This is a genomic window from Armatimonadota bacterium, from assembly GCA_029907255.1.
Lineage (GTDB): Bacteria > Armatimonadota > UBA5829 > DTJY01 > DTJY01 > JAIMAU01.
Map to the genome: position 1 here is coordinate 1 of JARYMF010000010.1, position 115,343 is coordinate 115,343.

A 115,343-nucleotide genomic window follows, 5' to 3' on the forward strand; every position below is an offset into this window, starting at 1 on the left:
CAAACCTGCACACCAACAATGGGCAAGCTGAAGCATTGAGCCCTTGGGATGCGTCCAGTCGGTGTGGAACCATTGTTCGGTTATCATTCCTTTTCTTGCATTGAAGTCTCCATCCTCGCGTGCAATAAACTGATGGAAGCATGCAAGATGGTCTGCCGCCCTGCTAAGATAGTAGGTATCGCCTGTATATGACCACAGGCGCAGCATCTCGGGATGACATATCAAGCCGTAGTTGTGAATATGGTTGTTTGATGGGGACGCAATATCTCCGCCCATTGTGCGAAAATTATATCTACCTAGAATTGTTTCTTGCGAGAAAACCGTATTGTAGACCCATCGAAAAGTGGCTACCCAATCAGCAGCACGCTTGGCAAGCTCCAGCCATCGGTTATCCCTGGTAGTCTCGTACAAATGGAGATAGGCAATCAATGCGTTGTAGCCATCCTCTGAAGTAGGTGTGAGGTGCACGTCCTCCGGCGCTCCATAAATATATTCGTCTTCCACAAATTTCGAATAATATTCACCGGCCCGTATTCCAGCATCGGCATATGCGTCATTGCCAAAATATCTTGAGCCAGCAAGAAGCGCAGGAATCCACATCAATCCTCCAGCGCCATCCCATTCTTCTACTTCACCCGTCTTTACGTTATAGTAGGAGCCAAAGTTCCCGTCTGCTCGTTGGACCCTGAGAGCGACGTCGAGGTTGCTCCGAACAGCTGACGCCCAATTTTCATGAGCTTCTTTTGCATCCTCAAGCGCTTGGAGGAAAAACCATGTGGCTTCGCTGACCGTACGAGCTTGTATCCAATTAGGATTTGGGTTCCAGCCGGTTCCCCAACCTCGCTCTTGTGTCCATTCAGGCCAAAAGAGACCACACGGAGAAATTCCTTCATTGGCTATCTTGTCGAGCACCGAAAGCCCTGCCTCGGCATACTCTTTTATCCCTTTATCTTGCCCATATCGCCAAAGGACATAGGCATATGGAGCCCCGCTTACCCAGGCAACGTGCATGTGTGGCCTGTCAACTTGGCTTTTGCCTTTCCCAAAGTAGCTATCGAAAGCGCAGGTTTCATAAAGAACGCTTTGTTCGGCATCATAGTGCCAGCGATAAAGGCCATATGCTAGAAGTTCCTCGGCCTCAAGCTTCGTTAGCCAGGGACTGGTTTCATCCTCAGATTCATTGTAAATATCGCGAATCAAGCCATTGTAGGCATGTAGGTCGCGCTCGTCAACGTAGGTGCTAAACCCAAAAGAAACGCGTTCGGCCGGCATTATGGGGATTGTAAGTACTTCAGGCGCATTTCCATCCTCGCGGCACGAGCTATATTTCACAGGCTCTTCGGCATACGGAAAGTTGAGCATCAATGCAATCTCTCCTTGTGTGCCCACGAAGCCAATCCCACTCTGCCCGTGACTGAACATCTCACTCGTTGCCAGACATGTTGTGAAGTTGTCTGTCCAACAGAAAACCGACGGACATGACGAGCGATCCGACCTAAATGCCCAATAGCTAGATATAAAATCCTCGGGGCGATTTTCTTCGTATGAATAGCGGGGATATTTTCGCACGCAATTTTCGGGCCTGTTATGCTTATAGAACATCGCAGGCACCATCCAACGGGGAACGCCGGCATCGCAAACTTCGAAGCGCACTCTTAGACGGCATTCCTGCGCATTGTCGCCAATGTAGGCAACCCGAATTTGCCAGTCGAATCTCGGCGCCTGGTCGCCAGCTGGAACGACACTGCCCGTTAGATGCCAATCAGGGAGGCCTGGAAACTCTCCTTCGAATTCTAGCTGTTCTTGCCCCAAAACCTTAATAATGCGGGCAGGAGCCACGATGTCTTCTGCCCATAAGGTCAAGAAACTCGGCGCAGACATCGCCATCACAAGCTGTCCTGAACGCTCCAGGTACAGCTTTGGAACGAACCATTCACCATCTGGCTCAAATATTAGCGTGGACTTTCCGTTTGTAATGGAAAATGCCCCAGGCATAGGTATCTCAATCCCATAATCGGCTCGCATATTATACGAACAGGGGACAAATGGTGTCAATGTGATGTGGTGCTAAAACAGTTTCTAGGGCTGAAGTTCAAAGCTAAGAGATTCAAACAAGCAGCCAGCTTTTTGCAAACTTGGCGAAGATCCCCTAAGCCGTTAAAGACAGCTTTTTATACCCTCCGCATCCTCCTGCATGTCTAATAAAAATAGAGCGCCAGAGAAACATAAACAAGCAAGAGTTCGACTAAACTTAAAATGCTGCTACTGAATTATTACCAAGTCAGTTGCTCGAATAAGCGGGCAGAGATTCGACCCCGACTGTATGCATGAACTAATACCGGTAACCTTCACATAATTGTTCAATGATGGGAAATTCGCAAAGCCAATAGCAGAAACCCTTATTCCCTCATGTCCAGAGTCACCAGTAACTTGAGAGCCGTCATCCAGCCAAAAATCCGTTCCCTCAACGTAGGTTACGCGGCCGGTTGTACAGATAAGGAGTCCTATATTGTTAAGTCCGCATGCACCGTCAATACCTGCCTGCCCAGCTCCCGTAACTTCGTTGTAATTCCAAGGCTCGCCTCCCACAGCGCGGTTGATAAGCAAGAGGGATTCTATAGGGCAAGAAGCCCCAATTGTAGCGGTTGCCCCATTTATGTGTCTCTCGCTGCCAATTGTCTGCATTGTTCCGCCGACATTTATAAGCTTCCCTGCCGAAATTCCTTCTGGCATTTCAATAGGAGTAACACGAATGCCGGCTGCTTTGCTTTCTTCTTCGATGTAGAAGCAATCGGCAAAAACTGCAGTAACTACCTTGTAATTCAATCCAACAGTGGCGCCATTCGGCAGGAGCTTTGCGCCGCCTATGGTCATTGGGGTATTTTGAACGACCGTTATGCCGTCGGAAACTCCTATTTCGCTCCAGAGGCCGGCGCCATTTTTGGCTTTCACGAGCACGTAATAAACCTGTCCATAAGAAAGAGAAAGGTCATTACGTGTTCCACTTTGCTGAGTGCCGACGCTTACCCAGCCGCCGTTTGGGATTATACCCGACTCAAACTTAGTTGTGCTAATGGCATATTGGTACTCGACAATGCCAGACTCAGAATCCGATGCCACCCAAGTTGCATGGATAGTGGTTGTGCTTGTGGTGAAAGCGCCATCATCGGTTACCACTGGTGTGGTGGGCGGCGTAGTATCTAGAGGCGATAAATTCCACGTTCCGCTACCGCTTACACGCTTGATAACCAGATAACCGATTTCGCTTGCAGAAGGTGTATAGCTAATCGCTTCATCTACGCCGTTTCCTCCGTTGGTACTGTAGGCGTGAATCACAGGGTTTCCTTTACTATCTGGTGTCCCCGAATAGAGATAAAGGTCAAAATCACCTGTAGAAGGAACATCCAGGTTAACCGCAAACTGTACACCTGAAACCAAATTGACCTTTCTGGCCCAAGCTCTTCTATCGTAATACCCTCCAGTAGTTGAACCGGTGATTATTGAGCCGTCATAAACCAATTTCACGGCCTCAACTGCAGCATCAGGATTTATAAGACCGAACCCTTCAAATAGGTCCTTGGGAGCTGTCGCACGCCCAAGCGTTGGGTTCGTGCCAGAATTGACTTCACGATTTGCATTTGACTCTGTGCATGTCGCGCACAAGAGCATCTTCACCAACAAAGGATGAGCATTTGAATTGAAATTCCAAACGAGACCATTTTCCTCAAGCGCTTGAATTACTAACGCCGCCGCCCCCGCAACGAACGGTGATGACATAGAAGTTCCTGCCATGTTGCAGTAGTCATTTGCTTGCACATCGGCAAACGAAGAGATTTCGGCATCTGAATTGTTTGTATCAGCAGAAAGTATGAGCGAATAGTAGTAGGACCCACCTGGTGCCATGACATCGGGTTTATAATCCTCGTCTGCGCCAGGCGAACTAAAACCACTGCTCGTATACTGCGTAAGCTCATTGATGTCATTACTCGCCGCCACGGTTATCGCAAGCGCGGCTCTGCCTGGGTCATCAATCTGATTTGCCGCACCGGTGCCCGGTCCATCATTGCCAGCTGAACAAACAATCACTATTCCATTGTTGACAGCCGTATTAGTTTTTGCCCGCAGAGTAGTATTTAGACCTGGGCTCCCGTAGACCCCCAAGCTCATATTGGCAACTTTGATTTTGTGAGTTACCCTCTTAGAAACAACGTCGTCCAGAGCCTCACCAATATCCGTTGTTGAACCTGTACCATCGTTTTTAAATACTTTCAATCCTGCCCAGCGGCATCCGGGGGCAACACCTCGAAATGTATTGAATCCATCCCCAATTCCAGAATAAGTCACTAAGTTCGCCACCGCATATCTTCCAACGCTCTTGGATACGTTTTGAATTAAGGCAGCAGTATACTGATATTGTGACGAGGAGGTAAATGTGTTAGTCTCGGTAAGCGGCGAACTTCCGCTCGAAGCGCTACTTAACGCAGAATAGCTTCCAGTAGAGCCATTCGCGCGGTATAAACCATATAAACTCGTAGTTTTGTCACCGACCCAAGTCGCTGTGCTTGTGAATGTAGTATACAACCCGCTAGGGATATGTATTGGCGATGGATAGAAATAGCCACTGGTTAATTCAGACATATCGCCGCTGTCGGTATAGTATAGTACTGACGTTGAAGACCCGCCTGCGCCGCCGGTTCCTAGAGCGATTCCAGCAACGTGAGTTCCGTGGGCGCCATGATCAATAGGATTGGGTTCATTATCACTTGTCCAGTCCTTCCAGTACTGCATTCTGCCTGATAGATCGGTATGCGATGCATCTATTCCCGTATCCAGGACAGCAATTGTCGTCCCACTGTTGCCCGAATATCCTGAGGAATTGCCGGCGAATCCTGGAGCCCAAATAGGACGCACCCTGCCCGTCCGGGTCGCCTCATCAAGGTGAAGTTCAACTGGTTGGTCTTCGATTACGGCTACCAAAGAGTCGCCCATTTGAGCCTTAAGCATTTCGACAGCACCGAGCGTCATTGTTCCCGTCCAACCATAACTAACCGCCCGATAGATATGTTCAACTTTGCCGCCCAAAGCGATAAAATTTTCGAGTTGCTTCTGCGTAATTTGGCGATTAAATATCAACTCAACCCGGACGGGTACATCCAGTTGCTTTTTAAGTAATGCTTTGCGAAGGGGGTCAGGCGTGAGAGCAATTGCGTTATGGATTTCGCGAATTCGCTTTTGGATGCTATCCCCTATCTTGTCAAAATCGCTATCTGCTTCCAACGGATGCACAATTATAGGCTTCACGTTAGGTTCAGGAGGCGGAGCAAGGACAACTTCTAATTGTCCGAAGGCTGGTGCATAAAGGATAAAAAGTAAAATTGCCGCGAGTAGCCAGAAAAAAGGTTTAAAGAGCTCGCCCTGAATTGCCTGATTACGGGATTTTCCCATAAAAATTAACCCCCTAGCTACACGCACGGGAAGCAACAAGGGAAGCGTGAGGTGGGTACTTCATTTGTTATTTTTTTAGCATGCTTTAAGCGATATGTCAATACCAGTTTTTATTCTGAAACTTTCAGCAGGAGGGTATTTGACTAAAAGCCAAGAATAACTAAAATAAGGATAGTGTTTCGGCTTTTAGTTACTAAGTGTGTTATAGATAACTGGTAGCCGATATTTCAACTTATTAAAAAAACAATCAAAATCTGGCAACTTTGAGGAGGACAAATGGCTGTTAAGCAATCGGTGATTTCCGAAGAGGAAGTACAGAGGCTAGAAGCAATTGCTAAGGAACTTCGAGCCTACAACCTTATTTCCATATATGCTGCCGGGTCTGGGCATCCGGGCGGAACGTTATCAATAATCGACTTCGTTACCGTTCTTTATTTCCACACTCTAAACCACAAGCCGGAGGATCCATATTGGGAAGGTAGGGACCGAGTATTTTGGTCAACCGGTCACAAAGCGCCAGCGTTGTATGTAGCCCTCGCGCGAGCTGGATACTTCCCAATCGAGGAAGCTATGCGCCTCCGACAGCTTGGAAGCCCATTCCAAGGGCATCCGAATATGCTGGAACTCTGCGGCGTTGAAATCTCAAGCGGTTCGCTTGGGCAGGGGCTGGGTGTTGCAGTTGGTGCGGCCCTCGCCGCGAAACTGAACGGCCAGTCACACCGAATCTATTGCATAATGGGTGATGGCGAACAGCAAGAAGGAAGCATATGGGAAGCCGCCATGTCGGCTAGCCAATTCAAGCTAGATAATCTCTGCGGAATTCTCGACAAAAACAAGCTTCAAATTGATGGCTGGACGAAGGATGTCATGAACATTGAGCCAATTGCCGACAAGTATCGGGCTTTTGGCTGGCACGTTATAGAGATAGATGGTCACGATATTGCTCAAATCGCAACGGCATTTGAGGAAGCAAAAACAATCAAGGGCAAACCAACAATAGTAATTGGCGACACGATTAAGGGCAAGGGCGTTTCATTCATGGAGAATGAAGCGGGCTGGCATGGCATAGCCCCTAAGAAAGAACAATTCGAAAAGGCAATTGAGGAACTAAGATTCCCCGGGCTGACAGATGAAAGAATCAAGGAGTTGCTCGACTACGCCTCAGCCCATGCCAAACGCGCTGCGGAAAATGCAAAATCAAAACTGCCTAAATTCAAGCGCGATTACTGGTGGAACTCCAGCAACGAAATGCAAGTTGAAATGGAACCAACTCGCATGGGCTTTGGCAAAGGACTTGCAAAAATTGGCGATGACCCAAGGATTGTTACAATTCACGCCGATATATCAGCTTCGATTCGTATTACTGCCTTCGAGGAAAATAACCCCGAGCGCAAAAACCGAGTCTTCAGCGTTGGCATTGCCGAACAAAACATGATGGCAGTTGCAGGTGGCCTTGCAAAGGAGGGAAAAATTCCCATTACTGGCACCTACGGGGTATTCGCTGCTGGCCGGGCATGGGACCAGATTCGCACGACTATTTGTTATGCGAATCTCAACGTGAAAATTGCAGGCGCACATGGTGGAATCTCAGTTGGGCCAGACGGTGCAACTCACCAAGCGCTTGAGGAAATCAGCCTTATGGCAATTCTCCCGAACATGAACCTGATTGTGCCAGCCGATTCCATAGAAACCGAACGAGCAACCAAGATTGGAATCCTAGACGTTGTTGGCCCGGTTTATATTCGCTATGCAAGAGAGGCAACGCCGATAATTAGCACTTTCGAAACGCCTTTCGTTTTTGGGAAAGCCAACGTAATTCGCTACCGAGGCGCAAAACCTAATTTCGTTGATGCCTTCGAAACCATTTTAGCATCCGAATATAAGAACGAGAACGAGGATATTGCCATTATTGCATGTGGCCCTATGGTTCCTGAGGCAATGCGTGCGGCATGGATACTCAAGGAAGAGTTTGGCATGGAAACAAGGGTTCTAAATGTTCACACAGTCAAGCCAATAGACAAAGATGCTATCATCCGTGCGGCAAATGAAACCGGCGCTGTTCTCACTGCAGAAGAGCATCAAGTCGGCGGCTTCGGAAACATCGTAGCAGGAATCCTATTGAAAAACACCGAAAAGCCGATAGCATTTGATATGATAGGAGTTCAAGACAAGTTCGGCGAATCAGGACAACCTTGGGAACTCATGCAAGTATTTGGCCTATGTGCAGAACATCTTGCTGATAAGGCGAAGAAGCTTGTTGAATCGAAATAATGTGGGCAGGTTATAACAAAGTTTGCTGCCAAAAAGCCTGCGCTGATGGCTTCAGCCAATGTTTAATCCTGCTGAGGCCATCAGCATTTTATAATTTTCCTCAAGCACTGACGCCGCTTCGCAAAGGCTTGCCGCTTCAAAGCGTGTCTCATACATAAAAGGCCCGGCATAACCAACTTCGTGAAGTGCTTTAATAAAGGTTTTCCAATCAATTATCCCCATGCCTGGCAGCCAGTGTTTTTCTTCTTTGCCGTCATAATCTGAGATATGAAGGGTAATTAAGTTTTTCCCCAATGCATATACCGATGGGATAATTTCATCCACAGGAAAAACATGATTTACATCAAGGCAAACGCCCACGTTGGAACGGTTAATCATTTGCAAGATGCTCAGCAGCTCCGAAGCACTGCTCCCAACAGCTAGATTTGTAAGCATTTCGACTGCTACCTCGATGTTTAAACCTTTGCAAAAATCTGCAATCTCCGCAATGCTCTGGGCGCTGTATTTTATCCGCTCAGGTTTTTGAGCGGCATCTTTTGCCGCAGAACCCCCATGGATAACCAAAGTCTTGCCTCCAAAAAGATTCAACAAATTGGCAGCCCATTTGCATCCCTCAATTCCTCTGCGCCTGACATCATCGTCTAATGACCCCAGGTCCCGCATAGGACCAAATGGAGCATGCATCGAGGAGATTTTGCCATGCTCGGAGAGGCGGTTTATACTAGCCGCAACATCCTCATCACCCAAGACATCGCTGTACCAAAGCTCGAGAGTTTGAATGCTGGAATTATGAACCACCTCAACCAATTCGCGGAAATACGCGCGCACATAGGGGAGATCTTCGGGCGAAGACTGCTCACCACCATCAAGAACAGCTCTAACTTGTCGTGAGGCTAAATCATTGAAGCACCAGGTTGACACTCCGAGCGGCATCTTCATCACTATCGCAAACCTCCAAAGCTTGCTTTGCGAGCATTCTCAATAAGTCGGTCAATATCATTCAAATCCATGCCAAACTTCTCGGTTAAAAGCAAATATTCGTTCGTCAATGTTACCCCACATACAGTGGGGTCATCGGTATTCACAGTAACCTGCATACCTAAATCATAAAGCATTCTAATCGGGTGATTATCGAGAGAATCAACTGCGCGGGTAAGCACATTACTTGTCGGACAAAGCTCAAAACATACTCCTTGGGCTAATGCAATTTCCAAAACATTTGGGTCGCGTACTATTCGAACTCCGTGTCCGATACGAACTGCACCGAGAATTTCAATTGCCTCGCGAATGCTTTCTGGACCCGAGTCTTCACCTGCATGCACTGTAACACCCAGGCCCGCCTCCCGAATTAATTGAAACTCTTTTGCAAAACGCGATGGTGGACATTCAGCCTCCAAACCCGATAAATCGAAACCTACCACTCCCCTATCGGCATATCTTACTGCAAGCTTGGCTACCTCCATTGGTGTTGGCCAGATTAGAGAGTTTCCTGGCGGGCGATTCACACTTACTATCAAGCCAACCGTTATGGGAAACCGTCGAGTAGCCACTTGGACACCCTCAATAATACCGTCCATGACCTCAGACATGGAGAGGGTGTGCGTGATAGCCATACATTCAGGGCTGAATCTAAGCTCAACATAGGTTATATTATCCAGCGAGGCATCCTCGATAACCTCAAATGTTATACGTGCAATTGCCTCTTTATTAACAAAGCAGTGTCTTATAACTTTAACAAATGGATTGAGAAATTCCCTGAGGTTTTTTGCTGGCTTAGAAAACTGGATAAGAGATCGTATTTCATCGGGGTCATAAGTTGGAAGGGGTAGCCTATGTTTTCTGCCAAGTTCGGCTATTGTTGTGGGTCGTATTGAACCCTCCAAATGCCGATGTAGCTCGACTTTTGGTTTAGCGGCAATTTGAGATATCATCAAGTCGGCGGACATGATGATATTATAGCATTTTTAAGGCACTCACGCCGATAAAAATCGGTTATGACATCAACAAGTTTCTCGGGGTATTGCGATCCGGTATCTTCAGCAATGCGTTGTCCATAACGATGGAAAAGATCAATGAGCCGTCCAAGGGTGTCAACCATCTCCTTTTTTTCGGCATCCGAGACAGTAGACGCAAGCTCAGAAACGAGATTATCTTCTAAATCTCTGCGCACGATACCCCATACTACAAAAGACATATCAGTCATTTCATCCGGCCTGGTCCAAAGCCAGAACAGCTGAGCCAAGGTGCCACGAATAGCACTTATCATTCCGGCTGCGTACCAATAATCTTCACGTTTTAAGAACCTAACCGCAGAATAAACACATATCCAGAAGTAAACCATTTTCCACCAGACGTGCTCAGAAAGAGGCGCGCCAAGGTTTTCCTCCTCTTTTGGCTCGTATGAGAAGTGCACAAGACGCTTGCGGTCAAATAAAACCTTCACTGGCGATTTTACGCAAATGTGGGGCATTCTTGAGGCACGGTAGACCTTTACATCTAGAAAATTGCAGTCCTCATAAAACGCGGTAAAGCCGGCTCCGTTGATGTCCTTCGGGCTTTCCCAAGCCACAACGCATTCCCCAATGGAAGTTGCAATCCGTTTGGCGCTTTGGAACGCGTGGTAGAACTTGTCGTCATCAACAGCAACAGCCACATCAATGTCAGAAAATTTATCTGCACTGCCTGCTCCAAAGGAGCCGTGAAGCCAGCACGCAAGGATAAGGTTTTCCTCTGCAAATGCCGCTGCTAGTCGATTTATAAAACCAGCCTGGGGCTCTGGACCTTCTATTATTGGCAAATTCAACGTCATACTAACTAACCAATGGGATGCGTCTTTCTCGCACCCCACACAATTTTATTATTGTTCGCAAGCCAGGCAAAAATTACCTTTAAAAGCATGGACGCAAAAATTTTTGAATAACAAAAAACGACACAGGGGTAAGAAATTGACAGGTTTTAAAGAGGAAACTCCAATGAATAGAAAAAACACCTTGCTCATTATTACAGCGCTTGTTTTGCTAATAAACAATTACCTACTGCCTCAAGCTAAAATTGTGGTTAAAGAGCGCGTGACCATCACCGTTGACAAGGCAGTGGTTCGAACCGACGTTCCACCAATAAGTATAAACGGCCGAACTCTCGTCCCTGTCCGTAGCGTATTTGAAGCATTCAACGCTGAAATAGGCTGGTTTCCACGTGAACGCAGAGTATTTATCCGCAAGGATAAGCAGGTTATCTGGCTGCACATCGGAGATGCCCATGCCAAGGTAGACGGACAAATCCTTACGCTCGATGTTCCAGTAGTTATTTACCGAGGCAGGGCAATGGTGCCGCTCAGGTTTTTAGCTGAAACACTCGGTGCAGTTGTAACGTGGGATTCCAAGACCCAAACAATTACAATCGTGACGCCAGAACGGACTTCTTCGCCCACTGACAAGCAGTCTAATTAACTTTATGCAAAGACACCTTAAATGGCCCGTTTAGAACCATTATTTCTGAGGACGCTCGGATATGAGATCATCATAGTAAAGATATTCCTGTGCCCATCCGGCAAATGCCCCAAATTTCGCTTGAAAATAATCCACAATGTGCTGATAGATGCGCGGAGTTAGAGACTTGCCCCGCAGTTCTAGCATGTAGTACTTCACAGCAACGTTGTAGATATGGGTGTCCACAGGGAAAGCTTGGTCCTTACCCAATGAGAAAAGAAGAACGCAATCCGCAATCTTCAACCCCACACCCCTGATGGCGAGAAGCTCCCGGCGCGCCTCTTCGTAACTTGCTTCTTTAAGAGAATTTAGCCATCCATTCGGCCTGTCTAGAATCTGTCTTGCCACCGAATGGAGATTCGCTGCTCTGAAGCCCAACCCAGCGATTTCGGCAAGCTCATTAGGGTCTGCACGCGCAATAGCTTCAGCTGATGGGAAAGAATAGTAATCAACTCCATCAAGATTAGCAATTCTCTCACCATACCTGCTAGAAATCGCCTCAATTGCACTTACAATGCGAGAGATTGAGTTTGCAGTTGAACATATATAAGAAAAAAGCGTCTCCTCGGGCTCTTGTTGCAGCACTCTAAGACCTTTGAACCGTTCAATAATTTTCTTTAGACGCTCGTCTGCACGGATAAAATCGGCATATAAACGCGCAAGGCATACTTCCAATCGAAAATAACGACAAAGTAAGTCCTCATCGCTGGCATTCGGGAAAATTTCATATTTGACCTCGGTTTCCTCTTGCCAGATTCGCATAATGCGGCCGCGAACAACCCCCGTCCATCTCCCATCAGCATCCATTCTCCAGCGGAAAGCTTGACCAGGGGTAAGAGTATGAAGTAAATTGAGCTCGCTTGGATTTATCAAGAGCGTGTTCGCCATTGTACACCTTTAGTGAATCGCTTATATTACTTTTCTATTCGCACGAATTACGTAAAGTTCAAAGCATCAAATCTTATAATGATAAGCATCAATTGTTTGGTCTTTAAAACTTACAATCCAGTAATCACCTTCTCCGCCATAGCCAACATTAATAATTGTCCGACCATCTTTTAGAACCCGCTTCTGGGGAAGATGGAGATGGCCGCATAAATAGAGGCGGGGTGATATTTGGCGAAAGGCTTCAAGAAAACACCGCTGGCCGCCATGCCCGCCACCTGGCACCTCGTCCGCGAGACCAATTGCACATCCGTGCGTAATCATTACGTCAACGTGTTCATGTTCATGAGCAACATGCTCGGCAATTTGCCTAACATCCTCATCGGTTACGTAGTGTGGCTTGCGATGAGATTTTGCCCAGATTCCACTTATGCCAACAAACCTTAAGCCGCCAAACTCGCGAACTTCGCCTTGTGAAAGCAACACTAGGCTGCCGTCTTGGTTCTTGGCGTTCCGAAGCAGGTCCACATAATCATGATTACCATAAACTGTTAGCACAGGAACACGAGCTACGATGGCTTGAAAAATTCCTTCGTCTACTTGATTGGGATCACCCCAGTCACCGGTAGAAACAAGAAGGTCAACCTTAGATTGCTCCAGGGCCTTAAGAACAACATTGAGATTTCCATGCATATCACCAACTGCAAGAATATCCATACCAATCACCACTACCCTGTAATGGACAAAGAGAAAATTATTTTAGAACGATTGTTTGGTTGACTAGAAATAGACCGCTAGTTATAATATGGAGACTGCTTGTTTTGATCTCGTTTTGTTATATTTTGAGGGTTAACAAACCGCCCTAATTCGGTAAACACAAAAAGTTTTCGACGCGAATGGGCAAAATGCAAACTCAACCTAAAGCCAACCGGATACGAAAATCCCCACGCGGTGTTCGCAAAATAATTAGAGCATTTATCTTTCTTTTCCTTTTCTTAGTTTTTTCAATAACTGGCACCCTTTTTTACTATTATTCCTCCTCTCAAACTGTGCACGACGCCATACAAGTGGCGCTCTCACATAATTATTCACCGGCGGAAGCCTTTCCCGGCAAGGATGAAGTCAACATTCTTTTGCTTGGGCGGGATGTAGACAGAGATAGACATGGACGCATCGTAAACACACGTGGTAGGACGGACGCCATGTTGTTGGTGCATGCTGATTTCCGCAACCACAAGATTAACATACTTTCAATTCCCCGCGATACCCTAGTACACATTCCAGGCCATAGGGGCAAACGAAGAATAAGCTATGCAAACGCGCTCGGCGGCCCAAGCTTAACCTGTCAAACATTAGAGGAGTTTCTTGGCGTCTATCCGGAAAACTATGTGCTGATAGACTTTAATACATTCGAGAAAGCTGTGGATGCAATTGGCGGACTGGAGGTCACAGTTGACAAGCAGCTTGACTACGACGATAACTGGGGCAATCTGCACATACACCTCAAACCCGGCAGACAGGTTCTCAATGGCAACCAAGCCATGGGTTTCGTGCGGTACAGGCAGTCAAAGTCGGGAGATGCCGAGAGCGATTTCGTTAGAATAGGGAGACAGCAAGAGCTTTTGCGAGCTGCCAAAGCAAAATTGTCAAACCCTTGCGTAATGCTAAAACTGCCTCATATCCTAGACATGATACGCAAGGACACCGAGACTAACCTCTCATTTCGGCAGATGATGTGCCTGCTTTCATTTGCAAAATCTCTACCCCAATCCAATATAAGAATGGAGACGCTCCCTGCGCTCAATACAGGGGGAATTTTTGTCAAAGCAGATCCAGAAGCAACAAAAAAACTAATTTATGATATGTTTCAAGCGAACCATTAGCGAATCGCTGTCGTCTAAAACGTGAAATTAGATTGCACTGCCACTTTGCTTCACAAGCATAAAAAGCGCAACCAATATTAGTTGACGCCAAACGCTAAGTGTGCTAATATTTATTAAGCAGTACTGCTATCTGCAGGTAAGCTTTGGTAGTCTCGCAAGTAATATAGGACTCATAAAAATCATACCGTATACTCAGCTCTAGATGGGCAGGTTTAACAAATTGTCAAAGTTCTTGCCCGTGTCAAAATAAATACAACTCAAGAAAGGAGGTGAACCTGGGACAAGTCGCGTAAGTCGGCGCGACGCTTATATTTTTGAATTACTCTGGAGGTGCTTAAAATGCTTTTTGCAAAGCGTAATCGCTCGGGCTTCACACTAATTGAATTGCTCGTTGTCATAGCTATCATTGTTATACTCGCAGCAATTCTATTTCCAGTGTTCGCTCGAGCAAAGGCGGCGGCAGTTAAGAATCAGTGCATCAACAACCTGAAGCAAATTACTGCCGCGATGAATCTCTACACGTCGGACTATGATGACCATTTCCCACTCGTATCGGGATTTGGTCGAGTGTTCGATACAATGTCCATCTTTGAACTCGGAGGCACGGACCTTCGCGATCCCCAAAAGAGGGACTCGGCTTGGTTCCAATATCTCTTGCTGCCATACGTCAAGAATCAAAAGATTTTTGAGTGCCCTGCTGTGAAAATCAACGGTTCTTGGACAATAGGCAGCACAGATTACAAGTTTAGCGACAACTGGGCTTCTATAAACAGCCAAAGCCAAGATCCTCGCACTACCTATATATTCAATGCACGCTGCAAAGACCCAGTTTCAGGCGGATATTACCTAATTAGCGGACAATCTCTGTCGGTGTGCGACAAACCCGGTGATGCTCCACTAATTTGGGATGCGCCATCCGGCTTCAGGGTTGGCAATACAACTGAAGTCCAGCTGGCTCATGCTGACTCCATCAACGTAGCCTACGCTGATGGACACGTCAAGACCTTCCAGGTTTCAAACCCGCAGGATCCAAAGTGGCAAAGCAATCACTTCTGGGTAAACTACGGAAGTGAAGGATGGGTGCCACCTCAATAGTTAAATTAAAAAGACTGGCATAAGGTAGAAACTCAACAGGTGGATCGGTTGGTCCACCTGTTGAGTTTTTATAAACCCAGCTACCCAGGGGACATCATTCGGTTGAACCAGCGGGGTAAAGCAAACCCGCAATAACAGAACCAAACAATATAAGAAGAATAGATGGGATAATAGGAAGAACATGTTTTAGAGTTGCAAGCACAATCATTGCAACCAATATGTAAACAAGTGGGGCAACAATTGCAAAATAGCTTAGCTGAGATTCGGAGAATGACGGTAATAAAAGACCAAGCAATATGCCGAGTATCAGCAAGACTGCAAGTGCCTCGAGCTTCCTTCTCACGAGGAAGCTCTTGTCTAGAATTGTCGTAAGTGCATTTGCCGTAACTTCAACTCGCGGCATCTGTCCATATGGCGTAAGTAAGACGCCAGCATAAAGAGAAGATGAATCGGTGACCCCAACAAGAACTAGCTTACCTGCAAACAACGACCTGTCAAGCTTCCCTGAAAGAAGATCCGAGGCGCTGTAACGAGGAATTGTACCTGCTGGCCCGACGTAGTTTATGAGCATTCTACCCTGCTCATCTATTGGTATCTCGGCAACCAATGATTGATTTGCAATTAAATCAATGCTTCCAGTCAGGTCAACGATTATCTGATCTTTATCTACTCCCAGAATCTTCGCAGAAACAGCAAGCGGCAACCCAGGTAGAGCCACAACTTGGTCAGTTAACTTTGGAAGAGGGGTTGTCTGGGGTAGCGGCTGAGTTGGAATTGGGTACTTTACTGTCGTAAGATATGCAAGCTGAGCTTCGCGAACAACTCCAGACGAAGGCGTACCTACCATTCCACCTATGCCTTCAGCCGCGGTCATCAAATTTGCTACCGGTGGTATGAAAAAGTAATAGCTAAACATTGGAGAATCTACGGGATACTCAATCCGACGTGAAATTGCAAAACGCTCCAAAATGATAAGCGCACGAACGTCGGAAGGCGTCCATTCGGTTTCTCTCAAAGGATCATAAGCCATCGGCAGGAATACATTTTCGGCGCTACGCACCGCTTCCCATAGCGCAGTATCGGCTCCCGGATGGAGACTATCTGGCCGGTCAAAAAGGAAATCATACACGATTCGACTTGCGCCAACCTTTGTAAGTGCCCGAATGATTCTGGCATGTTTTTTGTAGTCCCACGGCAATGGCCCAAGTTCGTCAATAGTCTTTGAATCAATTGCCAACACTACAACGTCCGGCCGAGGTGGTGCTTTAAAGCGCATGCGGAGAATCATGTCATACGCGCTGAGTTCCGCAGACGAATTCCACGACCATACCGCAAGGCCATACATTATCAGCGCCAAGAGAGACAAGAAGAGGAATATTACAATTCTACGTAGAAGACTGCGGCGTTCCAGGTTCATATGACTCCTCCAGGGATTTATCCTCGCAGGCTATTTTCCCCTAGAGGTAATGAACCTAAACAACGACAGAACAGTAGCTTGCTGGCACTAGGATGTTAGTCCACCGATTAAATGCACTAATCTTATACCTCGCCTACTTGAAGGCCTTCAAACTCAAACTTAAATGGAATGACACGGCTGCCCAATTTTTCAACAACGCTGGCAACCTTGTCATACTTTCCGGGCTCAGTAAAGAAAAGCACACACCCGCCGCCGCCTGCACCGCATGCTTTGCCGCCAATCGCACCAACTTTGAATGCTTCGTCAAAAAGCTCTTCGATTTGTTCATTAGTAATGGAAGCATCAAGCTGCTTCTGGTGTTTCCAGTTTTGATTAAGGAGCTCGGCAAACTCATTTAGATCGCCGTTTAACAGTACGGTCTTCATCCTAATTGCAACGTTTCGAAGGTTGTACAAAGCATTCACTGTCTCCGGCACACCCCTGCGGTAAGCTCCCCAAACATTTTCGTGTATGTTCCCCGACAGCCTTGGCTTGCCAGTATAGCAAAGGAGAAGCCTGCTCTCCATTTCGGAAATTACATCAGGGTCAAGCTCCAGCCTCTCAACTTCTACAGTATCGTTGAAGGTCATGAAGTTAATGCCACCAATAGCACTAGCATACTGGTCCTGCTTGCCGCCAAGGATTCCTAATATGCGCTCGAGCTCATAGGCAAGGTTCGCGATCATCTTCTTGTCTTCGATGCTGGTGATTTGGGATTTTATAAGGCTCAGCCACACAACGTTGAGTGAGGCAGACGTACCCAAGCCCGAGCCAGAGGGTAGATCAGACTTATATGTCACCGTTATTCCCTCATGGGCTTCTTTTTCCATGGTGGTTGTGCTTTCGAAAATCTCAAGGCGGCCAGTGACATATTTATCTATAGTGGCGTTGAGTACGGCACCGCCAGCGCCCTTTGCGAATATGTCTACATCGGTCCATCCGCCAGCAAAATCTATGCGTACAGGTGCCTTACTTGTTATTATCATCCTTTGTTACCCCTTTTCTTCGATTAAAATGCAGCAGTTGCCCGTATTTGGTAGATAGTCCCGGAATTTCGGCTACCATCAGGCATCCTTATAGTATAAGGAGCTAATCTTACTCCAATTGACTTGTCAGGCGAAATATCGTAAGTAAATAGGAATGACACAGCTCTTTCATTGTTCCTACGCGGATTTTGCGCTTCAACCTCATGTCTATCCAAATACTCACATATTACGCTCAGCTTCTCGGCTAAGCTTCGCTCCCAGCGAAGGTATAGGGCTTTCGAATTCGGGCCAATCGCATGTCCTATTACCTCAGTGTTGTGGATATATGCAAGCAATGGATAATCTTCACGCGTCGCACCATAGGTAAGTCGGTCTATGTAGATATATTCTGCCCTGAACGTTGAGAGCTTATTTTTTGAAAGCATTCTAGGCAAATACACACCCAGCGTCCAGCCCGTTTTCCGAGGTCGCTCGAACCCACCGCCAAAAATCCTTGGCGATGTTATATCATCAATCAATAATTCTCCGTATATCTGATACGAAGGTCTGGCTGCGTAAAGAAAATCGATGGAATAAAGGGTATTAAACTCTTCATCTACTTCATGAAACAAATGCTGATATAGATAAAATGGGAGCACAAGGATTAAGGGATTTGGCATCTTGCCTGTTTTGGCAGTTTCGCTGATACCTATATTCCATCCGTGGGACAGCGTCCTTTCATAACGCCTGCCGAAAAGATAAAGCGTCTGCCCCTCGTCTTCAAAAGCGCTGGCAAATTGGCTGATTTTTACTCGACCAAAGAATGGACCAAAAGAAAACTCCTTTGAACCTCCGGCATTCCAAAACCCAGCGCTGTTGTCCGAGAGTATCAATGAACTGGCATAGCAAGGGCCCCACCAGAAGTAGTCTCTTCCTATCTCCCATGTAAAATCTTCACCATAGCCCTTAATCATTATTTTTCCAGGCTGGGGGTCATTTCGCCTTTGCAGGAAAAACTTATCCTCTCGCTCTGAAAGCGTGCAGGCGCCAAGCATGTCCTCAGAAAAGTTTGCCAACGCGGAAACCCTGTACGGAATAAGAAGAAGGCTATCCCCGCCGGAATCGTCCTCTGCAACGCCGCGCACATAACCTGTCAAAACCATTGAATTGGGCGAGCCTGACTCCTCGCGGTTTGACCACTTTTCAAGCACCACTGCATTTTGAAAAGCAATCTCAGGCCTGAATTCCTCAATCAGCTTGGTAATCAAAGCCACCTGGCTAGCGCTCAGCTTGCGTTCCAACGCATTATCTACTGCCGATGCGACAATTTCTGCCATTTCCAGGCGATTGAAAAGCCTGTCGCCTGCAAAGAGTCGTGCAGGTAGACCGCTGATTAAGTTGTCCGCAGCAAGGTTGAGCATCGCATCATACGCCCAATGTTCAAGTGGCAACCGGTCGGCAGAAGGGACGCTCCTAGTATCCGCAAAAGGCGTCCCGATGGTGGTTAAAACTAGCGCTAAGGTGAGGAAAACCCAAATGCCCCCTGATTTGCCCAACCTAGAAACCCCTTCCTGAATAATAGGTTATTTATTGATAAGCAAATAATTAAGTCGTGAGAAGAAAATCATTAACCGTTAGTTAGACTTAATGCCAACTCGATTATTAATAATCCACTCGACGGCAGATTGAAGGTTGTCAGCAATATAATCGGGCTTATACTGCCAATGCTCAACATCATCAGCCGAAGACTTGCCAGTCAAAACCAGAATCGTAGTGCATCCTGCCCGGTATCCTGCACAAATATCGCTTTCGGTGTCACCTATTAAAAAACTACCCTCTGAATCAAGACCAAGCTCTTCACGTGCCTTTAGAAAGAGACCAGGTTCGGGTTTCCGACATCCGCAGCCTTCGTCTTTGCGATGTATGCAATAGTAGACACCAGCTATTTCTCCGCCTGTGAGTCTGATTTCACCAAGCATAGCTTTTGTTATTCGCTCAAGCTCATCCAAAGAAAATAAACCACGTCCAACCCCGGCCTGGTTTGAAACAATGACTGCCTTGTATCCGGCTTCCTTAAGTCTTGCCAACCCCTCCAGAGCTCCAGGCAGAAACTCGAACTCATCAACTGTTTTTACGTAGTCATCGCGATTCTTATTAATTACGCCATCTCTGTCCAGGAATACCACTTTCAACGGCACAGTTCCTCCAGTAGGTAGCGAAATATTAAATGCGAGATGACCATGTGAACATCTTCGATGTGCTGCATGTTATCGCTAAGTACAACGACATTATGGTCAGCCACCTGGGCAAGCTTGCCACCTTTGAAACCACTTAAGCCAGCAGTGATTGCACCTTTTTCCTTTGCAACTTCAATTCCCTTAATAATATTGGGCGAGTTTCCACTGCCGCTAATGCCAATTACTAGGTCGCCTGGTTCCACCCAAGTTGCCAATTGCTCTGCGAAAATATTTGAGTAATCTGTATCGTTTGCCCAAGCGGTCATTATCGGAACGTTGTCCGTGAGCGCCATTACGCGAAACTTTTTGTCTGGGTTGAGACAACCAATTCCCTTTTGCAGATCGCATGCTAGATGTGAAGCAGTGGCAGCGCTCCCGCCATTGCCCATGATGAAAACCTGCTTGCCGGAGAGATAAGCATCCATTACGAGAGATGCAATTTTACGAATGTCCTCCGTTGGCGCCTCTATCAGCAACTGAGCAACATCATTTAGGTAGTTTTTTACTCTATCCATCGGTTACCGCCTCACATTAAAGATTACCTTGGTTCCGTCTCGTTCAAGGTTAAAGTTTAGCTCCCTGAGATTCGAGAGAGCCTCGCGAACCTTGTTTTGGCGCTCTGGCGGACAGTAGAGCAATAAGAAGCCGCCGCCACCTGCACCTGCGATTTTCCCGCCAAGTGCGCCGGCATCAAGCGCCCGCTCATACATGTTGTCAATCTCACTATTGCTAATCTTTCCGGCAAGTTGCTTTTTATACAGCCAGCCTTGGTGCATAATCTCACCTAATCGGTCTATGTGCCCATTGAGCAGACTTTCTCGGATTTCTTCAGCCTGCTGCTTCATCTTTCTTAGTATGTCGACTCTGTCGGCAATATTCGCTTTCTGCTCGGAAAGTATTTCGCTCGAACTGCGGGTCATGCCTGTAAAAAAGAGCATTAGGCTCTCGCTCAATCTGCGTTTCTTTTCGGGATCAAGATTGATGGACTCAACTTTTACTTCTTCGGACGGCAAGAACGAGATAAAGCGGAGGTTGCCAAATGCTGCGATATATTGATCCTGTTTCCCTATCGGCTTGCCTAGAATGTCAATCTCAATTTCACATGCCTCCCTAGCAAGAACTTCGGCAGGCACTATCTCGCCTTTGTAAGCATACATTGCGTTGAGAAGACCAACGGTCACGCTACTTGAAGAACCCAAGCCGGACCCCTCTGAGGGAATATCAGCCATGGTTGAAATTTCGACGCCGTGCGTTATGCCTGTCTTTCGGAGGCATTCACGAACAAGCTCATGCTCAATCTCATCAATTGAATCAACCATTTCTGTTCGAGAATAGCCAATGCGGATTTTTTCATCAAAGCGTTCTTTGATAATCACATAGATGTACTTATCGACCGCCGATGAGATTACACAACCACCATCCAAGCGGTAGAAATCAGCAAAGTCTGTACCCCCTCCAGCAAAACTTATTCGTAACGGAGTCTGCGTAATGATCATCCTTAACCCTCATGCAATAATTTGTGAAGTTGATGAAATAGTAATTATTGTTTAAAGTGGCAGTTAGTTCCTTGCCGCTAATTACTGCCTTTCACTATACCACTTCTTGGTAAATTCTTTATAATCTGCCTGGTGCTCTTTGATTTTCCGCCACCAAGCCTCATTCTTCACATACCAATCTATTGTATTTGCCAGTGCCGTCTCGAACTTGTGTCGGGGTGACCATCCAAGTGCTTGAATTTTGGTGCAATCTAATGCATAGCGCCTGTCGTGCCCTGGCCTATCGGCAACGTACTTGATTAGCGATTCAGGCTTCCCGAGGTGGGATAGGATAAACTTGGTGATTTCAATGTTCATGCGTTCGTTTCCGCCACCAATGTTATATGCCTCACCTATCTCTCCCTTGTGAAGCACTAGGTCAATAGCCTCACAATGGTCAAGAACGTAGATCCAATCTCGAATTTGCTTTCCATCCCCATAAACAGGCAGAGGTTTGTCCTCCAGCGCGTTTGTAATAAACAATGGAATAAGTTTTTCAGGATATTGATATGGCCCAAAATTATTCGAACCGCGGGTTATTAATACTGGAAGTCCATAGGTTACAAAGTAAGACCTAGCCAGAAGTTCACCGCCAGCTTTGCTTGATGAATATGGACTGTTCGGAAGAAGCGGGTCACCTTCTTTGAAGCTTCCCTCTTGAATGCTTCCATAGACCTCGTCGGTAGAAATATGAAGGAACTTTTCAATGCCGAATTTCTTGCAAGCTTCTAGAAGCATGAATACTCCGTACACGTCTGTGAGGACAAAGCTGCCAGGGTCGGCAATCGAACGGTCTACATGCGTTTCAGCTGCAAAATTTACAATGGCATCAACGTTGCGCACGAGGTTTTCAACAATTGTCTTATCTCGAATGTCGCCGTGAAAGAACATAAAACGCTGATTATCTTGAATATCAGCGAGGTTATCGAGGTTTCCGGCGTACGTCAGCGCGTCGAGCACAATAATGTTATAATCTTGGTATTTCTCAAGCATATATCGGCAGAAATTGCTGCCAATGAACCCTGCACCGCCAGTTACCAATATGTTTTTCATACTAACAGCCTCTTCTTTTTAATGGCTACCCACAATTAATACGCCCAAGCGCATGACACAGTTCCGCTAACTCTTGTAGGGTAAACCCAATCCCCAAATGTAACCGCCATTGGTGGAGATAGACCTATCTCATCTTGATATCCCAATCGTATGGAATATCAGGCGTATTGTAAGGCAAGCGGTACTCGTCCGGGTCTGCTGCATTATAGGGCATTGTAGGCAGGTTGATAAGTAGCGACGACTCTGTTCCAATCGTTTTGTAGCCGTGCATAACACCAACCGGGATTCGGAGCAATACTGGGTTTTGTTCCCCCATGAAAACTTCTTGTATTTCTCCCTTAGTTGGCGAATCCTCACGTGAATCATACATTACGGCCTTAATCATGCCTTTAACAACAGCCCAGAAATCATCCTGTTTCTTATGGTAATGCCATGCGCGTATAACACCTGGATAGTTTAAAGATACGTATATCTGCCCAAATTTTTCAAAAATCTCTTCGTCGGAGCGAAGAATCTCCGTTAAACAGCCCCTTTCATCGGCATGGGGCTGAAGTTTTTTGATTTTCACACCGTAAATCATAAAACTCTCCAATCAAAACGTTTTATGGGATTCTAAGCAACCTCTCTCAAGGAATAAACTAGCGGTGAATATTCGGGTGCCGCATAATAATCTTTTCACCCTCTTTTAGGGGGGATGGACTAGCCTCGTTTATCGTGCGTTACATCCGACGTGTGTTTCCTCTCGAAGTCAAAGCTTCTATCGCTCACCCTCGCAAGTATACCGAACCTTTCGTCTCCCGTCAACATAGCAGAGGTCCGATACAGATGGAATTTCTCTCTTACAAATGTTGATATTTGTTCTTTAAACACCGAGACATCAAAAAGCTCGGCATGCTTGCGTATCTCGTAGGGATCAAAGCGGTCGGGGTCAAACCTTGAAACCGCCTCTGCCACTGCCTCGGGTGTCTGCTCATAGAAGAAGACTCCAGTAACCCCATCATTTACCGTTTCCAACGCGCCGCCCCCAGCAAATGCAATCACCGGCTTTCCGCAAGCCATTGCTTCAACTGGAGCAAGGCCGAAGTCTTCCAAACCTGGGAATATTAACGCCCGACAGGCGGAAAGACACTTATACATTTCATCATCTGGTATCCTTCCAAGAAACTCCACCGTAGGACCAGCCATTTTCTTTAGGCGCTCGAGGTCGCGCCCATCTCCGATGATTTTCAAGGGCAGTTTGAGCCTATTAAACGCTTCAATTGCAATGTCTATCCTTTTATAAGGAAGGAGTCTCGATAAAACCACGAAATAGCCATCATCCTGAACGCTTACCTTGAATCGAGAGGCGTCAATTGGCGGATGGATGACAGTTGCCTCTCGACGATAGTACTTACGAATACGCCGCCTTACTTCTTCGCTTATCGCAATATAAAAATCAACACGGTTTGCGGTAATTTCGTCCCATCGGCGGAGGCGATGGATAATATAAGGCAAAACAATCTTTGTAAGCCGCGAGAAAGGCTCTTGTTCAATATACGTGTGGTAATTCCACACAAACCGCATTGGCGTATAGCAATAGCAGATATGGCATGTGTGCGGTTGGGTAATTACTCCTTTGGCGAATGACGATGAACTGCTAAGGACAACATCAAATTCTGAGAGGTCGAAAAGCTCAATTGCATACTGATATAAAGGCAAGTACCGCCGGAAGTGCTTTTTTATCATTGGAAGCTTCTGCATAAAGGATGTTCGGATATCTGCAGTTTTAAACGAGGGGCACACAGCAGAAGGAACATAGATAGTCGTATAAATTGGAGCCTCGGGATAAATTTCCCGAAATATTTTGAGAACATGCTCGGCGCCGCCCATTTGATTGAGAAAATCGTGAACAATGGCGATTTTCACCGACTCTCAGCCCCTTATTTAAAAGATATTGTTATACACTTTCAACGTCTGACGGGCTGTTTCCTCCCAAGAAAACCGTTTTGCCCGTTCTATGCCTTTTGCTTTCATTTCCTGACGCAAATCAAAATCGCACAATACTCGCAAAATCGCATCAGCAAGTGCTTCGACGTCATGTGGTTCCACCATAATCCCCACATCGCCGACTACCTCAGGCAAGGAGGTTGTTGACGATGTTATTACCGGCGTTCCACATGCCATCGCTTCCAGCGGCGGGAGTCCAAAACCTTCATAGACCGATGGATATACAAAGACAGAAGCCGCTCCGTAAAGCGCCGGCAGGTCCTCAGCAGGAACATAACCCAAAAACCTTATGCTGTCCCCTAAATGTAATTGTCGGACAAATTCAAATAATTCATGATAAAACCAACCCTTTCCACCAGCTAAAACCAGAGTACAACGTTGGTTAAACTTTTTCCGCACGACGTCAAAAGCCGCTATTAAAGAGTGAATATTCTTTCTAGGCTCCAAGGTACCGATAAAAAGGATTGTATTTTCTCCTATCCCATACCGACTAGCAACGCGCGCAATCTCCTCGCCGGCAACCGGATGAAAGTTTCGATCTACACCCAGAGGAGTGACAAAAACCTTGTTCTCTGGAACGTGAAGAAGCTCCACTATCTCGCGCTTCGAATGCTCCGAAATCGTAATTACTGCGTTTGCCCTTTGAACCGACCAAAAAGTAAACCATTTAAGATACTGCCGCTGAAATTGAGGGAAATATTGAGGAAAACGCAGAAAGCTAAGATCAAGTACAGTGACCACTGATTTGGACGGACACGCTATGGGAAGCACATGGGCAGGCGCATGAAGAATATCGAGCCTTAACCGCCTGACCAGCAGTGGAAGAATTGCCTGTTCCCAAGCAATTCGAAATAGAGGGCTTTCGGTGCGCCGACAACTCCAGTGCATATTGAGTTCGTTTAGAAATTCCATTCGTTCTGCGTCCCGCAAAAACACGTGTATTTCCTGAGTGTCGCGGCAAACAGCAAGAGCAGTCAATAATCCGCGAATGTACCTCGATATACCGGCATTTCTGTAAGAAGCCGAGGATGAATAGAGCTGTGCATTTATCCCGATGCGCATTGCTTCCTTGCCTTCGATTAAGTATCCCTCACTTTACTGCCTGCAAAACCTATATTTGTCCACAGAAGGACTATACTCAACCAAAAAATCGGCTCCAGGGAAAGTTGGTAGAAAAGATTGACCACCATTAACCCAAGCATCATTGGCATATAATTCCTAGACTTTACGAGGGGTAGGCAGCAGAGCAACAACAGCACAAAAAGGGAAAGAATACCGGTTTCGACAAGAAACGAAATATAAATTGAGTGGAAATTAGCATACTTGTCTATAAAAACGTCATTAAGCAATAATCTTGAGCTACCAAAACCCGTGCCAAGGAAAAAGTTTTGCACGCTTGACGAAGCAATCTCCAAACCCCTTTCAACTAACATTAAGTGCATGCCGCCTGATTCTGACTCGCCAAAAGATAGACGTTCCGCCAATAATCTACCTATTTTAAGATAGGTTCCTAGCACCGTGCATCGGGCAACAAAAAGCAATAATATACCCAATCCACCGAAAACCACCGCCGCCTTTGCTATCGACGAGAGCCTAATCCTGCCATCTTGAACCAGCATAACCAATCCCATGATTATAAACCCAGCAATCCCAGACCTAGATAAAGTCGCCAATATCATAACCAACGCCAAATAGAAAAATGCATCGCGCAATGGCGAACGACCGCTAAACTTCAGTACAAAGAACGCATAAACCATTAGAAGCGTCGCCCCTCGGTTCATGTCAATCGACACACCAGCTAGCCGAGGGCCAAACTGTCCAACAAGCCGTGGACCAAAATCAATGATACTCATGTTTCTGATTTGATCACTTAATGAGGTAGGAAGCCAATATAGAAGCTGGCCTAAATTCATCAGAAGGCTGAGGACAATGCCGCAATATGCGCCTAAGAGGAGAATACGCCCCGGATTTTTCAAATTAGCTAGAATAATTGCACCGAGCAAAGTCCCATAAACCTGAATAGCTAGCAAAGCAAATCTCTTCAAACCCAGGCGCATATCTCGCCCGAAAACCACTGACAACAGCACAAGAATAAGTAACAGTGTGAAGAGAAAGATAACTTGGCGGGTATTCCTCGGCACTAAAACCGCGGGGGCGCTCTTCTTAAGCATAAGGTGCATAAACCCAAATGAAAGCACCAATGGCGACAAGATGAGGAACGGCGTAAGGATAAAATCGCCTGTGCCACCCAAGAAATCAATCCTGTCTGCACCAATCGTTGCAATCCAGATTATCAGTAACAATTCAATCATGCTCATCGCCAAATCTTAAAGACCATACCCACCCTGTCCCATTGGCGTCTTCTAATTCGATTTGCAAGAGTGCCGAGAATACCTAGATAAACAGTAGGTAGGGCATAAGGGAAGAACTTACGCGTGATTTTTATCTTATTCAGCAGATAATAATAATCCGAAATATAGCTTTTACAATTAGCCGCACGGCTACTTCCCCCAACAGCTCTGCCTTCTTTATGATAGACGACGCTGTCCGGAGCGTAGAGCAAGTCGAATGCACCCCGTGCGCGCATTACCCAATCGAGCTCTTCAAAATAGAAAAAATAGTCCTCGCTCATTAAACCAACTGTCTCTAGAAATTGGCGAGATACGAGCATGCATGCCCCAGTTACATATGACATATTGCGTTCCACTTCTAGTAAATCATAAGGCACATCTGCCGATTTTAGCCAGCCAATTTGTTTGGTTGTTCCGAACCACCGATTATATGAAACGCCGCCGAGGACCTGTACTTTTTCCGGCTCATCGTAGTAGAGTATTTTTGCACCACACATGCCAGCAACCGGCGATTCTACCATCCGACGCACCATGCCACTTAAGGCATTTGGAGTCACCACTGTGTCGTTATTCAACAGCCATACGTATCCGCAGTCTCCCTTGGCAAGCGCATATCGTATTCCAACATTGTTTCCGCCTGCAAATCCTAAGTTTTCATCAATCCTTATGATAACAAGCCGAGGCTCTGTATCCCCAGCTTCCCCACCTGCCTCCGCTTTGGCTCGGTCATATTCTTGAAATTCAATAGGCTTGGGAACCGGCGGAAAAACTAGATAACGAAGAGGATTTTCTGGCGCTATTTCGACTTGATACCGTCCCTCAGCCCATTCTTTTATTCGCTCTACCGAAGCATCTTTAGAGCCGTTATCGCACACTACCACTTGAAAATCGGGATAGTCGCTTCTAAAAACACTTTCTAGACATTCGATTGTGTCCTGCCAACCATTCCAATTGAGGACAATGATGTAGACTCTCTGCATTATGCCGCTCCAGTATTGCGTGAGCTTAGCAAATCGGAGATATAAGCCATTGCTTCATCAAACCGCGCCTTCCAGGAGTTCGATTTGGCACATTGAATACGCTCTTCTCGCAGACTATTTTTTTCCTCTTCCAACGCCTCACGAAGAAATGCCGCGAATTCTTTGGAATCTTGCGCAATCTTTACCAATGGCTTAAGTGGTTCGACTTCTGGCAAATATGTGGATACAACAGGCAATCCTGCCGAAAAGTACTCATAGAGTTTGTTTGGATTGATTGCCGCCGTGAACTCATTTACTTTGAAGGGGATTATACCGACATCGGCATGTTGATAATATCCAGGTAACTCTTTATATGGCTTTGGTCCCAGTAGATACACGTTCGGCATGCTCGAAAACACACTGTTTTCAACCCCTTCGCAGCGACCAATTAGCACAAAAGACATGTCTGGAAGGTCTCTAGCTATGCTCGCAACTAAATCAGTGTCGAACCACCGCTCGATTGCACCTGCATACACTGCTCTTGGAGGCGGGATGCCCAAATAATCTGCGGGCAGGGGCATTGGAGATAAGAAATGTTCAACTTCCGCACCGTTTGGCAAATATATGCCTTTTCCACCTAAATTCTCCACGTGTTTGGCAAGTACTTTGGAAGTAACAAAAACTAAATCAGCGCTTTTAATTAGCGCCTTCTCAAACTCCTCTATGCAACTTGGCATTCCCCTGAAACCTGCATATAAATCATTTACTCTAAAGACAAGTACATCATGCTTCACGATGTTAGCAATTTCTGCAAACAAAGGGTTGGATATCCAAACTACATCTACCTTGTCAAAGCCAAGCCTAGTCAATACACTTTTCACCGAGGGAAATGTACAGTAGAGACTCAGCTTGCCTACCACCTTGCTGTCAAAAAGCCAGTGGCGCCTACAAGGCAGTATTGTAAACGGCACGTACAGCGAGAGACGTTCGTGCTCCGAGCTTCGCGCCCCTCGGGAAAGACTGAAAGCATACTTTGTTCTTTCGCGGCATCCTGTAAGAAAACTCAAAGGGTGGATATACTGCGATACCCAGAGCACCTCATCCCCATGCTCGAGAAAATGCCTAGCATAGTGATGACTGCCTATTTGCACAGACGAATTCCAATCTATTGTTTCTGCAATAAGAATCTTCTTCATGTCTAACTATCAAAACCTATCTTCTGCAAAGGTATACCTATTTCCTTGACTTAGCCCTTGATTAAGCGCTTCAAGAATTGCACAAGAATCTATTTAGTGAGCCATCAAAAAGTCTTGCGGTACGAATAGATTTATTTATTAAGAAAAATACCTTGGAGTAGCCTGTCGTAAATGGCTTCTAAACGTGGAATAGTTACTCTAAGGCTATAATTTTCTTCTATATGCTTGCGCCCAGCAATCGCCATAGACTCCCATATTTCAGGATGATTTACTAGAAAGCGTAGACGGTCGGCAAGCGCCTCGACATCGCGTTCTGGCACGAGAAAACCTGATTGGCCGTCAATTATGACCTCAGGGATATCACAATGCCGACTTGCAATCACTGGCAAGCCAGACGCCGACATTTCAATAAGACAAACCGGTGCTCCTCCTTCAGCATCGCCATCCGCAGCGACTACACTAGGAGCTAAACAAATATGTGCCTTCTCTACTTCGCGGAGAAACTCCTTGTATGGAATGTAGCCTGTGATGCGAACTTTATCCGCAATTGACTCAGCGGCAATTATTTTGAGAATCTCGGCTTTGATCTCAAGTTCGGGGCCAACTCTGCCATCGCCAACAATGGTTAAGCGAACGTTTGGATGGTCAGACGCAACTCGCGCGAAGGCGCGTAAGGCATAGGGAATTCCTTTTTTCTCTCGAAACGTGCCAACAACAATGATATTAATTAAGCCGTCGTCTGAAAGGCGGCGTGGTTTAAATGGAATAAGACTCAAATTAACACCAAGATGCTGAACAACCACCTTCTCGCTAGGGCATCCTAGTGAAATAAGGGTTTGTTTCATGTGATTGCCCTCAGCAAGAAATAAATCGCCTTCCTCAAACAGCTTTTTAAATCTGCGATGCCATTTCGGAGCACGGTTGGGAATTTGGCATGCATCTGCACCATAAAAGGCGGTTATCAGCGGCAGACCTGTTGTCCTTTTTAAGGGAAGCATACCATATCCTGTTGGACCAAAATGGGCGTGAATTAGGGCGGCTCCATACTTGTGGACGAGATGGGTTAACTTCCTTTTTCTGATGCCTAGCGCCATCTCGAAGGCGCGGTTTGCAGCAAACTGCCATAGCGAACGCGGATTTTCGATAAGGGGGCTACACTTATAAACGTCAGGAAAAGGAAAGACATCCGTATTCTCAATTTTGCTGGCGGCGACTATGGATCTGTAGCGGTTTGTTTCGGCAACCTGTGAATAAATCCAGCTGCCGGTAATAAAAAGATAGGTTTCTACGACATGTAAAACAACGTGATTACTCATGTTTAATAAATTAATTTATTAAAAGCTAATGCCAACCCTCTTGTACGTCACAATGCTCTGGCACTAACAGCATCTGCGGCATCACTATCACCAAGCTGTTTGCGCATTTCTCGGAAGCGGCGGTATTGATCTAACAAGATTTCCCGTGTCTCCACATATGCTCTGACGCCTAAAAAATGAATCAACAGCCAATAAATTAGCACCCCAATTATTATTTGGCATGCAAGCTTTGCCCCGTAAGGCAACGTGGTTGGCAATATGACACCCACTCCGAATACAACAGCAGCCATGGCAATAGAACAACCTAGCACCCCAAACAGATTGCGCCAAAGTTGCCAATAGCTTAGGTTTACCAGTTTTCCTGCGAAATAAAATGCCGGATAAGAATTCAAGAGCGATGCAACAGCATAACCAATTGCCACCCCCATTATTCCCCAACGCAAACCAATTACGATTCCAAGCACTGCAGTTGCTTTAACGAAAAGGCTGACCTTGAATTGCAGGTCAGCCCTTCCTTGAGAAAGATACAGGTTTCCATTGAGTGTGCCAATGGACTGCATTAGTCCTACTATGGAGAATACCCTAAGCAGAGGTATCATTCCTGACCATTTTGCGCCGAAAACTGCCAAAACTAGTGGTTCCACGGCAACAAAGAGGCCTGCCATCATTGGAAAAGTTATCAAAGCTATCGTTCGGGTTACTTGAAGGTATATGTTTCTCACGCGTGCCTTTTCATTTTGAATAATAGAAAGCGCCGGGAACATCACCCTTGAGATAACACGCGATACATTGGTTAAAGGAAAAAGCATAACCTGGTAGGCATTCTTATAAATGCCCAATGGGTTGCTACCAATAAACCGCCCAATTAGCAAATAATCTATATTTCGAACCCAGTAGTTGAGCACATCGGTTCCTAACAAATTGGCACCAAACCCTAAAAGATCCCTTATTGCATTCCAGCGAAAAATGAGACTAGGCCGCCAAGCACTCATCAACCAAAGCATGGCGGCAGTCACCGATGTAAGAACAACCGATTGTGCAGCTAGGCTCCATACACCTGCACCTGCATAAGCCATCGTTATAGCCACAACGCTAGAAACTACAACCGCTGTTATATCAGCAACGAAAAGCCTGCGGAAATCAAGGGTTTTTACAAAGTTGGTCCTCTGGACGATGCTCAGCGAACCAATCGCAAAATTGGCTGATATTAGAAGAGTGAGCGGCCTCAGGATTTGCTCACCGTAGAAGTTTGAAATAAGCGGTGAACAGATAATAAATGCCGAAGTCAAAATCAAACCTGCGATCACGTTTAGCCAAAATACAGACGACAAATGTTCTTGGCGAATGTCTTGTTTTTGTACCAACGCAGAGCCTAATCCCATTTCTGCGAAGATATTGGCAAAGCTTGTGATTACTACAACCATCGCCAGCAAGCCAAATTCACGCGGCGAAAGCAAACGCGCAAGGACAATCATTGTCAAGGCCGCCAGAACTTGATTGCCTGCCTGGCCTGCCACACTCCAACCTATTCCACGAATTGTCTTAATCTTTAACTCATCAGCGGTTTGTTGTTTTTCATTTAACATATCCAGGACCTTTGCAAGGCGAAGGTGATAAGCCGCTGCCAAAGAGTCAAACTTAGTCTATCTTCTGCGCAGGCAAAGAGAAAACGACGTCCTCTGCCCCATGGAGCGGTTGAGCCAAGGTAAGCAACATCCTTCGGCGAAGTGTTTTCCTTAAGCAAACGCCAAATCCAAGCAATCGGACGCTCAGCAACGTGAATGGCACTTTCACCGCTGTTGCACCCTAATTCAAAAAATAGAACTCTTGCAGAGTGCGCCACGGCACTGAGCAATGCTTTTGCTTCTTCTAGGTTTTCGTTACCTCTAGAAACCCATTGAAACACGCTCAGCATCAAGGCAATGTCGTAGCTTTTGCCCGCCAAATCTGCTTGCTCTAATCTCTTGTTATGCCATCGGACTGGGAGGTTAGTAGCTTCCGCAATCTGAGCGCCAAATTGGGCATAATGCTTGTGCGGCTCATAAGCATCCACAAGTGCGCCCAGTTTGGCAAAATTAAACGAATAGAACCCAGCATTAGCGCCAACATCCAGCACGCGCAATCCAGCTATTGAAGGAAATGACTGAAGGGAATGATTTATCAAGCGCCATTTACGAAAGGCAGACTCCTTCGAACTTGACGTCTTAAGTCGTTCGAATTCTGGAAAGGGCAACGGATGGTATATATGCCCTGTAGATTCGCAAGGGTTCCTTTCGATATTCTCAGCAATCTGTCTTAGCCTGGTATTCATCTCGAATAGCCCTAATAAAATTCTGATTGATGGAATACTCTTGAGGATCTAAACTAAGTATGCGGTCATATATCTGTCTAAAAAAAGGCTCTTGATTGACTTTGCTCGATACGAATCTTAAGTATAGGCAGTCGGTGCGATTAAAATAAGTTGCCAACGCCGCCTTGTGCTTCCCGTCAGCGATTAAATATACTGGCTTTTCTTTGAAGATTATCCTCCGCACGTAAATATAGAAGGGCTTATTCTCATTTAACTCCCCTAGCCTCAATTGAAAGCAGTGGCGCAACTGCTCAAGGTCGGGGTCAAAAGGCAAGCGTGAGTCGAGAGTACCCGATTTGCATCTCAAAACGTAGTCAGAATCTTGCGTCAAAGTTCCCGACGCCATCTGTTGCATCAAACTAAAATGCGGCGATTGGAGCAAGCTAACGCCGCACAAGGTATAGCGGTCGCGGAGAAAATCAGCCGACAGCAAGAGGTCAGAAGAATCAACAAAGGCTGACTTTAGAGGCATTTCATCCTCTACATACTCATCCAGCCGATTTGAACTAAAACGGCCGAAAAGGCATTTTAGCCCGGCTTCCGTCTCAAAAACACATATTCTTCCAGGCCGACACAGATTATAAAACCGCTCTGCAATCTTTATCACACGGTTCCGCCGTAGATTTATAATCATATTAACCGTCTGCCTCCAGGATGACTAACAGCTCTTCAACAGACGCTAGCATTTCTGCAAGATCATTACAAACAAGGCTTTGGAAAGCTCCATGCTGATTCCAAAGCCGCTATCATTCTTGGGGAAATTTAGTTTTTATTACTACACATCCCTTCGGAATGGCAAAATTAAAGTTTTTCTATTGGTTATCGTGACAAATCCAACTTAATCTTCATTTTTATCTAACAAATAAATCATCTGTCTCGCGAATAAACTTGGAAAAAATCGAGCTAAAATACTATTTTGTGGAACAGCGGCTCTTGCAAACCGAACTTTCCAACCAAAGCTCTGGCATACATCCATGAAATCCTTGTGGGTCCATAACCTCACATGTTCCTTCATATGGTATAACACATCGGTAATGGGCACCCTGCCAAAAAGCAACCGGAGCCTGTGCTGCCAATAGCCACAATTTGGAATTGAGACAACAATTTTATTGGATATGGTAAACATCTTTGCGATAGCATCTTCAGCATCAGGGATGTGTTCGATGACTTGAAGCATGGTTACTACGTCAAAATGCATATTACGAAAAAGCTCATTTTCGTTAAAGAAAGGTATTTCCCTTGGGAAGTCAGCGGGTTTGCAAACATCACAACCTGCTATATTCTTATAACCTTTGCTTTTAAGATATCTTAGAAATTCTCCACTGCCGCATCCATAATCCAAAATATTATCCGTAGGCCGAATCATATTTGCCGCAATTTCAAACCTTGGATAGAAAGCCCTCGAACTTCCATCCTCTATACGGCGGTTCCAATAATCATTATAGGTCGGCATAGGGTCAATAGGAGCCTTTCGGCTGATGTATCTGGCGCATTGAATTACTGCCTTTAATGGCCTAAGAAACCTTCTAACTATAGGCCGTGCAAGCCTACGTGCGCCTGGAATGGGATCTTTCCAACTGAAAACAGCCTCATTAAAGTAGAAATAAGGCTTAAGCCTTTCCCAAAGCGAAACCTTCCATTCAGGATTATTTCGCCTCCATTTCCAATCCTCCCAGTCGCCGATGATGTCAATCCAATACCTACCGCCATCACGCTGCCTAGCAGTAAACAGATGCTGACCTGTGCTGAGGAGATATTGCTGAAGCGGAAGGTTTACGCCTTTTAATGCCGCCATACCAATCCAAAAATCTAGACGCGGATTAAGTTCGATAAATTGCCATTTTCCTTCTTTCTTATTCCAAATAAACTCAATGCCACCAGGACCAACGTACTCAATAGCTTTTAAGAACCGCTCGGTTAAACTATATATCTCAGGGATGTAATCAGACTCACCGACTGTGCATGTACCGAAGTCAGCAGGCCACTGACGAACCTTGCGCCCAATAAAAACTGCCGGGATAGAATGGTCCTCTGCCGCTACGAACTTAATAGTTGGGAGCTCGCGATTGGGTACGTATAGGTATTCCTGAACAAAATAGGCTATTTCTGCTTCCTCCACCATTGCCGCCTTTTCAAGCAATTCCTGGCGGTTGTTAACTTTTGCTGCTTTCGAGCCAAATAGATGTTGAAACCTTCCTGTATTGATGAGCTTTCTGCCTTTAAACGTGAACCTAGCCACCAGAGGTTTAATTATCGCCGGGAAGGCGTCCCACTCTAATAGCTGATTCCTAGTTGGGTTTGTTAACGTTAGCGGAAGGGGCACTCCCGCCTGTTCAGCAAACCTTAGCATATGTTCTTTATTAAAGAATCGGTCAAGCTTATCAAGTGGCAGGTAGGGATATAGGCATACTGGCGAAAGTTCAACCTGATAAAGACTTACAATATATGCAAAAACATCCTCTGCCATAAAGAGCACCGGCTTTGATTCTTGGTTTTTCCCATATTCAACGAGCCATTGAACAAAAGCCTCATGGTCCTTAAGTGGATCGGGGACAATGTGCCGTTCTACGACATAGCGTGAATAGAAACTGTCACACTTATCCGGATTAGCAGCAACTACGGGAATTCCAGCAAGTCCAAGTGATTGAATATGCCCATACCCGGCGACCGTGCCAGCAGGAAAGACAATAGCCTTTGATTCCCTAGAAAACTTCGGCAGGTTATTCATTTAATCCCTCATAAATTTCCTTTTCTGTTGGAAAATCCATGTTAAAAGCAAGCCTTATAAAATTCCATTGTTTTCTAAGTCTCAATATTAAAAACAGGTGCGGGAAAGGCGTGCGGCAACAATGCTAAAGAGTTGGCTATTCATCAGGCTTGAAATGCCCGACGGACAGCCAGAATTACGGTATTAACATCCTCTTCAGTCAATTTGGCTGAAAGCGGAAGCGAAATCGTCCGGCGTGAAACTTCCAAAGCATTTGGAAAATCCTCTGGCTGATAACCAAATGTCTCGGCATAATATGGGTGCAAATGCAATGATACAAAGTGAATTCCCGTACCAATGTTCATTTTGTGCAATCGTTGTTGAAATTCGTCTCTTGAGATATCAATCTCATCGATGCGCAGTAGTGGCGTGTAAAGATGTCTAGCATGAACAGTATCTTTTTCTTCAGGTGGTGGAAGATCCATCGGCAAACTTGAGAATTCTCGGTCGTAAGTCTCCCATATTTCTTTACGTCGGCGATGGTATTTTGCTATTTTTCTTAATTGATGGAATCCTATTGCGGCTTGGATGTCCATCATATTGTATTTGTAACCCGGGGCAACTACTTGGTAATGCTTGAATCCGTCGTCAGAATAGCGCTTCCATGCGTCCTTGCTCAGCCCATGCAAGCTGTAGATGCGAATGGCATCTGCCCATTCGTCGTTATTGGTAGTTACCATCCCGCCTTCGCCGGTGATAATGTTCTTCGTCACGTAGAAGCTGAAACAGGTTAGGTCCCCTATATTGCCAATTTTCTGTCCATGATACCACGCTTCAATTGCATGCGCCGCATCCTCAATAACGATAAGGCCATGCTTTTTTGCTATCTTCATAATCTTATCCATATCGCACGGCCGACCTGCAAAGTGCACGGGAATAATAGCTTTTGTGCGTTCAGTGATTGCACTCTCAATCAAAGCAGGATTTATGTTCATCGAAGGCAGTTCGATATCCACAAAGACAGGCTTTGCGCCCACATGAATTATTGAATTAGCGGTCGCGGCAAAGGTCATTGGTGTAGTGATGACTTCGTCACCAGGACCAACGCCACTAACTAGAAGAGAAAGATGAAGCCCTGCGGTGCACGAGTTTAATGCAATGGCGTGTTTACAACCGATGTAGTCACGAAAGTCAGATTGAAACTTTGCAACCTTTGGTCCAGTTCCTAGCCAGCCACTTTTTAGACTCGCTACAACTTCTTCAATCTCGTCCTCTTCTATCCTCGGGCTACCAAAAATAAGGTAGTCAGGCCGCACTGGCTGCTCGGTTAATTTTTCTTTTTCCTCAAATCCGGCAATTTTGTTTTTCATGATTTAGTAATTTAGCTAACCCTAATAGTTCGGCCTTTTGCCCAAATACCTCTTGTATCAATCAACCTTCCATTGCCGAACTTTTCACGCAAGCGGTCTATATCCAAGCTTTTGAACTCATCATGATCTACTAATAGGAGCAAACAATCAGCGCTATCTAATGCCTCGTTGAGAGGCACAAGTACCAAGCCATTGAGATTTTCCACATATGGGTCAACCACAAACAGCTCATATCCCTTTTCCTTAAGGCTGTAAATAATACGGAGCGCAGGGCTTTCACGAATATCACCTACATTGGCTTTATATGCCGCTCCTAAACAAGCAATCTTTGCGCCAGGTGGAACCACTGACTCAACCCACGATATTATTCGCTCCGGCATTGAGTCATTAAGTTGCCTTGCTGCTTTTATAAGAGCGGTAGCTTCGGGCACGCTTTCCACAAGAAACCACGGGTCAACTGCTATACAATGACCGCCAACGCCAGGACCGGGGTTCAGTATGTTTACACGCGGATGTTTGTTTGCAAGATCAATCACTTCCCAAACATTCGCTCCTAATTGCTGGGAAATCAATGAAATTTCATTAGCAAAAGCTACATTCACATCTCTAAATGCGTTCTCGACAAGCTTTACGATTTCGGCAGTGATTAAGTTGGTAATATACATATCTGCACGAACAAACCTGCGATAAAATCTTGCTGCACGAACTGCCGATTCGGTATTTAAACCACCAATCACACGGTCGTTGTTCATTAGCTCAATTATTATCTTCCCTGGAAGTACCCGTTCTGGACAATAAGCTACATAAAAATCCTTCCCGGCGCTCAAACCCGATTCTTCTAAAATTGGAATAACAACATTACTTGTAGTGCCAGGTGGTACAGTCGACTCGACGATAACTAACGCACCACTTTGAAGGTTTCCGGATATCATTCGGGCAGCATTAGTAACGCAGTTTAAGTCGGCGGTCTTATCTTCTTTTATTGGCGTGGGAACTGCAATCAAGAAAACATCAGCCGGACATGGAGAACTGCTGACCGTCAACGAACCATCAGCAATTACGCGAGCAACTGATGCCTGAAGCTCTGGCTCGGCAATATGTGCGCGCCCGGCGGAAAGGCAATTGATTACATTGGGATCTATGTCCACTCCTCTGACTTTGTAGCCACTTGAAGCTGCTAACGTGGCCGTAGGAAGCCCTATATACCCAAGTCCCAGCACACAAATCTGCTCCATTCAAACCTCCTTCTCACGAGGTTGCTTTTGTGGAATCCCTTTAGCTTTTCTAAATTCGCCTGACGTACCTGCAAAGCCTTCTTGAACGACAGCTATGAACACGCCACCAAAAAGTCCCAACACCAGGCTCGCGAGAAAGAACAGTTTCACCGAGGGTTTCGCAGGCCCAGTCGGAACAACCGGCTTGTCAACGACAATAAACGACTCTGCATCCCGCTCCTCATTTACACGAGCTTTGGCATACTCCGCCAAGAGCGTCATGTAAACCGTTTCTGCAGCCTTAAGATCTCGTAGTAACCTTCCATATTCCACTTCTAACGGAGGCAGATTAGATAATTGACGTTCAACCCTTGCCAGTGCAGAATTCAGCGCGGATTTTCTAGATTCTAAACCTTCGCCGTTAATTTCCAACAAAACTAATTGCTTGACTAGTTCCTGATGTGCAGGGCTTGTGCTTCCAGCCTTCCCAGCTATGATGTGCGAAACTTCTTCTTGTATCCTATCGTAAGTCTTTTTGATTTCCTGGTCCAAAGCAACTACATCCGGGTGGTTTTCGGTGAAATCCTCCAGCAACGTTGCGCGCCTAACCTCCAACTTTGCAAGGTTAGCTTTAAGTTCTGAAATGACGGGATTATCCATGACAGCCTCGGGTGAAAGCTCAGAAGGTGCGCCGGCTGTCCATGTGGCGCGTGCGCGGGCGATTTGCCCTTGTGCCTCCTGAAGAGCAATCTCAGCCTGTATCTGCTGGGATGCTAGTTCGAGCGCTTGGTTGGCGTACAACGAAGCTTTGTCTGGTGGCATTAGCGTTGGATTTGCTTTTTGGAACTTCTCAAGCCGCTCTTCAGCTTTAGCTAGCTCGTTCTTCGAGCGCTGTAGCTGACTCTCAAAGAACATTCGATCGGTTCGCCCCAGTAACCGCGAGTTCATTTGGTCAAACAGCTGAAGCTCGCTAAGATAACAATTTGCGATATCAGCTGCAAGGCGCGCAGCAGCCTCACCGACTTCACTTTTGCTTATATGACCTTTAAGCCAGGAAGTAGGCACTTCACATGTGATATTCAATCCGCCTTCTTTTGGCGTTTCGATGTAAAGATTTTCCTGTAAATCTTTATAGGTTAATCCGTACTGGTTCAAATTAAGACGTTTGCAAATATTCTCGTTCACAGTGCGGCTACGAAGAACGGTAATGCAAACGTTTCGCCCAGCAAGCGAAGGAGACTCACCAAGTAACGGTATACCGCCAACAAGAGAAGCAAGTTGGGAACTTAATGCATTAGTGCGACGTTCGGGGAAAAGGAGCGTTGCCTTGCCCTGATATGTGCGGGGCATGATGGCGAACACTATGCCTGAAATAATCATCACAGCAACAAGTATCCCAAGCACGGTCCGCTTGCGCCGCTTTAACACATATAAGTAGTCAGCAAGGTTTATCTCATCCATTGGCTTTCCAACGCCTAGAGCCGGCGGAATAATGTAATTAGGCTTAAGCTAGAAAATACCATTTGCATCGCATCACGCCAGCCCCCTATAAACTTAGAGGGCACGTAAATAATATCGCCAGGTTCAAGCACAGGATTACTTTTAATTGTTCCTCTCATAATTGCTTGCTTGGCGTTGACCTTCAAGATTATAGGTTTTTCAAAGCCGCCGCGGACAATGCTAACTTCTGTTAGCTTGGCTATGTCTGTAGTACCACCAGCATCCCCCAGATAGTCAACCAGTCTTCGGTTGGGACTATATATATATGACCCCGGTTTCTTGACCTCACCAAACACGTGAATTTTGTCAGCAAGTGCAGGAAGTACTAGCGAATCTCCATTTTGCAGTACAACATCCGCCGTGTCGTCGTTTTGCAAAAGAAGGCGTTCGAGATCAACAGGAATATTCTTCAAGACGCCGTTCTCGAAGCGCTCGATTCGTGCTCGTTTGAGATCAGCTTGCGGAGTGACCCCTCCGGTTGCCGTAATAACATTTTTAACAGTCTGGCCTTGCTTGAGGAAGTAAATTCCACTTTTGTTTTCGATATCAGTCGTCGTTGAACCAGGAGCGCGCTGGTATACCCCATCGCCTTTGAATTCTCCAATCAACCGTACAATAGGCTGGAATGCAGAAATCGAGGGGACCACCAAAACATCTCCTGGCTTAAGTGCAATATCATTCGTCTTTGAAAGCAGATTCACATTTATCGCAAACTTCCGTCCGTCTTCGCCAATTCGTTCGATGAAAGCCTTGTCTCGAGCGGCAGCAGGGGTAGTTCCAAGCGCCAAGCTAATTAGGTCGGAAACGGTGAATTCATCTGTTTTCCCGTCAAGCGAAACCATCTCATATCTGCCCGGACGCGTGACTTCGCCTGTTACCTCGAGATAGTCGGTCACTGCAGGAACATGCAAGGTGTCGCCGGGTTCAAGACATATGTCATTTTGCGGATTACCTGTTACAATTATTTTGTAAAGGTCAACAATCTTTTTCGAGCCATTTCGGATGACTTCGATTCGCCGAGTCGAACCTGTTGGCTTAATTTGCGCCTGAAGAGCAGCAAGGCTAGCGGTACATACTGCCGGCAGTATTCGTGGGCCAGCGTTTTCAACCTCACCGCTTATCCATACATTGATTGTGCGGACATTCGAAACTGCGACTGAAACTTCAAAATGTTTGATATAAGTACTCAATCGCTGGCGTATAGCGTCTTCAAGTTCAGAAACCGTTTTGCCAGCCGCTTGTATTTTGCCAGCCAAAGGAAGATAGATATCTCCTCCAGGTGTAACCGTCACCTCATCAGGAGATTCGCCTGCCTTAGCATCCGGACGCGCTTTGTAGCCGAGTGTCGCCTTGCCCTGAACATTAATACTAAGCGTGTCCCCCGGCCCTATGCGGTATTCCGCCCCAGAGAAAGCAGCAGGTATCCATTCATTAAGGTTTCCCAGTTCGCATTTGACTCGGTCGCCTGGGGGAGATTCTGGAATACTCTGTTGGGGAGGGTTTATCAGTAACAAATCCTCAGTCGCGGCGAATGATGAAACGCCGAGGAGTAACAAGAGGCAAATTTTAGAAAGCAATCCTATGATTTGTCCGCGCATGATAAACCGGGAATTCAGCGTTTTGGCAACTGTCGCATCCTTTTGACAAGCCTCTTAAGCCACCCAGGTAACGCAAAAAGTATAACACGACGCTTCTTAGGGTGTCAACTAGACTACTGCCTACTACTGTCTTTTTATTGTAAACGGAGTTAGTCCCTCAACGCTTGCGGTAACTTCGCCTGAGGTGCCTTCTTCCCAAGTAATTGCAAAAGAAGCTTTGCCATCGGCATTTGTGTTTTTCCACGGCTGGTCAGAGGCGCCGCCGGTAACTTTGACTGAAACCATGCAATCCTGCACCGGTTTCCCAGCAGCATCAACGACCAAAACGTTAAGGATACTCTTATTAGCATCACCCGAAGGGTCTGGAATCAATTCTGCAGTGAGCTTACCCGTCGCCTTTGAAATTACCTCAATAGGTAGAGACGCAATTTTGCCATCTAACTTTACAACAATCTCAGTCTCGCCAACCCTTCCGGCGTGGAGCACTCCTCCCTGGTCCACGAAGTTTGTAACGCCGTTCATGCTCCAGATTGCCTTTTCTGCTAACTTTGGATCAATAGGCTGGCCAGATGAATCTACAAGGCTTAGGCGGACAGTTGACCCAGCTACTATGGGAGCAGATGGGGCTGATATAGTAAATTCGGGAACGTCGAAATCCTCAGCCTCTTCGGCAAAGACAGCGAGCGCATTGGGAAGTGGACGAAGCCAGCCATCCGAGGGGCTATTGAGCGTGCCAAACCACGTGGAAAGGGTTGTTGAACCTCCGCCATCGAGATTCATTGCATCAACACATCCTATGGAAAGCATTAGTTCCGCTAGGTCCTTCAGAGGCATGCCGGTGCTTACCTCTTGCCTGCCATCAACTGTAACTAGCACAAGTTTCCCATCTGCTGTTACGCCGAGTGCCGAGCGAGGATGGGTAACGGTAACAAATTTGGAATCCAGCGTTAGGTTTTCCTTTTCAACTTCTAAGCTTATCTTGCCATTACGAACAAGCCTGGGGGTACCACCAGTTGCCTCTATGACCTTTTCCCAACCGGTTGTCGTTTCACCTTTGACATTGAACTGCAAAGTCAACTCTACGCCTTCTTTTAAATTCTCTTTAATAAAGTCCGAACCTGTGCCTCTACCAGAGAGCACAATGCCGTTTTCGGGTATGGGCGTATCACCCGCGTCGGGATTTACGCAGGTAACAGTGCCCTTTAGGGGAACACCAAGCCTGATGGGAAGGTCGGGCGAAATTACAACTGCCTCTGAGCCATTTGACTCTGTGCATGTGCTCTTGAAAAACTTCGGCGTATAGACAACCATCTCGTGATCGCCCCGGGGCCGATTTATGCCCCTTATCGGAAACCACCTGCCATCGGGGAGAATGATTCGAGCATCGAATTCGAGGCGGTCGAATAAGTACTGACCATCGGATGTAATGCCAAACATCGTCCGATTTGGATATGGTTCGCTGACGAGCTCTCCTCCGCTAATGTGAAGACCTAGTGGATCGCCGGTCCAATTGCAAAAATCTGTATTTAGAACAGCAATTGCACGAAGGCGCTTAGCCATGGAGCCAATTGTCTCACGGCCTTTTGTCTTGTCGAGACCCCAAACACAATCACCGCCAAGTACCATTTTAATTTTAATTCCAGGGGCTTTAGGGTCAACTTTTACAATATTTATGATTCGGGGAATTGTATTATCATTTGGCCCAGAACATTCTTTTACAATCTGAGTTAGCACAACACCTGGCGCTAACTCTTTTGTCCATTCTCCTGCATACAAGTTGCATGCAGTAAGCACCAAGAGGGCAAGCGCCAATAAAGAATGTGGAAGCCTAAACAAAACACGTCTTCTTGAAAACATAGTAGGACTCCTTAACCAAGAACTTAATTTAAGAACTTAGTTGTCTTCTATGAGCCACAACCTTAAAAGTTGAAAGACTACTCTTGTATTATCTCAACATTCGCGCGTGGAACTGTAACGTCCTCGCCGTTCTCAAGCTTGGCTTTTAGGGTTCGAACCTTTGCCCCCGATTCAATTAGCACTGGTTCAGGCGGCAATGCTACTACCTCGCCAAGCATGCCAAAATAAGGCTCGCGAATAATACGTATCCTTGTTCCCAATTCAAGAGTTTGCTCACCCGAGGAATCTACGCTGGCAACAACAATGTTTTTAATAGGCACGATTATTTCGGGACGGATTACTCCAGCGCGTATTTGGGTTGCGCCGTTAATTGACGCCTGCCGTCCTTCGAGCGATTTAAGAAGCTCAAAAGTACGATGTGCCATTCGCATCACACCAAAGCCCTCGGTTGCTATTAGCGTTGTTGGGATTTCCTCATGTCCTGTGATGGCAACGCCTATGTCGTAACCGAGGTAATCAACAAGGTCTTTGTCTATAATTCCGCCAACCACTATTCCTGCGACCCCAATCCCGGCGGCTTTTCTTATGGCCGTGCCAGTAATATTAGCGCCCGCGACGATTACCTTTCCGGCGAGATCACCAGTGATTGCATCCTCGTCTACAATTTCACCAGGTTGAGCTACTATTACCTTAATTTCTCCCAGACGCTCGCCGCCCACTCCGAAGATTCCCTGTATAAGTGCACCAGTGGTCTCGACTACGACGCCTTCCTCCGGCAAAACCTCAACGATATCGCCTTCTATATAAGCCTTGACCTCAACCAATGTTGGCTTGTATCGAATGCCTACATGTCCCGAGATTGGCGAGATCATTTCAACCGTGCCAGCAATTGGAGACTTACACTCGTTTCTGAACAGGCCGAAGAAAGATCGGCTCTCAGCGAGGACTGTCCCGGGTTCGACTTCGTCGCCAATGGCAACCTTAAGTACGCGCTCAATCTCCGATGGCTCAATCCCTAGGTACTCTGCCACGCGAACGGTCTGCATTACGCCGGGAAGTTCTGTCCGGGCGACAACTGTGTCAGGCAGGACGTGGTCGCCAACCTTTACGCAAACCTCTCCTTTTAGAGGCAGGCGCCTCATCTTGCGTATTGTCGTTTTCGAACTAACTTTAAGTCCTGGTGTATATGCTGTTCCCATGCTTTACTCCGGTCTTAGCCCTAATGCCTCCATCCATTCTCGCAACTTGGCAATGCGTTTATCATCCTCCGAAGGAATAACCAGCGGACGACCCCGTGCGTCTATTATCAGACCGACCACTCCGCCCTCAACCTCAACAGTGTGCAAGCGACCTCGCCCTGAACCAACATCAAAACCTCTGGCAGGAGTAATCGCAACTTCCGCTTTTTCACCCACGCCTAATGGAATCACTTTGATGCTTCCGAATGGAATGGTATAGGTCTTTGCTTCACTCTCTTGTGATTTTCGATACCTGACTGCTACGGTGCAAGCCGTCTGCCCCTCCTTGCCTATACCTACGGGAACAATTGAGGTTCCTAATTTAATGAGGCAATCACGCTCAAAAACCTGAGATGCCGCCTCGGGCATGATGGTCGAGAGTATTCCGAGCTGGGGCATCATAAATATCGAATCCACTGCCAACATTGTTACTCCCTCAGGTTGATAGGCATCAAGCATCATAAGAGCAGCCTCTGCCCTCCTCGGAGCGTGGCTTAGGATTCCACCACTGCCGACAATCATATCGAGGTCCATCAAATGAACAAGTGTTTTGCCCGTACCTTCTTGGCTAATAGCATCGGCGATTGTCCGAACCTGCTGGACGCCCTTGAGCTCACGGGCAAGCGATTTATGATGTTCAAATGCAAGTCTGAGGGCCTCGCGTGCGACTGCCTGCTCGATATAAAGATCGCGAAGAGTCTGGGGAATCGTTGTTGGTCGAATCATCTTATTGCGAAGTTGATTCCTTACATACCCCTCATCGGCAAGGAATGGAATCCAGCGACGGATATTTTCTATCCCAGCTTCGGCGAGGACGTTGCAAATGGAGTAGCTCATGCCTAAGTTTGCGCTGACAGTACGAGTAAATACGCCAGAAAAAACGGAAAACACATCAGTTGTCGCACCACCTATATCAACTGCTAGCACATTGATTTTCTCCTGCTCGGCAATTGTTTGTATTATTTTGCCGACAGCATTCGGGGTGGACATGATTCCAGAGCTTGTCCAAGTCATCAGCTTGCTGTAGCCAGGAGCTTGTTGCATAACGTGCTGGAGGAACAGCTCATGGATTGCCTCACGCGCTGGTTGAAGGTTCTCGCGGTCGAGAGTTGGACGCAGATTAGGCACGACACGAAGGTCAACGCGGTCGCCAAGTATCTGCTTGACTGCTTCCACAGCATCCTTATTCCCCGCATAGATTACAGGAAGTTTAACGCCAATCCCGAGTCTCGGCTTGGGGTCGGCGGAAATAAGCATTTCAGCTATGTCAACGAGGTGTTTGACCGTCCCACCGTCAGTGCCGCCAGACATTAGTATCATATCGGGCCTAAGCTGACGAATGCGTTCGACCTTCTGATACTCCTTGCGCCCGTCATCAATGGCTATAGTATCCATGATAATCGCCCCTGCTCCGAGCGCTGCTCTTTGAGCACTTTCGGCGCTCATCATTTTCACAACGCCTGCAACGGTCATTTGGAGGCCGCCGCCCGCGCTGGATGTTGACAGATACATGTCTACGCCTACGCCATCTTTTGTGGGCACTTGAATTTTAATTCCTTCTCCAGGATTCGACCCCTCGAAAAGTATCTTTCGGCCAGAAAGTTCTTCGACCTCGCGAACAGCATTCACCACCCCGACCGTTACATCGTCAAACGGAGCTTCAACAGTCGTGGGAGCCTCGCCGCGAACCACAAGTCGGTATTCATCGCCTTGTTTTTCAATGAGAATTGCTTTTGTAGTAGTACTTCCGCAATCGGTTGCCAAGATTGTTTTGACTTCTGCCATCTATGGTCTCCGTACCCGAAGGTAGGTTTCTTCGATGGCACATTCTACCACAGGGAAATTGGTGATGCAACGTTTAGAATGAGGATGCAGAGGTGTTTATGATGCTCGTTCGGCTTGCTCTTCTTCTTCGCACTGCTGGCGTCGGAGGGTTCGAATGAGCCAATCGCGGAATATTGCCGCTTCGACTGTTTTTCCGATTCCCTCAGCTCGATTTTTGCCTATTAACGCAAGCATTTGGACATGATGCTGCCCACGTTTATTTCCTTCGCGTTCGAACTGCTTGTACGCTTCATCGAGCAGTCTGACGGATTCTTGTGCAGCTGCGGGGTCTTTGAACCGAAGAATACCTGAGAGTCGTCTGGCTTCTTCCGAATATGTACGACCGCTCGTAGTTACATACAGATTCTCATACTCGACCGGTCGGCCAGACTTGATGAGTACATTTGCCACATAACTGCGGTCGGTATTTAAAGCATCGGCTATTGCCTCCACATCGAGACCACGGTCATACAGCTCAATTATCCGCTCTTTTTTGGTAACTTTTTGTTGAGTCTCCATCGCCCTTCCACAACCCTATGCGGTCGATTCAAAAACTACAGACTTTCTCTACTTTTTTGGAATAATACCCAAATTCGGGAACTAGGACGACGTGAAAAAACGTATTGAAAGTTGAAGAACTGATTACAGAACCTTTTTCTCCTTTCAGACCGATACCGACTGCAATTGTCATAGCTTAGCGTCTTGGATGTTATCGTAGAACCTCCCGACGAAACCCTGCCGGCCGAAAAAGACCGGCAGGGTTATTTCTTTGTTTATTCTGAACCTTTTACCAAATTGAAAATCGCCGTTTGATAGCGTCTGAGATTGATTTTGATTGTCGCATCCCTCCATGCTTGCTGCATTAATTGGTTCAAATCGTTAGCCGACTTGCCTTTCTCAAGCATTAGTTTTTGACGGATGTGGATGCGCACTTCTTCTAAGGGTCTAACCACAGCTTCTTTCTTATCCAACACTTTGAAGATAACGTACTCGCCGCCGCCTGCCTCAATTGGGTCAGTCCATTGACCAACAGGTGTGCTCAGTACGATATCCTGAACTTCCTTGGGCACCTCCTGGCTGCCGCGCGTAATTGGTCTCCTTAGGCGCCCGCCTGCCTTCGCCGAAACTTTGTCATCCGACAACTCCAACGCCACCTCGCCGAAATCTTTGCCCTCTCTTAACATCTGGGCGGCTTTATCCGCAATGTCCTTGTTTTTCGCAAAAATAGCGGCAACGACAGCTTGCTCAGGTACGGTGAATTCTTCAGCTTTGTGTTGGTTATAGTATTCCTCTACCTCCTTATCAGTAACTACAACGCCCTTAGTAGCAAGGTTGTATTGCGTTTGTTGAATGCGAATCATCTCCCTCATCTCGTCTTGGGTTAGGCTTCCCTCTGTAAATTGGCGTGCAATCTCAGGAATCTTAACGGTTGCCTGCCAAGCTTCCTCGATTTGCTCAGCAGTAGGAACGACACTCTCCCTTTCCGCTAGCTTTGCCTGGAGGGATTCGCTTATTAGGTCTCTTAAAACCGATAAGCCACTAATATTTCCTTCAACGCTTAATGGAATGCGCTCAAGACGCCGGTAGTAATCACGACTGCTAATCGGTTGGCCATCCACGATTGCAACCGGGGGCATGATTTGGAGCATTATGTCATTTAGCCAATCGTTTAAGCTTTCTGCGCCAAATTCCGTGGGGGCATTGAAAATAAAAAGTCGAGATTTTGCAACCGCAATGCCTAAAGTTCGATTTGCTTGCTTAGGTTTGCATACGCGCACTAGCCCCCAAGGCGTATCACAATTAACAGTATAAACCCAACCCGTGCCAAGACCCATCTTGGTTTTGTAGAACGCCCAAACTTCGATCGGCTTTGCATTCGCTGGCAAGTTATATTCAAACACACTAGCACCGCCACGCAGGTCCTGATTGGCAAGCTTTGCTCCAGGGTATTGGGGAATCTCAACCGAAGCATCTGCCGCGAACACGGAGTTTATGCCAACCGCTAGCAATATCAACGCACCAAGCGAAAATAACTTCATTTGTTCTTACCTCCAAATTAATGCATACAACATGGATTATTCCTGAATGGCAAAAGAATTCCTTTTGCCAGGATATGGAAGTTAAATCGAAGGACTAACCCAACCAATCGTCCAATAAATTTTGCAGATTTTACTCTGGGCAAAGTAATTGTGGCGATGCGGCCCGCTGAGATTATAGCCAATTCAACATGTCTAACATTAATCTAGACGATTCCGCCAGCAAACGCAATAATTTCGTGATATGTAACGAGATTGCCAACCATCAAGATGTAGACGCCGCTGGCATTCCAAACGCTTTGCATTGGCTAAGCTGGCAAGATTGTAATTTATTGATTGGAGGTTACCAATTTGGACTTAATGAAAGTAGGTTCATTTTTGTCGGCCGCCATAATTGCCATTTGTTTGTTCACATACGCAATTGCCACTGAAGAAAGGAGCATGCATTTGAATCCATATGATATTGGTAGCATCCACGATAACCGATGTGAGGAAATTCGACATTTGGATATGATATACTCGTTCGCCGCACCTGCAACAAAGAAGGCATGGTCCGAGCGAGCGAAATACCTGCGCGAACAAATACTCACAGGCGCAGGGCTCCTTCCAACGCCAGAAAAGACGCCTCTCAACGTACGCATCTTTGGACGAATCGAGCGGGACGACTACTCTATTGAAAAGGTTTATTTCGAGAGTTTCCCAGGCTTTTATGTAACAGGCAATCTCTTCCGGCCGATTGGTAAGAAGGGACCGTTCCCGGCAGTATTAAACACCCATGGCCACTGGAGCGATGGCAGACTAGTGCATAGAGAGGAAACCTCAATCCCCGGCAGATGCATTAATTTCGCAAAGCAAGGATACATCGCATTTGCTTATGATATGATTGGCTTTCTCGACTCCAAACAGGTTGAACACCGACTTGGCCAACTTGACGGCGAACGTGAGCATTTGTGGGGCATCAGCATCGGCGGCCTGCAACTTTGGAACAGCATCAGGGCAGTTGACTTCCTACTTTCTTTGCCCGATGTGGATAAGAACCGCATTGCATGCACCGGAGCATCCGGCGGTGGCACGCAAACCTTCCTCTTAACGGCGGTTGACGACCGGGTGAAATTTTCAGCACCTGTTAACATGATATCCTCCACAATGCAAGGCGGCTGTCAATGTGAAAACCCACCGCTCATTAGGCTTGACACAAATAACATGGAGATTGGTGCGCTAGCCGCTCCCCGTCCACTACTTCTTGTCTCCGCCACTGGCGACTGGACTGTAAAAACGCCGACAGTCGAGTTCCCTGCGATTAAAAGCGTTTACAAGCTTCTTGGTGTAGAGGATAAAGTGGCATACGTTCAGTTTGATGCACCACATAACTACAACAAAGACAGCCGTGAAGCCGTATATGCTTGGTTTGGACGTTGGATTTTAGGTAACCCAGACCCGTCAGCATTCAAGGAGCGCCCTTTTGAAATCGAGAAACCCGAAGACATGCTTGTTTTTGCAAAAGAGCCGCGGCCTGCAAATGCTCTGGATGCCAAAGGAATTATTGAAAACCGCATAGAGGCAGCGAAAAAACAGCTCCAAACAATGAAACCGTACGACGAGGAAAGTTTAAAGCTGTTTCGAAAAACGTTTGGCGTGCCATTCAAGCATTGTCTTGCCGCCGTGATGCCCAAAAATGCCGAAGTTATAGCTGAACCACGCGGAACCTTTGTTTTTGGCAATTTCAAAGGCGAAAAGCTTGTGATTGGACGCAAGGGAAAAGGCGACCAAATTCCAGCCTGCCTCATTCACCCGAATTCTACCGCAAGAAAGCCTCACGCGACATTAATCGTTGGAAGCTCCAAGAGCGACATTCTTATCAATCATGACACACTCGTCCGTATTCTCCTAGACAAAGGCACGACTGTTCTTACAATAGACTGCTTTAACACTGGAGAAGCAATTTGTGAAAATCCCAATCGAACAACAAAGTATAAATTCTTTTCTACGTATAACCGCACCGACACGGCAAATCGTGTCCAGGATATCTTAACTGCTCTGTCCTACCTACAAAGCATGAAAGGTATATCATCAGTCAGCCTTATTGGAATTGGCGAGGCGGGTCCCTGGTGCATGCTTGCTAGGGCTCTCGCTGAAGGGGTTCAAAAAACTATTATAGATGCAAATGGCTTTGACTCATCCAATGATCAAGCTTTCGTTGAAAAGCTTTTCGTACCATGTCTCAGAAGAGCAGGTGATTTTCAAACGGCAAGTGCACTAATTTGCCCTGGCTGGCTATTTATACACAATACAAGGGGCTTTTTCAAAACAGACTGGGTTGAGGACGTCTACCGTGCCGCTGGAGCATTGTCTTCTCTGAAAATTCGGGGCACAAGGGCCACCGACGCCGAAATTGCCGACTGGGTTACCCGTGTTCAATAATTTTATAAAACGGCGGCTACAGTACTGCCGCCGTGAGTTTCCAATGCATTTGCAATTATTAAAAACAAAGGGTTCGCAGGCTTAAAGTTCTCCCGCAAACCCTAATAATTTTCTAAAATGAACTATTGCCGCCTAAAAAAGAACCTGCTAGCTCTCTTCCAACTTTGTGGTAACTTCTGGCGTCACTTCTGCCTCGGCTTGAGTAGAAGCTGCTGATTCAGCCGGGGTAAGCTTAACAGCTCTGTAACCACCCTCAAGCTTATGAATGACATAGAAGACCGCCATGACAACAGTCAGAATGGCAGGAAGAATTGCTGCATGCCTCAGAGCGCCAACGACCCCGAATTTTTCGTACCAGCCTCCAAAGATTGGCTGGGCAAAACCAGCAGAAGCCATTCCCGCGGCGCCCATCAAACCCATAAGGAGCGCCCCACCCTCAGGGAACCGCTCTGATGTGTATCCTAACATTGTGGGCCAGAAGTAGCAAATGCCTGCAGAGAAAACCGTCGCTGCCAAAAACGCCATTACTGGCCCCTTAGCCATGCTAAGCGCAATCAAACCTATGAAAGAAACAATTGACGAAAGCAGCAGCACACCAATGGGCGACAGTTTATGCACTACTGGACCTGCAAACACACGTCCTATCAGCATTACAAAGCTAATCCACCCAAGGACAAGGGTCCCGACCTTAATTCCGCTATTTTTCATCATCTCAGCTATCCACTGATTCGTGCCTAGCTCGGTTGCCGCACTCAACCACATACAAACCCAAAAAACCAAATACAAGGAGAAAATGGAACGCCACATTCTAGCAGTTGACACTCCAGATTGGACGCGCTCGGTAGGCGGGAGCTTGAGCTTGATGAACATTGCGCCGTATAAAAGCGTGGGGATGAAAAGCACGCCCGTCTTAATCTGCCAACTTGCGTTGAAAAGCGACATAATATAAGCAATAACAGTTCCAATTACGATTCCGCCGGGCCACCACGCATGCAATGCGTTCAGTTTGGCAGTCTTGTCCTCGGGATACAATGTAGCTACTAGAGGATTGACAGCACCCTCAATAAAACCGTTTCCAAAACCGATTAGCAAAGTTCCTATGGCTAACATTTGAATACTGTTAGCAAAGACAGTCCCACTGATGCCAGCCATGTGCAGTATCCATGCGAATACTAGCAGTGTCTTCATCCCAAGCCAGTCGCAAACAATCCCACTTAAGGCGATTGCAATCGTGAAGCCCCAGAATGCACCCACAATCGCCCATCCAATCGCATCTGGTGTCGCGTTAAACTGCTTCATAAAATCGCCTAGAGTGTCACCGCGAATACCAAATGCGATTGCGCTTACTACCAGCGCAATGCAACTTGCAGCAAATAACTCTGAGCGAGCGCTCGCAACATAACTTGATGAGCTTGAAGCTTTTGTACTCAATTTTTTACCTCCGTGTCCGAATGAGTTCGCCAACAACATAGTTGCACCCGCCAAATAGCCCTTTTGTAGGCACAAATTGCGGGTCTGCAACTTCTTAGCGCTTAAATTCTCTTAAATTGATAAGATTTCCTCCTTGAGTTATTCAAATTTTGCTGAAACAAAGTTGTGGTATAATTCGAAATCCATAAAAATATGGATGCTATTCTCTACAGCGAGAGTCAATATTAATGACTAAGCCGGCTGATAAAAGCAAAATGGAGATGCCCGATTCCGAATTTGTGCGATTAGCAAAGCAAGGAAATACCTTGGCCTTTGAAAATTTATACCGGCGCTATAACGCCAAGATTTATAATTTCTCAAGGCAAATTGTCGGGCACGAAGAGGATGCTGAAGATGCAACTCAAGAAGCTTTTGTCCGCGCATGGAACGCTCTTGAGCAATTACGAGAAGGCGATTCGTTTAATGTTTGGCTTCATCGTATTGCACTAAATGTTTGCAAGGATCTCTTAAAGAAACGCGCAAAAGCTTCGACAAATACAATAAAAATAACTCCGAATGATGAAAATAAATCTGAAGAAATCCATATCGCTGGCAAGGAACCTGACCCTTCTTCGAAGCTTGAAATTGAAGAAAAAAGGCGTGTAGTGGCAAAGGCAATTGATGCATTAAGCCCAGAACATAGGCTTGTAGTTACAATGCACCATTTGGAAGGCATGGACATCGAGAGTATAGCCGAGGTTCTTGGCACAAGGCGCGGCACTGTAATGTCGAGGCTCGCGCGAGCAAGGGAGGTTCTCCGGCGCAAGCTTGCGCCATATGTAGAACCATAGAGCCAATAATAAATGAGCCATAAGCCAAAGATTCTCGACCATGCAAAAAGCAAAATTAAGAGCACTTATGGGAAAAACCATGAAAGAATCGCAGAATAGAGAATGCACTGAAATAGCTGCTAAATTGGCTGATTATTCAGTTGGCGGTTGCAGTGCGCGGCTTCGCCGTAAGATTGAAGACCATGTCGCTTCATGCTCAAAATGTGCACGAGAGCTCGACGCTCTGGCCCGCACCGCAAGCCTAATACAGGAGGCTGGGCTAGAGAAAGCTCCCGATGCATGGAACGCAATCGTGTGCCGTCTCCGGCCGAAACCCTTGCGCACGAGGACTGCCAACCCAATTTGGTGGCTTGCGCGACACAAACTTCATTCGGCGGCTGCCGCAGGCGCAGTTTTGATTACCATCGGCGCCTTGCTATTTACGAATATTCAAAACCCACCAGAAATCGGAGCCAACACATATTTTGCGCATCATGCCACTATGAGCTGGAACGAACCTTTTGCAGATAAGGCCGTCCTAGGTCTGGTGAGCTGCATCGAACTTAAAAAGGAGGGATCGCTGTGAGGAAGATTTGTGGATGGGCCTTAATCATTGCAACTTTCGTCATCCCACAATTCGCTCTCGCAGCGATATCTGCGCGCGAAATAGTAGAAAAAACTTACGCCGCCGAGAAAAAAGCAACACTTCAAGGAATAAAGTTCGTTTCTGTCCAGGCGGGCAGGGCGCCGGTATCTTCGAAAGTCAGGGTATACCGAAGTCAAGGGCGTTCACGAATGGAATTCCTTACTGGCCCAACAGCTGGCACAATCATTATTGAAAGCAACAACTCAATAATTACGATTTCTGCAAAGCAGAAAATGCCAACCGCTTGCTTGCAACATAAGACAGGAGATTATCTTGGTCAGCTTTTTAAAAATTATGTGCCAAAGCTTGTCGGCTCGCAAAGCATAGCAGGCCGCAACTGCTACATAATTAAGCTTGAACCGAAGTTTAGCGGCAATCCTACAAGCAAGATTTGGGTAGACAAGGAAAAATACATCATTCTGAGGACCGATTGGTACGGCTTAAATGGCAAACTTTTTAGCCTCAGCCGATATGATAGCATAGATTTTTCCGCTAGGCCGCCTGACTCTCTATTCACCGCCCCAATTAAGCCTGAAAGTTCGGCTGTCTGCAGAAGCACTATGAACATAAATGAAGTTCGCAAGGCGGTGGGATTTACACCACTAAAACCAAAATATCTTCCAAAAGGCTACACATTTGATGGGTACTACATACAAACTTCGCCTTGCGGCATATCATTCGCGGCCCTAAAATACGCAAATGGCCTAAACACTATTTCGGTTTTCGAGAGCAAGTGCCCATGTGGTGGACCGGGATGCATGGCAGACAATCGCGGGCAAAAGCGCAGATTTGGCCGTGGAGCAAGATGTGGCCCAAACGGATGCATTTTAGCTGACCGTCCACACGCAAGGATGTTCCAAACAAGGGTTGGCGACATCACAATCGCCGTCGTAGGCGATGCGCCTACGTCTGAGCTTGTGAAAATTGCTGAGAGTATCAAATAGTTTTTAGGAATGCAAAACGATTTACATTAGTCTAATAAACGGCAAAACTTCAAACTTAGGAGGATTGAGATGAAAACAAGAACGTATGTTTTAGTAGCGTTTCTAATTATCTTAGCGCTTGCAGCAACGCTCGCATACGCCTATGGCCCAGGTCGCGGCCCAAGAATGGCTGGGCCACCGGCAGGCTGTCCACGCATGGGGATAGGTCTTGCAGGTGGAGGCGCGTGGTGGATGACAGCCCAGCCAAAAACTCCAGAGGAAAAAGCCTTCATAGATAAAGTCCGAGGATTGCACGAAGAGATTCGGACCAAACAGTTTGAACTAGCGCGACTTCGAAACCAAAAGGGAACCGAAAAGCAAATCGCCAGCCTTGAGAAAGAAATCGCCAAATTGCGCACCCAACTTCATGAGACCCTATGGAACAATCGTGAGCTAGCAATGAAGTTAGGCGCAGGACCAGGTGTAGGAACAACCCCGCCTGGCTGCGGTATGTGGTGTAAAGGCTACCCAGGAGCATGCGACCAATGCCCATTCAAAGACGAATGCCCTTGTTATGGCAAGCAGGCTGGCAAACGCATCCAGGGCTATGTTTGTCCCAGAATGTGCGCTCCTTGCTGCAATGGTGCTCCAGGGCAATGTGCAAACTGTCCATACAAAGATAAGTGCCCTTGTCCATATAAAGGAAAACCAGCAGCTGAAGTGCGACAAGGCCCTCCTGCAAAGTAACAGGACTTTAAGCATCAATTAAGACCTCTAAAGAAAGCCTATCGTTGCAAGACGATAGGCTTTCTTTTAATGCAAACGTGCAACTTCAAAATATTACTTCTTTTGGAGGAGAAAAGGTTGTTATCTAGAATTAAGAATGTATGAAAGCGCTAACAAGACTTTTACTACTGATCTTTGTTGTCAATTTCTACCCGCCCCACCCGGTTGCGAAAGGAGAAGCTATTCGCATGAGAAAGGTGAAAGACCTTATCATCTATCGAGATGACATGTATTATTGTGCATTTCCATCGTTAGTGGTTCGAAAGGATGGCGAAATTCTCTGCGCATTTCGGAGGGCGCCAAACCGGAAGCTTTTGTGGGGCGGCAAATACAGCCATACCGACCCCAATAGCTACCTTGTTCTAGTTCGCTCGAAAGATGGCGGTGAGACTTGGACCAAAGAGCCCGAGCTTATCTACGCTCATCCACTAGGGGGTTCGCAGGATCCTTGCATGATACAGCTTAAAGATGGGTCAATTGTTTGCTCAAGTTATGCTTGGGCGTTATTGCCGCCCGAGGGCGTTGAAAAATATCAAAAGACTTTAAGTCACCCCCCATTTGGATTCCTGGGGGGTTATATCATGCGCTCGGACGACGGCGGCAAAACTTGGAAAGGCCCGTTTATACCGCCACCAGTTCCAGAAGACAAAACGCTAGACGTGCTAGGTAAGCCCTGCCCCGCTTACAATCGAGGCGCTATGATTCAGCGTAAAGACGGAAAGCTGTACTGGGCCGTTGCCGCAAACGAAGGAAAACGCGACCGACTGACGTCTGTTCACCTTATGACTTCGTCGGACCGCGGCGAGACATGGGAATATGTTTGCCCGATTGCTAAGGACAGCAAGATTACACTCAATGAATCATCGCTGGTTGAAACAGTAAAAGGTGACATAGTTTGCTTTATACGAACGGCAAACTTCAACGACCATCTGGTAATCTCGCGCTCGACAGACGGTGGCAAGAGTTTCAAGTGGGAAGATGGCAAAATCATTGGCCACCCATATCATGCAATACGATTAAAAGATGGGCGTGTGTTTTTGGTCTATGGTTACCGGCATGAGCCCTACGGGGTACGCGCGAGATTACTGAACCCCGACTGCACCAATGTTGCCGAGGCACCGGAACTCGTTATCCGCGATGACGGAGGCAATGGGGATCTTGGGTATCCATGGGCGGCACTACTCCCAGATGGGCGAATCCTTGTCGCATACTATTTCAACCAATCAGACGGACCCAGATTTATTGCAGGAAGCATAATTGAAATAAATTAACCCCAAATTCTAGCTAAGCCAAACGCTAAAGGTCTCAATTACCTGAATATTCAACACATGGCTAGCATTTATGGTTCGGGCATCTTCGCGGATAACATCCTCAGGAAGTCTTCCGGCAAGTTGATGCCAAGCTTTTGGAGCTCATGAACCTGCTGCCAAACCGCAGCATATCGGCGTTTTACGAAAAGCACGCCCACAAGCCGCCTGCGAGCTTCGATGTCGTCCGGTTTTTCTTTTATCGCAAGCTCTAGCTCCCGGATGGCATCGTCGAACTTCCCCAACTTCGCAAATGCAATTCCTAGATTGTAGTGCAAATTTGGCAGGTGGGGGTCAATTTGCATAGCTTTTAGGTAGTGTGCTATTCCCTCTTCCACTCGGCTTCGACTAACCAAAAGGACACCAAGATTTGTATAAGCCTCGGCGAAATCCGGTTCAATGCGAATTGCCTCTCTGTAATTTGCTATGGCTTCATCGGTTCTCCCCAAATCGGCAAGCACATCAGCCAAGATGCAGTGAACTTTCGCATCGTTTGGCCTAAGCTTAAGACACTCATAGTAATGAGCAACAGCCTCATCAGCCCTCCCATCCTTCACAAGCGAATCGGCAAGAGCTTGATGTGCATCTGCATCCGTAGGCCTAAGCTTGAGCGCCACTTCGTAATGAGGAATTGCATCGGCATGACGCTCCTTCTCGGCAAGAGCCAACGCAAGATTAAAGTGCGCTATGAAGTTGTCCTTTGTAATTGCCACTGTATGGCCAAACAGCGTTATGGGATTTCTCCAGTAACCAACCTGGACCCAGGAAGCAATTATGAAGGCGATTAGAGCGACAATGCCAATAAAAGGCAAAACAGAAGAACGGAGTAAAAATCGGAGAGGAGTTTTTTCTTTCCCATGCTCACACCTTCCAATCTTTGCCTTCGAACAACCAACCACATCCGATATTCCCCAAGTAACTAATATAAAGATACCAATAAGCGGAATGTACGTATACCTATCTGCCATCGCCTGTGAGCCAACCTGGACAAGACCAATAACGGGTACAAGCGTGCCAAGGTACCAAAGCCATCCCACGCCGAGGTAAGGATATTCCCGCATAGCTCGCAGGATAATCACAGTCAAGCAGAAAAGCACAAATGCTGAAATAATTACCTCCCAAGTAGGTAACGAATCCTCAGGATGTGGATAGAACACAGCTAGTCTCTGGGGCCAAATGGCTTTAAGGATATAACTGACGTAGGAGACTAGTGCATTTGCCAACCTAACACCAAGAGGGAGGCTCTTCATTACGCGAGTAGTTCCACCTGCCTCTTGGGCAAGGTAAGTTATAAAGCACGAAACTGCAGACAAGCAAAAAAGAGGGATTTTCTCCAATACGAGGCTTTTAATCCTGCCTTTGGGCATAATAATTGACGGAAAATTAGCGAAGTTCCACCTATTTAGGGGCCAGTAATCTAATAGGAGTAACACAAAAGGAAGGGTAACAATCATAGGCTTAGCCATAAGGCCAATAGTGAAGAACATTAATATCGGAACATAGGTCTTAATTCCAGGACTCAGAGTATATCGAACATACGCCAAAATCGTCAGCATCCCAAAAAAGGCGCTTAATACATCCTTGCGCTCTGAAACCCATGCAACCGACTCGACATGGAGCGGATGAACCCCAAACAGAGCAGCTACGAAGCCGCTTTTCCAAACCGAGCCAGTCAGCCTGAGAAGCAGGACAAACAACAATATTGTGTTTATGGTGTGAAACAGTAGATTCTGAACATGGTGTCTGCCAGCATCAAGCCCAAAAAGTTGGCAGTCAAGCATATGGCTTATCCATGTTACGGGATGCCAGTTTGCCGCATAAAAAGCCGTGAAGCACCACTTGACTGCCTCAGCGTTGAGTCCTTTATGCAAATGCACATTAGTTTGGATATACTGCGCATCGTCAAAAAGAAACTCATACCCTAAGATGCGCCAATAAACAGCGGCTACAATAAACGCTAGGAGAACTGCAACAATATAGGCTTGATAATTGCCCTTCAATCTACGCATTTCGGATGTAATTTGCCAATCAATTGTATGGTTTTTTAATATCTTTTTGTACACCAGGCTCATGCATTTTAGCAGACAGCGCTTTGAGTAAACTCTGGGACGGCCGCCCACCATTTTGGCGGCACAGAGCAATTTCCCTCCATGCTTCTGCATAGTTTCCATTAAGATAAAATACTTCGGCAAGGTTTTCATGAATGTCTGGAAGATGCGGATTAATCCTAATAGCTTTCCTAAAGCAATTGATAGCGTCGGCATACATTCCTTTTTGAGCAAGCGCCACGGCAAGGTTGTTCTGAAGCATTGGATCATTAGGCCGAACCCGCACAGCCGCCTTGTATTCCCTCAAAGCTTCTTCCACCTTCCTTTGCTTAAGGAAGATATTCCCAAGATTCACATGGGCTCGCGCCTGATTGGGCTCAACTCGCAACGAAGCACGATAGAATAAGACAGCTTCGTCTAAACGTCCCGCCTCTTCAAGTGCCGCACCAAGATTATTGTATGTGAAATAATTGCCTTTCGTCACCCTCAATGCATGCTGGAATAGCCTAACCCCATCATGCCAATAGCAAACCTGAACCCATGTGCAAACAGCAAAAACTGCCAGCGAAATAACAGATGCAGCCGGTAAAATGGTTTGCGGGCGAATTTGGCTTCTGCCATTTGCCACTGACATCCGATTATTATCGCAAAAACATCCAACCAAGTCGGGCACGCCCCATGCAATCATTATGAAAAGACCAATAAGTGGGATATATGTAAACCGGTCAGCCATGGCATGGGCGCCGAACTTCACGATACCGGACACAGGTATAAGCGTGCCAGTGTACCAGAACCACCCAACGGCGATGTATGGGTGCCGACGAAAACTGAGACACGCCAAAAGTGTTATGCACAATAGTGCCAATCCTGCACCTATCAATTGCAAAGTAGGAATTGTCGCGCCGGGATGCGGATAAAAAACAGCCAAGTCCCTTGGCCAGAACATTTTCACAACGTAAACAACATACGACACCATGGCATTTGCTATTCTAACGCCAAGCGAGAATTCTGCCCGCACATCAAGCGCTTCTCCCTTCCCTTGGGCGACGTATGCAATAGCACTTGCAACCGCTGAAAGCAGAAAAAGAGGAATTTTTTCAACCACAAGGTTTGAAGATAAAGCACTTGCCTGGGTTTGACGGCCAGCAAGGCCTGTACCTTTCTCTTTTGGAGGGATGTTCGAACGAAAAATCCGTCCAATTGGCCAATAATCAAGCAGAAGGAGCACAAAGGGAAGAGTCACTACCATCGGCTTCGACATCAGGCCAAGGGCAAAGAAAACAACAACGAGAGCATATCTGCCAAATTTGGGAATTTTGACATATTCAACGTAAGCCAATACTGTAAGTAAGAAGAAAAATGTGCTTAGAACATCCTTTCTCTCCGCAATCCACGCTACCGACTCCACATGAAGCGGATGGATGCCAAAAAGAGCAGCAACCAATGCACTTCTCCAGATTGAAAGGGTTGCGGTTTTGAGCACCAAAAAGAGCAAAATTGTATTTAGAATGTGAAAAAGCAGATTAGTAAGGTGGTATCCGAAAGGGTTCAACCCCCAGATATCATAATCCAACATGTAGGAAAGCCAGACTAATGGATGCCAAAAGCATTGGTCGAAGGTCGTGAAAGCCCACTTGATATTCTCGAGCGTTAATCCTGCTTTCACATGGTTGTTCTGCGTCACATAGACAACATCGTCGCAGTTTATAAATTTGGCGCCCAGTATTGGGAGAAATGCTACTGCTGTGAGTACTAAAAGAAAAAGCGCAATTATAAAATTAAGCCGGTGATTTGACTGCTTTCCCATGAGAAATACAGAAAAGAAATGCTTTTTCAAAAAAACAAAAACTATTGCTTTGGTATTTTGTGCGAAAGCGCTTTAATGAAATCAGGATTTGGCTTGATTCCATATTTCTGGGCTAGCTCCACTTCCTTTAAAGCAGACGCATAATCGCCCTTTTCGAAAAGTACCACTGCAAGGTTATTGTGTGCCTCGGCGAGGTCGGGCTTTATGTAGATTGCCTTCCGATACGCGCTTTCCGCCTCATCCAATTTGCCCTTGCGTTTATACATTAGCCCCAAACAATAATAAACATTTGGGTCGCTCGGATTCATTTTCGATAATTTCAGGAAATGCGATATTGCTTCGTCAAGCTTCCCTTGGCGCGCTAGAACCAACGCAAGATTGTACCTTGCCACGGCGAAATCTGGGTCTAAATGCAAAGCCATTGAGTAGCGCATGACGGCGGCATCAAGCATTCCTAAACGCTCAACCACAGCGCCTAAATTATTCTGCGCCTCAGCGGAGTTTGGATGGTCTGCAGCTATATCGCTGTATACATCCATAGCCTCAACGTACCTGCCTGCCTGCACCAGGGCTTCTCCTAATTTATCACGGGCGTACTCATAACTCGGATTCAGTTTTATAGCCTCCATGAACTGAACTACCGCATCATTGTACCTGCCCATTTCCATAAAGCTATATCCCATATTAGCTGGGCCCTCGGCGGTAATTGGCGGAACTGGATATGGGACAAGCGAAACAAGGGCGGATGGCACAACGCATAGAGCAGCCGTGGTTAACACTTTCGAATTTCTTGAACAAAATGAATCTATAATGCGAACTACGCCAAAGCCAGCCAAAACCGCCAAAGCAGGCACGGCTGGCGCTCTATACCTGGAAGATACAAAGAAAACCAGCATGCCAACAAACACACTAAGAGCATAAATTGCAAGCAATCCTGCTTCCTTTATACCTTCTCGGCATGAGAAAACATAGCCGAGCACGCCCAAACCAAAAATCACCCAAAAAGGAATAAAAAGAGCTCGGAGCGCTGGCACGAACTTCCGCTCAAGGTAAAAATTATAATTACACGGCGCTTCCCTGTTGTGGACAGACCAAATGACTTTTTTCCCGATGAGGCAGATATATGCTGCTGGGTGCTCACGGATGAAACTCAATCCACGTCCGAGCCAGTAAGCTGAGGACTCGGATGCAGTCACCTTCCTCTTGAGCGCTTTTGCTGCCAGCGCCATCTCTTCTTTTTGCTGCTCCATAATAGAAGTTGTTAATCCTGACGGAATAGCGCAAATTCCCATGGCCTCTGGGTTATTCCCATGCCAGAAAGTCATGCCGTAATTTGTTGAAATAGGTACAAATTCCCCACTTACCGCATAGTTCCGAACCGTTACTGGCAATATAGCAAGTGAAATCCCTGCAAGCAACGGGATGAATACTATTGAAAAACTACGATGCTTATTTAAATAGAGCCAAACTAAAGCAAATACGATAAAGATAAATATAACAGGCCGACATATCGCAGATAATCCCAGCAAAATTCCAACGACAAGAAATTTAAAAGGCGAGGGCTGGTCAAGGGCTAACAGAAGAAGGAAAATTGATAACAAACTTAGAGTTATTCCGAGGGTCTCGCTTAGAAGCTTGGACTCCAAATACGCGACTGGTGCATAGAAAAGAAGTAACATCATTGACACAATGCCAGCCCAATGGCCAAATAATCTTCTCCCGAGCAGGTAGACAAGCATAATATTGAAGACGCCCAAAATTGCCTGAAAAATATAGACCACTACCAGCTTGTGACCGACGACTCCGTAAATCATCGCAAGCAAATAAGGATACAGCGGCGCAAGGTAGAATGGCAACTGCCCATAGCCTTTCCCTGCGGTGATTCTCTGCGCCCAGGCGTCGTAATATGCCGAGTCACCCACCAACACAGAGTAATACGGAATGTGAGCCTTATATTGAATAAGATAGATAACTCGAAAGGTTACTGCCACTACCAGTACCAAGGCAATCGCAAGCCACTCTTGGCGGCTGAGCTTTCCTGTGGCGGGCTTGGAATTCGCACGTAGAACTTTCTTTCGCTTTGTGGCAGGCATTCGTGGCAAAACCCTCCACGAAGGTTGTTAACGTTAGTCAACTAGAGCAGTGTAATTGATAAACACCCATGGTGTCAAACGAGACTAACCCTGGCGTCTTCCATTTAACCTGCAGGGGATCAAATGATTTGAGGATAATATTTCTGAATATCTCTGGCGGTGCAATTACTCACTCTCAGGCTTTGGCATTTTCTGTGATAGCGCCTGAATAAAATCTGAGTTTGGCTCCATGCCATACTTTCTTGCAAGAATGACCTCGCGCCATGCTTTGGCATAATCCCCACTTCTAAAATAAGCCACAGCCAAATTGTTGTGTGCCTCTGCTAGGTCAGGTTTGAGCCTAATCACTTCGAGGTATTCGCAAATCGCATCTTTGGCCCTGCCAGCTTGATAAAGAACATTGCCAAGCGACAAGCGAATTTTTGGGTCTTCCGGCTCCAAAGCAACAGCAGCCGAGTAATGTTCGATTGCCTCATCAAACTTACCTTTCTGAGCTAGCGAATCGGCAAGCAGAACGTGCGCGATTGCAAAGTTAGGTGCAATCCTCACAGCCTCATAAAACTCCATGATAGCCTCGTCCTCATTGCCCTGCTGTTTAAGCGCCATCCCAAGGTTCTTATGTGCCATAACATCCCTGGGATTTACAGCAAGCACCTGTCTAAACTCCTCAATCGCCTCGTCAAGCTTCCCCTGCCTGGCAAGGGCAATTCCTAGGTTATTTCGCACATATGTATAGTCAGGTTTCATATCCAGTGCTCGCTCAAATTGCGAGATTGCCTCATCAAGCTTGCCTACGGCCAGGTAGCTAACACCAAGATTTCCTGGACCTTCAGGCGTTACAGCAGGGATTGGGTAAGGAACAAGAGACAGCGCCAAGATTGGAACCACGCAACCAACCAGCCGCACTAACACACCAATGTCTCGCTCCCGAGCAGCTTTCAGCGCTTGGACAACCCCAAACCCGGCAAATATCGCCAGTGCCGGTACTGCTGGAGCTCTGTATCTAGAACTAACCGAAAAGATGACCAGGCTAAGGAATATGGAAACCACATAAAGGGCAACTAGGTTTGTCTCTCGAGGCATGCCTTTTAAAAGCCCTCGAAGGAAACCAAAGAGTGCTAAGCCGGCAAGCAAAGGAAATGGCAAAACTAAAAAACGCAGTATGGGTATAATTTCTTGCTCAAGGTAAAAGTTATAGCTACATCTTGATTCCCTATTGTGGAGAGACCAAACCACCTTGCGCACTAGAAGCCATACAAATTCACCAGGGTGGTCGCGAATAAACTTAATACCTTGCCCAAACCAATATGCAGCAGATTCAGACTGCTTCACTGGATGGCCGAGAGCTTTAGCCGCAAGAGCCATCTCTTCTTCGCGCTGGGCACCTATCGAACCGCTGAACCCCGGAAGCGGCGCAGAAACGCCGTTTGCATACTCGTTATTTCCCTGAGCAAAGACGATGCCTCCATTTGACGAAATCAAGACAAAGTCATTACCAACAAAGTAGTTTCGCATGGTGACCGGCAATATCGCTAATACGACTCCAAGCACCATTGGAAGAACACTTTTTGCTAAGGAACCTGTTTCCCGCTGTGATAGGAATACCCACCCGATAAATATGACAGCAGTTAAAAGTGCGTTCGCTCTGCACACCGCACTCAAGCCTAGTAGGATTCCACAAACAAGGAATTTTGGTACACTTTGCCGCTCAAGCGCGATCAGCAATAAAAGAATGGACCCAAGGTTCAGCGCTACCGAAAGCGTCTCGGTCATAATCTTTGGTTCAAGATAGATTAGAGGTCCGTAAAAGAGCATGAAGATAACCGCGAAAATTCCCGAAGTATGCCCCACAAGCTTTCGTGCAATCAAGTAGACCATGAATGTATTAAGGACTCCCAGGATCATTTGAAAAACATAAACCAAAGCTAGGTTGTGGCCGAAAACCCTGTATACCAGCGCAAGCACATATGGGTAGAGCGGCGCCATATAGAAAGGCATTGGACCAAATCCCTTTCCACTCGCCACCCTTTGCGCCCAGACATCATAATAGTAGGAGTCCACAATCACTTGGCTAAAATATGGCGCATTAGCTTTGTATTGGAGAAAATAAACAATCCTGAGAAGGATTGCCAAGAAAAGAACAACTCCAAGGGCGAGGTTCATCTTCCGCCGTTCAGTAGACATCTTCTTTATGTTCTTATTCACCATGCACTTTCCAGAAAGCACTTTTGAAACCACGCTAGCGTGCGGTCAAAATTGCAAACCTGGCATTAATGCCAACCATGCCTTTACTCGGGCTCCGGCATCATGCTCGTGAGTGCCCGGATAAAAGAAGGATCACATGTTCCACCATTTTCATGACAAAGGCGGACTTCGCGCCATGCACCTGAGTAATCACCTGTAACAAAGAGCGCAACCGCCAGGTTATTGTGTGCCTCAGCGTTGAACGGGTTAAGGCGAAGTGACTTGGCAAAACTTGGTATGGCTTCGGCGAATTTTTGCTGTCGAGCAAGCGCCATCCCAAGCCCGAAATAGGCAGACCAATCGCTTGGATTGATACTAATAGCTTTCTTGTACTCTGCCTCAGCTTCCCGAAGCCTACCTTGCCGAAGAAATGCTTCCCCAAGATTCTTATGGGCAACCGCAAAACCAGGCTTCATTTTGAGAGCTTCTCTAAACTGCTGGATTGCCTTATCGATTTGTCCGTTTATCAGATAACTCACTCCAAGGTCCACGGGCGCCTCAGGTGTCACATGCGGGATTGGATAGGGCACGAGCGATGGGAGAAAAGCGCCAACCAAACAGCATAGTGCAATTGCAAACACCGTTATGCTGCGTTCGCGCCAATAATTCACCATTTCTGCAAGCCCATAGCCAGCGAAAATTCCTAGAAAAGGCACGGCAGGAAGGCGGTAACGAGACGTGACAAAGAAAGCTAAAAGCACAATAAACGTGGAAAGCACATACAACGAGACAAGCATGGCTTCTTTTTTGGCTTTCTCCGCAAGAGACCGCAAAAAACCAAAGAAACCCAGCCCAAAAATGAGTGCAAAAGGCACAGGCAACCATCGCAGAAATGGAACAAGCTGCTTCTCAAGATACAAGTTATAGCTACATGGAGATTCTTGATTGTGGAGGGACCAAATCAACCTACGACCAGTAAGCTTGGCAAACAAGAGCGGCTTTTCCCAAATAAACCTTAGCCCCTGTTTAAGCCAATATGCCGATGCCTCTGAAGGTTTAAGTTGCCGACCAAGCCTTCTACTCGCTATTGCTATCTCCTCAGCCTGCTGGTCCATTATCGAGCCAGTAAAGCCCGGCAGAACCACCATGCATGCCCCATCTGCTTGCGCATTATTTCCTTGAGCGAATGTAACTCCTACGTTCGTTGAGATGAGAGCAAAGTCTTTGCCTATGAACTGATTGCGCCCCGCGACAAAGAGTAACGGAACCATAAGCCCAATAAGCACCCAAGCGGCAGCACTTTGCCTTTTCTCGACCCGCGACCACCAAAGCCAGCCAAGCACCAAAATTGCCGTGAGAAGCGCGGTTGGCCTGCAGACCGCAGTCAATCCTAGAGCAAAGCCAACTACCAAGTACTTCCAAGCGGCAGGTTTATCCACCGCTTTTAGCAAAATTAGTACAGATGCTAGGCTCAGGGTAATAGCTAAAGTCTCGCTCAGTATTTTGGCCTCGAAAAACATCAGGGGTGCATAAAGAGTAAGGATAATAATAGCAAGCAAGCCTGAGATATGGCCGAATAGCCGACGCCCTATCAAATAAACAAGCGCCAAATTCAATACACCAAGCACTGCTTGGAAAGCGTAAACAACAGTAAAATTTCGACCAACGCCCATATAGATTAATGCGAGAAAATACGGGTAAAGCGGTGCAAGATAGAAAGGCTTTGAGCCATATCCTATTCCTCTTGCTATCCTTTGCGCCCAATCATCATAATACTGTGAGTCCACTATTAAGCCAGAGTAATATGGAACGTTAGCCTTGTATTGAACAAGATAGGCAACTCGGAGCAGTGCACACGCCAGGAGCACGATACATAAAGCTATAACTTGCCTGTTAGCAACAGGTACGCTACTTGAAACGGCCTCTTTCTTCTTGCGCTTCTTACTCGGCATAGCAACCCTCATGTCACATTCAGCAAATTAACACTTCAACTTAATTAGGTGCGACTGATGTCTCATGATTAGCTTTAGATTTTCTGTATTCGGTGTTAATTATCCTTACAAGCTCTGGATTTGGAGCATAGCCATATTTACGGCAGAGTTCAATTTCGTGCAAGGCCTCAGCATACTTTCCATGCACAGCTAGAATCACTGCAAGGCCATAGTGTGCCTCCGCCATTTGCGGCTGAATGGAAATTGCACGATGCAGATGCTTTTCCGCACTGCGGAAGTCACGCTTCTGAATAAGCAATAAGCCTAGGTTGCACAAGACATCCGCGTCCCAAGGGTTGAGGCGCAAAGCTTCTTTATAGTGGGCGACGGCATCATCAAAACGACCAATTTCGGAGAGTAGGAGCGCCAAATTGTAGTGAGCCTCCGCATAGTTTGGATTCGCGGCGATTGATTTTTGATATTCTTCAATTGCCTCGTTGATTTTCCCTTTGCTAGCAAGAATAGAAGCAAGGTTGTTGTGTGCTTCGGCAAAGTCAGGCTTTATCTGAACAGCGGCAATGTAATGTTCGACCGCCTCATCAATATTGCCAACCTTCTTCAGCGCACGCCCAAGATTTAAATGTGCAAACGGATATCGAGGTTCGATTTCTAGCGCTCTTGAGTACCAAATAATTGCATCATCAACCCGATTCATGCATTCATACGCAAGCCCTAGGTTATTGCATGCCAATGCATTTTTGGACGTAACCGCAATTGCACGCTTGAATAATTTGATATTATCATGCCAGTAACCAACTTGTATCCAGGTGCACAAAGCAAAAGCTGCTATGCAGGCGCTGGCAGTGAATATAAGAATAGGCGACCTCTTATTTTCGCTTTCATTGCTTGCCTCATCCAACCATGCTCTACATATTAAATCCGGCAACCCCCAAGCAGTCATTATGAAAAGACCAATAAGCGGCACATATGTGAATCTATCTGCCATGGAAAACATGCCAACTTGCACAAAGCCAATCACTGGCACCAATGTGCCAAGATACCAGAGCCATCCAACGGTCATGTAAGGCATTCTTTTAGAAGACCTCAAGGCAAACACAGAGACTAATAACAGAATGACACCCGCCGTAATAGCCTGCCAAATTGGAAGGTTATGGCCAGGATGTGGATAGAATGCAGAAAGATTTCGTGGCCAAATCATCTTCCATATGTAACCCACGTAGGAAACAACAGCATTCCCAAAACGGATGCCAAATGGAAATCCACCGCTCAGCGCATTGTTCGATTCCTGCATCACGTATGCTAAAACCGAAAATACTGCTGAAAGGATAAATAAAGGTATTTTTTCAATCACTAGTTGCGAGACTGGTGTCTCCTTGTCCTCTGAAGAACTAGTCGGTTGCGGCAACCGAACAAAGGCAGTGCGCCGGAGTGGCCACCAGTCAAGGAGTAGGAGGAGAAATGGAAGCGTAACAAGCATTGGCTTGGACATCAAACCAAGGATAAAGAATACAATTATGGGTAAGTAAGTCCTAACACGCGGAGAATGAACATATCGCAAATATGCCAAGAATGTAAGCATCCAGAATAAAGTGCTCAGAAGATCCTTTCTCTCAGCCACCCATGCTACCGATTCCACATGAAGTGGGTGAATGGCAAACAATCCCGCGACAAAAGCACTTCGCCAGGCTGATTTCGTAGCTTTTGACAGGAAGCTAAATAGCAACAAGGTGTTGAATATGTGTAGCAATAGGTTTGTAAGGTGAAAACCCCTCGGCGACGAGCCTTGAAGCTTGACATCCACCATATAGGAAAGCCAAACGATGGGATGCCAAAATCCAGCATAGTTTGTCGTTAATGCCCATTTAATGTCATCAAGAGTCGGTGGATGCTGGAGGCGGGGATTCTCCACGATATAGGCTTGGTCATCAAAAACAAAGCCGTGGCCCTGCACTTGCCAAAAGGCAGCGATTGTCAAAATAACAAGAAGCAAGCCAAGTATTATATTGACACGCCGAAATTTAGGACTTTCTTTAATTTCAACTTGTGGTTCTCGAGACATGCAAAACGCCTTCAAGGCTTGAGAAGTTTAGCCTCAAGGAGCTTAACCAAATTTGGATTAGGAGTGCCGCCATACTTTCGGCACAACATAACCTCTCGCCATGCATTTGAATACTTGCCCTGCAAATAAAGGACAAGGGCAAGACCCTCATGTGGCTCAGGTCGGTTAGGCTCAATCTCTAAGAGTTTATTGTAACATACTTCTGCCTCTTTGAGCCTGCCCAGCTTCGACAAAGTCGTTCCCAAAGCATTCCATGCGCCTGAGTGATTGGGTTTCAACTGCACAGCTTTCCCAAATTGGGCAACTGCCTCCTTAAGTTTCCCCTGGTCTAAAAGAGCAAGCCCCAATCTATAGTAGTCCTCTGCTGTCATTGCAGAACCGCCAGCTAGATTTCTAAGCAATCTTTTAAGGTTCCTATTCGCGGCAGCGTATGTGGGGTCAAGTTGAATGGCCTTTTCAAACTCATCTTTTGCGTCGCTGAAGTTGCCCATCTTAGCAAGGACAACCCCCAAATTATTGTGCACGATTGCAGATTTTGGATTTATTTTCAACGCAAGCATGTACTGTTCAAAAGCTTCTTGAAGCCTTCCTTTTGCTTCAAGGCTTATGCCCAGATTGATATAGGCGTCAAAATATCTAGGAGCTATCTCCAAAGCCTTTTGATAAAAAGGTATTGCCTGGTCGTGTCTCTCTTTTTTTGCAAGCGCCAGCCCTAGCGCATTGAAGGCAAAGTAGTTTCTATGTGATATCTGGAGCGCTCGGCTAAATAGCGTGATGTTATCGCGCCAGTAACCAATTTGGATAAGAGTTGAAATTGTGAAAGCAATGAGGCATAAGCCTCCTGTGATTGGGAGGACACTGTAACGAGGAAAAGCATGAAGCGGAAGCTTTTCGTTTCTGTTCTCTGCCAATTTCCCATTTGCATTCGCAAATTTAACCAATTTAGGAACTCCCCATGCAACCACCACAAATATTCCTATTAATGGTATGTATGTGTATCTATCCGCCATCGCCTGTCCGCCCACTTGGATAATGCCGATGACTGGAATAAGCGTTAACAAATACCAAAGCCACCCGAACGCCAAGTAAGGATGTCTTCTTGCCATTCGGAAAGCAAATGCCGTTATGGCAATTATAAGCAATCCCGACAGAACGCCTTTCCAAACCAGCTGTTTTAGCTCAGGGTATGGGTAGTATATAGCCAAGCGAGCAGGCCAGAACATATGGAATAAATAGCCAACATACGATACGAATGCGTTAAGAACGCTACTTGGGAGCGAGGAAACATTAAGGGCAGACATCGCCCCACCCGATTTTTGCGCGACAAACGTCACAACACTAGAGGCCAGTGCCAATATAAACAATGGAATTTTCTCGATTAACAAGCCTCTAATTTTGCTTGGAAAACAATTTAACGAAGAACTACTAATAAACCCCATGCGCCCAATAGGCCAAAAATCCAAAAGAAGGAGCACAAGCGGAAGCGTTACAAGCATCGGTTTGGACATGAGGCCTAGCGCATATAGCACAATCATCGAAATGTACGTCCACATCGTGGGAGATTTCACATACCTAGCGTACGCCAAAAGAGTAAGCATGAAAAATAAAGTACTCAAGACATCTTTTCTTTCAGCTATCCATATGACTGACTCCAATCGAAGCGGGTGTACGGCAAACAGTGCGGCAACGAAAGCACTTCTCCACACATATCCAGTTAGCCGTACCAACAAAACGAATAAAAAGAAAGCATTCGCCGAATGAATTAACAAATTGGACAGCCGATGCCCCCAAGGCTTCAAGCCATAAATACTGCAATCAACCATGTGCGCTATCCAAGTAAGAGGATGCCAATTAGCAGCATACATTGACTTAAAAGACCAAACTAACCCATTGACGGTAAGCCCCTGGCGGACATGGAAATTTTGGAGCAGATACTGTTCATCATCATAGACAAATTGGTTGTAAAGGGCTGGGGAAAAGATGGCAAAAGTTCCTATTATAATAATAAGACCAATTTTGAAAATTAGGCGTTCATTCATTCGACAACCAAGCTTTCAAGTCTAGCAAAGAGAATTTTCGTAAGGGAAAAGAAAATCTTTCAAAGCTTAATCATTTTGACTTCCCTTTGCTACAGTATAGTATCCTAACGAAGGAAGTCAACCAAAATATGTTGAATATCTGAGCGTTGGCACAGTCTTCGACTTATCCTAAAAACTATAATTAGTGGTGATGGAATGGAAAACACAATAACCGTAGACATTGGTCACTTAATCAATGCACAAGATACTACAAATTTCCTCTCCGAATCCGAAATACGCAACCTCGCTGAAAATAACGCTTCCGCCTTTGAAGAAGTACGGACATCGCTGCAAGACTATTCTCTTCCAATCAGTCGAGCCTGGACCTCGGGCTCCACGATTCAAGAGACGAAACTGGTTGCCCAAGAATTAAGAGAGAAGTATCAGAACATACTTCTGATTGGCATCGGCGGCTCAACCCTCGGATTCAGGTCAACGCTTCAATTCCTAAAAGGGCCTTTCTACAATCTCATTGGCTCGCCTCGCATGTTCGTGCTCGACAATGTGGACGCCGTTTTGGCAGAACAGCTGGCTGATTTACTTGATTTTAGAAAGACAGCCTTGGTGTATATAAGTAAATCAGGCTCCACGCCCGAACCTGCTGCAAATTTCTTGTATTTCTATAAAAGGTATAAGGACGCTGGCGGGAATCCCTCCGATATAGTCATCATTTGCGACAAAAAAGACAACGGAATCAATCACATAGCGCAGGAACTCGGGTGCCATCTATTGCATATTCCAGGTGACCTTCCCGGCAGATATAGTGTACTTTCACCAGCGGGCCTCCTACCCGCTGAACTCGTAGGCATTGACTCCGATGGCCTGGTAAAAGGTGCAACAAAAATACATGAGGCAATAGTTGGCAAAGACAACATTGAAAATGCAATTCTAATGTTAGGGTCAGCCCTTGCGGCACTTGCAGACAAAGGTAAGAAAATTCATGTTTTATTTAACTACGGCAATGTGCTTTCGGAATTTGGGCTGTGGTTTGAACAACTTTGGGCAGAAAGCCTGGGCAAAGAGACTTCAATAACAGGGGAAGTTGTTCATTCAGGTACAACTCCTTTTGCGGCGCTTGGTGCAACAGACCAACATTCCGTTCTACAATTGTTCAAAGAGGGGCCGAACGACAAAGTCTACGGCTTCGTCACCATTGATTCATGGCCCGCCTCCACCAAACTGACAAATGAATTCCCTTCTGAAGTCGAGTATGCCTATTTCGGGGGCCACACGCTCAGCGATTTGCTCAAAGTAGAGCAGCTTTCAACCGAGATGAGCCTTGTAAAAGCTGGCCGGCCTTGTTACCGACTGATACTCCGCGACATCTCCGAACCAACCATTGGCGGCCTATTCTATTTCATGGAGACGCTAACCATATTCGTAGCAAAGCTCTGGCATGTCAATCCATTTAATCAACCGGGCGTAGAGGAAGGCAAAAACATGACTTACGCCCTTATGGGACGGGCGGACTTTGCATCAAAGCGGCAGGAATATGAAAAAGCGTTGGAAACATTCATGAATCAAAGTTACCCATTGACATTGTAGTTTCGGATTCGCAAAGGAGGAACAAAGCTCATCCGTAGTGAAAACCAATAAGGGAGCAGAAGTCCGGCCCCAAAAACCGACAGGAGGTCAGATGCCGGACTTCTTTTTTGAATACAATAACCTATTTAGTAGTGTTAGAGGGGGTACCAATGAAACGACCCGAGTTTAGAAACGAAGCATTCCAAGACTTCTCGAACCCTGAGACTCGCGAGAAAATGCAAAAAGCGATTGCAGAGGTAGAAAAAACATTTGGCCGTGAATATGACTTAGTAATCGGCGGCAAGCATCTTAAAGCTAAAGACCAATTCGCCTCACACAATCCATCCAATCCCGACGAAGTGCTTGGCCTTTTTCAACTAGGCACGCCAGAAATTGGCATTAAAGCAATTGAGGCGGCGCTAAAGGCATTCGAGACATGGCGGTTCACTCCGGCAGAAAAAAGAGCAGAATTTTGTTTCCGCCTGGCCGACAAACTTCGCCAAAAGAGAAACATGTTCGCCGCTTGGCTCATTCTTGAGGTCGGAAAATCATGGGTTGAAGCAGATGCCGACATTGCAGAAGCCATTGACTTAGTCGAATTTTATGGCCATGAGGCGTTAAGATATGGTGAACCTCAGCCAGTGACCCCTTATCCTGGCGAGGTACCCAGCCTCCGCTACATTCCGCTCGGCGTTGGGGTTGTAATACCACCATGGAACTTTCCTGTCGCAATAATGGCAGGTATGACGACAGCAGCCTTTGCCGCAGGAAACACAGTAGTACTAAAACCATCAAGTCAAGCTCCGGGCTGTGCAACCAAATTCGTGGAGTTATTGGAAGAGCTGGACCTACCGCCAGGGGTAGTGAATCTCGTCACTGGTCCCGGTGGAAAACTAGGTGAAGCGCTTGTGGCGCACCCGAAAACCAGGTTCATCTCATTCACCGGTTCAAAGGAAGTTGGCCTTAGGATAAACGAACTTGCTGCCAGGCACCAACCTGGACAGATATGGATTAAACGCGTAGTTGCCGAGATGGGAGGAAAGAATGCCATCATCGTTGACAGCGAGGCAAACCTAGCTTCGGCTATCGAGGGTGTAACGGTTTCCGCATACGGCTATCAGGGTCAAAAATGCTCCGCGTGCTCACGTGCCATCGTGCTAAAGGAAGTATATGACGACTTTGTAGAAGGCCTTGTTGAGCGCGTGAAAAAAATTACCGTAGGCGACGTCAGAAATCCTGATAATTACATGGGGCCAGTAATCAGCTTGGATGCCATGTCTACAATACTTGACTACATTGAGATTGGCAATCGTGAGGGGAAACTAATACTCGGTGGCAAGAAAATTGAGGAGCTGCCCGGCTACTTTATTGAACCCACGATTTTTGAGGGAGTCGACCGAAACGCCGTTATAGCCCAAGAAGAAATATTTGGCCCAGTGCTTGCAATTATCAAAGCCAAGAATTTCGACGATGCTCTCGATATCGCAAATTGCACAGAATATGGACTCACTGGGTCTGTTTATTCGACTAACAGAAAGAAATTGGAGAAGGCAGCCGATTTGTTCCACGTAGGGAATCTTTACTTCAATCGGAAGTCAACAGGCGCAATGGTTGGAGCACATCCCTTCGGTGGATTCAATATGTCCGGCACAGATTCAAAAGCCGGGGGACGTGACTATTTGCTTTTGTTCAGCCAGGCAAAGAGCATATCTGAGAAGATAGCCTAAAAATTAGTTGATATTTCGAAATTTATAGGGTATAATGTTTAAGGCAAGCATGTATTGAGCCTCGTGTGTGTTTGATTCGTGCTGCGAACTGTTCTTTCTCTCGGGATCGTTCGGCTGCAATGAATTAGCCCCGTGGCTAAAAAGCTTGCTGATTTCAATACGCGGGACAACGGTCCCAGAAAGAGGAGAGCAGTTGGCAGTAAAGTCACTGTATGTAGGCAATTTGTCCTACCAAACCACAGAAGAGGAGCTTGGAAGCCTCTTCGAGCCGTGGGGTCCAGTTAGCGATGTAAGAATCGTTGCTGGACGCGGATTCGGATTCGTAGACATCCCTGAGGAAAACGCTGGGGATGCAATCGAGCAGACAAACGGCAAAGAATACCAGGGCCGGACGCTCACCGTAAACGAGGCTAGGCCGAGAGAGAGCCGAGGCGGTGGGTACGGCGGTGGTCGTGGCGGCTTCGGTGGTGGAAACCGAGGCGGCGACCGTGGCCGAGGGCGCGAGCGCCGAGAGCGCTGGTAAGCCTATTATAGCTTAGTCTGATTCCGAGAAAAAGGGAAGGGTTTGAAAACCTTCCCTTTTTCACTTTTAGGCCGCCGATGGTACCGTGCAATTTAACTTGCCAAATGCGCAAGCTAACCAGTAAAAATAACAGTTGACACATTCCAAACTGAAGCTATACTGTAATTGGTTGCTTCCCCATTCCTGCAGGCTTTTATTGCCTATTATCTCCCCCGGGATTAACCATTTTAAATTTTTAGGAGGCACTAAAATGAACCGAATTTTCCCAGCACTGCTCGTTACATTAGGGATTCTTGCGTTTATACTTCCATCAACTGCTAGCGTGCCGACAATGATTTCGTATCAGGGCAAGTTGACCGATGCCGCGGGCAACCCATTGAACGGCACCTACAACCTTTCCTTCGCAATATACAACGACGCCACTGCAGGCTCTTTGCTTTGGACAGAGACTCAAAACGGCGTGCAAGTAAGCCAGGGGTTATTTAACGTCCTCTTGGGGTCAGTCAATCCCCTCCCCGATAGCGCTTTCACAGGACTGACGTGGCTTCAAACCTCAGTAGAAGGGAATATTCTGACACCAAGGGTCAGAATTGTCAGCGCCGGATATGCGTTGCGTTCAAAAAAAGCCGAGGAAGTAACACCTCCGTTAATCCTCTCGGGAGCAATTGATTCTCCCAATTCCCTTATTTCTGCCACAAACTCCGGAACAGGAGCAGCTGGCAGCTTCCGGTCGGATGGAGGCTATGGTTTGGTAGTTACAACAACCGCAAAAAGCGGCGCCTGCGCGTATTTCGGCGTGGACAACGCAACAAGTAGTGCAACGTCGCTACAAGCAGCAAACGTAGCACTGGGAAAGGCAGGGGATTTTAGCATTTATAATTCTTCAAATAGTTCACCAGCAATATATGCCTATACTAATGGACTAGGACCAGCTTTAAGAGCCCAAGCTACCGGAAGCGGATTTGCAGGCGAATTGTTGGGTTCTGCATATGTAACCGGAAATCTAGGAGTAGGTACGAGTAACCCAACATCTAGGCTTGATATTGCTGGCACAGCACAGATGACGGGTTTCAAGCTCACTACAGGAGCAACAAACGGATATGTGCTTAAGTGTGACGGAATGGGCAACGGCACGTGGCAAGCAGATGGCTTAAATCTTCCATTTTCAACAATATTTTCCAGCAGCTCCACGCTATTCTGGCTCAGAAACAGCGGCACGGGAGGAGTGATATATGCCAACAGCCAAGGTGCCGGAGACGCAATATACGCCTTGTCTTCTGGAACTGGTTCAGCAGGAAGTTTTTCAATAAACAGCGCCAGCAACTCAAATGCTTTGTTTGCGTCTACGAATGGAAGCGGGCACGCAGTGAGTGCTATTAATACAGGCACAGGGAATGCAGGCAACTTCCAGATTAATAACACCAGTAGCTCTTCAAATGCCTTGTACGTAACTACAAACGGCAGCGGTGATGCAATTTACGCATTCTCAGCATCAGGTAGAGCCGGGTATTTCAACGGCGATGTGTACGTCGCAGGAGACCTAACCTTCCCTACCGGCAAGCCTAGTGTGCCTATAGCTTATGGAATCGTCAATTCAGACGGAACGTTGCAGGCGGGCACCTCAGGCGTAAGCAGCACCTGGGATTCTGCAAACCAAGAGTATAGAATCACTATCCCCGGCGGGTACAGCACCCTAACCCACGTTGCAGTTGCAAACGTTGTGGGGTTAACAGGGCCCAGATTTGCCATGGTCAGCTCGGTCTCAAGCAAGCTAGTAGTGACCATCTTTAACTTGTCTGGTGTAAAATCCCAAGGAATTTTCAATTTCGTTGTTTATAAACCTTAGCTGAAAACAGGATTGAAGCTGAATATATTTACTCTTTGGGCCCATTCTTGTTTTTCTTGCATTTTATTCTTCTTCGGTGTATTATAGGGCTAGTTCACCAAATAAACGCGAGGAAAAGATGGAAGGCATTCTTGTCGCTACTTACCGTTGCAACGCACGGTGTCACATGTGCAATACCTGGCAATTTCCAACAAGCCCCGAACAGGAAATGGATCCAAAGTACTATGAACGGTTCCCCAGACTTAAGTTCTTGAATATCACAGGGGGCGAACCATTTCTTCGCGAAGACCTTGAAGAGATTGTAAACATTGTTAAGCCAAAATGTGACCGAATCTGCATAAGCACAAATGGCTACTTCACAGATAGGATTGTTGCTCTTGCTAAAAAGTTCAAAGGAGACATTGGCATACGTATCAGCATCGAAGGCCTGCCTGCGGCGAACGACGAACTTCGCGGTATCAAAGATGGCTTTGACCATGGCTTGCGCACGCTCTTGCAACTTAAGCGCATGGGAATGAAAGATATCGGCTTTGGAATCACCGTTTCCGACCGAAATGCTAAGGATTTATTAGAGCTTTACGAGCTGGCAAAGCATCTTAAAGTGGAGTTTGCCACTGCGATTGTTCATAATTCCTATTACTTCCACAAATTTGACAACGAGATTACAAAAAAAGAAGAAATAACGGAATCCTTCACCGAACTGATTCGCGAGCTTTTTAAGACCAAAAGACTGAAAAATTGGTACAGAGCTTACTTCAATCACGGCATCATAAACTATGTAAACGGCGGCAAGCGCCTATTGCCTTGCAATATGGGCACAGACGTCTTTCTCTGCGAGCCTTGGGGCGATATTAAGCCTTGCAACGTGCTTGATGAGGTCATGGGCAATATTAAGGAGCAAACCTTCGAGGAGATATGGGCGAGCCCACGAGCAGAAGAAGTTCGCAAGATGGCACGCAATTGTCGGAAACGATGCTGGATGATAGGAAGCGTCGCCCCAGAGATTAAAAAACGAAAATGGTACGTCCTAAAATGGATACTCAAGAATAAATGGAACTATAAGCCTTGTTTTGATGATTAATAAAAGCACTCGAATACAGGTCGCTAAAACCGCCATACAGGCCAGCCGTGCCTTGCAATAGCATCATCCACCTCACGGCTCGGAACCAAATATAGAACCAGCAAACGATAGCCTCCATGGAGAGGTATCTCCAACATTCTTGAGCCAGCCGGAATAGACTTCAACGTTTCTCCGCCATGGAGTATTCGACGGAAGAAATGAGGAATGTATTCACGCGCTGTTTCACCTGGCCCAATAAGAAGCGGATGGTTGATAACAAGATTAACTCTACGCTTTAACATATAATCCACAGTAGCCAACCTTTGGTGGCCTGGATAGTCCCCAATTACCGTTCCATACCTCGCCACCCAGCGGTCATTAATCCCAAGCATATCGAGCGACTGCAACTCAGAGTAGTATGGAATTGCACCTGCAGGCGTAACACCAATTAACACCTTAGAGCCCTTTGGGAAAGCCTCGCGGAGTGCTAAGCCCATCTCAATCCAACCAGGCTGTCCATCCTTGCCAATAACGTATTCGTATTGTTCGGGTATCGTGCTAATTCCATTCTCGTTCAAACCCGTCTGATAGAAAGTTCGGCCGACAGTCATATATTGCAAAGAGCCAAACAAAACCAAAGCAACAAGCGCTACCTGAACCGCCTTATTCTTTATGAACACACATGAAACCCAGACAATCAGCACGAATATGAACGGCATCACAGGCACAATAAAGCGAAACTCCATAAAATCTCCGCCAACCTTCACAACATACGCTAGCCAGACAAGCGTCCCGACAGCCAGAACCGCCAGGCGTGAGTTCATGCTTTTTACTGCCGCGATTACCAAGAGAGGAAAGACAAATAGCCAATATGATGAGAAAAACGCATATACATATTTAAGTCCGCGAATAGGCGAAGTGATAGAAGATGCCTTTGCATAGAACGTATTCGGCAAAACTTCGCCATAATAACCAATCTTCCAAAACACCCATGCGCCTATAATCACAACAATTGGACCTATCAGCGCAAAAAGCAAAGCTGCTTTCCTGTTACTCTTCTCGCGTAAAATAAGGTAACCGCTAACCCCAAGCCAAACGGCCATAGGAAGCGCCGAGTCGGGCCTCGTAAGAACTGCCAGAGCGGAGATAAGCGATAGGAATAACGTGCGCCCAACATTGAACGACCCTTGTTTCATCGAACCTACAACAAGATATGCTGCGATTACAAAAAAGGCGGTCTGCATTTGCGTCTCAAGACCGCCAGTAGCATAACAGCTGAACGAATAGTTCGTGCCAAGCAAAACAAGAGTGAGTATACCAAGCCAGTGTGACTCCAGAAGCGAAACTGCCAACTTATAGGTGAACGCTAACGTGAGAGCAAAAAAGGCCATCCCCATAAAGAATGAGAAAGCGACAGGATCATGTTTCAGATAATGTGGAATCGCCATCGCCAGCGTCCACAGGAAGTTTGTGTAACCTTCCAGCCGCTCACCACAATTCCAAACCAAGCCATTGCCTTCTGCTAAATTACGCGCATAGCGGAAGGATATAAAGGCGTCATCCTGAATAAACCTGTTTGCCCAAGCGAAAAACAACAGGGCAACAAAAACAACAAACAGCACACATCGAAAATCGATTTCTGATAGACGTTTAAACATTCTTCCCAACATAGCCGCTTGTATCAATTCTCTGCTCCAAGCTTAGATACCTCCCAAAGTTGCCCACTGTAAGCAATATCCACTATAATGGCTAGAAACCTACGAATTAACTTCAAATAAAGAGGTAAATATGAAGGTGCTTGTTCTGTGTCTTGCAACATTTTCAATCATAGCATCAACCGTGCATGCTCAGCAAAGTTCACCATCAAATACCCTCAATGTTCGGGACTTTGGAGCGAAAGGTGACGGAGTTACCGATGATACTCCCGCATTCGAAGCAGCGCTCAAAGCCGCCGGCGAAAACGGCGCAACTGTCTTTGTCCCCATTGGCAACTATCTAATAAAATCGCACATCAGAATACCAAACAATACAACGCTCGAAGGCGTATGGAAGATTCCCACAGCATTCAGTCAACACAAAGGAAGCACTTTGCTTGCAGTTGAGGGCGAGAATTCAGAAGATGGACCAGCATTTATCACCCTCGGCGCCAACTCAACAATCAAAGGAATTACGGTTTTCTATCCAAACCAGAAGCCAGACTCCATCAAGAAATATCCATGGTGTATTTCCTGCGCTGGTGGAGACAATCCCTCTATCATTGACTGTCTCCTAGTAAATCCATACCAAGGTGTGGACTTTGGCACGAATCCATCTGGTCGGCATTATATACGCGGCTTATATGGCCAACCTCTTAGGCGAGGTATTTTCGTTGACAAATGTTATGACATTGGCCGAATCGAAAACGTCCACTTCTGGCCCTTCTGGAACTGGGACGAAACCACCGGCATCAGAGAATGGATGACAAAAAATAGCGAGGCATTTATTTTTGCCCGCACAGATTGGGAATATGTGTTCAATACTTTTTGTTTCGGCTATGGTATTGGCTACCGATTTATCAGCAAAGAAAACGGGCCAATGAACGGCAACCTGCTTGGAATTGGCGCAGACGCATGCAACATCGCCGTCCTCGTGGAACAAACTCAGCCGCCAGGACTACTCATCACAAATGGCGAATTTGTTAGCTTCCTAGGCGAAAAGCCAACAGAAGTTGTGGTAAAAGCCTCACATACTGGCGTTGTATCGTTCCAAAACTGTTCATTTTGGGGACCGGCGCACCAAATCGCTAGAATTGCAGGCACGGGCACCATCTCGTTCAATAACTGCAACTTCTGCCAATGGGATGCCGAGGGTAAGAATATCCCAGCGATAGAAACCTTTGGCGGCAATTTGCTCGTAAATGGCTGTAACTTTATGTCAAAAGGACGGCAAGTTGCACTTCGCGGTCAAACAAAGTCAGCTGTAATCACAGCAAACCGCATGGCTGGCCAAGAAGCCATCGCCAATCCTGCAAAGGCGAACCTTCAATGCGGATTGAATGCCGCAGAAATCCCGCCGGCCAGGCCGAAGGAGGAACGCGGGGCAATCGTCATTGATGACACGGACTCCCCGCCAGCAGTCTCGTTCTCAGGCAAGTGGTACATGACGCCAAACACTGAGAGCCAGCAAATCGGTTACTATCTCGGCACTCGCTGGGCGTGGAAAGGCACGGGAGACTCAAAAGCTGTCTTCAGACCGAACATCCCCAAAACAGGAAGCTATGCCGTCTATGCGTGGTTTGGACCCGACCCAATCTCCGATCATGCCTCAAACGCACCTGTGGAGATTCGCTCAGCAGATGGATTGTATAAAACAACTGTCAACCTTCGCCAAATGAAAGGTGAATGGTTCAAGCTCGGAACTTTCCGCTTTGAAAAGGGAAGTAAAGGATTGGTAGAGTTCAGTAATGATGCTGATGGGAACGTTCTGGCAGATGCAGTCAAATTTGTCCCCGTCAAGCAATAGAGAGAAATACTTCACGCCCATTGATGGTGGATAACTAATCTAATGGAACCAGCTCAGCTTCAGCAACCATAAACCAAGGTGGCATGCCTAAAGTACCCTGATTCTCAATCATTTGGATGCTAAGCATATTTCCATCAGTTTTTAGGGCTGAGGCAGGAACACCGAACTCCTTTGTCTCAAAGTTAGTCGTCGAAAAGTTGGCAGGCCCCTGATATATCACATAATCATTGAGTCGGATGCAAACTTTGCCATTGACGCCCAAATCATCATTTCTCGCCATAAGTTTAAGCCTTGCTCCTCCTTTGGGCACCGTTTCAAGCCACAATTCAGTATGCATCTCGTCTTTGCCAGTTTGTTTCGCATATACATAATTGACTTGATAGCCAAATTTCAGCCAGCCGAAGAGGGAAGCCGCCCCTCCTTCAAAATCGAGCCCGGTTGCCTTTAGCGGCGAGGAAATACGACGGTTAGCCACCATCTTTTCCAGCAAAGCAATGTCCTGCTCCACTGTATCGCGAACATCCTCCCACAAATTTTTCAGAGAAGGCTGGGCTAAAAAGGCAGCTCTTAATGCGCGATACTTAGGCAATTGTTTCCATGCCTGTTCGCGGTCGCCCAATGGCGGCTGTGGCGGCCAATTCTTCTCGCCCCAAAAAGAACACCCATACAGCTCGACCAACAGGCGAATTGCGCGTTGTTGTTCCAGCGGATAGCTTTTTATTAGCTTCTCCATAGCTGCCCAGGGGTCGTAGTGCTCCGGGTCATTAAGATAGGCAGCGGTAGTAGCCAATGGTATTGTTGAGGCATACCATTGCTTCATTGGGTTGGCGATATAGCCTGAGACTACGCCCGCAAGGTCAGCAGAACGATTCTTTAGTGGAGAAAGGAGCGGCCGCCAAGGGAACATATCATTCACCGGATAGTTATCCCAAACAAATGGTTTTCTGCGAATCCACTTCGCCACCAGTCTGGCATCGTCAGCAGTGATTGAGGACGAACAGCATTGGGGGCCAGTCCAAAACATCATTACTTCGCTATCAATCCCCTTCCCAATCGCCTCAACATAATCCATATGTCGCTCCATATCAGCTGTAAGGTAGGCACTGGGGCAAAATATTAGCTTTGGACGAGGCTTGAGTTCCTTCATGCTATTCCAGAGGCGATTGACGAAATATACTTGAGCTGCGGCAAGGCTACCGAACTTGGCTTTGTCCTCTGGCTGAAGTTCACGGTTTATGTCATCCAGGCATAGGGCAAACCATCGCACTCCGGCAGCATGCATAGTTTTTACTTTGTTGAGTGCTATCTCAAAGTCAGAATCGCTCGAATATACTAGCGGTGGTTTGCTCCAAATGCCAGGGTTGAAGGAGAGGCATACATCCACTCCCAGCTTGCGCCCTTCTTCGGCTAATTTCCCTATCGCCTTTTGTTCATCGGGTGTATACTGGGAGCGCCAGCGCATTCCACTAGCGGGGAACGAGGAATAACAAATCATAAGAAAATTTAGATTATGCTCAGCAAGCCAGGGAAGTGCCAGTTGGTACTTCTCTATTCCTTCCCACCACAGACCCTTTATGCCCCGAATTTTGAACTGCTCGGCATCCAGAGTCGGAACGGTGGAAGCAAACAAAAGCAGCATAATTAGTACTTTAATCTTCATTGCGTTGTTCCCCGATTTTTCTACTCGTACCTAACAATGAGTTTGATTGGCCTTTCAGTAGCCGAAACCTCAATTGTTTCACCCTTATATTTGTTAATCTTCAAACCATTTAGGTAGACCGCCTTAATTGGCTTGAATTTTGGATGGCGCAAAGTGATAAGAATCCTCTTAGGTGGCTTACGCGAAGGCGGAGTAATGCTCACTTCAATTTGTCCCTCGCTAACCTTCGATACGATGCGGAACGAAACATTCCCAAAGTGAGTTGGCGCCCATCTGGCCTCAACCACCTTATCATCCCCCAGCCATGCCCGAGGAACCGCTTCGGCGATGTGGAGATTATCACCTTCTTCGCGAAGAAGCATCATGCGGAGCGTCCGAAGTTGCTGGGTTGCAGAATAAAGATGCGGAAGCGTCCACATATTCGAGCCATTGACTGCAAACGTGCATTCGACCCCCGAATAAGTATCACGTGTCATCCCATAGGCAAGCATTCCATAGAGGCCTAGTATGACCTTCCTTGGATCACCACGCTTCAGCTGGGTGAGAAGGTAACCGTATGTATATGCGTGGTCTATGCCGCCGGTTTGAAACTTGCAGACGCCCGCTATTAGTCCGTTCTTTCTTTCTATGAAATCGGTTATCCAATAGGCACGCTTGTCATTAGCTGGCAAAAACTCAGACTCTAGAAGGCAACAAGCAACCAAACCATAATAATCTCCGCCGGTATAGCCGCTTGACTTTAGGAGTCGGTGATTTTCCGGCACAAGTGGAAGTACTGTTCTGCCTTCAAGCTCGATAGCAGCTGCGTCCATTGAGGCTAGTATATCTGCACGGTATGCCTCGGCTTCCTTTCGGAATCGCTCCGCCTCTTCCTTCATCCCAACAGCCTCGAGTGCGGCTGATGCTTTCTCAAGGCCAACACAGCAGTAGGCGTCCGAAAAGTAGTTAACCTCTGGCTCAGAGTAATCGCAGTATGGGCGAAACTTGATTAGGCCCTTGGTGATTCCTTCCTTTGGTGCTTCTTTTCGCTTTCGGATTAGCCAGTCGCCAATTTTCACAATATTGGGCGCAACTCGGCTGAGCCACCCTTTATCGCCCGTGAAATTGTAATGTTCCACAAGCGCGATAGGAAGCGTTCCCATATCGGGCAAGCCAAAGTTCTGCGTATACAAGCCGTCGGGTTGCTGGAAATGCAGAATGGAATCAAGGTAGCGCTCTGCTTTATCATGCAAGCCATACATGTCAAGGGCAATGCAGTGAAGCGTACAGCTATACCCGTAGTTCTCTTCATAGAACCCAATTCCATCGTGGGGCTCGTAAATGCCGTTTATTTTATCCACGTTGAGCTGAGAATATGCAAGCCATGCTCTGTAAGCATCATTTATCCTCTGTTCGGGAACCTCAAAAACCGCAACCCTGTTTAGAAGCCGCCGCCAAAATTCTGCTACCTCGTTTAAGGCGGCATTATACTCTGAAAAAGAGATTTTTGAGATATCTTTTGCATCTGGCCATCCCATTTTTATGCAAGCGATTTGTAAGCCTTGAGAAGATTCTTCGGATATCAGCTCGAACTGATGACGTTCTCCATTAGCCACTAGAGTAATGGAGGTAGGAATTTTGGCATTCTTTTTTAGCCGACGCGCCTCCAAGCATATGAAAGCAACAAGCGGTGTATCAGGGCTCATACCTTCAGACCAGCCAAAGACGGTCTGCCGGTACTCAACGTCATTTCGTCGGGTAGTTAGGGTCAACACAGGAATATACCCGCTTAGCCACTTTCTCTCGATTGGGGTTTTCTCATCGCCAAATGGAACCCCTGGATTGCCAATCTCAATCCACGCAATTGGCGGCTGGTTGTAATTGAGCTGTAAACGCCCAAGGTGGTCAATAGCAATATCTGTTGGATGCTCTGGGACGCCCACTGCCTCTTTCGGATATTTCATCTTCGGGAAGAACTTCGCCACTTTTTCGAACGTTGGATCATCTTTCCCGCGAAGAACAATCTTGCCCACTGGGTCCAAGCCAGCTTCGCTAAGCGATCTTCTTTCAGCGGGCTTAAGGGCGAGCTGCTTGGGCGAAGTCTTTTCTACTCGAATATCTGAAATCTCCGATATTACCCACGGCCCACGATCTGAGTAATCATTGTCAAGGTCGGGATTCGAGTAATTAGGCTTATCATTTGAAAACCCTTTTCCAACGATTAGTGAAGTTGGGGCTCCACTTAGCTGAACAGGACGGCGAATGACGCGGAGTGTTTTCCATTTTTTGCAGTCATCGGAAACTGAATAACGGAGCACATCTTTCCCCAGCTCAATGCGCAAGTAATGCGGAAGGAGATGATCGCACGGCTCGAGGTAACTCTCCAGAGTGAAACCTTCGAGAGTCTCGGCGGCATAGAACCGATTGATGCCGTCCGGCCCGCTTATCATACCCATTTGACACCAATTTGCCGTATTCCAGACAAGGAAAATGGACGTACACCAACTTATCCCTGCGGGCGATGAGGGTTTAATACGTGCTCTTACAGTAACATTGTCTACACCAAGCTGCCGAGAGATATGCGCATAGGTATGAAGATTTGCCCTAATCTCGGCGACGCCATCCTTCAAAACAATTTCATTCCCTTTTGAAACATGCAGATGCCATGAAGAATCTAACTTCCCGCCTTTAAAACTCTCTTGCAAGATTAACTCACCTGCTAAGGATGGTGGATAGACCATACAGACCAGGGGCAATAGTAGAATTATCCTAATCATCAGCTACTCTCCTTGGTGTAAATTGCGAGTAAATGCGCATCGGGTATTAATGGCAACCCCATCCACCTGCCACCTACGAGTCAGAAAGGCAAATAGGAGAACATGTATTACTTTGCCGCCCACGGAACAAAATATTAAAGGGCCAGCATGAGGCTCATTTCACTACCTCTCAATTGCCGCCTTTTTCGCAATGATTGGCTTCAGCTTTTCCGGCGGGAATTTAGGCTTCCTATCGTAGGTATAAAGTCCATTGACCTCTTGCTCTACATCCGTAAGCTGGGTATAGCAGAAACCAGCGATGTGTGGATTTTCGAGAAGCACGTTTGCAAGTCCCCTATAACGCTCAATGAATTCCTTTTCAGTTTTCGGGCGATCTCCATAACCCCATGCCTTGTCGTCCTTTTGTCCGGGGTTCCACCAAATTCCGCCATACTCGCTAACGACGACCGGTTGGCCAGTATATGGCGGCTCGAACTTTGGGTCATTGCGCGCCAGGGTCTCAGTCTTCGGGTCTTTGCCAAAGGGGCCGTACCGCTCGGCAAACGACTTAGGATTTTGGTCATAATCGTGGAGGTCCCAGATATCCGTTATGACGTGTGTATAACCGCTGGCATCAATGAATGGGCGCGAAGGATCAAGACGCTTTGTTAGATTATAAAGTTCGCGGAAGAAAACTGGAAGGTAGCGATCATGGCTGGAATGCGCCTCGTTCAGAGGCATCCATACAATAATCGCAGGATGGTTCCTATCGCGCAGGACGACCTCCGTCCATTCGCGGATAAAGTTCTCGCGCGCCTGTGGATGATTTGCAATTGAGCAACCCCAGTCGGGGAATTCGCCCCACAGGATGTATCCAAGCTTGTCCGCCCAATAGAGGGTGCGCGGTTCGAAGACTTTTTGATGAAGGCGGGCACCGTTGAATCCATAAGCCATGCTCCTCTGAATATCCGCCTTGAGTTCGGCATCCGACGGCGCCGTGTAGATTCCATCTGGCCAGAAGCCTTGGTCCAGAATAAGACGCATGAATATAGGCTTGCCATTGATGAGCACACGGTCGCCATCAATGCGCACATCCCGCAAGCCAAAATAGGACATCACTTCATCAGTAACTTTTCCATCCTTAAGGAGGCAAAGGCGCAGGTCATAGAGAAACGGACGCCCAGGCCACCACAGCTTAGGCCTAGGTATACTGATAGTAAGCACATTCTGTCCACTGATTTGCTTGAGGCTCTCGGAGCGAATTTCTTTTCCACCAGTGAGCACCTTTGCCTCAAGTGAAATTTCCTTCGCAGGATTTGTGATTCCAATTTCAAGCGCAACCCGGCCATTCATTGCATCAGGCCAAATTGCTAACGATGAGATGTACGTCTCTGGCACAGCCTCAAGCCAAACTGTCTGCCAAATTCCAGTTGTGCGCGTATACATGCATCCATATGACTCAAGCCGATGGCTTTGTTTACCTGAGGGTTGGAACCCGGTGCGCAATTCGTCTACGGCATACACCACAAGCTCATTCTCGCCATTCATATCAACTACATCGGTGACATCCGCACTAAACGGAGTATAGCCGCCTCTATGATGGGCAACCTCATGGCCATTGACCCAAACGCGAGCTTCATAGTCTACAGCACCAAAATGAAGAAGCAGGCGTCTGCCTTGAAGCGCCTTGTCTACCTTGAAATGCCGGCGGTACCACACAGCATTCATGAAATCTGTCATTCCAATTCCGGAAAGCCTGCTCTCCGGGCAAAATGGCACAAGAATCTCAGATGGGAAGTCGTGGCCAGTATGCCAGCCCTTTTCCATGCCTGACTTTTCATTGTCTATAGCGAACTGCCACTTGCCGTTTAAATTCTGCCAAGCTGCCCTCATAAAATCTGGCCTAGGATGCTCTGGTCTAGGAATGTCATACATTTGCTTTTCTGCTCCTTTGACATAGTCTGACTTTACGGCTGTTAAGCCAAATACCATAAAAACTAATAGCGTTGAAATAGCAAACTTGTCCATCAAATGATCACTCACCAACTTTTTAAGATACTAGCGGATATTATAACCACCTGTTAATTATGAATCAATGTGCTTGGGAATTTGCAGGCATCGGCATGCTTGCTCTTGATTGACTTCGAAACCAAATTCAAGTAATATAATGTTTGAACGCCCCGGTAGCTCAGGGGATAGAGCGCGGGCCTCCGGAGCCCGGTGCACAGGTTCGATTCCTGTCCGGGGCGCCAATTTTATTTATAGCTGCCGAATTCCTCAGCAGCGTGAATCATCGCCCGAATGTTTTCATCTGGAGTATCGCGCCCACACTGGTCTCCGGTTGAAAGAATAAAACCGCCGCCTTCGCCTGCATCCCTTATTGCCTGCTTTGACGCTTGAAAAACGTCATCGTAGGATCCCCTAAGCATGAGTTCAACCGTATTCAAATTGCCCTTGAGAACCAACCGATCGCCATATTTTTCTTTCAGCTCTCGTAGGTTACAGTCGCCCATAGGGGGTGCCTCCAATGGGTCAATCACGTCGAGGTCGGTTTCTTCGGCACATATTTTGACGAGTTCTGCTTCGGGCCCACATGAATGAATATGGCTCACTATTCCAGCATTCTTGCAGAGTCGAGTAACCTCCTGCACTACAGGCAATGAGACATCGCGAAATATTTCGATATTCTGCCAAATAAGCGTCCCAGAACCACCACAGCTCACGTAATCAGGGCGAACCTGCATGCGAAGGATATTTTCGAACCTTCTGCGGGAGTTTTCAATTATCTTTCTTGACCGCTCCCGCACAACTTCAGGGTTATCGAAATACTCATAGACAGCGGCATCGCTCCCAACGACCACGCTTGTTCCACAGGTGATGCCAACAACTCCAGAGTCGCCCATCATTTCATAAGCCAACTTGAACAACTCTTCGCCTGTGGGCCATTCTTTTATATCCTCAATTGGTTCCCATTTCTCTGGCGTCTCGGGAAGGCCAAGCTTGCTAAAGTGGACGCCGCCCGTCGGCGGATTATCACGTGGGTAAACTGTAACTAGTGGAAACCAGGTGCGCTTTCCGTCCTCCTCGCGAAACGAACGGGTGATAATTCTTTCATAAGTCTTCTCGACAATCACTGTCTTGACTTGATCATCGGGAGGGCTCGCCTCATCGGGAAATATAACATTGACCTGGTAGTCTAGAAAACCATCGAAGCCAAAGTACTTCACAGCATCAATGTACGCCTTCCAAAGCGGAGGGTTCTGATAGAGATAGATATCCCAAAATGGCTTCCCAGTTAGGCGCACGGGAATCATATTCGACATATCTGGCGCAACCGGCACCCTATCTGGTATGCCATGCCTCATGGTCACCAACATTCGTTGTTTTGGCGTCATCTGGGTCCCTCCGATTCAATATAACTTTCCGCTTGGAATACCGTCAACCCTTGATTTACTTCACATACAACTTGCTTTTTCAAAATTGTTGTGGTATCATTCAAATGAAAAGGGGATGGAGTCCCCCAGAATCGTCTAGAACGACTGATGACTCCTGCAAGGGAAAAAAATCCAAAGTTCCTTGGCGGGAGTCATGTTTTTATAAATAGACGTTTAACTCCCTCCAAGGCTAAAAGAGGGAGTTTTTCGTTTTGGGCGAAGTATTGAAATATGACAAACTTGAAATAAAAAGTAACAGCATCTCACCCGAGGGGAAAAACCTCAAGCAACCGGCCCTGGCAATCGCACAGGCGCAGAATATTTTGGAAGAAGCCGGGCCCTCTTATGATTCATACTTAGAGAGGCTTCAGCTACTAAAGCAACGACTAAATGAAGAGCGGTTCCATTTGGCAGCGCTTGGCCAATTCAAACGCGGCAAGAGCACACTCCTCAATGCCCTTCTCGGTGCTGATGTGCTCCCCACATCCGTCATTCCTGTTACAGCAATACCAACCTTCGTGCAGTACGGGCCGAAATGTACTGCAAAAGTTAAATTCATAAATGGCAAAACAGAAGATGTGATTGCCGAAGGGACAACCGAACAGCTTGCGGAATTCCTTGCAAAATATGTTACTGAGGAAAGAAATCCCCACAACCGTCTAGGAGTGCACGAGGTAGTATTAGAATACCCCTCTTCATTACTTCAGCAAGGGGTTGTATTAATTGACACGCCTGGAATTGGCTCAACGTTCCGCCACAACACTGAGGCAACTTTGAACTTTCTCTCACAATGCGATGCTGCACTTTTTATTATTTCTCCCGATCCCCCTATTACAGAAGTCGAAATCGACTTTTTGAAAGAAGTCCTGGCTAAGACAACAAACACATTCTTCATTCTAAACAAAGCAGATTACCTCTCGGACGAAGAGCTTTCAAAGACAATCGAGTTCCTCAAACAGGCTTTGAAAGACCACGCTGGAATCGATAACAATATCAAAATACTTTACGTCTCAGCCCGGGTTGGACTTCGGGCAAAGCTATCGGGAGATGAAGCAGGCTGGGTAAAAAGCGGAATGCAAGCAGTGCAAAAGCACCTTGTTGAATTTCTAGCAAACCAAAAATCATCAGCCCTGCGAAAAGCTATCTCTAAAAAAGCAAGCACCGTTATATCGGACGCCGTTCTCTACATCGGCATTTCTCTTGCATCGCTCCGTATACCTCTCGACCAACTTGAGGAGCGAATGCGGCTACTTCAGAAAAAACTTGATGAGGTGGAAACTCAGCGGTTAGTCCAGTTGGATGTTATAGAAGGCGATAGAAAACGAATGATCGCTCTTCTTGAAGAACAAGCCGAGCATCTGCGGAAGAAAGCAAAGTCTCGGCTATTAGAAATTGTGCGCACAAATTACTCTAATAGTGTTGTGCTCAACGAAGACGAAATCTACAAAGAACTAGCGGAAGCGGTTCCGGTGTTGTTTGAGCACGAACTTGGCGAACTATCGGGAACGTTGGGGAAGAGGGCGCAAGAAGTATTTGTACGGCATAAGCACCACGCTAACGAACTCATAGAAAGCATTCGCAAAGCGGCGGCAGAGCTGTTCAACGTTCCATATCAAAAACAGGATGAAGGCGAAGATTTCGAGGTCAAGCGGCGACCCTACTGGATTACGCATCAATGGAGCTATTCACTAAGCCTGCTACCGGAGAATTTTATCGACAGGTTCCTCCCGATGCGAATTCGTCGCTCCCGTGCAATTCGCAGGCTATATAATCAGATAGAAACCATAGTAATGCAGAACGTCGAAAACGTGCGCTGGCCGACCCTTCAAAACCTCGAAGATACATTCCGCAAATTTGCAAACCAGATTACACAACAATATCGCGAAGTTGCCACAGCTACACGTGATGCTATAGAAGCAGCCTACCGGCAGCGCAAGGAACAAGCGGAAGCAGTTCAATCTGATATAGCTAAGCTCGAAGCGATTCAACACAGATTGGGTGAAATTTTAAAAGAGCTAGAATTATTTGTTGATTCGACACAAACTAACTGTTCATAGTTCAAGCAACATTAAGCCAAAGGAAGCCAAACATGCGCTCACGTAAAGTCTCGAAACATACTACATATTATGAACTGCTTGATGCAATCAGTAATGCCTCACACTGCCCTTTATGCGAGGTTGAAGCAAACAGCATCAAATGCTACTTTGATTCACTATTGCATGAGGGTGTAAACGACAACGGGGTTCGCGAGGCTTTAATTCGTTCCCAAGGCTATTGCCAACGCCATGCACACTACCTTCGAAACCATGGGAAAGGCTTTGAAATTGCTATCTTGTACCAAGACCAAGTCAAACTATTCCTGCGAAGGCTTGACGAACTTCAAGCAATCCCATCTATGATGATTCGAAAAGGCAAAAGAGCTTGGCGGCAGCCCGATGGGGAGTGTCCGGCATGTCGCATGCAATACGAATGCCGAAACCGATTTGGAAGTACCCTAATCGAATGGCTTGATGACCAAGAAATGCGAAGGGCTCTTGAAAAAAGCCATGGGCTATGTGTTCCGCATTTCTTTGCTCTATTAGATTTAGCTGCGGACGCAAACTCAAGGAACTTATTAATCGAACTGCAACGTGCTAAAACGAACCTGCTACTACATGAATTGGAGGAATTCTGCCGCAAACATGATTATCGCTTTAGCCATGAGAAATTCGGCAAAGAATCAGACTCGTGGTCCCGAGCAATCATAATGATGGTTGGCAAGGATGGCGTTTTTTGAATTTAGAAGATTCCAAACATTTAACGATGCGGCTTTTGTACAAAACCATAGAACGTGTTGAAATCATCCAAAGACTACTGTTGAATTTGGTACCTTGGCCCTTTTAAGAGGAATTGAAAATGGCACCGAACAACGCCTTTATTGCAATAGGATTGGCGCTGAGTGTTTTGGCTGCACTAGCAGCTTTCTTGATTACTTATGAAGAATGGTCTCATCACTATACCAGCCATACGCAGCCACTTAAGTTTGCGCTGGAAGCAGCCGTAGTTGCATTCGTTGTCTTCTCAGTCCTTACGATTCTTGCAGCCGCTTTCGTCTGCCGATTGGTGCAAAATGGATAAAAGGCGGATTCAGTTTAAAAGTAAAAAAATTAGCAATGAGAATGATATGAACAGCAAATTCCCAGATATTAGCGAAGCCCATAAGCGCGGCATCGCGATAACTCTAGCAATCTTCGATGAGGCGCTCTGCGAGATTGAGCAATGGGCAAATGGCCGAGAGATAAGCTCTATTCTTTTCAAAGAGCACAACACACTTTCAAGCCAGCAGCGGCAAAAAATATTATCGGAAGTTAAGCAGATGAAAAATCTGCTACTAGAATTACAACAGACCCTGCTACTTGAGCCATCTATTCAAAACGCAAAGACAGCTATTCGGAGCAGATGTGCTTGGCTATGGGAACACTTGGTCGAGCTCAAGTCTGAGCACCTCCGTCGATACGGAGAAGTGTCCAAAAAATTGGCAGAATACCTCGACCCAAAAACTGAGCTGCTAATTCAGGGTATAGTGAATATTTTGGACCTACTTAAATCCCGAGAAAGCGGAAGCTGAAAACAAACGAAGCCCTGCTAATGAGCGTTTGGATTCAGCTTGAATCGAACGCGAAAGGTAATTACAGCAGGAATCGGGCTGCCCTCTTTCAATGCGGGAGAAAATTTGGCAAGCTTCATATATTCTAGAGCTGCGCGGTCGAGGATTTCGCTGCCCGAGGAAACAGCGACTTCCACTTGTTTAGGTTTACCATCTATATCAATTTTTGTACGGAGCACCACTGTGCCTTGCCGTCCCTCCTGTCGTGCAAGTTCTGGGTATGGTGGGTCTTTCCATTCCAACAACTTCGGTCCACATGTAGGCCCCTTGGGAGGAGTTGGTTTTTCAAGCGTTACGACCTTTGATGGCGGCGACGACACCGGCGGTGGTTCGGCTTCTGACACTTTCTTTGGATTAGGAGGCACCATAGGTTCTCCCCCTTGTTGCATCGTTCCACTTCCGTCGGGATTATCCCCAAAGGGGCCGGCTCCAACTGCATTTCCAGTTCCGCCTAGACCGTATTCACCTGGAGTGCTCGGCGCCAAAGAGTCAGTGCGCGTGAATACCTCAGGAGTAGCAATAACTAGGGCGCCTGCTTGCGATTGCGGAGCAACGCATTTTGCAGGAATCGAAGCCATTTGGGCTGTTATCTCGTTTTTGCGAGGCTTAGGAAAATTCCTAAGTGCTTCATCCGGCAGCACAATATGACCACGCTTTGGTGAAGCTAGCGATTTTCCTGATCTGACGGGCGCGATTATGTTTGGTGGCTGCGAAAGCCGCGCTTGCTGATAAGGCTGGGGTAGAAGCGGCTTCCTCATTTGAATCAGTTCAACATTCAATCTTGGAGTAGGCCCTTCCAAATGTCGCAAGCTAGCTTCAACACTCTTCGGCTCACCAAAAAGCCCCCAGAGCTGAGCTACAGCCAACGCGAAGGCATGAAGTACTACTGACCCTAGGAACGCAAGCGCAATATTCCGATGTTTTTTAATTTTGCCAGCAAAAATTGCCATAGGAACTTATTATCGGTCCTTTGATTTTGATTGGGTATAAACGCCACGTTGCTGGCTAGCATTCCTACTATTAATTTCCTCAGTAGCCAGGGATACACGATGCAAACCAACGAGCCTAGCGGCATCCATTACCCAAATTACAGAGCCATATGAGGCTTCTTTATCTGCTCGGATGACAACCACTTTCTGTGGTTGTGGAAGTTTCCGAGCGGCACTCATTAAAGCATTAACAAGGCCTGCAGGTCGAACAGGCTGACCACCCACCAGCATACGTCCTTGTTCGTTGATGGTTACGGTGATTTCGCCAGATGTTTCCGCCTCGCGTGTACTAGTGACGGCGGGCGGAAGGTTAACTTTCATTGACGGCTCAGCAATGAAAAACGTAGCCGTCACCATAAAAATAATGAGTAGCACCAACATCACATCGGTCAAAGGTGTGATATTTATGTCTGTGATTAAGTTATTTTCGTATTTTGTATTCCAGCCGTTGTATCGCATCTTTACTATCCGAGACTAGAAAATCCAGCAACTCCAACCCGGCAATTTCCGCTTTGTGCAAAATTCGCCTCTGCCAAATTACAAACGCGTTATATGCAATTACCGCAATGATTGCAACAAATAATCCCGCCGCAGTGGCAATAAGCGCCTCGGATATCCCTGTGGCTACGACAGCAGGTCCCGCTGCACCCACCCGACCAATATCCCTAAAGGCGCGAATGATGCCTAATACGGTGCCGAAAAGTCCAATGAAAGGTGCGATGCTGCCAATGGTGCCAACTATTCCTAGATATGAGTTTAGCTTCAAATTCTCCTCGGCGAGAACGGTTTGAAGGCGATTTTCCAAAACCTCGCGCGGTTCTCCTCTCGAATTAATAAGCACTTCCATTGCTCGATTGGCAGGACCAGGGCGCTTTAACCAATTCATAGTGTCCTTTTCTCCGGCAAGCACCGCCTTTGCTCGAGCTAGAGCTTCCTCAATACTGCAGTCTACCTTAAAGAAGGCAAACAAGCGCTCTAGAGTTACCGCAATTGTCAACAGCGAACATAGCCCAAGTGGGTACATTACGATTCCACCATGTTTTAGTAACTCGAACATTATCTAGTTTGCCTCCCTATATTTGAACTGCTCAAGGTTTCCTGGCACGCGCCAAATAGAATTCTGGTTCGTCGATAACCTCAATATCAATAAGATTTACCGAAGCCAAAAGAACCGACATCACATCTGGAGGCGGCACCCTATCCTCCTCTACCGGACCACCAACCTCACGGTGGAGTTTGTTTACTGCCTCACGACCAATGGGATGCGAAACTACCAAGACTCCTCCAGGTCGAAGCACGCGAACCATTTCGCGCAGACTACGAACCTTATCATGAAAATGTGGAAGGGCTGCGTTACAAATAACACGGTCGAACTCTGCATCTTTAAACGGCGCATCATGCACGTCAGCTTCAATTAGCGTTACATTGCAGGGGAACCCCTTAAGCCTCGCAGCATTAAGCATTTCATGGGATAGGTCAAATGCGACAATGCTACCGGAAGGTCCAACTGCACGAAGTAAGTGAGGAATTAACACGCCCGTTCCAGTTCCCACGTCAAGTACGGATTGACCACATTGAATTTCAGCGAGCATAACTACCCGCTCAAGCCGCACTTCCTCCTCTGGATGCCTAGTAAAATCCCATTCTTTTGCATGCTGATTAAAGAAATACTTTCTGTCCATCTTCCGTTATTACCTCAGCCTCAAGTCCAAAACGTTGAAGAGCCTCTTTGTCGCCCAATAATTCGTGCATTGAAATATCCGAGACAAGTGCACCGTCCACAAGCACGAGAGCTCTGGTGCAAAGACAACGTGCGAAACTTAGATCATGGGTGGCTATTAGCTGTGCACAAGGCAATTGGAGCAGGGTACTCGCAAGCGCCGCGCGTCCCGGTGCATCGAGACTGTTGGTGGGCTCATCCAGAGCAAGCACCGAAGGTTGAAGCACAAGTATGCTAGCCAGCGCTGCTCGCCGACGTTCACCAGAGCTAAGTTCGTGGGCAGATTTATCGAGCATTCGATCATTTAAGCCTACTTGGGCTATGGCTTGTCGGGCTTTTCTCTCAGCCACCTCAGGCACATCGCCCGCAACAAGAGGCCCAAAAGTTACATCACGCCATACAGTGGGCATAAAGAGTTGGTCTTCAGGCTCGGCGAATGCCAAACCAAGCTTACTTCTTACCCAGCGCTCTGTTGTTTTTTCCAATACAACGCCATCTACGCATACGCGGCCGCTTCCCTTTAATATGCCGACGAGACACCACAATAAAGTTGACTTGCCGGCACCATTCGGTCCCAGCAGAGCAACGCGTTCGCCATGAGCAATTGAGAATGAGATGTCGCGCAACGCAAAGCTTCCATCGGGATAGGAATATGTAAGTTTTTCAACTTTCAGCGCCTCTACAGCCATCTTCCAACTCCAGCAATGATAATAGATACAACGGCATAGGTCAATCCGCATGCTAAATGGGAAAACTTCAAAGGAGATGGCGCCAAGGTCGGGAGCTTGCCTTGAAAACCGCGCAGTGCCATCGCAGAGCCAACTCGCTCTGACCTAACCACGGCTCTAACAAGCAGGTTTACGCTAGCCCATAAAAGGCTCGTTAGCTTCATCCATGTTGAAGCAAAGGAGGCTCGCAGTGCCCAAGCTCGATTTGTGCGCATAACCTCTTCGATAAGTAAGTCAACGCCTCGCACGGTGAATTCCCCAAGCTGGCCGAACGCCGACAAAATGGGCATGCGACTGATAAACTCGAGAATCGCCAAAGTATGCGTGCTTGCCATGAATACTATGACCGCGGCGGCAACTAAAAGTGATTTTAATGCAAATAATTCACCAGCTATTCGCGTCTGCTCTCTGCCAATCCTGGACAGCATAAAGGGCAATCCAACAACAACCAAGATGGGAAACATCCTTCGCAAAAGGACTCTTACCGGAAGCCTTTCAAGTACAACAACGCAACCAATAAGCACGCAAAGTAATCCAGCAGGCAGTAGAGGGCGAGTGGAAACTATAAACACGGCCAAAATGAACCCGGCAATTGCCACCAATTTTGCCCTTGGGTCAAGTTTATGAATTATGCTTTCTTGGTGCACATAAAGGTCAATATGATGAGGCATAGTTTACACTCCAAAGCCCTCTATCTGAGCCGCAGTCGCGGAACTCGCCGCTGAATCGCAAACACAGCCGCTGGAACGCCAACCAATTGTAGAACCGTTCCGGGCATACTTACCAAAATAACTCCAAGAACGTAATGGAGTGGTTCTCCCTTCAAGGCAAAGAAATCAGCGGCAAAGCATGCGGCAACTCCAAGCACTATCCAATCGGCAATGATTGCACATGGCAGAGCAATCCACATAGGCGCCCTGAGAGAGCGATATAATAAAGAAGCAGTTCCTGCCTTCGCTGCAAGCTCAATAGCCATCAAAGCCGCCACGGGCGGGGCCAATGGCGGCATCCCGGTCAATATTGCGGATAGAAAGGGCACCACGACAGCCAAACTTATCGCGGTGCCCGGGCTAACCAGAAATGCCGCCACCAAAATTGGCAGGTGCATAGGAAGAAATACCCGACCGCCCCACCCTAAAGCATGAAAACCTATTGGCAGCAAAAGTCCAAGTGCTCCCAAAAGTCCTGCAATTGCAAGCTCACGCGCTCTTAGAAGCGGGTCACGGTCGGACATGATTTTTACCATCCTTTCTCAAATTGCAAGCTAATACATCGGCCTGGCATAGGATATGGATAAGCAGGATCTACTCTATATGAGCGGTTGAATAGGTTTTCAATCACAATCCCTATGCGCGCCATATTGGAAATAGGTCGCGAAGCCTTGACATTTACGACGGTGAATGAAGGTAATTTGACCAAAGTGTTCGTTTGGTCGTAATTAAATAGGCGATTTACATATAAAAGGTCGCCCGATATCATCCATTTTCCAAGGCGATAGTCAACGCCAAACGCCAGCTTATGGCCCACAGTTTGCTCCCTTCTGGCGCCTGCGTCCAAATAAGAGAAGTTCGCATAGTATGCTGTTTTTGAGCCCTGGGGCCATCGTGCGCTAATTTCAAAACCAGTCCGTGTTACTGCTCCCGTATTCGCATATTGCTTTGGCGGCCCTGGCACACCAGCTGGACGAGGTCCTAGCACAATCAGGTTTTTCGCATCAATATCAAATGCAGATATCTCAACCTGCGCTCCAGAGGGCAGATTTCTCCTTGCCCCTATCTCATACTGCCATGCGCTCTCCGGCTCTAGATTTGGGTTGTTTATGCCAAAGAGGAACAACTCCCGAAAACTGGGCAGCCGATATCCACGCCTAGCACTCGCATATAACGACCAGCCTTGCTTCATTTCGCGATATATTCCTATATGCGGAAGCACCTCCGAACCAAAATCCTCCGGTGCTGTATATCTCATTCCTAATGACAGTGTCGTTTTGCCTGCTATCGGCTGATCAAACAATAGAAACATACTTGGCTCACTGCGCGAGAATGAGCGAGCAAGCGAGGCAGGACTGTAAATCTTACCACCAATAGTGCGCACTCCAATGCCCCACTCTCCTTTGCCGCGCCCAGCAGGAATAGTCTGCGACAGAATGATGCCTTGCCCAAAATCTTTTGAATGGAAGCCATCTTGAAACTCATGCTCGCCTTCGGTGCGGTAGAGCTTCACGCTGGTGGAGTGATTTCCCACATCACGTTTGAATTCAAGGTCATAGTCACCACGGTCGTAATCCTGCTCTATGAACTTTGGCTCTCGCCCAGCGGCATAGGCATTGGCAACTTCGTTCTGGTCGAAAGTCGTATAAATCAACCGCTGACTGCGAAATGCCATATCCCAACCATTTCTCAAAGTGTGGTCTATTGCAAGCGAATAGTTGTCGGCGTCGTATTTCGCAAATGGATTGCTACCATCAGTGCTGTAGCGGCCAAGTTGGAACCGATAGCCCCACTTCTCATTAATTCCCCGAAACCAAAGCTGGTTGCCGAACGTATCGAAGCCACCACCCTTGACTAGCAAAGCACCTCTTGAATCCTCATCCTTTGGACCACGAGTATAAATTTTGATAACGCCGCCTACAGCCATATCGCCATACAAAGCTCCGGTAGGACCTCTTAGGATTTCGATGCGCTTAACGTTGTCCAAAACATAAGATGTCGGCAGAATATGGCCCATGATGCCCATCTGAGTTGGATGGCCGTCAAGCAAAACTGCAAGTTGGGTTGGCGGAGAACCTCCGAATCCGCGAATATTAACTTTTCCGCCATAGCCCATTCCACCTTGGCGTGACACCCAAACGCCTGGCTCTCTTACCAAAAAATCCATCAAGTTCTGTGCCCCCGAACGCTGAATTTCGGTCCGAGTAATTACGCTGGCTGAAGTCGAAATCTGACCAACAGCTTCAGGCTCACTTACGCCAACAACCTCTACCTCAAACACAGGCTCCTCTGGCATTTCGTCGCTTGCCAAGCCAATACCTGCAATGTACGCCGCTAATCCAATAGCCAAGAGCAATGAAAAAGCTTTACTCAATTTGCTTCTTTCCTCCTTGCTAATTGTTCCGAGTTTACTAAAGTTGTGCAACTGGTATGCATACAATTTTTAAAATCGTGCTACCAATAGTTTAAAAAAATTACTAAACTAGGGCATTGCCCGTTGTTGTGCAAACTAGCTTGCCATGCTTCACCCCCCTGGTACTAATCAATTTATCAGCAATCGATCTTACCTGCTCCGCAGACCCTTTAACTACAATCACCTCTAGGCAATTGTGTTCATCAAGGTGAACATGCGTGGTGCAACAGATGGCATCGTGAAACTTATGCTGCAGGCTGGTAAGAACATTGGAGAGCTCGCGAGTCTCATGGTCATAGACTAAGGTTACCGTCCCAACTACTTGCCCTTCTTCGCTTTCCCACTCGCCTTCTACAAGATAGTCTCGCACAATGTCTCGAATGGCTTCCGAACGAGTTCGATATTGCTTGGTTTGGATTCGCCTATCAAAAGATTCGAGAAGCTCTTCGGGCATTGAGACGCCAAAGCGAACGACTTTGTGCATAGAGTAACACCTCTTTGAAAATAATAACACTTTCGGTGAGTGAATGTCAACTAAAATAACGCTTACTAATTTTGCCAACGACTATATAGCTGGACTGGAAAGGCTTTGCAACTCAAGCATCCAAAATTGTTTCGAGGTAAGTTTGAGGCTTTGGCGAAATCCTGAAATTTATCAAGCCACCATCTCTTGTAACTTTCTAAGCCCTTGTTACCCTTGTTTGGGTTCGAGTGATAAAAAAAATGCCCCACTTGTGCGAAAAGCCAAATGGGGCCACCTCAATTCACCTATACGGGTTTGGGAGGAAATTTTGGCTCCGGGGCCTGGATTCGAACCAGGATACCGGGCTCCAAAGGCCCGTGTCCTGCCGTTGGACGACCCCGGAACGCAACTTTATTATAGCCGGAAATGCGCCTTTGGTCAAGTAAAACCACAGCCTCGCCGAGACCGCGCCCCGCCTTTTTATTGAAAAAATTGCCGATTTTGAGCTATTCACGAAAAACGATTGTCCCAAAACGAGAGGGCACATGGAAGTTAGGCGGTGTTTCCAGTGTTGGAGACCAACAGCTAAACTCAGGGGTTGGCGTGCGGTCAATTCGATAAAGGTTCAGCCTCCAGGTATCGCCATTTTTGGGTGGGATATTTGGCGCCGTCGGCAGTGATGCGAACGGAATTGCCCATTCGACGGTCCAGCCTCTGTCGATGTCGTTTCTATTTTCGAGAGTGCCATCCACCTTAACGCCAACCTGCCAACCTCTGCAAGTCCAAGACGTATCTGCCGCCATATCCTTTCGCAAGCCAGTGGGGTTGTAAATGATTGCATCGAACAATACGCCGCGTGGGCTGGTCTGCAGTTCATAATATCGCTTCAAATCCGAATCAGGGTCAATGAACGCCTCGACGACTTCCTCTTCATAGATTGGGTCATCTCGGTTGAAAAACGTACCCCAAATATCGGGATCTTCGCATTTAAAGGAGATGTACAAGTTATCGTCATCCCAGCACATGCGCGCTTCGGTTTGTCTTGAGGCGGGGCCAGAGCCATCGAAGAGTATAAATTCGCCGACTGGCCTGATTGCCTGCCAGCCGGGGTCACTGAGAATACCATCTATAATTATGGTTCCGTGGGGAACTTTTTGGCATACGTAGATTGGTGTCCCAGCGGACATTAATACCCTCCTTCTTTGGAGTAATCAACTTGAGTTACTATCAAGCAAGCGTGCCAAGGACTGGCGGAGGCGCTTAACAGCCCAGCCTAAAGAAAGCTACCTAACTTATAAATTGGATTACCAATCAAGCCCTATATCAGGAAGGCTGTAGTTTGGAGCTTCCTTTGTGATTAGGACATCGTGCGGATGGCTTTCTCGGAGGCTCGCACCAGTTATTCTTACAAACTTTGTTTTCGTGCGAAGCTCTTCCAAGTTTCTCACGCCGCAGTATCCCATCCCTGCTCGAACACCGCCCATTAGCTGGTGGACTGTTTCGGAAAGCGGGCCCTTATAAGGCACTCGGCCCTCTATTCCTTCGGGGACTGGTTCTCCACCGCCCTGGTAGTAGCGGTCGCTGCTTCCTGCTTTGAGGGCATCTACCGAACCCATGCCGCGGTAGACTTTGTAGCTTCGATTGCGGAATATCTCTATTTCGCCAGGGCTTTCGTCCGTGCCTGCGAAAAGGTTCCCCAGCATGACGCAGTCTGCTCCTGCCGCCAAAGCTTTTGTTATGTCGCCTGACAGCCGAATGCCACCGTCAGCGATGATAGGGATGCCATACTTCCGTGCAACTTTGGCAGTTTCCATAATCGCCGTAATCTGCGGCATGCCGACACCCGCCACCACACGAGTTGTGCAAATCGAACCAGGGCCAAGGCCAACTCGCAGTCCATCCGCACCCAAGTCTATTAGGTCTTGGGCGCCCTCGGCTGTCACGACGTTTCCAGCAATGACTGGAACATCGGGGAACTCCTTCTTCAAAGCTTTTAGCGCATTCATGACTCCCTCGGAGTGACCGTGCGCGCAATCAATAACAATGACATCAACGCCAGCTTCGACCAGGGCAGCAGTGCGCTTGACAGGCTCGCGAAGTGGGCCAACTGCCGCACCGACACGCAACCGCCCGTTGGAATCTTTGGTTGCGTTTGGAAATTGGCGAATCTTTTCAATGTCTTTGATTGTAATTAGCCCTCGGAGATTTCCTTCGCTGTCAACGATTGGAAGCTTCTCTATCTTGTGCTTTTGGAGAATTTCCTTAGCCTGAGAGAGCGTAGTGCCGACAGGCGCAGTTACCAGCCCCTCCTTGGTCATGACCTCGGAAATCTTGCGGTTGTGGTTTTCCTCGAAGCGAATATCTCGGTTGGTGAGTATACCGACGAGCTTGCCGCTGGTAGTAATCGGCACGCCCGAGATATGATATCTCTCCATTATTCGGAGTGCATCTGCGATAGTGTTGTCAGGTGCGAGGTAGAATGGATTTTGAATTATTCCGCTTTCCGTGCGCTTAACCTTGTCTACCTCTGCGGCCTGTTGCTCTACAGACATGTTTCTATGGATGATGCCGATGCCGCCCTCACGCGCAATGGCAATCGCCATACGCGATTCGGTAACAGTATCCATCGGTGAGCTCACCAAAGGAATATGAAGCCTGATTCCGCGGGCTACATAGGTAGTCGTATCGCAGTCTTGAGGGACAACATCCGTACGTCGCGGCTGCAATAAGACATCGTCGAAGCTTAAGCCTTCCTGCTCTAACCGACTATCCTGTGACATTGAGCCCTCCTTTCAAAGGTTCACCTCTGGTTAATACTGGATTATCGTCCCGGCAAAAGGCCGTGGTGGAGATAATTATCGGAGATTATACGCCAACATATCGAATGTGTCAAGCGAGGATATGGCATTTGGGGAGCGGCGATTGGCTTTGAGCGGCTAGAACTGCAACAAGTCTGCTTGCCCGACGACGCACACGAAACGACTGCCCAATTAAGCAAAAAGGACGGCCCATAATGAGCCGTCCTCATGCGCAGCTTCCTGTCGCTCCGAGATGAGCACAGCCGCTGGAAAACTATGCTCATTTCGGGGCGACAGGATTTGAACCTGCGACCACCTGCACCCCATACAGGTGCGCTACCAAACTGCGCTACGCCCCGGTCGAAATTATATTATCAGAAAAACGGTATGTTGTCAATTTGTTTATCATTGCTTTGGGCACGATATTAGCACAGCGGTTGGTGAACGCAAAAAGAAAATTATCACATTGCAAAGGAGTCAATTAAAATGGTCGGGGTGGCCGGACTCGAACCGGCGACCTCGTGTTCCCAAAACACGCGCGCTAACCAAACTGCGCTACACCCCGACTACGCCAATTATACCACTTCCCACACAGAAAATCAATGCCAATATTTATCTTGTTTGACTGCTTCTCAGTATTTATCCTACAATAAAGCAAAAGCCAACGTTGTACTTGCCACTTCCGACTCAGGGTTACCGGCGGTGCCCAAGGTAAGTAAAAATGGCTTCACTCCAATCTTGACTTTTTGCTAAGAAACCGCATTCATTCACCGGGCGGCGCTTTTGGGAGGCAACAAAATGCATGAAGAAGTAATCATGGCGGGGACTGGCGGCCAGGGGATTATGATAATGGGACAGCTTCTCGCACACGCAGGTATGACCGAAGGCCGAGAGGTCGTTTGGTTTCCATCCTATGGGCCAGAAGCCCGAGGAGGTACTGCCGACTGCACTGTTATTATTTCATCTGAGGAAATTGGCTCACCTATTTCCGCACACCCCGATACCCTTATCGGAATGCACCAGTTCCTTTTCAGCAAGTTCCAACCATGCGTCAAGCCGGGGGGACTGCTATTGGTCAACAGCTCGCTAATTGACCTCTCGATAGTTCGCGGCGACTGCAAAGTTTTTGCCATCGACGCCAACGTTCGCGCCGAAGAGTTAGGAAACGTTCGCGTGGCAAATATGATTATGCTTGGAGCCTATGCGGCGCTGACTAAAGTCGTTTCCTTAGACTCGCTTATTGCTTCGCTAGCCCAGGTGCTGCCTCCTCATAGACATAAGTTCATTCCACTGAACGAACAAGCGCTCTTAAAAGGCGCAGAACTGGCGGCAACTGTACAGTAGCCACTGGCCTAATTTCCAGGCATTCGCCGTGCACCCCAATAGTTTTGGTCATAGGGATGGTCGGATAAATTGTTTATCGTTACGCCGACCGCACCGCCCGATGAATGAATGAACGTGCCATCGCCGCACGCCATTCCCACATGAGTGATTCTTGATTTATCTTGTCCTCCGGCGAAGAATACCAAATCTCCTGGCTGGAGGTCAGATTTTTCAACAGGAATCGCCCTCGGATCCTCCGCCTGCATATGAGCATCCCGAAGAAGCTTGATGCCATTCAAGCGGTAGACAAGCTGCATAAACCCCGAGCAATCAATACCAAAGGGGCTAGTGCCTCCCCATAGGTAAGGCACACCCAGGAAACGCTTTGCTGTGCGCACCAAATCCTGGCCTATGGGTCCGATGGGTAGCTGTTGTTCGCCTGCCGGACGTATCTCTATATCCCTGGCATTTACCCATGCTTGAGCGCCGTTGGGGAGACGAACCCGCACAAATTCTTCCTCGATTCCCAGGAGTTCGAGAGTGGTAGTAATCACCAAAATTGTCCAAATTTCGGCATCTGGGGCTGGTTCTTTGAGTGCATTGGTAAAAAGCGAAGTCACGATTGCTACGCGCGAAGGGTTCGGAACATTTCGGCTGACCCATCGGCTTTGCACCCAACCATGGTAGGTATCCCACGTTTGGACCCAAAGCCAATCGCCTTCGTCCTTCTCAATTTTCACCGGCTGTCCCATTATAGCCTGGGTTACCTGTTCCGAATCTGTTTTCTTTTCAGCAAACAGCCCTGTGACATTTTTAATTATTACTCCATCTGCGTTTTGCACGTTAACCTCCGAACAAAACTACCGAAAACTTTGTTCTTAATTATACGCCCATTTTTCTCACAATTCCATGAAACAAAACAATAAATTGCAAATATTTTTAGAATTCTGCCATTGCAACGCCCTACCATATACTGCTATAATGCCCCAACTGTTTCCTTGCCTGAGGAGTAATCCATACTTCTAGCCATCAAGATTTGCCATTTTGAAGGCAGGCTTCTTAATTTTTATGCCGGAGGTTACCCATGCTCGTTCGAGTAGATTCAAGCGCAATACTTGGAGTAGACGCCTATGTTGTTGAAGTCGAAGTGGACGTTGCCATGGGAACCCCCTCATTCACCATTGTCGGCCTGCCCGACGCCGCTGTCCAAGAATCTCGCGAGCGTGTTCGTGCTGCCGTCCGAAATACTGGCTATGATTTTCCTTGGAACAAGCGCGTCACTATAAACCTTGCGCCGGCAGACATCAAAAAGGTTGGCCCGATTTATGATCTCCCAATCGCCATCGGAATCCTCGCAGCAAGCGGACAAGTGTCGTTAGAATCGCTTCCGGACATGATGGTCGTGGGCGAGCTCTCGCTGGATGGTCTTGTGCGCTCTGTTCACGGCGTCTTGCCAATGGCTTTGGCGGCGAAAGAAGCTAAGAAAAAGTACATGATCGTTCCCGAAGCAAACACTTACGAGGCGGCCGTCGTTGAAGGGCTAGAAGTTTACCCCGTCAATTCCCTAACCGATGTGCTCCAATTCATGGACGGCAGCAAGTCATTTGACCCTGTGAAACTAGACCCCTCCAAGTTCATGCTCGACCAACCTGCTTTTGATGTAGATTTCTCCGATGTAAAAGGCCAGGAACACGTAAAGCGGGCGCTGGAAGTCGCCGCTGCTGGCGGACATAATATTCTAATGATTGGGCCGCCAGGAAGCGGCAAGACCATGCTAGCCCGGCGAATTCCAACAATTCTGCCCCCAATGACTCTGGATGAGGCGCTTGAGACCACAAAGCTTTTCAGCGTAAGCGGACGAATGGATTCACAATCAGCTTTAATAACAACCCGTCCTTTTCGAGCCCCACACCACACAATATCCAACGCCGGACTAAGTGGCGGCGGCTCGTACCCTGTGCCTGGAGAAGTAAGCCTTGCGCATCATGGTGTCCTATTCCTCGACGAATTGCCCGAGTTCCGTCGAGATGTGCTAGAAACCCTTCGCCAACCGCTGGAAGATGGAACTGTGACCATCAGCAGAGTAGCCGGCTCTCTCACCTATCCGGCGAGGTTTATGCTTGTCGCAGCCATGAACCCCTGCCCTTGCGGCTTTTACTCGGACCCCACCCGAGCTTGTACTTGCAACCCAGGGATAATCAATAAATATCTCCAACGAATCTCAGGGCCACTGCTCGACCGAATAGACATCCATATCGAGGTGCCACGTTTAAAAGACCAAGAACTGATGAACCACCCGACTGGCGAAAGTTCAGCAACAATCCGCGCCAGGGTAGAGCGCGCCCGAGAAATTCAAAGGAAAAGATTTTCAAGCGATGGGAAAGGCACATTTTGCAATGCCCAAATGAATGGCAAACAAATACGGAAGTTTTGCACCCCAAAAGACGATGTAAAAGACCTCCTAAGGACAGCTATCAACCAGCTCAACCTCTCTGCGCGCGCCTATGATCGAATTCTCAAGCTCGCTCGGACGATTGCAGACCTAGAAGGTGCTGAAAACATCGCGCTGGCGCATGTCGCAGAAGCTGTTCAATATCGCAGTTTAGACAGGAAACTTTGGGGCTAAAAAGGTGGTTGTCGCCAACGAGAACTTCCGCAATCGAAAATTTAGACGCTAAGAAATAATGCATCCAATTTCCCCAGCATTGCATGAAAAATTAAAGCTAGCCCGAGCGGTTCGGTTTTGAATATCAATAGGCATTTTAAAAATACTGTTATTAGAAGTTAAACTATTGACGGTTTACCTACTTAAGGCTAGAATGTAAAAGGTAGGCTCTGGTGGGTCGGCATACTACATTCGAGAGCCAGGAGGCGAGCTAATTGCCCGACTGACGAACGGCGGGGCTGTGAGGTACTATCACTTCGATGCACTTGGGTCGACAAGACTGCTTACTGACAGTAATGGCAATATCACAGATGAGTATACATCCGATGCCTGGGGGAGGCTCATGGAGCATACAGGCTCCACTGCTCAGCCCTATCAATTCGTAGGGCAGTTGGGGTATTATACTCACGTCCAGGATGCCAACTTGCCCTTGTTACAACTCGGCGTCCGCTTCTATGACCCGGAGGTTGGAAGGTTCACGCAGGTGGATCCAGTCGATAGAAGCCCACGGAGCTTCTATGCTTATGCCGATGACTCCCCAACTTTCCAGACCGACCCGTCCGGCCGGGAGCCTGTGACAATATGCGGATTGTTGACACTGATTTACAGGACCGCAACTACTGGATACTCCGCAGGAAACTGCTTAATTGCACTGTATGCACTTAGAGAATGCCAAAAGTGTATTAGTACAGCAGAGCGATATGCAAAAGCTATGAAACGTTATTTTCGGGAAAAGGAAGACGGTTCTGAACGCTATGAAGAATGGCTTCTACGTGCACAACCTGGGATAGAATGTGCGGAGATCTGTGCACTCGCTGGCAAAAGGGGTCTTCATGCTTTTGGAGGCCTAGTCTGTCGTTTATTACCGCTTTGCTGCCGTGCAAAGCCCCTATAGGCTAGTTATGAAACAGTCTATTGCGAAATATGGCTTGCCATATGAAGACGGGCAAGGTTTGACCTGCAAGAGTACAGCCACAACCCGGTGTGTGCGAGGGAAATAGTGAGGACATCCTCTGCAAGAAGGTAAAGGATGTGGTTACATGAAATTATGTTCAAGCTGCTGGCGAATACTTTTTGTACTTGCAACCATTTTGTTCATCGTACTGCCCGCAGGAAGTGTGATGATAGAGTATGGAGCACATCCCAAGTTATTTGCAACAGGACTGTGCGGCATAGCATCCGCTATAATAGGCTGGTATCTTGTCCCCGTGGTGTTATTGCCGAAGCGAACGGGCGTCTCCATAGCTCGGATTGGATTATGGCTGTTGTGGCCCGTCGTGTTAGCAAGTTTGAGTTGGACAAGCTTGGGCATTGAAGCAGGGCCAGCGGTAATTTACTTTATAGCGAGTTTTCTTCGGGTGACACGCCCCGGAGACTTTAAGCCCTTACCAAAAACAATCCGCGAATGGTTCTGGTTTGGTCTGTTTACAGCTGTATTAGTTGGGATTACTATTGTTGAAATAAACCTGGATGAGCTGACCCGGCGCTTTTTAGTGGTGTTCTTCGCTAGGCCATAGCCCAAAGTAACAACAGCGGAGAAATGACACCATCATTGCTTGCGCCAACCAGGTGTAAATCATAACAGCTACGTAAAGGACGTGAAACGAGATTTGGGTAGGAAGGCTAGTTATATGTATAACAAGGTTAAGAATTGGACTAGGATAGACTACGCCAACGGCACGTACAGTGTTTTTGAGTATGACGAAGACCCACGCTACCGGATGGAGACAATAACACACTACAAGGATGGTTCTCCTCCGACAGAGCTTCTTAGCATAGACTATCCTGAGCGGGACGGGGCAGGAAATCCGCTTAGTATGGTGGATTCCAATGGCACGACGTACTACTCATACGACAACAACAGCCGTCTTGCGGCGGTGACATATCCTGGGCAGTCGCAGATAACCTTCGGGTATGACTGGGTTGGCAACCAGGGTTAGTAAGAAGTATGGCGTGCATCCCCGAAATTAAACATTTGCTAAATCCAAAAGGCTCTTCCCGCCTCTCCCAATCAGGCTTTTAGCCCCTGGAGCTTGATACCCTCTACAAAGTATCTCTGATTGAAAACAAAAAGAAGCAACACCGGGATGAGCGCAATCACAGAAGCAGCCATGAGCTGAGTGTAATTCGTCGCATGCTGGCCAACAAAATAACGCAGCCCAATCGGAAGTGTCCTCGGCGCCTCGGTTACCGTTACAACCAAAGGCCACATGTAACTTCCCCAAAATCCCATGAAAGTGAATGTCGTCAATGTCGCCAACGCCGGCTTGGCCAGCGGCAGAATAATCCCCGACCATATGCCAATATAACCCGAACCATCAATCTTCGCTGCATCTTCAAGCTCCACCGGAAGCCCCATAAAGAATTGCCTGAGCATGAATGTCCCATACGCACTAAACAACCCTGGGATGATTAGCGCTTGATATGTGTTAATCCAACCTAAGTGCTTCATTATCACAAAAACCGGAATCATTGTCACAGAACCCGGTATCATCATCGTTGCAAGATATCCAAAAAAGAGCTTATCGCGTCCAGGGAAGCTCAGCCTAGCGAACGCGTAAGCCGCCATCGAACTTGTCAGCACCTGGCCAAATGTCCCCACCACTGCTACAAATATGCTTGACAAGTAAAGCCTGAAAAAGTTGATTTCCCTCCAAGCATCAGGGTAATTGCCCCACCACGCACGAATTTTCTCACCATTTATAACCGTATCCCGCCAGAAAAAATGCTCAGGAAGGAATTTAATCGCGCCGCTAGCGGAAAATACTTCGTGAGGCTGTTTGATAGAAGTAAAAACCATCCAAAGAAATGGAATAATCATTGTTATTGCGCCAATGCTCAAAACGATGTAGAAGGCAACTTTTATACCCAAACCTACCCTATTCATAGGTCACCACTTTTCCGCCAAGCTTCCACGTGAGAAGAGTTATCACAAGTATCACGGCAAACAAGAACCAAGCTATCGAGCATGCATAGCCCATATTGAACTTCTCAAATGCGGTTTGGTAAAGATAATATTCAATAGTAGTGGTGCTCCCAGCTGGCCCACCGCCCGTCATGACGTTTGCAATCATGAATCCACCTTGGAATCCGCCAATAATGCTCATCACCAAAATAAAAAATGTAGTTGGGCTAATCATCGGCCAAGTGACCGCCCAAAACTTCTGCCATGGACCAGCACCGTCTATCTCAGCCGCCTCATAATACGAGCTTGGCACCCCCTGAAGCGCGGCAAGATAAAGAATCATGTTGTACCCGCCAAGACCACCCCAAAGGCTCATCAGAATCAAAGATGGCTTTGCCCATTGAACTGTCCCCAGCCAATCGGGGGGTTCGGCAAAAAACATGCTGAGCGCATTATAGAATGCCCTGCCATATATACCAATAAGAATGAAAATGCACGCCCCAGACGCAAACATTAGCGCTCGAAACAAACCTTCGGGCCAGGTAAACCGAATTTTCTCGGAAAGCCACTGCAAGAACGCCAATAATGCCGCTATTAATCCAATTATAACGATGCCAAAAATGAGTGCCGCAAATACCGTTGCGCCGATTGCCAAAGGCTTCTTTGCGTAAATAAATGCGCCCACCAGGCGTATGGTTTTGTTGATTAGACCAATATCGCTATTATAAAGGTATTTCCATAGTATCAATAAAGCGACGCCCGAGCATACAGTCGGCAGAAAATAAATCGTACGAAATACAACGATTCCCCGCATCCGCTGATTCATCATTAGCGCCACAATCAGGCTGCCCGCCATGCCAATCGGAATCCCTGCCATAAGGTAGACAGTATTGTAGACGTACTGCCAAAAGAATGGGTCGTTCGGCACAAGGCGGCCTCCCTCTCGATGAAACCACAGCAGGTTTTTGAAATTTTCTAGCCCAACCCAAATCGGCTGCTTGAAAATATTCCAATGGGTGAAAGCCATAACAAAAGAAACCACTACCGGAATGCTCGTGAACGCCAAGAAGCCTAGGAAATTGGGAGCAAGAAAAGCGTATGCAGCCAATGCCTCTTTTGTCTTGTAAGATAAACGTTTCATTGATTTAATAAACCCTTCGACTCGTACCGAACTAATCCAGGAAATTTGGGTTCGCTAGGTTGCGCCTTATGACTGCGTTTATCTGCCAAGCAATTTCGTCGCACGTCTTATCGGGACTTTGTTCGCCCAGCCACATTTTGTCAAACTCCCGCGCCATTATTGCATCCTGGTCCAACACGTTAATATAGGGCGAGCTCTCGGAAACCCGCGCATATTTCATCTCCTGAATATGAAGCAGATTGTTCCTCTCGTTCGGATATTTTGGGTTATACGCAAATGCCTTTTCAATCTCTGGGTCTTGAAGCGTCGGTATCCCATCGCCGTAGTTTGCCACCAAAAGTTGATTTTCCTTGCTGAGCAAATGCTTTATAAATATCAGCGCCTCATGCCTATGGCGGCTGGTCTTCGGGATTGAGTAACACTTGCTAGCCAGAAGCGTTACCCTGTTTGGGCCGTGCGGCACGCTCGTCACGTCCCACTCTAGGTCCTTTTGCTCCCTGTATTGTATGCATAACCACCTTCCGGATACCATCATCGCTACCTTCGACTCGCGGAACAAGAGCGCGTCGGTGCCCCATCCACCGGTAGGCGCCATGCTCTGCGCTTCGCTCGGCGTCGGCGTTACATGATGCTTAAGCCTTAAGTCAGCCCAGAATCGAATGCCCTTCTTTACCTTCTCATCGTTCATTATGCATCTCTTGCCATCCGGGGTGTAAAGATGGCCACCATACATCCAGATGAAAAACCACCAATCATGCGTGCCAACGTAAATTCCTTTCTGCACTGGCACCTTTCGACCGCCGACTACTTGATATTTTGTAAGCTTCTTCGCCACCTCTAGACATTCATCCCAAGTCCAACCAGGCTTGGGGTAAGGAATCCCAGCCTCCCGAAACATTTTCTTATTGTAGAAAAGCACATATGGCCCGCAGTTCTCAGGCACGCCAACGATTTTGTCCTCATAATAAATATAAGGCTTAAGACCTGGATATAGCTTTTCTATCGGAAGCTTGTATTTTTTTACATAAGGCCGCAGGTCTAGAAGAACATCATTTTTTGCAAAAAGCCGAATGGTCTGCGGATTGTAGAGCGCCATTACGTCGGGCGGGACGCCACCAGCAAGCTGGGTTAGAAGTCGCTGGGGCTCAGCCCCAGGATCGTTGATTACGTGAATGTTCCTATATTTTGACTCAAAGAGCTTGATTTGTTCCTTGCGGATTGGATTTGGGTCTACTACCCAACGAATAACAGTCTTGCAAGGTATTCTTGGGTTAATTGTTGCTACTAAATAAACGCCAATACCTATAGTAGCTAAGGCACCAAACGCAATACCCAAAATGCTGAAGAGCCGATTAAGCTTGCTTTCATACTCCATTGTGGTTAAATAATAGCGAAGAAATTGGAATCAGCGCAAGAGGAGAAATGCTCTACCATTAGCCGCCCAAGGCATGATTGTGCGTTGGACCCCGAAGTTCTCGCTTTCGACTGCCAGCTGTACTCCCGGCAAGCCACGGCGACTCAGGAATCACAGCCAAATCTTTTTCCACACTTATAACATCGCCAGTTGTCAAAGAATGCTCGACTGCACAGGAACTTAGCTCTTGAGCTGTCCCGTTATCCATCGAGCTTTCTACGAAAGATACAGTCGCAAAAGGCACTGCAAGCGTTCGAATTGGCATTGGCATGGCTGCTGGCTCCGCTGTCGCGGATGGAAGCTGGGCCTTTGTGCGGCGGGCAGCAACTGTCGGAGTCGGTGCAAGTTGACTTTTGATTCTTGCAAACTGCTCAGGCGATTCATAGACTACAATAAGGTTAGTAAGTTGGCGGGTTGGGTGTCTAAGAACTTTGCCTTCATAGTAGAGAGCTGTCGAACCGCCTCCATCAAGGTTGATTGCATTTACTGCGCCGAGCTCCCTCATAATTTTTGCAAGGGTGCTAAGATATATGGGCTTGCTTACCACTACGAGGAGAAGCTTGTTGGCATTTGTGATTCCAATCGCTGAACGCGGGCTCTTGGCGTAAAGCCGCCTATCGCGGAACCCTTCTGCACGAGGATATACGCCGGCAATGCCATTAGTTACTAGCCTTGGACCTGCGCAAATTAGAGTAGAATATGCCGCCCACTGGTTATCGCCAAGGAATTTCGCCCGCTTGAACTCCACTTTGTTATCTTGAGTGAAGCATATTCCCGTGCCAACGTGTCCAAGTGCAACCAACCTGCCATCAATAACTATATTGCCCACTGGGAATAGAGTCCGCGTGCAGAAATACGTACCCGTAATTGCAGCAGTAGGCTGGAGTCGAGAAAGCATTGAGCCAAAGCCCTCGGTTGTGCCAATGCCACGTTTCGACATTGCGGCACTGACTCGTATATTGGGGCTGTTCAAGTTGGCACTCACAACATGAACTGGGACTCCATGGAGGAAGCGCTTGGTGTATGCTACATTAGTGCCTGCAGCGATCTTTTGGAGCGAGATCGTAGAAAGTAGCCAAACTAAGATCAGGATAATTTTGCGTCGCATTAGCCAGCCCTTTTCTTGCTTCTAGATGCTGAGGTCCCGGGCAGCATGCGAAGCTTGTGTCATGGTCTCCCAACGGCTTTCCTTGCAAAGTTTCCGTGGGCCTCCTGACCCTCTGCTCCCATGGTAAGTATATCACACTTTTGTCAAAAAGTCAAGCCGTAACTTAAAATACCGTCATAATTCCGACAAATTTAGCCCAATATTGCTAATAGCTTGGACAACTTATGCGTTGGTTGCGTCTGGGCTGTGTGAGGAGGTTTTTTGGAGTTTCTTTGCAATGCGCTGAAATGCAAGCTTGAGCAAGAAAGGCGTCATAAATGTCGTGGCAACTACTACTGCAACGATAGCCGCATACTCGCCAGAGTTCAAAACGCCGCGATCTATACCCATTTTGGCAAATATAAGCCCAACCTCACCACGAGGAATCATTCCAATTCCGACAATTAGGCGGCTGGCACTTGAGCGAACGACACCCAACCCAGCAAATAACTTCATAGACGCTGCAATTACGATAAGCAGGAGGGCAAGCATAACGATTTGGCTATTCTCAGGATTAAAGGGATTAATATCCTGCAGGCGTACCTTAACTCCAAGCATGACAAAGAACACAGGGATGAAGATATCCGCAAGCGGCTTTATCCTTTCTTGGATATGAGCTAGTTCCTCGGTCCTCGCAAGCACTAAACCCGCGGCGAAAGCACCCACAATTCCTGCCAGCTGTAGGCTTTCAGCAGTAAACGCCAAGAATAAGCAAAAGACAAAAGCGCTTATGGTCAGAATACCTCGAGTCCGCATCCTCTGAGCTATTTTAAGCAGGTGAGGAGCAACAGGCACACCCAGAACTATCGCACCGACTAGGAAAACAATTGCGAGACCCGTTACCTTTACAACCATTAGTGTCGAAAGAGTGCCAGTCACAACAAGACCTGCTACAATGGCAAGGATAATAAGCCCAAGGACGTCATCTATCACGGCGGCTCCCAGGACAATTTTTGCCTCGGGCGTTTGTAATCTGCCAAGGTCAGTGAGAGTCCGCGCTGTTATACCCACACTCGTGGCGGTCAAGGTTGCGCCTATATAAATTGCAACGTACGTGGAAAGCCCAAGCATGATTGAGGCGAAGTACCCTACTGCGAATGGGCCTGCTACCCCAATCACTGCTACAAGAAATGCAGACCAACCGACTCGCAGGAACTCTTCCAAATCGCTTTCTAAGCCAACTTCGAAAAGGAGGAGTATTGCCCCGACTTCAGCTAAGGTGATAAGAACATCGTCTTCTTTAATCCATCCCAACAGGCTACTACCAAGAATTACGCCGGCAATCAGCTCACCGAGCACAGGCGGCTGATTTATTCGTTCGGCAAGTTCCCCAAAAACTTTGGCAGCAATTAAGATTAGGATTATACTGAGGATTGTGTGGCTAATCTCCATATTTTAAAGGCTTTCTTTCTTACTTCTCCGCCTCCTTTGGCCTTGCACGTACAAGCAATACAAGTGCTTCTGCGCCTCGGAGGACCTTATCGGCAACACTTCCATAAACCCAACGCTGAAACCCAGAACGCCCATGCGTAGACATTACAATAAGCTCAATGCCCGCTTCCTTGGAAAAATCACATATCTGCCCTGCGGCATCCCCCTGCCTCACCACTTTGCGGACATTGATACCCTCATCCTTAATGTTTGTTGATATTTTATCTAAGTATTTATGGACTTCCTGGGCTTCTGCTTCTGGCTCAAGAACCACATTCACTACCGGTCCAACAATGCCGGGCTGTGAATAGATTGCAACCGGCTCGATTACGCTCAACAAGGTAATCCTCGAATCGAATTTTTTAGCCAATTCAACCGCATAAGGGATTGCCTTCTCTGCCAATTCCGAACCATCCAATGGCACAAGAATTTCTTTAAACATGCTAAGCTCCTTTCCGCAAAAGTAATCAAAGCTACTTTGCAAAAATACTAAGGTCTCGTGAGGAATGGGTAAGAACTTCGGCACCCGACTTTGTTACCAAAACATCATCTTCTATTCTAATTCCCCCCCAGCCGGGGATATAAATCCCAGGCTCAACCGTAACAACCATGCCGGCTTCTAGTATGATTTTGCTTCCCCTGCCCAGAATTCTACCTCCATCCACACCATCATGCACAGCAAGCCCAACTCCGTGTCCCAAGCCATGGCCGAAATACTCACCGTATCCTTTTTCAGTGATGTAGTCCCTTGCGATTTTGTCAATATCTCCCCCCGGCAATCCTGGACGTATGGCTTTTATAGCCCTAGACTGGGCTTCGAGAACGATCTCATGAATCTCTATCTGCTTTGGATGCATTTGCCCAATGACGACGGTGCGAGTTATATCCGAATGATAGCCTTGCCATCTTGCGCCAAAATCGAGCAACAATAGTTCGCCTTCAGAAACAAGCCTGTCTGTTGGTTTGCCGTGAGGGAGGGCGGACCTAGGTCCTGAAGCTACCAGGGTTTCGAATGCCTCCCTTTCGGCGCCATTTTTTCGAATGAAGAAGTCTATCTCAATTGCAATTTCCTTCTCCGACATGCCGGGCTTTAGAAGCCCTTTAATATGTTCAAAAGCTAAGTCGGCGATACTCGCGGCCTCCCTAATCGCTAAAATCTCAGCCTCGTCTTTTACGGTGCGAAGTCTGCCGATAATGTCATCTAATGCAACAAGCTCGATTTTTTCCAGCTGTTCCCTAAGTGCGTTCCATGCATCGTAACTAAGGTGCGCCGACTCAAAGCCAACCTTGCGAACCCCTAGAGTTTTAATTAATTCGGAAGCTTTCTTGGTCCAACCCCCCTGGAACTCCTCAATAACATATCTCTGGCACTCCTGAGATACCTGCTCGATATAGCGGGCGTCGGTTAGAAAATAAGCATCCTGGAGAGTAATAACCAGGAACGCAAATGAGCCGGTGAATCCGCTTAGGTAGCGGACATT

91 protein-coding genes, 4 tRNA genes and 1 riboswitch (1 of these 96 running past the window's edge) are annotated in these 115,343 nt (G+C 47.1%); of the genes, 26 read left to right on the plus strand and 69 right to left on the minus strand.

Annotated features, from left to right (window positions below; genetic code table 11):
- Together QHH26_10065 and QHH26_10070 are read right to left on the minus strand one after the other, a co-directional pair.
- The coding region (locus tag QHH26_10065) for a hypothetical protein (GenBank protein MDH7482300.1) at nt 1-1,995 on the minus strand (1,995 nt) is incomplete at its 3' end.
- 267 nt (nt 1,996-2,262) lie between these two features.
- Nucleotides 2,263-5,445 (minus strand): S8 family serine peptidase, encoded by a 3,183-nt coding sequence (locus tag QHH26_10070; protein MDH7482301.1) that lies wholly within the window; start codon nt 5,443-5,445, stop codon nt 2,263-2,265.
- 276 nt (nt 5,446-5,721) lie between these two features.
- Between QHH26_10070 and QHH26_10075 the strand changes: the two genes are divergently transcribed.
- Nucleotides 5,722-7,716, plus strand: a complete 1,995-nt coding sequence (locus QHH26_10075) for a transketolase (protein MDH7482302.1) — start codon at nt 5,722-5,724, stop codon at nt 7,714-7,716.
- Between the two features lie 51 nt (nt 7,717-7,767).
- Here the strand turns inward: QHH26_10075 and QHH26_10080 are convergent, their stop codons facing one another.
- Genes QHH26_10080 through QHH26_10090 form a run of 3 tightly spaced genes read right to left on the minus strand, consistent with a single transcriptional unit; the run spans nt 7,768 to nt 10,525 of the window.
- Nucleotides 7,768-8,655, minus strand: a complete 888-nt coding sequence (locus QHH26_10080; protein MDH7482303.1) for a sugar phosphate isomerase/epimerase family protein — start codon at nt 8,653-8,655, stop codon at nt 7,768-7,770.
- A gap of 2 nt (nt 8,656-8,657) precedes the next feature.
- The gene (add, locus tag QHH26_10085) at nt 8,658-9,647 is read right to left on the minus strand and encodes an adenosine deaminase (protein ID MDH7482304.1); all 990 of its coding nucleotides are present in this window, start codon (nt 9,645-9,647) and stop codon (nt 8,658-8,660) included.
- A complete protein-coding gene (locus QHH26_10090; GenBank protein MDH7482305.1) occupies nt 9,647-10,525 on the minus strand; it encodes an aminoglycoside 6-adenylyltransferase in 879 nt (292 codons plus the stop codon). Before QHH26_10090 ends, add begins: the two co-directional genes overlap by 1 nt.
- Before the next feature lie 163 nt (nt 10,526-10,688).
- Here QHH26_10090 and QHH26_10095 point away from each other — a divergent pair, with 163 nt between their 5' ends.
- Nucleotides 10,689-11,165, plus strand: a complete 477-nt coding sequence (locus tag QHH26_10095; GenBank protein ID MDH7482306.1) for a copper amine oxidase N-terminal domain-containing protein — start codon at nt 10,689-10,691, stop codon at nt 11,163-11,165.
- Between the two features lie 39 nt (nt 11,166-11,204).
- Here QHH26_10095 and QHH26_10100 read toward each other — a convergent pair whose 3' ends face one another.
- Together QHH26_10100 and QHH26_10105 are read right to left on the minus strand one after the other, a co-directional pair.
- On the minus strand, nt 11,205-12,092 hold the full coding sequence (locus QHH26_10100; protein ID MDH7482307.1) for a DNA glycosylase: 888 nt from the start codon (nt 12,090-12,092) through the stop codon (nt 11,205-11,207).
- Nucleotides 12,093-12,158: 66 nt separating this feature from the next.
- A complete protein-coding gene (locus QHH26_10105; GenBank protein MDH7482308.1) occupies nt 12,159-12,806 on the minus strand; it encodes a metallophosphoesterase family protein in 648 nt (215 codons plus the stop codon).
- Between the two features lie 350 nt (nt 12,807-13,156).
- On the opposite strand from QHH26_10105, the gene QHH26_10110 reads away from it, so the two are divergent.
- A complete protein-coding gene (locus tag QHH26_10110) occupies nt 13,157-13,972 on the plus strand; it encodes an LCP family protein (protein ID MDH7482309.1) in 816 nt (271 codons plus the stop codon).
- A 339-nt stretch (nt 13,973-14,311) separates the two neighbouring features.
- On the plus strand, nt 14,312-15,067 hold the full coding sequence (locus tag QHH26_10115) for a DUF1559 domain-containing protein (protein ID MDH7482310.1): 756 nt from the start codon (nt 14,312-14,314) through the stop codon (nt 15,065-15,067).
- Between the two features lie 94 nt (nt 15,068-15,161).
- Here QHH26_10115 and QHH26_10120 read toward each other — a convergent pair whose 3' ends face one another.
- The 27 genes from QHH26_10120 to QHH26_10250 all read right to left on the minus strand — a co-directional run bounded on the left by QHH26_10120 (nt 15,162) and on the right by QHH26_10250 (nt 47,818).
- Nucleotides 15,162-16,484, minus strand: coding sequence for a CHASE2 domain-containing protein (locus QHH26_10120; GenBank protein ID MDH7482311.1), 1,323 nt, complete (start codon nt 16,482-16,484; stop codon nt 15,162-15,164).
- A gap of 122 nt (nt 16,485-16,606) precedes the next feature.
- The gene (locus QHH26_10125) at nt 16,607-17,509 is read right to left on the minus strand and encodes a hypothetical protein (protein ID MDH7482312.1); all 903 of its coding nucleotides are present in this window, start codon (nt 17,507-17,509) and stop codon (nt 16,607-16,609) included.
- A gap of 23 nt (nt 17,510-17,532) precedes the next feature.
- The gene (locus QHH26_10130; protein ID MDH7482313.1) at nt 17,533-19,044 is read right to left on the minus strand and encodes a capsule assembly Wzi family protein; all 1,512 of its coding nucleotides are present in this window, start codon (nt 19,042-19,044) and stop codon (nt 17,533-17,535) included.
- Nucleotides 19,045-19,122: 78 nt separating this feature from the next.
- The gene (gmhB, locus tag QHH26_10135; protein MDH7482314.1) at nt 19,123-19,674 is read right to left on the minus strand and encodes a D-glycero-beta-D-manno-heptose 1,7-bisphosphate 7-phosphatase; all 552 of its coding nucleotides are present in this window, start codon (nt 19,672-19,674) and stop codon (nt 19,123-19,125) included.
- Nucleotides 19,675-19,676: 2 nt separating this feature from the next.
- Nucleotides 19,677-20,240 (minus strand): SIS domain-containing protein, encoded by a 564-nt coding sequence (locus QHH26_10140; GenBank protein ID MDH7482315.1) that lies wholly within the window; start codon nt 20,238-20,240, stop codon nt 19,677-19,679.
- Nucleotides 20,241-20,243: 3 nt separating this feature from the next.
- On the minus strand, nt 20,244-21,221 hold the full coding sequence (locus QHH26_10145; GenBank protein ID MDH7482316.1) for a GHMP kinase: 978 nt from the start codon (nt 21,219-21,221) through the stop codon (nt 20,244-20,246).
- Between the two features lie 81 nt (nt 21,222-21,302).
- On the minus strand, nt 21,303-22,313 hold the full coding sequence (gene rfbB / locus QHH26_10150; GenBank protein ID MDH7482317.1) for a dTDP-glucose 4,6-dehydratase: 1,011 nt from the start codon (nt 22,311-22,313) through the stop codon (nt 21,303-21,305).
- Between the two features lie 124 nt (nt 22,314-22,437).
- Complete coding sequence (locus tag QHH26_10155; GenBank protein MDH7482318.1) at nt 22,438-22,893, minus strand: dTDP-4-dehydrorhamnose 3,5-epimerase family protein; 456 nt, start codon at nt 22,891-22,893, stop codon at nt 22,438-22,440.
- A gap of 119 nt (nt 22,894-23,012) precedes the next feature.
- Nucleotides 23,013-24,218, minus strand: coding sequence for a glycosyltransferase (locus tag QHH26_10160; GenBank protein MDH7482319.1), 1,206 nt, complete (start codon nt 24,216-24,218; stop codon nt 23,013-23,015).
- A gap of 18 nt (nt 24,219-24,236) precedes the next feature.
- The gene (locus QHH26_10165; protein MDH7482320.1) at nt 24,237-25,361 is read right to left on the minus strand and encodes a glycosyltransferase family 1 protein; all 1,125 of its coding nucleotides are present in this window, start codon (nt 25,359-25,361) and stop codon (nt 24,237-24,239) included.
- Nucleotides 25,362-25,378: 17 nt separating this feature from the next.
- Nucleotides 25,379-26,611 carry an O-antigen ligase family protein gene (locus tag QHH26_10170; protein MDH7482321.1) on the minus strand — a complete coding sequence of 411 codons (1,233 nt, stop codon included), beginning with the start codon at nt 26,609-26,611 and terminating at the stop codon, nt 25,379-25,381.
- Between the two features lie 2 nt (nt 26,612-26,613).
- The gene (locus QHH26_10175) at nt 26,614-27,630 is read right to left on the minus strand and encodes a glycosyltransferase family 2 protein (protein ID MDH7482322.1); all 1,017 of its coding nucleotides are present in this window, start codon (nt 27,628-27,630) and stop codon (nt 26,614-26,616) included.
- The gene (locus QHH26_10180) at nt 27,630-28,805 is read right to left on the minus strand and encodes a glycosyltransferase (protein ID MDH7482323.1); all 1,176 of its coding nucleotides are present in this window, start codon (nt 28,803-28,805) and stop codon (nt 27,630-27,632) included. The genes QHH26_10175 and QHH26_10180 overlap by 1 nt, the downstream gene beginning before the upstream one ends.
- A gap of 131 nt (nt 28,806-28,936) precedes the next feature.
- Nucleotides 28,937-30,121 carry a glycosyltransferase gene (locus QHH26_10185; GenBank protein MDH7482324.1) on the minus strand — a complete coding sequence of 395 codons (1,185 nt, stop codon included), beginning with the start codon at nt 30,119-30,121 and terminating at the stop codon, nt 28,937-28,939.
- Between the two features lie 47 nt (nt 30,122-30,168).
- Complete coding sequence (locus tag QHH26_10190; protein MDH7482325.1) at nt 30,169-31,707, minus strand: MOP flippase family protein; 1,539 nt, start codon at nt 31,705-31,707, stop codon at nt 30,169-30,171.
- Entirely contained in the window at nt 31,701-32,432 is a 732-nt protein-coding gene (locus QHH26_10195) for a class I SAM-dependent methyltransferase (protein MDH7482326.1), read from the minus strand. Before QHH26_10195 ends, QHH26_10190 begins: the two co-directional genes overlap by 7 nt.
- Entirely contained in the window at nt 32,404-33,105 is a 702-nt protein-coding gene (locus QHH26_10200) for a hypothetical protein (protein ID MDH7482327.1), read from the minus strand. Before QHH26_10200 ends, QHH26_10195 begins: the two co-directional genes overlap by 29 nt.
- Nucleotides 33,106-33,309: 204 nt before the next feature.
- Nucleotides 33,310-35,199, minus strand: a complete 1,890-nt coding sequence (locus QHH26_10205) for a methionine biosynthesis protein MetW (GenBank protein MDH7482328.1) — start codon at nt 35,197-35,199, stop codon at nt 33,310-33,312.
- A gap of 143 nt (nt 35,200-35,342) precedes the next feature.
- Nucleotides 35,343-36,548 carry a DegT/DnrJ/EryC1/StrS family aminotransferase gene (locus QHH26_10210; protein ID MDH7482329.1) on the minus strand — a complete coding sequence of 402 codons (1,206 nt, stop codon included), beginning with the start codon at nt 36,546-36,548 and terminating at the stop codon, nt 35,343-35,345.
- Between the two features lie 11 nt (nt 36,549-36,559).
- Complete coding sequence (locus tag QHH26_10215) at nt 36,560-37,783, minus strand: nucleotide sugar dehydrogenase (protein MDH7482330.1); 1,224 nt, start codon at nt 37,781-37,783, stop codon at nt 36,560-36,562.
- On the minus strand, nt 37,784-39,223 hold the full coding sequence (locus QHH26_10220) for a GNVR domain-containing protein (protein ID MDH7482331.1): 1,440 nt from the start codon (nt 39,221-39,223) through the stop codon (nt 37,784-37,786). It lies immediately after the preceding gene.
- Nucleotides 39,224-39,237: 14 nt separating this feature from the next.
- Nucleotides 39,238-40,860, minus strand: coding sequence for a polysaccharide biosynthesis/export family protein (locus QHH26_10225; GenBank protein ID MDH7482332.1), 1,623 nt, complete (start codon nt 40,858-40,860; stop codon nt 39,238-39,240).
- 123 nt (nt 40,861-40,983) lie between these two features.
- Nucleotides 40,984-42,717 carry a phosphodiester glycosidase family protein gene (locus tag QHH26_10230; GenBank protein MDH7482333.1) on the minus strand — a complete coding sequence of 578 codons (1,734 nt, stop codon included), beginning with the start codon at nt 42,715-42,717 and terminating at the stop codon, nt 40,984-40,986.
- Between the two features lie 77 nt (nt 42,718-42,794).
- A complete protein-coding gene (locus QHH26_10235; GenBank protein ID MDH7482334.1) occupies nt 42,795-43,916 on the minus strand; it encodes a hypothetical protein in 1,122 nt (373 codons plus the stop codon).
- A gap of 3 nt (nt 43,917-43,919) precedes the next feature.
- A complete protein-coding gene (locus QHH26_10240; GenBank protein ID MDH7482335.1) occupies nt 43,920-45,740 on the minus strand; it encodes a glutamate mutase L in 1,821 nt (606 codons plus the stop codon).
- Nucleotides 45,741-45,836: 96 nt separating this feature from the next.
- Complete coding sequence (locus QHH26_10245; protein ID MDH7482336.1) at nt 45,837-46,298, minus strand: hypothetical protein; 462 nt, start codon at nt 46,296-46,298, stop codon at nt 45,837-45,839.
- A 254-nt stretch (nt 46,299-46,552) separates the two neighbouring features.
- The gene (locus tag QHH26_10250; protein ID MDH7482337.1) at nt 46,553-47,818 is read right to left on the minus strand and encodes a peptidyl-prolyl cis-trans isomerase; all 1,266 of its coding nucleotides are present in this window, start codon (nt 47,816-47,818) and stop codon (nt 46,553-46,555) included.
- 357 nt (nt 47,819-48,175) lie between these two features.
- Here QHH26_10250 and QHH26_10255 point away from each other — a divergent pair, with 357 nt between their 5' ends.
- Nucleotides 48,176-50,236: an acetylxylan esterase gene (locus QHH26_10255; GenBank protein ID MDH7482338.1), complete on the plus strand. Its 2,061-nt coding sequence runs from the start codon at nt 48,176-48,178 to the stop codon at nt 50,234-50,236.
- A 147-nt stretch (nt 50,237-50,383) separates the two neighbouring features.
- On the opposite strand, the gene QHH26_10260 is transcribed toward QHH26_10255, so the two are convergent.
- On the minus strand, nt 50,384-51,667 hold the full coding sequence (locus QHH26_10260; protein ID MDH7482339.1) for an MFS transporter: 1,284 nt from the start codon (nt 51,665-51,667) through the stop codon (nt 50,384-50,386).
- Between the two features lie 227 nt (nt 51,668-51,894).
- On the opposite strand from QHH26_10260, the gene QHH26_10265 reads away from it, so the two are divergent.
- The 5 genes from QHH26_10265 to QHH26_10285 all read left to right on the plus strand — a co-directional run bounded on the left by QHH26_10265 (nt 51,895) and on the right by QHH26_10285 (nt 56,102).
- Entirely contained in the window at nt 51,895-52,497 is a 603-nt protein-coding gene (locus tag QHH26_10265; GenBank protein ID MDH7482340.1) for an RNA polymerase sigma factor, read from the plus strand.
- A 79-nt stretch (nt 52,498-52,576) separates the two neighbouring features.
- Nucleotides 52,577-53,062, plus strand: coding sequence for a hypothetical protein (locus QHH26_10270; protein ID MDH7482341.1), 486 nt, complete (start codon nt 52,577-52,579; stop codon nt 53,060-53,062).
- Nucleotides 53,059-54,066, plus strand: coding sequence for an outer membrane lipoprotein-sorting protein (locus QHH26_10275; protein ID MDH7482342.1), 1,008 nt, complete (start codon nt 53,059-53,061; stop codon nt 54,064-54,066). The genes QHH26_10270 and QHH26_10275 overlap by 4 nt, the downstream gene beginning before the upstream one ends.
- Before the next feature lie 69 nt (nt 54,067-54,135).
- Nucleotides 54,136-54,792 carry a hypothetical protein gene (locus tag QHH26_10280; GenBank protein MDH7482343.1) on the plus strand — a complete coding sequence of 219 codons (657 nt, stop codon included), beginning with the start codon at nt 54,136-54,138 and terminating at the stop codon, nt 54,790-54,792.
- A gap of 227 nt (nt 54,793-55,019) precedes the next feature.
- On the plus strand, nt 55,020-56,102 hold the full coding sequence (locus QHH26_10285; GenBank protein MDH7482344.1) for a sialidase family protein: 1,083 nt from the start codon (nt 55,020-55,022) through the stop codon (nt 56,100-56,102).
- Between the two features lie 68 nt (nt 56,103-56,170).
- Here the strand turns inward: QHH26_10285 and QHH26_10290 are convergent, their stop codons facing one another.
- From QHH26_10290 to QHH26_10320, 7 genes are all read right to left on the minus strand, one after another.
- Nucleotides 56,171-58,147 (minus strand): tetratricopeptide repeat protein, encoded by a 1,977-nt coding sequence (locus QHH26_10290; GenBank protein MDH7482345.1) that lies wholly within the window; start codon nt 58,145-58,147, stop codon nt 56,171-56,173.
- A gap of 19 nt (nt 58,148-58,166) precedes the next feature.
- A complete protein-coding gene (locus QHH26_10295) occupies nt 58,167-59,852 on the minus strand; it encodes a tetratricopeptide repeat protein (GenBank protein ID MDH7482346.1) in 1,686 nt (561 codons plus the stop codon).
- A 182-nt stretch (nt 59,853-60,034) separates the two neighbouring features.
- Entirely contained in the window at nt 60,035-62,086 is a 2,052-nt protein-coding gene (locus QHH26_10300; protein ID MDH7482347.1) for a tetratricopeptide repeat protein, read from the minus strand.
- Between the two features lie 165 nt (nt 62,087-62,251).
- The gene (locus QHH26_10305; GenBank protein MDH7482348.1) at nt 62,252-64,294 is read right to left on the minus strand and encodes a tetratricopeptide repeat protein; all 2,043 of its coding nucleotides are present in this window, start codon (nt 64,292-64,294) and stop codon (nt 62,252-62,254) included.
- Between the two features lie 80 nt (nt 64,295-64,374).
- The gene (locus QHH26_10310; protein ID MDH7482349.1) at nt 64,375-66,222 is read right to left on the minus strand and encodes a tetratricopeptide repeat protein; all 1,848 of its coding nucleotides are present in this window, start codon (nt 66,220-66,222) and stop codon (nt 64,375-64,377) included.
- 40 nt (nt 66,223-66,262) lie between these two features.
- A complete protein-coding gene (locus QHH26_10315) occupies nt 66,263-68,281 on the minus strand; it encodes a tetratricopeptide repeat protein (GenBank protein MDH7482350.1) in 2,019 nt (672 codons plus the stop codon).
- An 11-nt stretch (nt 68,282-68,292) separates the two neighbouring features.
- Nucleotides 68,293-70,320 carry a tetratricopeptide repeat protein gene (locus QHH26_10320; GenBank protein MDH7482351.1) on the minus strand — a complete coding sequence of 676 codons (2,028 nt, stop codon included), beginning with the start codon at nt 70,318-70,320 and terminating at the stop codon, nt 68,293-68,295.
- 195 nt (nt 70,321-70,515) lie between these two features.
- Between QHH26_10320 and QHH26_10325 the strand changes: the two genes are divergently transcribed.
- From QHH26_10325 to QHH26_10345, 5 genes are all read left to right on the plus strand, one after another.
- Nucleotides 70,516-71,904, plus strand: a complete 1,389-nt coding sequence (locus QHH26_10325) for a glucose-6-phosphate isomerase (GenBank protein MDH7482352.1) — start codon at nt 70,516-70,518, stop codon at nt 71,902-71,904.
- Between the two features lie 149 nt (nt 71,905-72,053).
- Nucleotides 72,054-73,610 carry an L-glutamate gamma-semialdehyde dehydrogenase gene (pruA, locus tag QHH26_10330; protein ID MDH7482353.1) on the plus strand — a complete coding sequence of 519 codons (1,557 nt, stop codon included), beginning with the start codon at nt 72,054-72,056 and terminating at the stop codon, nt 73,608-73,610.
- Nucleotides 73,611-73,803: 193 nt separating this feature from the next.
- Nucleotides 73,804-74,133, plus strand: a complete 330-nt coding sequence (locus QHH26_10335) for an RNA-binding protein (protein MDH7482354.1) — start codon at nt 73,804-73,806, stop codon at nt 74,131-74,133.
- Nucleotides 74,134-74,383: 250 nt separating this feature from the next.
- The gene (locus tag QHH26_10340) at nt 74,384-75,979 is read left to right on the plus strand and encodes a hypothetical protein (GenBank protein ID MDH7482355.1); all 1,596 of its coding nucleotides are present in this window, start codon (nt 74,384-74,386) and stop codon (nt 75,977-75,979) included.
- A 118-nt stretch (nt 75,980-76,097) separates the two neighbouring features.
- Nucleotides 76,098-77,060, plus strand: coding sequence for a radical SAM protein (locus QHH26_10345; GenBank protein ID MDH7482356.1), 963 nt, complete (start codon nt 76,098-76,100; stop codon nt 77,058-77,060).
- Between the two features lie 23 nt (nt 77,061-77,083).
- Here the strand turns inward: QHH26_10345 and QHH26_10350 are convergent, their stop codons facing one another.
- Complete coding sequence (locus tag QHH26_10350) at nt 77,084-78,697, minus strand: hypothetical protein (GenBank protein ID MDH7482357.1); 1,614 nt, start codon at nt 78,695-78,697, stop codon at nt 77,084-77,086.
- A 130-nt stretch (nt 78,698-78,827) separates the two neighbouring features.
- Here QHH26_10350 and QHH26_10355 point away from each other — a divergent pair, with 130 nt between their 5' ends.
- Entirely contained in the window at nt 78,828-80,540 is a 1,713-nt protein-coding gene (locus QHH26_10355; GenBank protein MDH7482358.1) for a glycosyl hydrolase family 28-related protein, read from the plus strand.
- A gap of 34 nt (nt 80,541-80,574) precedes the next feature.
- On the opposite strand, the gene QHH26_10360 is transcribed toward QHH26_10355, so the two are convergent.
- The 3 genes from QHH26_10360 to QHH26_10370 all read right to left on the minus strand — a co-directional run bounded on the left by QHH26_10360 (nt 80,575) and on the right by QHH26_10370 (nt 86,870).
- Nucleotides 80,575-82,200 carry a beta-N-acetylglucosaminidase domain-containing protein gene (locus QHH26_10360; GenBank protein MDH7482359.1) on the minus strand — a complete coding sequence of 542 codons (1,626 nt, stop codon included), beginning with the start codon at nt 82,198-82,200 and terminating at the stop codon, nt 80,575-80,577.
- Between the two features lie 20 nt (nt 82,201-82,220).
- Entirely contained in the window at nt 82,221-84,956 is a 2,736-nt protein-coding gene (locus QHH26_10365; GenBank protein MDH7482360.1) for a hypothetical protein, read from the minus strand.
- 162 nt (nt 84,957-85,118) lie between these two features.
- The gene (locus QHH26_10370) at nt 85,119-86,870 is read right to left on the minus strand and encodes a glycoside hydrolase family 2 TIM barrel-domain containing protein (protein ID MDH7482361.1); all 1,752 of its coding nucleotides are present in this window, start codon (nt 86,868-86,870) and stop codon (nt 85,119-85,121) included.
- A 242-nt stretch (nt 86,871-87,112) separates the two neighbouring features.
- Between QHH26_10370 and QHH26_10375 the strand changes: the two genes are divergently transcribed.
- Nucleotides 87,113-87,187, plus strand: a tRNA-Arg gene (locus QHH26_10375).
- Nucleotides 87,188-87,190: 3 nt separating this feature from the next.
- Here the strand turns inward: QHH26_10375 and QHH26_10380 are convergent.
- Nucleotides 87,191-88,330, minus strand: coding sequence for a uroporphyrinogen decarboxylase family protein (locus QHH26_10380; GenBank protein MDH7482362.1), 1,140 nt, complete (start codon nt 88,328-88,330; stop codon nt 87,191-87,193).
- 102 nt (nt 88,331-88,432) lie between these two features.
- A riboswitch (Fluoride riboswitch) is annotated at nt 88,433-88,494 on the plus strand.
- 87 nt (nt 88,495-88,581) lie between these two features.
- Here QHH26_10380 and QHH26_10385 point away from each other — a divergent pair.
- The 4 genes from QHH26_10385 to QHH26_10400 all read left to right on the plus strand — a co-directional run bounded on the left by QHH26_10385 (nt 88,582) and on the right by QHH26_10400 (nt 91,976).
- Nucleotides 88,582-90,426 (plus strand): dynamin family protein, encoded by a 1,845-nt coding sequence (locus tag QHH26_10385; GenBank protein MDH7482363.1) that lies wholly within the window; start codon nt 88,582-88,584, stop codon nt 90,424-90,426.
- 32 nt (nt 90,427-90,458) lie between these two features.
- Complete coding sequence (locus QHH26_10390; protein ID MDH7482364.1) at nt 90,459-91,145, plus strand: DUF6062 family protein; 687 nt, start codon at nt 90,459-90,461, stop codon at nt 91,143-91,145.
- Nucleotides 91,146-91,264: 119 nt separating this feature from the next.
- Nucleotides 91,265-91,486: a hypothetical protein gene (locus QHH26_10395; GenBank protein MDH7482365.1), complete on the plus strand. Its 222-nt coding sequence runs from the start codon at nt 91,265-91,267 to the stop codon at nt 91,484-91,486.
- Between the two features lie 46 nt (nt 91,487-91,532).
- Complete coding sequence (locus tag QHH26_10400; GenBank protein ID MDH7482366.1) at nt 91,533-91,976, plus strand: hypothetical protein; 444 nt, start codon at nt 91,533-91,535, stop codon at nt 91,974-91,976.
- A 17-nt stretch (nt 91,977-91,993) separates the two neighbouring features.
- Here QHH26_10400 and QHH26_10405 read toward each other — a convergent pair whose 3' ends face one another.
- From QHH26_10405 to QHH26_10470, 14 genes are all read right to left on the minus strand, one after another.
- Nucleotides 91,994-92,965: an energy transducer TonB gene (locus tag QHH26_10405; GenBank protein ID MDH7482367.1), complete on the minus strand. Its 972-nt coding sequence runs from the start codon at nt 92,963-92,965 to the stop codon at nt 91,994-91,996.
- 9 nt (nt 92,966-92,974) lie between these two features.
- Entirely contained in the window at nt 92,975-93,463 is a 489-nt protein-coding gene (locus QHH26_10410) for a biopolymer transporter ExbD (GenBank protein ID MDH7482368.1), read from the minus strand.
- Nucleotides 93,426-94,061, minus strand: a complete 636-nt coding sequence (locus tag QHH26_10415; protein ID MDH7482369.1) for a MotA/TolQ/ExbB proton channel family protein — start codon at nt 94,059-94,061, stop codon at nt 93,426-93,428. Before QHH26_10415 ends, QHH26_10410 begins: the two co-directional genes overlap by 38 nt.
- Before the next feature lie 31 nt (nt 94,062-94,092).
- Nucleotides 94,093-94,686 carry a class I SAM-dependent methyltransferase gene (locus tag QHH26_10420; protein MDH7482370.1) on the minus strand — a complete coding sequence of 198 codons (594 nt, stop codon included), beginning with the start codon at nt 94,684-94,686 and terminating at the stop codon, nt 94,093-94,095.
- Complete coding sequence (locus QHH26_10425) at nt 94,664-95,413, minus strand: ABC transporter ATP-binding protein (protein ID MDH7482371.1); 750 nt, start codon at nt 95,411-95,413, stop codon at nt 94,664-94,666. Before QHH26_10425 ends, QHH26_10420 begins: the two co-directional genes overlap by 23 nt.
- Nucleotides 95,404-96,123 (minus strand): energy-coupling factor transporter transmembrane component T, encoded by a 720-nt coding sequence (locus tag QHH26_10430; protein ID MDH7482372.1) that lies wholly within the window; start codon nt 96,121-96,123, stop codon nt 95,404-95,406. Before QHH26_10430 ends, QHH26_10425 begins: the two co-directional genes overlap by 10 nt.
- Nucleotides 96,124-96,143: 20 nt before the next feature.
- On the minus strand, nt 96,144-96,686 hold the full coding sequence (locus tag QHH26_10435; GenBank protein MDH7482373.1) for an ECF transporter S component: 543 nt from the start codon (nt 96,684-96,686) through the stop codon (nt 96,144-96,146).
- Between the two features lie 5 nt (nt 96,687-96,691).
- Nucleotides 96,692-98,536 carry a TonB-dependent receptor gene (locus QHH26_10440; GenBank protein MDH7482374.1) on the minus strand — a complete coding sequence of 615 codons (1,845 nt, stop codon included), beginning with the start codon at nt 98,534-98,536 and terminating at the stop codon, nt 96,692-96,694.
- A gap of 103 nt (nt 98,537-98,639) precedes the next feature.
- Complete coding sequence (gene nikR, locus QHH26_10445) at nt 98,640-99,059, minus strand: nickel-responsive transcriptional regulator NikR (protein MDH7482375.1); 420 nt, start codon at nt 99,057-99,059, stop codon at nt 98,640-98,642.
- A 308-nt stretch (nt 99,060-99,367) separates the two neighbouring features.
- Nucleotides 99,368-99,441 (minus strand) — tRNA-Gln (locus QHH26_10450).
- 103 nt (nt 99,442-99,544) lie between these two features.
- Entirely contained in the window at nt 99,545-100,225 is a 681-nt protein-coding gene (locus QHH26_10455) for a carbohydrate-binding family 9-like protein (GenBank protein ID MDH7482376.1), read from the minus strand.
- A gap of 117 nt (nt 100,226-100,342) precedes the next feature.
- Nucleotides 100,343-101,818: an IMP dehydrogenase gene (gene guaB / locus QHH26_10460; GenBank protein ID MDH7482377.1), complete on the minus strand. Its 1,476-nt coding sequence runs from the start codon at nt 101,816-101,818 to the stop codon at nt 100,343-100,345.
- Between the two features lie 303 nt (nt 101,819-102,121).
- Nucleotides 102,122-102,195, minus strand: a tRNA-Pro gene (locus tag QHH26_10465).
- A gap of 128 nt (nt 102,196-102,323) precedes the next feature.
- Nucleotides 102,324-102,401, minus strand: a tRNA-Pro gene (locus QHH26_10470).
- Nucleotides 102,402-102,634: 233 nt separating this feature from the next.
- Between QHH26_10470 and QHH26_10475 the strand changes: the two genes are divergently transcribed.
- On the plus strand, nt 102,635-103,180 hold the full coding sequence (locus QHH26_10475) for a 2-oxoacid:acceptor oxidoreductase family protein (GenBank protein ID MDH7482378.1): 546 nt from the start codon (nt 102,635-102,637) through the stop codon (nt 103,178-103,180).
- Nucleotides 103,181-103,188: 8 nt separating this feature from the next.
- Here the strand turns inward: QHH26_10475 and QHH26_10480 are convergent, their stop codons facing one another.
- A complete protein-coding gene (locus tag QHH26_10480) occupies nt 103,189-104,001 on the minus strand; it encodes a C40 family peptidase (protein MDH7482379.1) in 813 nt (270 codons plus the stop codon).
- Nucleotides 104,002-104,243: 242 nt separating this feature from the next.
- Here QHH26_10480 and QHH26_10485 point away from each other — a divergent pair, with 242 nt between their 5' ends.
- The 4 genes from QHH26_10485 to QHH26_10500 all read left to right on the plus strand — a co-directional run bounded on the left by QHH26_10485 (nt 104,244) and on the right by QHH26_10500 (nt 107,764).
- The gene (locus QHH26_10485; protein MDH7482380.1) at nt 104,244-105,785 is read left to right on the plus strand and encodes a YifB family Mg chelatase-like AAA ATPase; all 1,542 of its coding nucleotides are present in this window, start codon (nt 104,244-104,246) and stop codon (nt 105,783-105,785) included.
- 280 nt (nt 105,786-106,065) lie between these two features.
- Nucleotides 106,066-106,719, plus strand: coding sequence for an RHS repeat-associated core domain-containing protein (locus tag QHH26_10490; protein ID MDH7482381.1), 654 nt, complete (start codon nt 106,066-106,068; stop codon nt 106,717-106,719).
- 145 nt (nt 106,720-106,864) lie between these two features.
- On the plus strand, nt 106,865-107,341 hold the full coding sequence (locus QHH26_10495) for a hypothetical protein (protein ID MDH7482382.1): 477 nt from the start codon (nt 106,865-106,867) through the stop codon (nt 107,339-107,341).
- A gap of 114 nt (nt 107,342-107,455) precedes the next feature.
- On the plus strand, nt 107,456-107,764 hold the full coding sequence (locus tag QHH26_10500; protein MDH7482383.1) for an RHS repeat protein: 309 nt from the start codon (nt 107,456-107,458) through the stop codon (nt 107,762-107,764).
- A gap of 71 nt (nt 107,765-107,835) precedes the next feature.
- Here the strand turns inward: QHH26_10500 and QHH26_10505 are convergent, their stop codons facing one another.
- The 7 genes from QHH26_10505 to QHH26_10535 form a co-directional block, all read right to left on the minus strand.
- Nucleotides 107,836-108,711, minus strand: a complete 876-nt coding sequence (locus QHH26_10505; GenBank protein MDH7482384.1) for a carbohydrate ABC transporter permease — start codon at nt 108,709-108,711, stop codon at nt 107,836-107,838.
- Nucleotides 108,704-109,870 (minus strand): sugar ABC transporter permease, encoded by a 1,167-nt coding sequence (locus QHH26_10510; protein MDH7482385.1) that lies wholly within the window; start codon nt 109,868-109,870, stop codon nt 108,704-108,706. Before QHH26_10510 ends, QHH26_10505 begins: the two co-directional genes overlap by 8 nt.
- 31 nt (nt 109,871-109,901) lie before the next feature.
- Nucleotides 109,902-111,245 carry a sugar ABC transporter substrate-binding protein gene (locus tag QHH26_10515; GenBank protein MDH7482386.1) on the minus strand — a complete coding sequence of 448 codons (1,344 nt, stop codon included), beginning with the start codon at nt 111,243-111,245 and terminating at the stop codon, nt 109,902-109,904.
- Between the two features lie 58 nt (nt 111,246-111,303).
- Entirely contained in the window at nt 111,304-112,392 is a 1,089-nt protein-coding gene (locus QHH26_10520) for a phosphodiester glycosidase family protein (protein ID MDH7482387.1), read from the minus strand.
- 222 nt (nt 112,393-112,614) lie between these two features.
- Complete coding sequence (locus QHH26_10525) at nt 112,615-113,823, minus strand: cation:proton antiporter (GenBank protein MDH7482388.1); 1,209 nt, start codon at nt 113,821-113,823, stop codon at nt 112,615-112,617.
- 19 nt (nt 113,824-113,842) lie between these two features.
- Entirely contained in the window at nt 113,843-114,304 is a 462-nt protein-coding gene (locus QHH26_10530) for a universal stress protein (GenBank protein ID MDH7482389.1), read from the minus strand.
- A 31-nt stretch (nt 114,305-114,335) separates the two neighbouring features.
- Nucleotides 114,336-115,343, minus strand: the 3' portion of a protein-coding gene (locus QHH26_10535; protein ID MDH7482390.1) for a Xaa-Pro peptidase family protein. 78 nt of this gene lie beyond the right edge of the window; only the last 1,008 of its 1,086 coding nucleotides appear in the window; the start codon falls outside the window, past its right edge — the gene reads right to left on this strand; the stop codon is at nt 114,336-114,338.

Coding starts and splice junctions, on each gene's coding strand:
- QHH26_10070 (MDH7482301.1), bottom strand. CDS start 5,445: ATGGGAAAATCCCGTAATCAGGCAATTCAGGGCGAGCTCTTTAAACCT.
- QHH26_10075 (MDH7482302.1), top strand. CDS start 5,722: ATGGCTGTTAAGCAATCGGTGATTTCCGAAGAGGAAGTACAGAGGCTA.
- QHH26_10080 (MDH7482303.1), bottom strand. CDS start 8,655: ATGAAGATGCCGCTCGGAGTGTCAACCTGGTGCTTCAATGATTTAGCC.
- add (MDH7482304.1), bottom strand. CDS start 9,647: ATGATATCTCAAATTGCCGCTAAACCAAAAGTCGAGCTACATCGGCAT.
- QHH26_10090 (MDH7482305.1), bottom strand. CDS start 10,525: ATGACGTTGAATTTGCCAATAATAGAAGGTCCAGAGCCCCAGGCTGGT.
- QHH26_10095 (MDH7482306.1), top strand. CDS start 10,689: ATGAATAGAAAAAACACCTTGCTCATTATTACAGCGCTTGTTTTGCTA.
- QHH26_10100 (MDH7482307.1), bottom strand. CDS start 12,092: ATGGCGAACACGCTCTTGATAAATCCAAGCGAGCTCAATTTACTTCAT.
- QHH26_10105 (MDH7482308.1), bottom strand. CDS start 12,806: ATGGATATTCTTGCAGTTGGTGATATGCATGGAAATCTCAATGTTGTT.
- QHH26_10115 (MDH7482310.1), top strand. CDS start 14,312: ATGCTTTTTGCAAAGCGTAATCGCTCGGGCTTCACACTAATTGAATTG.
- QHH26_10120 (MDH7482311.1), bottom strand. CDS start 16,484: ATGAACCTGGAACGCCGCAGTCTTCTACGTAGAATTGTAATATTCCTC.
- QHH26_10125 (MDH7482312.1), bottom strand. CDS start 17,509: ATGATAATAACAAGTAAGGCACCTGTACGCATAGATTTTGCTGGCGGA.
- QHH26_10140 (MDH7482315.1), bottom strand. CDS start 20,240: ATGGATAGAGTAAAAAACTACCTAAATGATGTTGCTCAGTTGCTGATA.
- QHH26_10145 (MDH7482316.1), bottom strand. CDS start 21,221: ATGATCATTACGCAGACTCCGTTACGAATAAGTTTTGCTGGAGGGGGT.
- rfbB (MDH7482317.1), bottom strand. CDS start 22,313: ATGAAAAACATATTGGTAACTGGCGGTGCAGGGTTCATTGGCAGCAAT.
- QHH26_10155 (MDH7482318.1), bottom strand. CDS start 22,893: ATGATTTACGGTGTGAAAATCAAAAAACTTCAGCCCCATGCCGATGAA.
- QHH26_10165 (MDH7482320.1), bottom strand. CDS start 25,361: ATGCGCATCGGGATAAATGCACAGCTCTATTCATCCTCGGCTTCTTAC.
- QHH26_10170 (MDH7482321.1), bottom strand. CDS start 26,611: ATGATTGAATTGTTACTGATAATCTGGATTGCAACGATTGGTGCAGAC.
- QHH26_10175 (MDH7482322.1), bottom strand. CDS start 27,630: ATGCAGAGAGTCTACATCATTGTCCTCAATTGGAATGGTTGGCAGGAC.
- QHH26_10180 (MDH7482323.1), bottom strand. CDS start 28,805: ATGAAGAAGATTCTTATTGCAGAAACAATAGATTGGAATTCGTCTGTG.
- QHH26_10185 (MDH7482324.1), bottom strand. CDS start 30,121: ATGAGTAATCACGTTGTTTTACATGTCGTAGAAACCTATCTTTTTATT.
- QHH26_10190 (MDH7482325.1), bottom strand. CDS start 31,707: ATGTTAAATGAAAAACAACAAACCGCTGATGAGTTAAAGATTAAGACA.
- QHH26_10195 (MDH7482326.1), bottom strand. CDS start 32,432: ATGAATACCAGGCTAAGACAGATTGCTGAGAATATCGAAAGGAACCCT.
- QHH26_10200 (MDH7482327.1), bottom strand. CDS start 33,105: ATGATTATAAATCTACGGCGGAACCGTGTGATAAAGATTGCAGAGCGG.
- QHH26_10205 (MDH7482328.1), bottom strand. CDS start 35,199: ATGAATAACCTGCCGAAGTTTTCTAGGGAATCAAAGGCTATTGTCTTT.
- QHH26_10210 (MDH7482329.1), bottom strand. CDS start 36,548: ATGAAAAACAAAATTGCCGGATTTGAGGAAAAAGAAAAATTAACCGAG.
- QHH26_10215 (MDH7482330.1), bottom strand. CDS start 37,783: ATGGAGCAGATTTGTGTGCTGGGACTTGGGTATATAGGGCTTCCTACG.
- QHH26_10220 (MDH7482331.1), bottom strand. CDS start 39,223: ATGGATGAGATAAACCTTGCTGACTACTTATATGTGTTAAAGCGGCGC.
- QHH26_10225 (MDH7482332.1), bottom strand. CDS start 40,860: ATGCGCGGACAAATCATAGGATTGCTTTCTAAAATTTGCCTCTTGTTA.
- QHH26_10230 (MDH7482333.1), bottom strand. CDS start 42,717: ATGTTTTCAAGAAGACGTGTTTTGTTTAGGCTTCCACATTCTTTATTG.
- QHH26_10235 (MDH7482334.1), bottom strand. CDS start 43,916: ATGGGAACAGCATATACACCAGGACTTAAAGTTAGTTCGAAAACGACA.
- QHH26_10240 (MDH7482335.1), bottom strand. CDS start 45,740: ATGGCAGAAGTCAAAACAATCTTGGCAACCGATTGCGGAAGTACTACT.
- QHH26_10245 (MDH7482336.1), bottom strand. CDS start 46,298: ATGGAGACTCAACAAAAAGTTACCAAAAAAGAGCGGATAATTGAGCTG.
- QHH26_10250 (MDH7482337.1), bottom strand. CDS start 47,818: ATGAAGTTATTTTCGCTTGGTGCGTTGATATTGCTAGCGGTTGGCATA.
- QHH26_10255 (MDH7482338.1), top strand. CDS start 48,176: ATGAAAGTAGGTTCATTTTTGTCGGCCGCCATAATTGCCATTTGTTTG.
- QHH26_10265 (MDH7482340.1), top strand. CDS start 51,895: ATGACTAAGCCGGCTGATAAAAGCAAAATGGAGATGCCCGATTCCGAA.
- QHH26_10270 (MDH7482341.1), top strand. CDS start 52,577: ATGAAAGAATCGCAGAATAGAGAATGCACTGAAATAGCTGCTAAATTG.
- QHH26_10280 (MDH7482343.1), top strand. CDS start 54,136: ATGAAAACAAGAACGTATGTTTTAGTAGCGTTTCTAATTATCTTAGCG.
- QHH26_10285 (MDH7482344.1), top strand. CDS start 55,020: ATGAGAAAGGTGAAAGACCTTATCATCTATCGAGATGACATGTATTAT.
- QHH26_10290 (MDH7482345.1), bottom strand. CDS start 58,147: ATGCGTAGATTGAAGGGCAATTATCAAGCCTATATTGTTGCAGTTCTC.
- QHH26_10300 (MDH7482347.1), bottom strand. CDS start 62,086: ATGCCTGCCACAAAGCGAAAGAAAGTTCTACGTGCGAATTCCAAGCCC.
- QHH26_10305 (MDH7482348.1), bottom strand. CDS start 64,294: ATGGTGAATAAGAACATAAAGAAGATGTCTACTGAACGGCGGAAGATG.
- QHH26_10310 (MDH7482349.1), bottom strand. CDS start 66,222: ATGCCGAGTAAGAAGCGCAAGAAGAAAGAGGCCGTTTCAAGTAGCGTA.
- QHH26_10315 (MDH7482350.1), bottom strand. CDS start 68,281: ATGTCTCGAGAACCACAAGTTGAAATTAAAGAAAGTCCTAAATTTCGG.
- QHH26_10320 (MDH7482351.1), bottom strand. CDS start 70,320: ATGAATGAACGCCTAATTTTCAAAATTGGTCTTATTATTATAATAGGA.
- QHH26_10325 (MDH7482352.1), top strand. CDS start 70,516: ATGGAAAACACAATAACCGTAGACATTGGTCACTTAATCAATGCACAA.
- pruA (MDH7482353.1), top strand. CDS start 72,054: ATGAAACGACCCGAGTTTAGAAACGAAGCATTCCAAGACTTCTCGAAC.
- QHH26_10340 (MDH7482355.1), top strand. CDS start 74,384: ATGAACCGAATTTTCCCAGCACTGCTCGTTACATTAGGGATTCTTGCG.
- QHH26_10345 (MDH7482356.1), top strand. CDS start 76,098: ATGGAAGGCATTCTTGTCGCTACTTACCGTTGCAACGCACGGTGTCAC.
- QHH26_10350 (MDH7482357.1), bottom strand. CDS start 78,697: ATGTTTAAACGTCTATCAGAAATCGATTTTCGATGTGTGCTGTTTGTT.
- QHH26_10355 (MDH7482358.1), top strand. CDS start 78,828: ATGAAGGTGCTTGTTCTGTGTCTTGCAACATTTTCAATCATAGCATCA.
- QHH26_10360 (MDH7482359.1), bottom strand. CDS start 82,200: ATGAAGATTAAAGTACTAATTATGCTGCTTTTGTTTGCTTCCACCGTT.
- QHH26_10365 (MDH7482360.1), bottom strand. CDS start 84,956: ATGATTAGGATAATTCTACTATTGCCCCTGGTCTGTATGGTCTATCCA.
- QHH26_10370 (MDH7482361.1), bottom strand. CDS start 86,870: ATGTATGACATTCCTAGACCAGAGCATCCTAGGCCAGATTTTATGAGG.
- QHH26_10380 (MDH7482362.1), bottom strand. CDS start 88,330: ATGACGCCAAAACAACGAATGTTGGTGACCATGAGGCATGGCATACCA.
- QHH26_10390 (MDH7482364.1), top strand. CDS start 90,459: ATGCGCTCACGTAAAGTCTCGAAACATACTACATATTATGAACTGCTT.
- QHH26_10395 (MDH7482365.1), top strand. CDS start 91,265: ATGGCACCGAACAACGCCTTTATTGCAATAGGATTGGCGCTGAGTGTT.
- QHH26_10400 (MDH7482366.1), top strand. CDS start 91,533: ATGAACAGCAAATTCCCAGATATTAGCGAAGCCCATAAGCGCGGCATC.
- QHH26_10405 (MDH7482367.1), bottom strand. CDS start 92,965: ATGGCAATTTTTGCTGGCAAAATTAAAAAACATCGGAATATTGCGCTT.
- QHH26_10410 (MDH7482368.1), bottom strand. CDS start 93,463: ATGCGATACAACGGCTGGAATACAAAATACGAAAATAACTTAATCACA.
- QHH26_10415 (MDH7482369.1), bottom strand. CDS start 94,061: ATGTTCGAGTTACTAAAACATGGTGGAATCGTAATGTACCCACTTGGG.
- QHH26_10420 (MDH7482370.1), bottom strand. CDS start 94,686: ATGGACAGAAAGTATTTCTTTAATCAGCATGCAAAAGAATGGGATTTT.
- QHH26_10425 (MDH7482371.1), bottom strand. CDS start 95,413: ATGGCTGTAGAGGCGCTGAAAGTTGAAAAACTTACATATTCCTATCCC.
- QHH26_10430 (MDH7482372.1), bottom strand. CDS start 96,123: ATGCCTCATCATATTGACCTTTATGTGCACCAAGAAAGCATAATTCAT.
- QHH26_10435 (MDH7482373.1), bottom strand. CDS start 96,686: ATGTCCGACCGTGACCCGCTTCTAAGAGCGCGTGAGCTTGCAATTGCA.
- nikR (MDH7482375.1), bottom strand. CDS start 99,059: ATGCACAAAGTCGTTCGCTTTGGCGTCTCAATGCCCGAAGAGCTTCTC.
- QHH26_10455 (MDH7482376.1), bottom strand. CDS start 100,225: ATGTCCGCTGGGACACCAATCTACGTATGCCAAAAAGTTCCCCACGGA.
- guaB (MDH7482377.1), bottom strand. CDS start 101,818: ATGTCACAGGATAGTCGGTTAGAGCAGGAAGGCTTAAGCTTCGACGAT.
- QHH26_10475 (MDH7482378.1), top strand. CDS start 102,635: ATGCATGAAGAAGTAATCATGGCGGGGACTGGCGGCCAGGGGATTATG.
- QHH26_10485 (MDH7482380.1), top strand. CDS start 104,244: ATGCTCGTTCGAGTAGATTCAAGCGCAATACTTGGAGTAGACGCCTAT.
- QHH26_10495 (MDH7482382.1), top strand. CDS start 106,865: ATGAAATTATGTTCAAGCTGCTGGCGAATACTTTTTGTACTTGCAACC.
- QHH26_10500 (MDH7482383.1), top strand. CDS start 107,456: ATGTATAACAAGGTTAAGAATTGGACTAGGATAGACTACGCCAACGGC.
- QHH26_10505 (MDH7482384.1), bottom strand. CDS start 108,711: ATGAATAGGGTAGGTTTGGGTATAAAAGTTGCCTTCTACATCGTTTTG.
- QHH26_10510 (MDH7482385.1), bottom strand. CDS start 109,870: ATGAAACGTTTATCTTACAAGACAAAAGAGGCATTGGCTGCATACGCT.
- QHH26_10515 (MDH7482386.1), bottom strand. CDS start 111,245: ATGGAGTATGAAAGCAAGCTTAATCGGCTCTTCAGCATTTTGGGTATT.
- QHH26_10520 (MDH7482387.1), bottom strand. CDS start 112,392: ATGCGACGCAAAATTATCCTGATCTTAGTTTGGCTACTTTCTACGATC.
- QHH26_10525 (MDH7482388.1), bottom strand. CDS start 113,823: ATGGAGATTAGCCACACAATCCTCAGTATAATCCTAATCTTAATTGCT.
- QHH26_10530 (MDH7482389.1), bottom strand. CDS start 114,304: ATGTTTAAAGAAATTCTTGTGCCATTGGATGGTTCGGAATTGGCAGAG.